Source organism: Proteiniclasticum aestuarii (assembly GCF_017368455.1).
Taxonomy (GTDB): domain Bacteria; phylum Bacillota; class Clostridia; order Clostridiales; family Clostridiaceae; genus Proteiniclasticum; species Proteiniclasticum aestuarii.
In genome coordinates this window covers 1-115,343 of the sequence record NZ_JAFNJU010000010.1, presented here as the reverse complement: position 1 = coordinate 115,343, position 115,343 = coordinate 1, and the positions used below count along the sequence as shown (strand labels likewise).

Sequence of the window (115,343 nt, the reverse complement as noted above, 5' to 3'; positions counted from 1 at the left end):
CCACAGACCGATGAGCAGAGACGTAAAGAGATACGAAGAAACAAAGCGAAGAAAGTCATGGTCTATAGCCTGATCTATCTTTTCCTTGCATTTCTTGTGGTCATTGCCGTCATTCCTTTCTGGATCGTGCTTATCAATGCCACCCGTGACGGAATGTCCATTTCAACCCAGGGCATTTCGCTGATTCCAGGAACAAGTCTGGTGGAAAACTACAGGATTCTGGTGGACAACGTGGATGTGGTCAGGGGCTTCATGAACTCCCTGAAGATCGCAGTGGCGGTGACGGTGTTATCGGGATATTTCTCGGCGCTGACGGCTTACGGATTCCATGTGTTCAACTTCAGAGGAAAGAATGTCCTGTTCGGACTGATCCTCATATTCATGATGGTTCCCAGCCAGCTGGCGTTTCTTGGCTATGTCAGACTGATGACCCAGATCGGGCTCATGGATAATCATCTTGCGCTGATCATACCAGCCATCGCCTCCATCGGAACGGTGTTTTTCCTGAGAGCCTACATCAGTTCCTCCCTCGGCAAGGAGGTCATCGAGGCCGCCAGAATAGATGGCGCAGGAGAGCTCTACATTTTCCATAGAATCGCGCTGCCGCTCATGGCTCCGGGTGTGGCGACCATGTCGATTTTCACCTTCATCGGGTCCTGGAATAATTATCTCAGTGCAAGAGTCATTCTGAGTTCCAAGGCGAATGAAACACTGCCCATGGTCATTTCCTCCCTGAAGGCACTGAGAATATGGTATCAGAATCAGGGAGCGATTTATCTCGGCTTTGCCATCTCCATTGTACCGATTGTTGTGGTGTTTATATTCGCTTCCAAATACCTCATTGAAAATATTTCAGCCGGTGCAGTGAAAGGCTAATCACACTGATGAAAGGAATTAACGATGAAAGATAAGAATTTATATATCGGCGACTGTGTGCTCCATGCGGACTCGCCGGAGATTTCATTAACCACAGTGGAAATGAAGGGGGAAACATACTTCCGGATCAGCGATTTTCATGAAATGCCTCCTTTTTTCATGACCATCGTCAACGACGGAGATTTCTGGCTTTTTGTTTCCAGTACCGGCGGACTCACCGCGGGTCGGGGGAATCCCGACAACGCACTGTTTCCCTATGTGACGGACGATAAGGTTCATGACAGCATTGAGACCACAGGTCCCGATACGGCTTTGATCGTGTCTGATGGGGGAAAACGCAGCCTCTGGCAGCCTTTCACCAGTCACAATGCGGATCTATACAGAATCAAGAGAAATCTCTATAAGAACACCATGGGCAACAAGATCATGTTCGAGGAAGAGAACCTGGATCTGAAGCTGACCTACCGATACACCTGGAAGATGAGCAGCCGGTACGGTCTGGTCAAAGAGTCTGAACTCCTGAGCCATTCCAGTGAAGCGCTTACCGTACGTGTGCTGGACGGCATCAGAAACATCCTGCCCTACGGCGTGGATGCACTGGCTCAGGCGAGCCGCAGCACCCTCATTGACGGATATAAGCGCAGTGAGCTGGTGGAGGAATCAGCCCTGGGCATCTTCACCCTCAGTTCCATCATATCGGATCAGCCCGAACCCAGTGAATCGCTCAAAGCGACGACGGTTTGGGCCAAGGGGCTGGAACAGCCGACACTTCTTCTCTCGGAGCATCAGGTCAGAAGCTTCAGAAGAGGGGCTGACATCACGACGGAATATGACATCAAGGGTCAGAGAGGCGCGTTCTATGTGTCTTCAGCGCTGAAGCTGGCTGCTTCCGAGACAAGAAAATGGATTATGGTTTCGGAGCTCCAGCAGAGCGCGGCGGATATCGAAGCGCTGATCAGTGAAATCCGTGAAGGGGACAGCATCCTCCGCAGTCTGGAAGCGGATCTTAATAGAGGCGATGAGAATCTCAAGAAGCTTGTGTTTGACGCCGACGGATGCCAGATGACGGAAAAGAAAATGGATAGCTACAGACACTTTTCCAACACCCTGTACAATATCATGCGTGGTGGAATCTATGCGGACGGCTACAATGTCTTTACAGAGGACCTGAAGGCGTTCATCGGAAAATGGAATAAGGATCTCCTCGCAAGGCACAGAAACATGCTGGATGCTCTGTCTGAAGAGAAGAATTATGCGGAGCTTATAGCTCTGGTGGAAAAAACCGGGGATAAAGATCTCATGAGAATCCTTCTGGAGTATCTCCCATTGACCTATTCCAGACGACATGGGGATCCCAGCCGTCCATGGAATAAATTCAACATCAAGATCAGCGGGGAAGATGGAAAGAGGAATCTGAACTTTGAAGGGAACTGGAGAGATATTTTCCAGAACTGGGAAGCGCTTTCCCTGTCGTTCCCTGGCTACATCGAAAGCATCATCGCGAAGTTCGTCAACGCTTCCACACCGGACGGATACAATGCCTATCGCATTACCAAGGACGGTGTGGACTGGGAAGAACCGGATCCCACGGACCCCTGGTCAAACATCGGATACTGGGGAGACCATCAGGTCATCTATCTTCTGAAGCTCATGGAGCTGTCGAAGAAGTACCATCCGCACAAGCTCAGTGAAATGCTGGACAAGGAGATCTTTGTCTATGCCGATGTGCCATACAGAATCAAGGGCATCGAGGATCTCGTGAGAGACCCCAAGAATTCCATCGACTATGATGAAGCTTCGGCGGAAGCCATCAGAAGAAGAGTGGACCGGTATGGCGCTGATGGTAAGCTGCACTTCATCGGAGAAGAGATCTATCATGTGAATCTGACGGAAAAACTCCTTGCGGTGCTGCTCTCCAAATTATCAAACTATATCCCTGATGGCGGCATCTGGATGAACACCCAGCGTCCGGAATGGAACGATGCCAACAACGCTCTGGTGGGTAACGGGGTTTCCATGGTCACGCTTTACTATCTATACCGTTATCTGGGCTTCATGGATACGCTGCTGGAAGCTGAAGAAGGCTCCGTGGCCGTTTCCGGAGAAATGAAAAGGATGCTTATGGACACGCTGAAGGTTCTTGAAGAAAGCACAGAAATGCTGGATCAGGGCATAAGTGATGAAGCACGATATGAAATCGTCATGAATCTCGGGCGCATCGGGACGGATTACCGCCAGAAGATCTATGCCCATGGTTTTACGGGTGAAAAGGCGAAGCTTGCCTATGGTGACATCCGAAGACTGCTGAATGCCGCGAAGGGGCATCTGGATGCCACCATCGCCGCAAACAGAAGAGCGGATGGACTCTATCATTCCTACAATCTGCTCCGATTCGATGAGAACACCTGCAGCCTGAGTCATCTCTATGAGATGCTGGAAGGTCAGGTGGCGGTCTTAAGCTCCGGCGCTTTAAGCAGCAGAGAAGCGATCAGGGTCCTTGAGGCGCTGAAGAGAAGCCGGATCTATCGAGAGGATCAGAACAGCTATATGCTCTATCCGGTGCGAGAACTGCCACTGTTCCTTCAGAAGAACATCATTCCTGAGGAAGCGGTGAAATCCTCTTCGCTTCTTCAGAAGGAACTTGAGAAAGGATCCGGAAGATTCATTGAACAGGATGTGAAGGGGCAGTACCGTTTCAACGGACAGTTCAGAAATGCCAAGGAAATCGTGAATGCTCTGGCTTCCGGGACGGACTATGAACCGGCAGAGATTGAGAAAGTCGGCGCGATCTTCCATGAGATGTTCGAACATCATGCCTTTACAGGTCGCTCGGGAACCTTCTACAAATATGAGGGGCTTGGAAGCATCTACTGGCATATGGTATCGAAACTTGTGCTGGCGGCTAAGGAAAATCATGAGCTTGCCCTGAGAGATGGTGAACTGGAGGTTGCGGACCAGCTGGCGGAGCACTTCCGTGACCTGAAGGCGGGCATCGGTGTGGATAAATCGCCTCTGGACTATGGCGCATTCCCAAGTGACGCCTATTCCCATACCCCCAGTTTTGCTGGGGTTCAGCAGCCTGGCATGACCGGGCAGGTCAAAGAGGATTTCATCACCAGATTCAGCGAGCTGGGTGTCTTAGTGTCAGATGGAGAAATCCGATTCGATCCAAGCATGCTGTCGGAAGAGGAGTTCCTGAAGAAACAGGTGGACTGGGTGCTTCCGGAAAGAACGCTGGACATCCGGGAAAATCAGCTGGGCTTCACCATCTGTTCTGTTCCGGTGATTTATGAGCTCAGTGACCACGATGCGGTATCGGTCTTCTATGAAAATGGGGACAGGTATACCTTCGAGAACACTCTGAAGCTTAACAGGGAGATTTCAGGCAGTATCTTCAGACGGGATGGAAAATTTGACAAGATCATTGTGCAGATCAACAGGAAGAAAACGCGGAAGAAGGCGTAAAGGATTCGTTACTCCCATTTTCACTTTCCTGATCGGCAGTACACGGGGAATCGGCTCTAAAAGCCGGTTCCCTTTACTATGCTGCACATTCGCTCCTTTATTTAGAAAATGCGATAAAGAAGAGGCATGTTCTTCATCGAATAAGCTGTGGTATAATCAAAGGTAAGAACAAGAGGAATTAGTGGTGTGTATAGATGAAGATAAAAGACTGGATGAATACGGGATTCGGAATCAAGAGATGGTTCGGGCTGGCTATAGTGGGCATCAGCCTGCTGGTGTTCGCCATCATAGAACTGATATTCAGAAGATTTGGAGAAGATGTATATAATCTGTATTATATCTATCTTCTTATTTTAGGTGCGTCCACACTCTATGTATCCACAGCGGAGCTTCTGAAGAATTTCATGTCTCTGGCCAAGGACGGACTCATCGACTTCAACATGGACTCCAGAGAAATCGGAAGCCTCATCCATGACAAGAAGCTTCTGGTTCAGGGGCCAAGAGTCGTGATCATCGGTGGGGGCACGGGGCTTTCCACCATCCTGAAAGGCATCAAGAGCTACACCAACAACATCACCGCGGTGGTCACGGTGGCTGATGACGGGGGAGGCTCCGGGGTCCTTCGGGAAGACCTGGGCATTCTTCCGCCTGGAGACATCAGAAACTGCCTGGTGGCGCTGGCCAACACCGAGCCCCTCATGGAGGAGCTCATGCAGTACCGTTTCAAGGATGGAAGCCTGAAAGGGCAGAGCTTCGGGAATCTTTTTCTTGCCGCCATGGACGGCGTCTCGGACAATTTCGAAGATGCGGTGCAGAAAATGGCCAGTGTTCTGGCCATCACGGGAAAAGTGCTGCCAGTGACCTTGGATAATATCCGGATCAATGCGGTTCTGGAGAACGATCAGGTGGTGGTGGGGGAATCCCATATTCCCGATGTGAGCATCTCCGAAGGGGCCAAGATCGCCAGGCTCTACATCACACCGGAAAATGCGGAGTGCCTTTCCGATGTGCGGGAAGAAATCCTGAGAGCCGATGCCATCATCCTCGGACCGGGTTCCCTCTACACCTCCATCATTCCGAACATTCTGGTGAAAGGTGTTCCGGAAGCCATCAAGGAAAGCAGGGCGCGAAAGATCTATGTCTGCAATGTCATGACGCAGCCGGGCGAAACGGATGAGTTCAAGGTGTCGGATCACATCCGGGCCATCTATAGGCACGGTGACATCGGTCCGCTGGATTATGTCTTCGCCAACACGACGAAAATCAGAAATCCGAAGCTTCGAAGTGCTTACCACCATATGAATCAGTTTGAGGTTCCGGTGGATGAGGAGAATCTCAAGGAGTATGATTTCAAGCTCATCACAGGAGATTTCATCAAGCCCCGGGAAACTTCCGTCAGGCATGATGCGGAAAAGCTTTCCCAGAAGCTCATGGAAATCATCCTGAGTGAGGCTCTGGTCAATGACAAGAAGAGAATCCTGGAGTATGTGGCTTTATCGGGCAAGCTGAAACACAGAAAAAAGTGAGAAGAAAATCCTGGATTCTGAAGTAAAGAAGGTGTTCTGACCAAGGCGATCTGCCGGTGTCGGAACACCTCTATTTTAATTGTGGTGAATGGGTGCTTATCCGTTCTATGATTTCTGGTGTTATGGTATAATTAGAAAGGTAAACTGTACTAAAACTGTCTGTTAAAGATGGAGAAAACTGCAGAATTTACAATAAAAATAGAACAGGTTCGGGTGATACTATGTCATTTTCATCGACAGTGAAAAGTGAAATAACAAGAAATACAGATATATCAAGGGAAGAAATCATCTCGATTCTTTCCGCCATCATGAGGCTGTCGGGGACACTGTCCTTCGGCTCCTCGAAGCTGGCCTTCAAGATCACCACGGAGAATCCTTCCACAGCAAGGTTCATCTTCAAGCTTCTGAAGGATCATCTGGAGATCCATGGAAGACTTCTGGTGAAGAAGTCGGGTTCCCTCAAGAAGAACAATGTCTATGTCATCGTCATCAGCGAAGACATGGGACTGAAGGATCTGCTCATGGAGACAGGTATTCTCAGAAGCGAGGAGGATGTGTTCAGCCTGGATTACAGCATCGGGGAAGAACTGGTCCATACGGATGCGCTGAAGAAGGCATTCATAAAAGGGGCTTTTCTGGGGTCAGGCAGCGTATCCAATCCGGAAAAGGCCTATCATCTGGAATTTGTGGTGAACGCTCTGGAGCTGGCGGAGGATCTCAAGGAACTCATAAATTCCTATGGACTCACCTCCAAGGTCATCGCCAGGAAGAATGCCCATATCGTATACCTGAAGGAAGGGGAGCAGATTGTGGACATTCTATCCATCATCGGCGCTTACAACAGCCTTTTCGAGTTCGAGAACGTCAGAATCGTGAAGGATATGAGAAACAACGTGAACAGACTGGTGAACTGCGAGACGGCCAATCTGTCCAAGACAGTGAATGCAGCCGTGCGGCAGGTGGAGTCGATCCGACTCATAGAGAAGGAAATCGGACTCTCAAGGCTTTCGAAACCGCTTAGAGAAGTGGCGGAGATGAGGCTGGATTATCCGGATGAATCGCTGAAGGAACTGGGCGAGATGCTGAATCCTCCTGTGGGGAAATCCGGTGTCAACCACAGATTGAGAAAGATCGAAAAAATAGCCGATGAACTGAGGAAGGGGGGACTGTAGTGGCGAAGATAGATCGAATCATGGAGCACATCAAGGAAATGCAGCTGGGTACGAAGCTCTCTGTAAGAACCCTGGCAAAGGATCGAGGGGTCAGTGATGCCACGGCATACAAGGCCATCAAGATCATGGAGGAAGAGGGGTATCTGGAGACCCTGCCAAGGACCGGTACCATCCGGATCGAAAGCGAGAAGGAAAAGAAGATCGAGTCCATCACCTACAATGAAATCATTCGGATTGTGGATGGAGAACTTCTAGGTGGAAGTGACGGGGTGGAGAAGACCATCTACCGCTTCAACATCGGTGCCATGACCATGGAGGCCATGAAGAAATATCTGACCATGGGCGGACTGCTCATCGTGGGAAATCGGGATGAAGTCCATACTCTGGCACTGAACATGGGGGTGGGCGTACTGATCACTGGTGGTTTCAAGGCCAGCGAGAAGAATGTGGCCCTGGCGGACAGGCTGAAGCTGCCCATTATTTCCTGTTCCTACGACACCTTCACTACTGCATCCATGATCAACAGAGGGATATCGGAAAATCTCATCAAGCAGACCATTCCTTATGTGAAGGACATCATCCAGAAGGAGACCCATCATCTGCTTCTGGACAGTACCATAAGGGATTATCTGAAGATTTCAGAGAAATCCGGCCACGAAAAGTTTCCCGTGGTGGACCGGAAGATGGTGGTCCAGGGCATCATAACACCTAAGGAAACCCTGGGACGAGAAGATACGGACCTGGTGGGCGACGTCATGAGAAAGGTGAACATCTCCGTGACGCCCAAGACCACCGTGTCCTATGTGGCCCATATCATGGACTGGGAGAATCTGCCCATCTGTCCTGTGACGGAGGAAGGCATTCTAGTGGGGGTCATCACAAGAACGGATATCCTGAAGGCCCTTCAGGAAAGACATATGAAGCCCATGGAAACGGACACCATCGAGGATAAGATCATAAGAAGCCTGGTGGTGGAGAAGAGAGACGGAAAATTCTACTACAGTGGCGTCGTATCGCCGGAATTTCTGGACCCGCTGGGCAATGCGTCCAGAGGTCTTTTGTCCATGCTCATGTCCAAAACCGCCATCTCCCATCTGCAGAACCAGTATTACAGCTGCAGCCTCGATAAATGCTCCACGGATTTCTATGAGGTGCTGGGCATCGATGCCAGGTTCACCATGGAGATCAGCATCATCAAGACGTCAAAGCTTCATTCCAAAGTGGATGTGGCCCTGCGCTCCCGGGACAAGCTCATAGCAGCCTCCAGGCTCAATGTGCTGCATACGCTGGATGATTAGGTGCCTCATTTTAGAAAACGGAGATCCATGAAAGAACAGATTCTAAGACAATGAATAATGAGAGAAATCAGGAGGACAATATATGTTTTATCACGTAGTACTTTTCAAACTGAAGGACAACAGCCCGGAGAATATGGACAAGGCCAGAAACATCCTTACATCCATGGAAGGAAAGATACCCCAGCTGAAAGGACTCACTGTTGGGAAAGATGAGCTTTTCACCGAAAGAAGCTATGACATCTGCCTCATCACCACCTTTGATTCCAAGGAGGATATGGATGCCTATCAGGTGCACGAGTATCATGTGAATGAAGTGCTGGCGAACCTAAGACCCATGCTGGAAGCATCCAAAGCCTGCGACTTCACAGCCTAAGAGGCAGCTTCACGCAAACATACAGAAAGGAAACGAGTTATGGAAAGAGCATTTGCCCATCTACATCTGCATACGGAATACAGTCTTCTGGATGGGTCAGCGAAAATCGACGGCATCATCGGAAGAGCCAAGGAGCTGGGCATGGAATACGTGGCCATTACAGACCACGGAAGCATGTATGGCGCCGTAGAGTTCTACAAGGCGGCAAAGAAAGCCGGGATCACGCCCATCATCGGATGCGAGATCTATGTGGCGGCCAAAGACATGCACATCAAACATCAGGACCCGGAAAACACCACCCATCATCTGGTTCTTCTTGCGAAGAACGAGACCGGGTATGAGAACCTCATGAAGATCGTGTCGGCTGCATCTCTGGAGGGGTTCTATTATAAACCCAGAGTGGACCACGCTTTCATCGAAAAGCACGCGGAAGGACTCATCTGCCTGTCGGCCTGCTTAGGTGGAGAGGTGCAGGAGTTCTTCAATCTGGATATGCCGGAGAGAGCCAGAGAAGCTGCGTTGTTCTACAAGCGCGTCTTCAAGGAGGATTACTATCTGGAACTGCAGGACCATGGTCTGGAAGAGCAGAAGAAGGTCAATAAGCTTAACATCACTCTGGCCAGGGAACTAGATATTCCACTGGTCTGTACCAATGATGTGCATTATCTGAAGAAGGAAGACTCCAGAGCCCACGATATTCTCCTCTGCATCCAGACGGGAAAGACCGTGGATGAGGAGAACCGGATGCGCTACCCATCGGATCAGTTCTATCTGAAATCCTATGAGGAGATGCATGAGCTGTTCCAGTATATTCCCGAAGCACTGGAGAATACCGTGAAGATCGCGAAGAAGTGCCGTTTCGACTATGAGTTCCATGTATCGAAGCTGCCCAAGTTTCCACTGCCGGAAGGTGCGGATCCCTACCAGTATCTCACTTTGAGAACCTATGAGGGCATGGTGGAGAAATATGATGTCTTCAGCGGCTACAGAGGAAAACCGGTGGATGTGGAAGCCCTCCGGTCACTTCAGGGAGAAGAGGAGCAGAAGATCATCCGCCGCATCGACTATGAGCTGGGCATCATGAACCAGATGGGCTATGTGGATTATTTTCTCATCGTCTGGGACTTCATCAGATTCGCCAATGACAACGGCATTGCCACGGGGGCGGGAAGAGGAAGCGCCGCAGGGTCCTGCGTGTCCTACTGCCTCAATATCACCAAGATCGACCCCATCCGGTACAATCTGCTGTTTGAACGGTTCCTGAACCCGGAACGAATCTCCATGCCGGATATCGACTCGGACTTCTGCTATGAACGAAGAGGAGAAGTCATCGACTATGTGGTGGGAAAATACGGAGCGGACAACGTGGCCCAGATCATCACCTTCGGAACCATGGCCGCCAGGGCCTGCATCCGGGATGTGGGACGTGCCATGAACTATCCCTACGGGGAAGTGGACCAGATCGCCAAGATGATTCCCGGTGTTCTGGGCATCACCCTGGATAAGGCCATCGAGATGAATCCAGAGCTTAGAAGAGTCTATGAAGACGATGGACGCGTCATGGAGCTGCTGGATATTTCCAGAAAACTGGAAGGGCTCAGCAGACACTCCTCCACCCATGCGGCGGGGGTGGTGATCTCCGAGAAGCCCCTGGTGAACTATGTGCCTCTGCAGAGAAACGAGGAATCCATCGTGACCCAGTTCACCATGAACACTCTGGAAGAGCTGGGACTGCTCAAAATGGACTTCCTGGGCCTTCGAACGCTGACGGTGATGCGGGATACGGTGGATATGGTGAAGGAAGCCAGCGGCATTGAGATTGATGTGGATACCCTCTCCCTGACGGATCCCGAGGTCTACAAGATGATCGGTGAAGGAAAGACCGTAGGGGTCTTCCAGCTGGAATCCGCAGGAATGACAAGCTTCATGAAGGAGCTGAAGCCGGATTCTCTAGAGGACATCATCGCGGGGATCTCCCTCTACAGGCCGGGACCTATGTCGGAGATTCCGAAATACATCGAGAACAAGAACAACCCCGAGAAGATCACCTATCTGTGCAAGGAGCTGGAGCCCATCCTGTCCGTGACCTATGGTGTAATCATCTATCAGGAGCAGGTCATGCAGATCGTGAGAGACCTGGCGGGCTATTCCCTGGGACGATCAGACCTGGTCCGAAGAGCCATGAGCAAGAAGAAGCATGATGTCATGGAAGAGGAAAGAAAGAGCTTCATCTATGGACTGGTGGACGAAAAGGGACAGGTGGTGGTGCCTGGGTGCGTCCGCAACGGCATCAGTGAGAAGGTGGCCAACACCATCTTCAATCAGATGATGGATTTTGCGAGCTATGCCTTCAACAAGGCCCATGCGGCAGCCTATGCGGTCATCGGCTATCAGACGGCCTATCTCATGCGGTATCATCCTGCGGAGTTCACAGCAGCCATGCTGAACAGCTTCCTGGGCAATGCCGACAAGTGCTTCTCCTACCTGAGGTTTGCGAAAAGTCTGGGCATTGAGGTGGTCTCTCCTGAAATCAACAGTTCGGAGTTCCGATACAAGGTCAGAGACGGGAAAATTCTCTTTGGTCTTGGTGCCATCAAAGGCGTCGGAAAGAATTTCGTGGATGCTCTGGTTTCCGAGAGAAACAGAAACGGTAACTACAAAAATCTCATGGACTTCATTGAGCGAAACACGGCCACGGGACTGAATAAAAGAGCAGTGGAAGCCCTCATCAAGGCGGGTTCCTTCGATGGTCTGGACGGAAGTCGTGCCCAGATGCTGGCTGTCCACGAGAAGATCATTGAAAGCTTTGCGCAGAAAAGCAGAAAGAACATCGACGGGCAGGTTTCACTGTTCGGGGACATCCTGGAAGACGAGGATACGGTGAAAGTGGAGTATCCGGATCTCAGAGAATTCGATCACAGGGATCTGCTCTTCATGGAGAAGGAAATGACGGGCATGTATCTTACGGGTCATCCTCTGGATGAATATGAGGAGACGCTGAGAAAGGCGGTCAGTCACAAAGTGTCTGATATTCTCTCGGAAAGCGATGATATCCTGGATGATGTGAGAGACGATGCCGCCCTTTATGCCGACGCCATGATGAAAAAGAGCGGATTCAAGGACGGAGAAAGAGTGATCCTCGGCGGTATGATCCGGGACATCACAAGAAAGATCACGAGAAATTCTGCCATGATGGCCTTCATGAATCTGGAGGACCTCTCCGGGGTTCTGGAGTGCATCGTGTTTCCCAAAACCTACGATAAGGTGGTTTCCTACCTCAAGGAAGACAGCATTGTGCTGGTGAAGGGGAGACTGTCGTTGAAGGAGGAGGAGAACCCGAAGCTCATTGTGGAAACGGTGGGGGATCTCACTGCCGCGAAAAGCGCTAAACTCTACCTGAGGTTTAAGAATATGGGTGATGCCAAGCTCATGGTGAAGGCCCTGAGGCCTGTGCTGAAGACCTTCGGAGGAGACACACCTGTCATTGTGGTGGCTACGGACAAGAGAGATGTGATGCAACTTGCCAGAGAACTGTGGATTGACAGTGCTTCCCCTGTGGTTCGGATGCTGAAGGAGAAACTGGGTGAAGAGAACGTGAAACTTGTTGAAAGTTAAGAATTTTACGTACTGGACGGAAGTGATATCATCTTCTTGAAATCATTTCATTTTAGATATACAATAGTATGGGCTAAAATTTTTGTGGACGGAAGATAAACTCTTCTGCCTCTCTTTTAGGAGGATAAGAAATGAAGAAAATCGGGATATTAACCAGCGGTGGAGATGCGCCAGGAATGAATGCTGCCATCAGAGCCGTGACAAGAACAGCGCTAGTGAACAACATAGAAGTTATGGGGATATACAAAGGATACATGGGACTGCATGAGGGGGAGATTCTCCCCATGGACAGAAGATCCGTATCCGACATCATACAAAGAGGTGGAACGATCCTGAAGACCGCCAGATTCCCGGAATTCAAGGATCTTGCAGTGAGGGAAAAGGCAGCCCAGGTACTGAAGATCTATGGCATCGAAGGCCTTGTGGTCATCGGTGGAGATGGATCCTTCATGGGGGCCAAGGGCCTTTCAGAGCTGGGTATACAGACCATAGGGATCCCAGGCACCATCGACAATGACCTGGCCTATACGGATCGTACCATCGGATTCGATACGGCACAGAACACCGTCATCGATGCCATCAACAAGATCAGAGATACCTCATCCTCCCACCAGAGAGTTTCCGTGGTGGAGGTCATGGGAAGGGACTGTGGAGATCTTGCGCTTTATGCGGGACTTGCCGGTGGAGCAACCACCATTCTTGTTCCGGAGAGAAAATACACGGATGAGGAAATCATCAAGACCGTCATGGATGGAAGAAGACAGATGAAGCATCATAATCTGGTGGTCATCGCAGAAGGGGTAGGAAACTCCCATGAGATCGCCAAGAAGATCGAAGATGTTTCAGGCATTGAAACCAGAGCCACGGTTCTGGGACATATCCAGAGAGGTGGAGCGCCGACTGCCTTTGACAGAGTGCTGGCATCCAAGATGGGGCATCGTGCGGTGGAACTCCTGATGGAAGGAAAATCGGGACGTGTCATCGGAACGGTCAAGGGTGATATCGTGGATTATGACATCCATGAAGCGTTAAGTGTGAAGAGACCTTTCAATGAGAAACTGTACCAGATTGCAATGGACCTCGTTTAAGAGGATTTAGGAGGAAGAGTATGCGGAAAACCAAAATTATCTGTACCATCGGACCTACATCTGATTCACCGGAAAAGGTGAGTGAGCTAATCAGTGCTGGAATGAATGTTGCCCGATTCAACTTCTCTCATGATGTGCATGAGAATCACAAGAAAAAGATGGAAACGGTAAGAAGTGAAGCGGAAAAGCAGGACAAGCTTGTGGCGATTCTTCTTGACACCAAGGGTCCTGAAATCAGAACCCATGATTTCAAGGATGCACCGGTGCTGCTTCATGAAGGAAATTTCATAGACATTCATACCAAAGAAGAGGTTCTGGGAGACGACAAGAAATTCTCCCTGTCCTATGAAAAGCTGGCAGAGGATGTCCATATCGGTTCCAGAATCCTTGTGGATGATGGACTGGTTGCACTGGAAGTCACGGCCATGAATGAGGCGACAGGTGTCATCACCTGCAGAATCCTTAACTCCGGCACCATTTCCAACCATAAGGGAATCAATCTGCCCGGCGTGAAGACCCAGCTGCCTGCACTGACGGAGAAGGATCTGGATGATCTGAAGTTCGGTGTGGAAATGGGTGTGGACATTGTTGCTGCGTCCTTCATCCGTAAAGCGGAAGACGTCCTTGCCATTCGTAAGGTTTTAAGAAACCTGGGCGGAGAAGATATTTTCCTCATGTCCAAGATCGAGAACCAGGAAGGTGTGGACAATGTAGAAGAGATCATCAAGTATTCCGACGGTATCATGGTAGCCAGAGGAGACATGGGGGTTGAAATCCCACTGGAGCAGGTACCAGGTATTCAGAAGAAAATCATCGAAATGTGCAATCAGGCTGGAAAGCCTGTGGTCACTGCGACCCAGATGCTGGAATCCATGGTGAGATTCCCAAGACCTACCAGAGCAGAGGTATCAGACGTGGCCAACGCCATCTTTGACGGTTCCGACTGCATCATGCTTTCAGGAGAAACTGCCAATGGAAAGTATCCTGTGGAATCTGTGGAGACCATGGTGAAGATCGCGGAAGATGCGGAAAGCAGAATCAATCATGATAAGCTCATCACGAAAATGATGCTGACCCATGCGTCCTCTGTGCCCATCGCCATCAGCCTGGCCAGTGTTACAACAGCCTATGAGCTGGGTGCATCGGCTATCATTTCCGCAACGGTATCCGGCAGTACCGCGAAGAATGTGTCCAGATTCAGACCGGAGTGTCCGGTGCTGGCCATCACACCAAGCAAGTCCGTAGCGAGAAAGCTTCTTCTCTACTGGGGTGTCTATCCCATCGTGGCAGAGCTTTACAACTCCACCGATGAAATGATCGATACCACATCGGAAATCGCCAAGAAGCGCGGATTCGTCCATGATGGAGAACTTGTGGTCATCACCGCAGGACTGCCCATCAACTTCGTCGGTTCCACCAACATGATCAAGGTGCATCTCATCGGAGAAGTGCTTCTTCAGGGAAAGAGAACCCATGAAACCAAGCAGATTGTCAGTGGTGTCATCAAGAAGGCCATCTCTGTTCAGACTGCTGAGGAGAAGATTCAGGCAGGAGATATTCTGGTGGTGAACTCCCTCAATGACACCTATATGGACATCATCCACAAGGTATCGGGCGTCATTGTGGAAACCAATCAGGTGACTCCGGACATTTCCGTGGAGGCTATGAAGCATGACATTCCTGTCATTGCGGAGGCTCCCAATGCCATGTCTGTCCTGACGGAAGGAACCCTTGTGACCATCGACGGCAAGAGAAGTCTTGTGATCAATGGACGTACGGTCTTAAAATCATAAATTCTGATGTAAAAGGAGCCGGAAGGCTCCTTTTCTGAACAGAAATTGCAGAATGAGTTAAGATTAACATTTTGTACATATATGGAATTATGATTGGTGCTCAACGGGAATAAAAGATATGACAAAAATTGATGACGAAAATTAATAAAAAGTTTACAATTTAGATTCAATAAATTTACATTTAGAACGGAAGCTAGTGATATAGTAATACATGTAAAAAATTGAATTATTGGCAACTGATTCAAGAACTTCAGCACCCTGTGAATGGGTGCATTTTTTTTGGGTAAATGCACAGTTATAGACTATAATGAGAGAAAGAAATGAAGTGAATGGGGAATAGATGATGAAGAAAAATGATGAGCTTACCATACAGATTGTGGATCAGGGACACACGGGAGAAGGCATCGGGAAAGTGGATGGATATCCACTGTTCATCGATTTTGCGCTGCCGGAAGAGGAAGTGAAGGTCAGGGTCCTGAAGACCAACAAGAATTATGGCTTCGGAAAGATGCTGGAGATTGAAAAAAAGAGTGAGAAGCGTGTGGAGCCGCCCTGTCCATACTATTACAGATGCGGGGGATGCCACATCATGCACGCGTCCTATGAAGGGCAGCTGCAATTCAAGAGAAAGAGAGTGAAGGATTCTCTGGAGCGCATCGGAAAGATTGATTTTTCTCCTGTGGAGGAGACCATTGGCATGGCGCATCCTTTCCGATACAGGAATAAGGTTCAGATACCTCTGGGCAGAGTGAACGGAGAATTTGTGGCGGGGTTCTACGCCCGAAGATCCCACAGAATCGTGGATATTGAAAACTGCATTGTGCAGCATCAGGATGGAGATCATGTGCTTAAAGTGCTGAGAACCTGGGCGGAAGAGTTTAATGTGTCCACTTATCACAATGACTTGACGACAGATCCCAAAGGGATCCTGAGACACTTGATGGTGAGAAAGGGTTTCACAACGGGAGACCTCATGGTGGTCCTGGTGGTGACGGATAGAAAGGTTCCTCATCTTGAGGTGCTTCTGGAAAGGCTGAAGGAGCTTCATGGATTTCAGTCGCTGCTTCTCAACATCAATCATGAGGATACCAATCTGGTGCTGGGCAGGGAAAATGTTCTGGTCTACGGGAAAGAGTTCATAGAGGACTATATCGGACCTTTCAGGTTCAAGATTTCTCCCCATTCCTTCTTCCAGGTGAATCCGGTCCAGACGGAAGTGATGTATGGAAAAGCAATGGAGTATGCTGGTCTTACTGGTGAGGAAACTGTGTTTGACTGTTACTGCGGAGCTGGAACCATCTCTCTATTTCTTTCCCAGAAGGCAAAAAAGGTCTACGGCATTGAAGTGGTTCCCCAGGCTATTATGGATGCGAAGGAAAATGCGGCCCTGAATCATGTGGACAACGTCGAATTTCTTGTGGGTAAATCCGAGGAAGTCATTGTGGATCTCATAAATCAGGGGATCAGAGCAGATGTGGTGGTGGTGGATCCGCCGAGAAAAGGATGCGACATCAGGCTTCTAGAAGCCATCAGAGAAATCGCACCGGAAAAGATCGTCTATGTATCCTGCGATCCGGGATCCCTGGGAAGAGATTTAGGTATTCTGGAATCCTTCGGATTTAAGACCATGAAGGTCACTCCGGTGGATAATTTTCCACAGTCCTATCATGTTGAGACGGTAGTATTGATGTCAAGGGTAGAGAAGTAAGAGATTAGAAACGTGTGTAAATAAGAGTTTTCCGTGATTTGAGATCTGGCTTTAAGCCGGAGGGATAATCACGGTTTTTTATGTAAGAATAAATCGTAATAGGATGAGAAAAGTATAACTGCAATCTATCCAGCACGAAAAAGGGTGGGAAGTAAAGCCGCAAAAGAGAAAGTAAAGAAACTGCGTGTTGCTGCTTATTGCCGAGTTTCAACAGAAACGGAAGAGCAGAACTCAAGCTATGAGGTGCAGGTAGCCCATTATACAGACTTCATAAAGGAAAATGCTGAGTGGGAGTTTGATGGCATCTTTGCAGATGACGGTATTTCAGGCGCGAATACGAAAAAACGAGAATAGTACATCCGCACGATTGACGAGTGCATGGAGAGGTACATCGATTTGCCCGGAAAACTCTGGACGGCCTAAAGAATATTAGGCAGCTCAAGGATAAGAACATTTCAGTATTTTTCGAGAAGGAGAATATCAACTCATGGATGCCAAGGGGGAGGTACTTCTGACCATTATGGCATCCCTCGCACAACAAGAAAGCCAGAGCCTTTCGCAGAATGTTAAACTTGGACTTCAATATTGATATCAGCAGGGTAAAGTACCGGTCAACTACAATCGGTTTATGGGCTTTACAAAAGATGAAGAAGGCAACTTGATGATTGTTCCTGAAGAGCCTGAAGTCATTAAGCGTATATATAGGGAGTACCTTGAGGGTAAAAACCTAACAAACATTGGTAGGAATCTAGAGATGGATGTTATTTTAACAGCTGCAGGAAAACCAAGGTGGCAACCGAAGACCATAAAGAAGATTCTCTTGAACGAGAAGTACATCGGGGATGCCTATTTCTGAAGACCTTCACCGTGGATTTTCTTACAAAGAAAAGAGTCAAGAATGAAGATCATGTTCCACAGTATTATGATGAAAATAGCCATGAGGTGATCATAAGGGCAGATGGAAACGTAATGAAGTATACAATACAGTTAGCTATGTTTTTATGCCCGCTTGATGAAAAGATGACATGAGAAAAAGATTTCTCAAAATCAATTCTGAGTTGGAAAGAAAATATAAAGCAAAACGAGGTTTATGTGGTTAAGTTATAGCCACTTTGGTAAGATTATAATAATAAGGAACATAGATTGAAGCTACTTATGGTGAAGGAGGGTTATATTGGAAAATAATAACGATTTTCTCATATATCAGACAGAAGATGGAAAAACAAAAATAGATGTAAGACTTGAAAATGAAACTGTATGGATGACACAGAAGACGATTTCTGAGCTCTATCAAAAAGGCGTTAATACCATAAATGAGCATATAAAAAATATTTATGCAGAAGGTGAACTTGAAGAAAATCGAACTATTCGGGAAAACCGAATAGTTCAAACTGAGGGAAATAGAGAGGTTGAGAGAACAGTACGTTTTTATAACCTGGAATTAATCATTGCAGTAGGTTACCGTGTACGCTCTAGTCGAGGTACACAATTTAGACGGTGGGCAACAGAAAGATTAAACGAATACTTAGTTAAAGGCTTTGCCATGGATGATGAACGCCTTAAGAGTATGCGTAATATTGGTGATGATTATTTTGATGAGCTATTAGAACGCATACGTGATATTAGAGCCTCAGAGAAAAGATTTTATAAAAAGATCACAGATATCTATGCCTTATCCATAGATTATGATGGAAAATCAGAAGAAGCTAAAAAGTTCTTTGCAACAGTGCAAAACAAGCTCCATTTTGCTATTCATGGACATACGGCAGCAGAACTTACTGAGTAAAGAGCTGATGCGTCAAAAGATAATATGGGACTTACCACTTGGAAGGGTATTAAGTTGCGTAAAGGCGATATCACTGTTGCGAAGAATTATTTGACGGAAAAAGAGATAAAGTCCCTCAATCGTATTGTAACCATGTATCTCGATTATGCAGAAGATCAGGCAGAAAGACGTAATCCTATGTATATGAAGGATTGGGAAGAAAAGCTTAATGCCTTCCTAAATTTTAATGAGAGAGATATTCTTACTGGTGCAGGGTCTATTTCACGTGAAGTGGCTAAAGAGCTTGCTGAGAAAGAATATGAGAAGTTTAATAAAAAACGGTTAAGTGCACCTGAAAAAGATGATTTTGATATGTATTTAGAAGAGAATGAATGGACACATAAGAAGTAACCCTGTTTTAGATTCTGCAATGGAAGTGATTTCATGAAAGAGGTAGAAGTTATGCGGTATTGAAGGAGAATGATGACCATAATATATTAATGATGATTCGAAGCTTATGTTTCCAGTAAAACGCAACGGTTCAAGCTGTTTGCTTAATGACTGACTTTTGCTCGTGTAATTTGATTTTTTGAGGTAAACAGCACGTTTATCTTATACATGAGAATATAAACTAAACATCGGTTGATTGAAACAGACTTGAGGAAATAGTATGAAGTTATAAGGGAGGTGGATTTATCTAAAACCTGAAAGAATACCCCCACTTCTTAAGTGGGGAATGAATTTCGCCAAATATTTCTGAATAATAGAATTATTATTTTAAGTGCGATATAATAGTACTATAATATTTGAAGGGAGTAGCGATGATATGCTGAAACACAAAGCTTTTAAGTTCAGAATATATCCAAATAATGAGCAGAAGATTTTGATTAGCAAAACCATCGGCTGCTCCCGATTTGTGTTTAACTACCTCCTTGATGCGTGGCTGGACCTTTACGAAACTACAGGTTCAGGATTGTCCTATAATAAATGTTCAGCTATTCTTACAGAGCTCAAGAAGCAAGATGCCACCATCTGGATGAACGAGGTAGACAGTATCGCACTCCAGACATCTGCACGTCATCTGGCTGATGGGTTTGACCGGTTCTTCAAAAAGCAGAACGACAAACCTCGTTTTAAGAGTAAGAAGAACCCTGTTCAATCCTACACAACCAAGTTTGTGAATAATAATATCAGGATTGAAGATAGTCGTTTGAAACTGCCAAAACTTGGTTGGGTTTCTATTAAAGAGAGTCGTAAACTGGAAGGCCGTATCATCAATGCTACCCTTAGTCGCAAGCCTTCCGGAAAGTATTTTGTATCCATTCTTTGTGAAACAGATATAGAGGAACTTCCCAAAACGGGCAGCTCGGTAGGCGTTGATGTTGGCATTAAGGATTTTGCTGTGTTCTCAGATGGTATGACTTCTCCTAATATGAAATATTACCAAAAATCTCAGAAGAAGCTTAAAAAGGAACAGCAAATCCTGGCCCGAAGACAAAGACTCGCTTTAGAGAAAGGGATTAAATTATCAGAGGCCAAAAATTACCAGAAACAACGCATAATAGTTGCTCGTATTCACGAAAATATTGAAAATCAGCGTTTGGATTTTCTTCATAAACTCTCAACCAAGATTGTCAAAAACCACGACATTATTGGCATGGAGTCCTTGGATATTGTTCAGATGCTTCAAAATAAACAACTCTCAAAACAAATTGGTGATGTGTCGTGGGCAAAGTTTAAAGATCAAATCCGCTACAAGGCAGACTGGTATGGCAAAACGCTTGTTGAGGTGGACCAATCCTTCCCATCAAGCCAGCTTTGTCATGTATGTGGGCACAAGAACCCCCAGGTCAAAGAACTGAGTGTTCGAGACTGGACCTGCCCTACTTGCAATACGCATCATGACAGGGATTTGAATGCCAGTATCAACATAAAAAAAGAGGCTCTACGAATAACAGCCTCAAGAACCGCAGGAACTGCGGAGATAGCCTAATAAAATAGGAGCCGTTAGGCTCCCATACTTAGGAATCTCCCTCTTCAAAAATGATCTGATATCATTTTAAGGGGGAGTAGTTCAATGCAAAAAGAAGAAAAGAACTCGGGATGACTCAAACCCATCTTGCTAAAAAACTTCATGTTACTGATAAAGCTGTATCGAGATGGGAACGGGGTATTGGATTGCCCGATATAAATAGTATTGAAGCTCTGGCAAAAGCATTGGGAGTGAGTTTGGTTGAACTGATGCAGGCAAAGCGTAATGAGAATGAACATATAAGCACGAAAGAGGCTGAGAATCTAATGATGGACACAATCGAGTTATCAAAGATAACGTCAAAAGTTGTGAAAGGTATTGGAAGTGTTATACTCTCAGGGTTTGCGCTCGTTGCAATATTGTTATTGCTTATGCTTGTTTCTGATGGGGAAATAGTGCTGTTTTCTGTTGGTAGTATCATCGCTGGCCTGATTGCTTGGGGAATCCCAATTTGGCAAATCTCGTATGCAAATTCAGGGGGAATTGTTATTTCTATAATTTCAAGTTTAGGCTTTACTCTAATATCACTTATGATTCAGTTCTTAAATATTGCAAACGAAGTGCATACAGGTGATTGGGCTGCAATCGAAGATACGATTGATGCATTGATTGTAGTTATAATATTATTTGTTTCTATCACTATGTTTCTCAATGTTACGATGACAAAGATAGTAACAAAGAGACATAGATTCCAAAAATAGGAAGGTTTCTTACTCACCTAAAGATTAGCATATACTAAGCGGAGTAAGATCAATCTCGGATCTCAATGTTATCTTTTTTACACATGTGGAGATAATTGTAGTCCTACATAGAAAAGTAACTATTATATGTAATATTCAAATTGATGGCTCATTTCAGTTATAGTCATCGTAGTAAGTTTTTGGATAGCGATTAGAATAAGTGAAGGATTTAACATTTGGGTGATGATAATCGAGAAAATGAATATTTACTATAAATCCACGGGTGTGATGCCGGTGGGTTTTTACGTGGAGTAAATATTAAATTATCATATGTTTATATTATTAAAATTGTTATAATATTAGTGATAAGCTGTAATTGCAATAATTGGAATTTGCTCAGAAGGTTCCTTGATGAGCTAGAGATGAAATGAGTTAGCCTAAGTTATTATGTATTCAAGAATTCAGATCTTAGAATAGTGCATTGATGCATGCACTATTTGCTTGGCGCTAAATTGATATTGTTGTTGGGAGGCTTACATTTGAAGAATAGATTAATCATTTTTATATTGATCATGGTCTCTATTTTTACTGGTTGCAGTGGCTGGAACAGATCAGGATACGATCGTTTGGGGCTGAATTCTATAATTGAGGTAGAAATCACTGACGTTCGGCAAAATAATAATATCATAACTTATACGCTCGTTAATGGAACAGATCAGACCATCTGGTATGGCTCAGATTTTGAGTTTGAAAGAGAGCGATTAGGGAAGTGGTATAAGATGGAATCCGTTGTAGATGCAGAAGTTACGCCAGAACTCTATCATCTTCCGCCCAATAGTCAAGAGGAGCACCAAATTCATCTTGAATACTGGAAGAATGCAAAACCCGGGAAATATCGGGTCATAAAAGCGTTTATGCTCTCACAGTATAATGAAATCAGAAAAGAAGAAGAACCAGGAAATGAGTATTACTTCGTTTCTCAAGTTTTTGAAATAGTCGAGTGAGTTCCCGCATACGACCATCAGAAAAATGAGGTCTATATAGTAGGTTTTTTGATAGCTATTAACTCATCTCCAAGCATGAGGAGACAGGGTATTGATGTCAAGGGTTGCTAGATAAGCACATGAAATATCTGATTTTAAGAGAGAATTACATGATTAGAACCCAAATTCAAAGATGGTTTCAAGTGTAAATCAACCTAATGCAAGACCCTTTCCAACACTGTGAAAAGGCAGAGTTGAATGGATAAGATTATTTTATAGAAGGCAAGAATACAGTTGAAAATCCCTCTCTAACAAGGTTTGCAACTGTTAGTTGCGAAAGTTCAATGTCTGATTGGTAGAATAGAGCCAACCTAAATTCTATAATTAGATCACTAGCATAGAAGGTGGTCATAATGACTTTTGGAGAAAAACTTCAAACTTTAAGAAAACAAAACGGTCTATCGCAAGAACAGCTAGCCTCACAGCTCAATATATCCAGGCAGGCTATTTCTAAATGGGAATTAGATAGTTCCTTACCGGATACAGAAAACATCATTCAGCTAAGTAATCTGTTCAATGTGTCGATTGATTATTTATTGAAAGATGAGATAAAGTATACTGATGATGGTGAAATCAAAAAGGATAATAAGATCGAAAGCAGCAAAAGATTCACTGGGGCCTCTAATAATATCTGGGGAATCTCATTCTCTTCCATTGGTTTTCTAGGTATGCTGATCATAGGCATACTAAGCTCTATAAATCCTGTTGAGATCTATTCTGCAGTAGTTGGTGATGAGAGCACATCTACTGTAAGCACTGGATTGCCCGCTTTTCTTGAATATCATAATTTGGAATGGTTATTTGTCTTGTGCCTTGCTACGGTATTAACAGGATTATTTATCATATTATATCCTTTTGTTAAGAAGAAGCAAACGAAGTTTGTGAGTTTGAGAAGAACGCTATTCTAGTAGCTTCTGGAAAACCATATCGGTGACTAGAAAATTAATACCAGTTTGGCTTAGCGCTGTTCAGATGAGTTATCTAGCAAGATATCTGAAAATACCTATCTAAGTTTATACATATTGAAAATTCTCAAAGAGCATAAAATTTATTAGAAGACCGCTCGTATCCTAGTCTTCTATTAAAGCGTCTCAAATTACGATGAGACGGTCGTACTTCTAGAAAGAAAATAAGTGTAAAGAACCCAGGAATGAGCATTAGGAGAGGTTTCCGGGGTTCCATTATTTTGTATTATCTATATTTTCAGATGGAGGGTGACTACTTGTGAATATAAGAAAAGTTCCAGATAATAAAAAAGCCTTTATCGACTTGCTCTTATTGGCCGACGAACAGGAAAACATGATAGACAGGTACCTTGAACGTGGTGAAATGTTTGTGCTGGACGATGATGGCGTGAAAGCTGAATGTGTGGTTACTAAAGTGGCCGACGGTGTTTACGAGATTAAGAACATAGCGGTTATGCCCGATTATCAGCGAAAGGGTTATGGAAAAAGACTGATAGAGTTTCTGTTTTCATACTACACTGATTGCAATAGGATGCTTGTCGGAACGGGGGATGTGCCTTCAGTGCTGAGATTTTACAAGGAATGCGGATTTGAAGAATCACATCGAATAGAAAATTTCTTTACGGACAATTATGACCATCCGATGTTCGAGGACGGAACGCAGCTTGTAGATATGGTCTATCTGAAATGGGAACGATAATTTCTGTCTGCTTGTGAATGCTCAGTAAGCTGGGATTGTCATGACAGAGAATAAAACAATTCATTATTTTTCACGTAGAGACCGTTAATCTGCTGGAAATATATTAAGTTAGAAGTACCCTGGAATAAGCTGTAGGAGCTGTTTCCAGGGTTTAATCATGTAGAGTTTCACCAATCTTTTGAGATGATTGCTGAGGATTTTTGGGTGAATCATACTACAAAAATACTGAATCTAAAATAGTGACTGTATCAGATTTTATCCAGATATATTATAATGTGAATATATCTACAGCATAGCTAAATCTGTTACTTATGCGGGTTATGATGTGATATTTCAAGAGAAATACTGTTTCATCAGAAAGCGATCCGGGTTTACCTGAATAAGAACAGCCTATTCTACTGATTCTGCGTGAAGTACACTTTGTTGATGGAGGAAAAAATGATAAAACACAGCTCTTTTCCGATATTGGAATTTGATACTGATGAAGAAGCAAAACTGAATCCAATTCATTTCGTGAGAGAAAAATTCAAAACAGATCAAATGATCATCACCTTTTTCCCTGAGGTCATTGACCGGCTGATCAGCGAGAAAGTCATTCTGCTTGAAAGGACGATAGGCGGTGAAAATCCGGTATATGTGTATCATTTCGCTGAAGATGCTTCCACTCTGATCACACTGGGTCAGGTGGGGTGTCCTGCCTGCGCAGGAAATCTGGATCTGTTTCATGCCATGGGAATCAATAAGGTGATCTTTTGTGGAGGTGGAGGTGTCCTGGATAAGGATATTGCCGTCGGCGAGCTCCTTGTTGTGGATGGTGCGATCCGGGATGAAGGCTTTTCCTACCACTATATTGAAGCATCAAGATACATATATACAGATAGGGTAGTGAAAGAAAAAATAGTCCGGTACCTGAAGGATCATGATATACCCCATATTCAAGGATTGACATGGACAACAGATGCCATATTCAGGGAGACAAGGGATAGAATCGAGCTCAGAAAGAGGGAAGGTGCCAAAATTGTAGAAATGGAGCAGGCAGGATGCATAGCAGTGGCTCAGTTCAGAGGCTTTTCCTATGGGGCGATTATATATGGCGGAGATGATGTGTCGCAGGAGGAATGGTCAAATAGAAGTTGGAGAAGCCGCAATGGCATTCGCTATGACCTTGTGATGTTATGTAAGGAACTGGTGAAAAGGATATAAAATGAATTCCTGTTTCTTTGCTCAATTGTCAATCCTGTTTCAGACAGAATAATTTGTAAGAAGTCCTGCTTATAAATGATTTCGTGATGGTAAGCATCGCTGCAGCTGGAAATATAACTTAAAATGGAAACAGGATCATTAGAATTTGGATGTGATGTCAAAATTGTAATGAAGATGTGGAAAAAGGAATAGTCAGGAGTCTCGGTAGAGAAATGAGCATGTAGAAATGGGAGTAGATAAGGAAATTTGGTGTATTATTTTAGTAGATGATAGTTTTTCAAAGTATTACTAATATTATAAGAGGTACGTGCAAATGAAGATTTATAACAAATCATACTTTTTCATGGGTTTATTCTGTCTAGGTGCAATTCCGCTTTTTGTTTCTGACATTGTACCAGTTGACTGGTGGCAATATGGCATCACCATTGGATTTTCATCATTATTTCTGTATCGAGGTCTTTCCAAAGAAGGAAGTGAACGAGATCGTGTTTTCAGAGAATATTTTAAAGAAACAGCACTTTCTATGTATGGTCCATTATATTCTATTAAAGTGAATTTACCTTGGATTCTTATTTTCATCTTCTTCCCTTTTGCGCTCATTTTGCGCCTGGTGTTTCTTATCTGGATTCCAACAGGGGTAGCTCTTGCATTTGTTCTCATACTTGCGATTTCTGCTGTTTATAGTATTGGAATAATAAATGACGTTAAAGGAGAAATTGAGAAATTGAAGTGAAGCATGCTGAACAAATAGTCGATGATATATGGACTATGCAGAAGGATATGTTGAAAGGCAGCTCGAAAAAGGCTTCGTAGTTTGCTACGCAGATTATCTTTCAAACACCTGAAAAATAAAGAAGGAGGTAAGTTGTCAAAGAAGGTAATAGTATAAAAATCTGAAATCAGGCCTGATCACTTCACAGAAGAACAGCAACATATGAAGAGACTATACGCACCAGACAACGAAAAGGAATATGAAAACAAACCTCATCATCAAGACTTGGAGTGAGTGTGGACGTGTAAAAACCAAAGCTTCCATTATCAGAAACGGTCCATATCTGTGAAGAATGTGATTGTGGACTAGAAAGAAACTTCAATTCTAGTATCACTCCATCCTGATATGACGCAGTAGTGTAATCACCAGTAAGATACTGCTCCTGTGCTCCACCGTAGTATGGGAATGTAAGCGCTCGGAGGTGAGATCCAATACCGCAAAATCGGACTCGTGGAACAGGAAGGAACAAGGCTGATAGATTTTAATATGTCTTTGACAAGATTATTGCAATATGGAATCAAAGTCAGAACAAATGCTCAGAAATCCTGAAATAGAGCCATCCTATGATGTAATTGCAACTGCGCTGGGAGAAGCGAATAACGCCTATATCGAATTTATTGGCACACTTGCCAGTCATGATATTCATATAGACTGGCGTTACTACAACGATGGCAAGGCGTGGCTGGCAAAAGGACTTTTCAACTGGACAGGTGCCCGAGGCGGTCAACATGAAACAACTGTTTTTTGGTTATCAATCTGGGACGGTTTTTTCAAGGTGACTATTTATGTTCCCGAAAAATTTCGTTCAGATGTGATGAATCTTCCACTTAACCATGAAGTCAAGCGTATGATTGACGGTACACCGCAAATGGGGAAACTCAAGTACTTTCCTGTTGTTTTCGACATGCGTTCAAATGAACAGTTTGCAGCTGTTTTCCTGCTTGCTGATTTCAGGAAATACATAAAATGATCGGGAAAGCATCGCTGTGTGCGTAAGATCTAAAGAGATGATTTCTGCATGCAGCTCAATCTACGACTCCAGCATAGAAGCTTGATATGAATTTGAAGGAGGAAAAGTATCGTGGATAATGAAATACTGATGAATCATCTGAAATCAAAATCGGATTTGAATCTGATAATCGATGAAGCCATTAAAGATCCAACGATCCTCAACTCTTTGATGAGCATGGTTCCAACAGAAACATCCAGTCTCAAGTATGCCTGTACGAAAATTATTCGTAAGGTGAGTGAGCAGAAGCCAGAACTGGTCTATCCATACTTTGAGAATATTGCCAAATGGCTCCATCATAAAAACAGTTTCATCAAATGGGATGGAATCCTGACTCTGTCTAATCTCTCATCAGTCGATAATGAAGATAAGTTTAAGGTGGTCTATGAGGAGTACTTTGCACTGATTCAGGATCCACAGATGATCACTGCAGCCAATGTTGCCGGTAATGCATGGAAAATTGTCCTCGCCAAGCCTGAGCTGGAAGATGAGATCACCAGGAGATTGCTGGAAGTGCCCAATATTACTTATTATCACAAAGGAGAACCTTCACCTGAGTGCAACCGAATTGTATGTGGTAAGGTACTGGAATGTTTTGATCATTATTACGACTACTCGAAGAATCAATCTGCCATGCTCCAGTTTGCGGAAGAACAACAATACAGTCATCGAAGATCTGTAGTAATAATCGCTGAGAAGTTTCTGAAGAAGCATTCATGTTGACTTTAGCAATTTTGAGACGATGTGATGGTTGTAGAATGCAGGAAAAGGTTGAAATAAGGAGAACTCATAATGAAAAAGCTGCAGATTAATATTGATAAGGAAGCTACCAGGGCTTATCGTTTAAAGTATGAGCAGCAATGCAGCTGTGCATACTGCAGAAACTACAATAAGACCTTTAAAATGAAGTATCCTCAAACATCAAAGCTGTTGACTGAACTGGGTTTAGATACCGATTATCCACTGGAAATCATGCCATTTCAGTTTGATCACCGGAGTAATGAGAAGGAGTATCTGTCCTTCTATCCAGTGAAAGGAACCCTGGATGAACATGAAATAAACCTTGTCAGTGAAGAGCTTGCCATCCATATCTTTAAGGGATCTCATGAAAAAAATCCGTGCCCGAATCCTCAGATGGAAGAACCCTATATACTGATCGGTATTTCTGGAATCAGGCTGCCATGGGTCCTGGATGAAGATCCGGAATAGAAAGAATGATTCAGATGCAGGGCGCTTCATTCTTTTCGGAAAGTGAGATCTGATGATAAAACAAGGAGGAAGGATTCAAATGAAAAAGGGTTTCAGGAATGTCTTTGTTGCCATCGCTTTAGTTGCTGGGATATCAGCGATATGGGTAGGTACAAGTAATCCGCTAAGACAGGATCCGCAAAAGATTATGATTAGAAACGGATCTACAGGGGAAGAAACTGTTCTTGAAGAGGAAAGTCTGGTTAATATGATGGAAAGCCTGAAAGGGGTCAAGACGGAGGTATCAGGATTGCATCTCTGGACGAGTGGATATGGATATATAATCAGTTTCCAGAACAATGGATATTCAGATGAAATCACAGTGTATTTGCCGGAAACTATTGTCTCAGGGTTTGTCCGATATAAGACGGATGCTGATCTCATGAAAATCATCAAAGAGTTTGCAGAATGAATCTACTGGTGAGGCGGTATGGTTGACACAATGAAGAGTTTACAAAACCATTGAAAAAGACTCATATCGAGCCTGTTTTCAGTTCATGATTTTATGGTAGAGGAGATCTTCGTTGTATGCTCCGGTGGAAGTGTCCTGATGATGCCCGAGCACCGTTCTAGTAAGGATGGGAATCATCTTGCTGATGGCATGTATGGAAGCTCTGTTGTTGCGTTATGCATAGATTCTTGCGATGGTGGACTCTTCTCCATACTCCGATTGATAAATGTCTTTTTCACTATTCCATTCCGATTCAAGGTCTGATATAACTACCATGCTAATTAATGTAGCAGGGGACCCTTTTCAATCGCTCTGCGGGAACTTTGAGGTTGGAAGGGTCCCTTTCCTTTTTCTTTAAATACTCTTAAGGAAAATATATCCGTCAATTTACAGACAGGCGACTCTGTCAGATTAAAATCAGCTGAAACAACCGGCTGAACATCTTCACTGAAGAGAAGGAAGATCTTTTTCTCAATTTCATGAACAGTCCCTCTCTTGCCGTGATACCATAGGAGTAACAACAAGAGGATGCGAGAAGTATGATCAGAGCAGGTATACTAGGAATCTGACATATCGCAGAGGACTACGTCGTTATGTTCTCCAATGGTCTCATAAAAGAGGCGAAACTTTCAGCACAGACTTCAAGAAACTGAGACAATCTGGAAAGAATCAGAGACGAGTAAGCCCTAGGAGAAATGGTGGGTCTTTTAGTCTGGAGGAAATGCTCTATAAGGATGTGGTGGATGCCGTGATGATCGCGGCACCCAATTTACATCATCCGGAAATGCCACCCTGCAGCTTCAAAATGCGGAACTTAAAATGGAGCACGACATGTAAAAAATGCAGATGCTTACTTTGCGAAAAACCAAGAGTAATCTATGGATATACATAGAGTCACCCTGAATACTCAGCCGCGAAGACGGTTTAGATTCATGAACATCTCTCGCAGTGGATACTGTTCCTGGAAGAATCGGAAGGTCTTTCAAGAAATGCTTAACGATGCCATGGCAGGTGAGTTAAATCTGGTCAGTACAAGAGTTCGGAGTTGATGAATGAGCTGAGATAAAGTATGTTATATAAGTAAATATATTTTAGAGCAACTTAGTAATGAGATGATTTTATGTTGCTATGCGTGGAGGTAGGTTTAGTGGATTATGAAAACCATCAAGGCAGGAAACAGTTAGTGCGGTATTCAGTTTTGTCCTTTCTTCTGGTGTTTCTCCTTTCCTTTCTTGTCTTATTTCTTATAGAAAGGCAGGTGAGGACAGAAAGGGTTGCGGAGTTAAAGAGTCAGGAGCAAAGAGTGGTAAATCTGGAAAATGACTTTATAGGTCGTGAGTTCCATATGATTTTATCAGATCTGCATTACCTGAATCGCGCATATCAGAGTGAATTGTTTGAAAGAGATGACTATAGAAATATTGCAGACAATTGGACGGTGTTTATCACACAAAGAGGAATCTATGATCAGATCAGATTCATCGATACCAATGGAAATGAAAAGATACGCATCAATCATGGTGAGGATGGAGGATACGTAGTACCTTTTCAGGAGCTGCAAAACAAGAAAGACAGGTATTACTTCACGGAAACCATTCAGCTGAATGAAGATAGTGTCTATGTGTCTCCCCTGGATCTTAATATTGAACAGGGGGAAGTTGAAGTTCCTTACAAACCGATGATGAGGATTTCTACACCGGTCTATGATGAGCAGGGAGCCCTGCAAGGTATGATTGTATTGAACTATCTTGCTGAGCATATGCTGTCAGGATTCAGGGACCTGGCCAGCAATAGCCAGGGTGAAATGACGTTGATTAATGCTGACGGGTACAGGCTGTCCTCTGCTGATCCCGATTGTGACTGGAATTTCATGTTTGATGAAAAAAAGGGGGATACTTTCGCTGAGGAATATCCGGATGAATGGCTGTCCATCATTCGGAATGAGGCCCAGACGACAACGGATGAGGGACTGGTAACTTCAGCATCGGTGGCCTTGCGACAAAGATTTGGTTCAGAAGAAAGAACCGGTGAGCATCAGCAGATTGTTCTGGGAGATGGCAGCTGGTATATCGTTTCCTTGTTTAGCCGAAACTCCCAGAATATTGGATATTTTGAGGATGATCTCTTGAACATAGCGGTTCACGTGATAGAGAAGAATGTGTTCTACTTTCTCCTCATCGGCATCATTTCTGCTGTTATAGGCTTCCTCATCTATGTGAACAGAAAAACCTATTCAAGAATCAAATACTATTCCGAGTTTGATCCATTAACCAGGACCTTAAACAGACGGACCGGCATTATGAGACTGAATGATTTGTTTCCAAAAGATGAGAAGAGACATTTTGTAGTCAGCCTGTGCTTCATTGATATCAACGGTCTGAAAGAAGTCAATGATACGCTTGGCCATAAATACGGGGACGAACTTATAGTGTCCGTAGCAGATGTCATAAAAGAGACGATCAGAGCTCAGGATTTTCTTGTCAGAGTAGGTGGTGACGAGTTTCTGATTGTTTTCAACGGCATTGATTCCGAGAAGGCGGAAGCCATCTGGCAAAGGATCAAAGAGGCCTATGAGAGAATCAATCTAGACGACAGAAGACCGTATCTTATAAGCATCAGTCATGGCATTGTTGATTTTGACAGCAAGCATAAAACCCATGTGGATGATCTGATCAATGCTGCCGACGAAAAGATGTACAACGAGAAAAAGATAATGAAAAGTGGCTTGACGGTTATAAAAGAAAACGCGGTACACTAATGCTCTGCTAAAACTTTTCACCTGGAAAATCTGAATAAAGTGATTTAGGGTCCGAAGAACAGAATCCGGGTGCACTGAAACACTGCACTGCAAAGCAGAGATGAAGTGGGCTGTTGTGTGAAATCAAAGATCTATGGGAGATAAAGGAGATAAGATGAGCAATCCATATAACAGACACTACAGAAAAGAATCCTATTTTGGGCAACCCTATCCAGGGCTGGTTGATTTTTTTGAGAGTTACCCTGAAAGAAATGTGGTGCTTGATCTCGGATGTGGGCAAGGTAGAGATGCGTTGTTTTTAGGTGGAATTGGGTATCGCGTAGTAGGAGTAGATATTTCTGATGTGGGCATCGAACAACTGAACAAGGCGGCAAAACAAGAAAAACTCCAGGTGGAGGGCGTTGTTGCGGACATCAGTTCATTTGATATCACGAATGAATATGACATCGTCTTACTGGACTCCATGTTTCATTTCTATAAGAATGATGTTGAAAAAGAAACAAGGCTGCTCCGCAGAATAATGGAGGAAATAAAACCTGGTGGATTGGTGTGTAATTTCATGCAAAAAGGCAATGAAAGAGAAGAGAAACTGAAAAGCATCATAAAAGAGAGCGGAGTGCCTTTTGAGATTCTGCTGGATGGGTACACCGACTATCCGGAATTTGATGCAGAATTCCATATGTATATAATCAGGAAGCTGAAGCAGGAATAGGGGGCTGCTGTGAAAAACAAGTGAATGGAATTGTCCGATTGAATAATATTACGGATAGTTGAGTTCATACTCAGATGCGATTCAAAGAAGTGACAGATATTCAGTCAGGTTGGCTACATGATGAAACAGGAGGGAGAAAAATATGACCAAAAGAGAACTAATCGATTATTGTCTTGCGCATTTTGAATGCTATGAAGACTATCCTTTTGATGCGGTTACAGCTGTGATGAAGCTGTCATCAAATCACAAGATGTTCTGTTTGATTGCTGAGCGGAGCGGTACTGTTTACATCAATCTGAAATGCAACCCTGATGAGGCGATTGAATTACGAGAACAGTTTGAAGGAATTACGGAAGGATATCATATGAACAAGAAGCATTGGAACACCGTGGTGACGGAAAGTGATGTGCCTTTTGAACTGCTCGAGCGGATGATTGCTCAAAGCTACCATCTGGTGAAACCTAAGAGGAAATTAAGGGGAAGCCAGTAATGGGGAGATTGCATCGATGAATAAAAAGGCTGATTTGAAAGATATTGAGAAGATACTGAGCACAAGATATGACAATGGTGCCGATTACTGGTCCACTCCAGATGGCAGGATCGGTGTTGGGGGACCTTTTAGTACAATAGAGTCGCTCCTGATTCTAAGCGAGTTGGAGATGGACAGGGACCATGAAGCTGTTTCCGGTGCTGCGGGAAAGGTGATGGATTCTATACAGGATGATGGAAGGGTGCGAGTTGCACCCAAAGGAACTCCTTTTCCTTGCCACTCGGCAGCAGCTGCTGCAGCACTATGCAGAAATGGTTATGGTGACAACCCGAGAGTGAGATTGCTGCTCAGCTATCTGATGGGGAACAGATACGAGGACGGTGGTTGGAGATGCAGGAAGTTTTCGGGTGGTAGAGGTCCTGAAACGGAACACTCGAATCCAGGTGTCACACTCTGGGCACTGGATGCTTTCAGATGTAGCGGATTAGACCGCTTTGAAGCAGGGCTGGACGAAGCAGTTGAAACACTGCTCGAGCATTGGAGGATTCGCAAGCCCATAGGACCATGCCACTTTGGGATTGGAAGTCAGTTTATGAAGGTGGAATATCCCTTTTTGAGATACAATATATTCTACTACACATATGTTCTTTCATTTTATGAGAAAGCAAGGAAGGATGAACGATTTGCTGAAGCATTAGATGTGCTGAAAACCAAGTTGGATCATGAGGGGAGCTTGGTGGTTGAAAGACCGAATCGAAAACTGGCAGACTACGATTTCTGCAGAAAGGGAAACCCTTCACCTAAGGCGACAAAGCGTTTTCGGGAGATTATGCGGAATATGGAGAAGTAGAACTGGATGGCAGCATAGTCACCTTAGGGAGGCCGGTCATGCTTTTCTCCTCCATTTGTGCCTGCTGCAGCGTGAACGGTTGATGACGCATGTGAAGCCAGCCTGCCAGGCATCGGAAGACAGCATCGTTTCTCCAGAAAAGAGGGGGAGAGCATCCCGCTGCATGTGTGAGCTCAAGAAGATTCCTGCATTCCGGGAGTTCAATATTGGGATATCGCAGCAATGCCGCCCCCATGAATATGCCTGGAGAAAGTTCCCAAGTACTCTGCTCTCTTGGCTGGAAAGGTTGAAGTGCCAGGAGCCATGTGACAACATGGGAGAAGGTGGTTTATGAACGTCAAAGCCAGAGAAAGCTCATGTTCTCATGGACGGAGTCACCCAGACAGATCAGGCACACTACAGAAGAGAAAAGCAGTTCCAGCAAGGGAAATCCGAAGGGGATTGGAATAAAGCGCGTAACCGAAACTATGGAAATGAGATGAGATGATGAATCTGAAAGAAATGTCAAAGCGGCTGAAAAGGGACATTCCTGCCGTGTATTTAAGCCTGAAAAGCAAAGAGACTCCTGTGGCAGCCAAGCTGGTAGGCGGAATCGCGCTGATCTACGCCTTATCCCCTATCGATCTGATACCAGACTTCATTCCGATTCTTGGGTATCTGGATGACATGATCATTCTGCCGCTGCTCATTGGACTGACCATCAGATGTATTCCCCGCGAGACTTTTCAGCGGTTCAGAATGGAAGCGGAAGAGATGTGGGAGAACGGGCAGCCGAAAAAATGGTTCTATGCCATTCCCGTCGCTGTACTATGGCTGCTCATAATCCGACAGATTCTGCGAGTGCTGTGATCACGGATGCGTAATTAGGATAAAGCTGAAGCAAAGCCGTTCTGCATATTGAGATGGCTTGAGAGTCATCCTGCAGGATGATGAATACCGAGAATCCCTTATGGAAAAGGAGAGATGAAAAAATGCGGAAAGTGGTTTTATACATTGCCATGAGCTTAGATGGATACATTGCTGACGGAACTGGTGGCGTCGGTTTTCTCACGGGAGATGGCAGTGAACCGGATCATCCGGGCAGCTATGCCTCTTTTCTGTCCACGGTGGATACAATTGTCATGGGTCATACCACATACCACCAGCTGACCACTGAGCTGTCACCGGATCAGTGGGTATATGAAGGAAAGGAGACTTATGTGCTGACAAGCAGAGCACTGCCTTCCACAGATGAGGTTATTTTCACAAAAGAGCCTATGGAGAATCTTCTGGACAGACTCAAAGGAGAAGAGGGGCAGGACATATGGATCTGCGGTGGGGCCAGCGTTGTTAGTCAGGCGATGAATTTCATCGATCGGTTCTGCATAACGGTGGTGCCGGTGATTCTTGGAGACGGGATCTCCCTTTTTGGAAAGCGGATGCAAGAAATTCCCCTTGAACTCATCTCAATATTGAAATACAACGGCATGGTGGATCTGATGTATGAGCGGAGAACGTAAGAGCAGTGTTTCCTGTTTGAGCAAAGACATATACCGTCCTCCAGCCTATGTTGCACACTGTTTAGGATAGAAGAATGATGAGGATGTATAGAAGGGGTTATCTTTGCGGGCACAAACATGGACGGAGTTGTCCATGACACAGTTTCCATAACAACCGGATCGGTTAATAAGGGGAGTTTCTCTCTACCAGAAAGTACACCGGTACTTCGATCGTACCGGCATTGTGATCTTCTTATCTTTATGCTCATTTTGCATCTGTTATTTCTTGCTTGGGTGTCAACAACGGAAGCGACTCCATTCATAATAAAACTAACGATTTCTGTGATGGTTCGCTTTGAAATAGTAAATGCACAAAGAAGATAGTGAAAAAATCAGATGAATGATGTTGATAAATAAAGAGAAAACAGCTGATAAAACCATAGCGCTACATGATAGATCCAATCTTTGGTTATCGTAATATATATGTTGCGAACAGAGGTTTCCATGCAGTGATCCAAATGGATATGCTGAATGGAATGTTCAATCACCGTGATCAGCCTAAAGAGGCTCTTGGTGGAGGCTGCATATCCCGAGACTGGATACATGTGATATTCTGTATATAAGAAGAGGTTTTTCATGATAGTGTTCATGTTAATCATCATTCAAATGAAGCAACTGGATTGAAGAATGCACTTCAATCATTTTCTCATCAGTAAGCAACTATGATAAGACCTGGTTCTGCAATCGAAAGGAGGAGCGCAGCGTGAATAGACCTTCGACACCTGTACTCTTGATTCTAGTCAGCATAATGCTGGCAATCCTGGGATCAGGCGTATTTTATGTTGGGAGAAAGCTGTTTCGATGGCTGGATCTTGTCTTACCGGGCAGCAATCAGAAACTGTATCTAGTCATTCCAGTAATGATTGGACTATCATTTGTCCTGGCTTTTTCGCCGCTTGATGTCAGTATCAGGAAATATCTAGTCTGGTTCAACTGGTTCATAGTGGGGGTTTGGGCCTACTTCCTTCTGTTCTTCCTTGTATCAGATACTTTGCTGTTTATCGGGAAGCGAGCAGAGATAATTCCTACGCCTGTTCCGCAGATTTTCACGATCAGTATCGGCTGGGTGGTCCTCGCTGTGGTGGCGGGGTTGACAGCCTATGGCACATATCATGGCCGTCAAATCACACAGGTGTCTTATACTGTCCAGGTGGAAAAAGAATCATCTCTGGAGAGTCTGAACATCGTATTGGTTGCTGATATGCATCTGGGGTATCAGAATGATGAGAAGTGGCTGGCAAGGATAGTGGATGAGATCAACGCCTTTGAGCCCGACATTGTAGCTATATCAGGAGATGTGTTCAACGATAATTACGGAGCCCTGGCAGATTCGCAGGATGCTGTCCGTTCTCTTCAAAGTATCACATCCACCTACGGCGTATACGCAGCCCTAGGCAATCATGATGGTGGGAATACTTATGGTGAGATGCTCCGGGTTCTTGAGGAGAGCAATGTCATCCTGCTTCAGGATGACTATCGGGTTATTGAGGATCACTTTGTCATAGTAGGCAGATCTGATCCATCGCCTATAGGCGGGGGACCACCACCACGAAAAGATACATCAGTTGTATTTGCCGGAATCGATGAGAATTTGCCAGTGATTGTCATAGACCATCAGGCCGCATCTACAGCAGAATATGGCAAGAAAACGGATATGATCCTTGGAGGGCATACTCACAAAGGACAGATGTTTCCGGGCAACCTGGTTACAGATCTTATGTTCGAAGTGGACCATGGATATTATCAGAGGGACGAAGTCAGTCCTCATATCATCATAACTTCAGGTGTGGGTATCTGGGGTCCTCCCTTCAGAATTGGAACGGATAACGAGGTGGTACAGATTCTGGTGGAGTTTAAGCGGTAGAACGGATATACTGAGCATAATCCATGAATTTATGAAAGTAGACAGTCTCAATGATGATCATTGCCCTGCTTCTTGAATGGATAATGAATATAGATAAGGTTTCAGGTGATAGGTATGAAGCCGGAAGAGAAACTGAAAAAAAGACTCTAAGCGAGTCTTTTTTCATTCCAGAATTTTATGATAGATGAGATCATCAATGTATGCTCCGGTGGACGGGTCCTTATGGTGTCTGAGCACTGTGCCGGCATGGATGAAGTCCATCTTGCCGATGGCGTGTAAGGAAGCACTGTTGTTGCTGTATACATAGATTCTGGCGATGGTGACACCTTCTTTCTTCATCTCCGCCAAAGCGAATTCTGTCAGTTTCACCGCAAGACCATTGCCCCTGGCTTCTTTAAGTGTTGCAGCGGAGAGAAATACCGCATGTCTTTTTTCAGTCGTCATTTCCCTCCTGCCTTTCACAAGGCAGAGTACCTTATGAGGCTGATCCAGAGATGCGGCCACATAGGTCAGCTCGGCTGGATTGTCAATATAAGCCAGTATCTCCTCCATATGACTTACTTCTGCAAAGGACATGTCAATCTTTTCCTCTTTCAACTCCTGAAATAACGCCCAGATGCTTTCCCGATCCTTCATCTGCACCCTTCTGAAAATATAATTCATCAGAACACCTCACCACTTTCTCTACGTATTGAAGTTCATGTAATTATAATCTGTTTCCCAAGTCCCGCTGAAGATGCCAGGACCTGTCTGTCTAACCGATTTAGCCTTATGGGCTTACGATATTCACAGGATTTCCCTCCATGAAGGCAGAGATGTTCATGGAGAGAAGCTCAATGAGCCTCTGCCTGGACTCCAGACATTTCCAGCCGACATGGGGCGTGAGCATGACATTGTCCATATAAAGCAGGGGGTTATCCAGGCTTGGCGGTTCCTGTTCCAGTACATCCAGAGCTGCACCTGCAATGACTTTATTCTGCAAAGCCTCTATCAGGTCGGATTCATGAATGATGGAGCCTCTTGAAGTATTGATGAGAAAGGCTGAAGGTTTCATCTGACCCAGTCTGTCTTTATCAATCAGATGTTTTGTTTCCGGGGTCAGTGGGACGTGGATGGAGACGAAATCGCTCTGTTCCAGAAGCTCATCCAGTGAAACCGATCGAATACGGGGATTCTCATAGACTCGTTCTGTCCGGGTGTTTGTCAGAACCTGCATGCCAAGAGCCAGGGCGATCTGGATCACCTGATTACCGATGGTGCCAGCACCAAGGATTCCAAGGGTCTTATTCTGAATCTCATGATGAGGAACCTGAAGATGATGGGTGAAGTTTGTAAAGTCATGATTTTCCAGCATCTTCTGCTGTGGGATCATGGATGCGCTCTGGTTCAGCATGAAGGTGATGACCAGCTGCGCTACGGCTTCCGTGCTGTAGCCTGGTACGTTACAGACGACGATGCCTTTTCTTTTTGCCGCTTCCAGATCGATGTTATTGTATCCGGTACCTGCTTCGCATATAAGCTTCACCGTGGAAGGAAACTGCATAATCAGTTCTCCACATAGAGGGATTTCTTTTGTAATGACAACGTGCTGTCCCTTCACCCTTTCCAGAATGTCTTCTTCACTGCTTTCAGCATAATCCGTAAAGCTTCCTAAGGCTTCCAATGGTGCAAAATCAAGCTTCTCATCGAAGTCGACTCTTGCTGAATTAAGAAATACGATGTTAACCATTTATAACGCTCCTTATATAGATCATTTCTTATAAGTATAGATTCTTTCAGGCTGATTGTAAAAGGGATTGTGATATGCAGTTTCTGGTTCCTGTCAGGACCTCATGGAAGTATGTGCTCGATTATCGTCACAGATTGATCACATGGGAATGAATCCATCATCGGGTTGATTGTTTGATATCAATATCTCTTTTTTTCTGGATGGAAGCTGCCTGATAGAAAGAGCTGTTGTAGATACCGGTTAGCTTGTCTGCTCAAGGTGCAGAGTGTGCTTAATAATGTATGGAAGATATATACAGATTATTATCAGATGTATGTTTTTGTGGATACACATGTAAAAGCAACCATCAGTTGCTAAAAAATCAAGGAAAGTTGGTTGGCATCCTGTTTCGGGTTCGGTATGATTGAGGTAAGGAAAAAATAGGAGGCGAGATCTCATGGAACTTGGAGAAAAAATACAGTCTATCAGGAAGGATCATCATCTGTCACAAAGCGACCTGGCTGAGAAACTGGGTGTTTCCCGCCAGTCTGTGTCCAAATGGGAAACCGGAACAGCCATACCGGAATTATCAAAGCTGATCCAGATTTCAGAGGAGTTTGATATCTCCCTGGATGAAATGACCGGTAGAAAAGAGCATCCTGATCCAGAAGATAGAAGAAGTGATGTGGCAGAGAGTGAGCAGCAAACGAAGATGAAAAGAAGCAGCATAGTGGGGATCATCGGGAAGACTTATAACAGCACACTCCTCAGTTTCATTGATACATCGGTTCTCTTACTTGTTTTTGTTCCACTTCATGTATTTCTATATGAGAAAGGATATTACGGACCGGTGTCCTTCAGTTTCATTGAGCAGTTCGATCTTGTTGGGAAGAGTTTACTCCTGGATGTTCCATTTATTTTACTCCTGCTTGTGTTCTATTTCAGAAGGGTGATCCGGAAAGATTATAAATACAGGAAAGTTACCCGGACAGAGATAGGTTTATCCGTACTGATCTTCAGCCTGTCAGTATTCCTGCCACTGGTTTTCTGGCTTCAGGAAAGCTTCTGGACATCTCTTGTTATTCTGGCAGGACAAGTGGGTGTTCTCGTGGTGGTTCTGAATATCAGTCTTCTGTTTGTCTTCACAGGGAAAGGAACAGAGGCGGATGAAAGGTTGGAATGAAGAGAAGGTAGATCATTATCTCAATCTCATGAGCAATCCATCTCTTGCCGTGTTACCATAAGGTTAATAACACGAGGATGTGAGAAATATGATCAGAGTAGGTATAGTAGGAGTCGGCCACATTGCAGAGGACTACATCTCCATGTTTTCGAAAGGCTATATAAGAGATGCCAAGCTTTCAGCACTTGCTTCAAGAAACAGAGACAATCTGGAAAGAATCAGAAAGGAATATGAGCTGGGCGAAACTGCGCTCTTTTCCAATCTGGATGAGATGCTCCGTGAGGATGTGGTGGATGCGGCGATCATCACGGCGCCGAATCTCTATCATCCGGAAATGGCAGTGAAGCTTCTTCGAAGAGGAAAACACGTACTGGTAGAAAAACCCGTGGGCATCAAGATCAGGGAAGTGGAGGAGCTGAAAAGAGAATCAGATGCCATGCCTAACCTGAAAGTGGCGGTCATGTTCAACAACAGAAGCAGTGATATCTACAGTTTTGTCAGAAAAAGAATCATGAATGGCGAGATGGGGGAGCTGCGGAGAGCCATCTGGCAGATCACCAATCAGTACAGAACCTATGACTACTACAACAAGAGCATTATGAGAGGCAGCTACAGTTCTGAAGGGGGAGGCGTACTGATGAATCAGGCCATTCATCAACTGGATACACTCCTGTGGATGACGGGCATGCCGGAAAAAGTCATGGCATTCATCAAGGAAGGCTATCATAGACCCATTACTTACGAGAATGATGTGATGATCCAGATGTTATTCGAGAATGGTGCGTCAGGACAGTTTCTTACAAGCACCCATGAAAGTCCAGGCACGAACCGCTTCGAGCTATCCTTCAGCAAGGGGCAGATTGTCGTTGAGAATGACAGCCTTGTGAAGATCACGACCCTTTCTATGGAAGAAGAAGATTTTGCCAAAACCACCATGGAATCCTTTCCTCAAGTGCCGAGTTCAGTGGAAGCGCATAACTTTGAGAGGCTGCCCAACAAGATTCTTCAAGCTAGGCTCATCAATAACTTTGTGCAGTCCATACTGGGAAAAGAAGAAATCATCTGTCCACTGAGTGAAGGGATCAAGAGTGTGCGCATGATCAATGCCGCCTATCTGTCTGCCTGGGAGGAAATGCCTGTTTCACTGGACTTTGATCCTATGGAGTATGAGAAGGCGTTCCGGGAAAAGGTTCGGAAGGAATTGAGAGAATAAAAAACGAAGTCATTATGAGTAAAATACAAAGAGTGTTGAAGCATCTCGAGAGTTTTCTCTTTGAGGTGCTTTTCTTGTGGTGTTTCTGGAACAAAAGTTCAAATGATTTATACTGAATATATACTATGATGAAGTATATAGAATAGAATAGATACATGAGGATCAAGCTGGATAGTTCATAGTAATGAGAAGTGGATTTGAATTCTATTTTCACTTCTGATTCGGCATGGACATAATTGATCAAGATAGACCATCAGGAATGGTTTGCTTGTTTATCTTCATCAGAAGATTTCACTAATGGACTCAGCATAGCAATTAAACTGAAAGAAGAAATTTTTACAAGTTCGTGTAACCAAATTCATTCTCATACGTATATACAGTGAAAGGGGTGTTGGAGTGCTTACTAATCAAATGGAAGAATTATACCGAAAGTACCATAAAGAAGTCTACCTCTATGCCTATTCACTATGTAAAGACCATCATAATGCGCAGGATCTGACCAGTAACACCTTTTTCAAAGCATATCTTTCCATTGATGATGTCAGTTATATCAAATACTGGCTGTTTAGAGTGTGCAGGAATCTGTATCTGGATTCTATCAGAAAGCAAAGGGAATACAGCAGAGAGGATATTTCAGGTAAAGTACAGTCCTCCGAGGTGGATATTTTGGATCAGATTATCGAAACAGACGAGAAGAGGCAGATCTATGATCTGGTGATCAGGCTTAGTGATTCCTACAGAGAGATTCTGATTCTCTATTATTACTGCGGGTTTTCCGTCAAGGATATCAGCAGTAATCACAGTATTTCAGAGAGTTCTGTAAAGACGACACTATATAGAGCCAGAAAGAAACTCAGAAGAGAATTGGAGGAAGGAAATGGATTATAAAGACTTACTAGAACGTTTTAGGGAAGGTAATGTAAGCAAAGAAGAAGAGGAGGTGATCCGAAAGGATATTGAAAAAGCTCAGGCGATCGAAGCATTTATAAGCGAAGAGCTGGAGAGAGAGCTGGATCTTTCACTCGAAGTGGCCGACAGTGAAAACCATGAGGAGGAAACCAGTAAGCTTAAAAAGAGTGTTAATAAACGACTGAGGAAAGTGGTGCTTAGTTCAGTACTGCTGGTTGTCGCGTTGTACATTACGATCTTTTACGGAATATCTCCATTGGTTGACTCGCTGTACTATAATCCTATGAAAACTTCTGTAGGGCAATCTGATCATGACATCAGTTTTGATGTGTATGCTATAACGGAGCTGAACAAACCAGGTCTGAGTCCGAGCACAGTCTATGTGGATCAGGAAGGATTCGGGAAGTATAATGTGATGTATTCCTATAGAGATGTGTTCACGGATGAAAACTATGACGTCAATCAGGTTTTACAACGCGGAGAAATTGAGAATTCTTACAGTGATCCGATATCGCAATCTTCTATGTTCATGGGAATCATGTATCCGAGTAATGACAATGACGCAGCGGTTAGCAAGGAGAAAGTGATGAATCATCTGATGCAGCTGAATCCCATTACCTATGTCTCGATGAGTATTCTGTTTGAAAAGGATCTGAGTATGGAGGAACTTTACAGGCTGGAAGAGAGCTATCCGGAGATTGAATTTGAATGGGCTGGAATAAGAACAGAATCCTCTGATCAGAGCAAAGAACTCATCGGGATAAGTCTCTTGAGCAGCAAGGTGAGTTCCCCACTTCTTGGTGATGAGAAAATATCTGAGAAATATCCTGCGTTTTTCATGCTGGATTGGCTGGTTCATCCTGTGAACAGAACAGAAGATACTTCGCTTATCGCACAAGCTTATGAAGAGCATTATAGAAGCCTTCTGCAGTATGCTATTGAAAGGAAAGATGCCATAGGTGTTATGGAATACAGAGAGGGAAAAACTGATTTCTATGAAGCTGCGTTGGATTATGCTGATAATCAGGGCATAGAAACCTATGGTGTCCTTGTATATGGAGAAGCAGAAGATCTGCTGCTGCTAGTAGAAGATGAATCTGTAAGAAGCCTGGAATTTAATCAGGCATCGGTTTCCAGAAAGAATATAAAATAAATGTTGGAAAATTTGGCAGTGATTCAATAACATGCAGATACCCAGTACTGAGCATAGAGAACTGGGTATCCGCATGTTTATAAGGATAATCCATGTTGTTGATCGATGAAGTTTCCTAGGAGGGCATCCCGTCTGCATCATGCTGCCGGCTGCGCCTGTATTCAAGAGGTGTGGTACCGGAATACCGCTTGAAGGTCTTTGTGAAATAGTTTGCGTCGGGAAATCCGCAGAACTGGGCTATGGTCTGAATCTGAAGTGCGGTGCTTCTAAGAAGGTATTCCGCCTGTCGGACTCTTCTTCTGTTGATGTATTCGGTCAACGTCTTTCCCGTTTCTTTCCTGAACAGAGCAGAAAGGTAACCAGATGAAATATTCTGCAGGGAAGCCAGTGAATGAAGGGTCAAATTACCAGCAAGGTTTGATTCAATGCATACCAGGGTTTTTCGTATGGGAAGAGAATAGTCTATCATGGAATGCTTGTTTACAAGTCTGCAGTAGTCTGAAATCATCTCTTTCATCATCTTGTATGCAGTGGTCTGGGAGGATATGAGCTCAATTCTTCTTGCGAAATCTGAAGAGACCTGATCAAGATATACCGGGTGGACAGAGCCACGCTCTGCCGCTTTTCGCATGAGGGTATTCATGATGATGCAGTAGTTCTTCATATTTCGAATGGGATCGGCCACCCGATGCTTCAATGCCAGTTCACTGAAGTTTGAGAGCATCAGCTCCGCTTTATGGGTCAGTCCGAAGGTGACCGCACTTAAAAGCTCATTCTCGTATGCATACCTCTTCTCCATATCTTCCATGGTCAGAAGAGTCTGCTCCATCGGGAGGAGTTCTTCTTCTGGTGATAATGGATGAGGGGAGATGTCCTTTTCTGTTACATCCACAATTCTGTAGGCGCGACTGCTGCCCCACAGCACTTCTGCCAGAGTGTTCATGACGGAAAAGAGAAAACTGTCGTCCGCTAGGACAGGGATACTGCCATAGTACACTTCAATTTCGCTGAAAAGCTGAGGTGAAATGCTGAATCTCTCTGCTTCGTGCAAGAGATCTTCATAGGAAAGCTGCCTTGATATATAAGGACCGATGAGAAGCACGGTTTCTGATTCTCCAGGTAGAATCAGATGAAGATAGTTGCAGAAATATCTGTCCGTGAGCTTGTAGATGGTTCTTGTCTCCCCTTCAAAAGGCTTTCTGAGGAAGGTGGATACATATTCCGCCTGAAGGCTGAAAAATCTTCGCACGCCAAAGTCGATCTGCCGATCTGGAGCTTTGTCTTTTTCGAGTTCCAGGACCTGCAGATTCATTTTTTCCAGTATGGTTCTGCAAAACTTTAATTCCTTTTCATACCACATGTGGATCTCCTTAATTCACTGAAAGCTTCATCTTCCAGATTATACTAGTTCCATCTTAACGTAATGGTCTTATTTTCATCAAGCGGTAATATGAAAATCATACTAAAAGACCTTAATATTATACTCACGGAAATCGTTTACCCTTGGTAGAATGTAAAAGAAGTGCAGATATACCGGTGACATGCTCTAATTAATATTCTGGAGAATTGGGGGAATTAGTATGAAAAAGGAAGTCCAGCTCGATGAAAGAGGCCATCGCAGATTCGGAATACGAGACAGCCTGGCCTATGCGGCAGGAGATTTCGGGTGCAACATGAGTTTTGCCTTGAAGGGCACCATGGCTCTTTTCTGGACACAGTTTATGCAGATGGATTCCATACTGTATGCCACGCTTCTGATCATTGTACAGATCTGGGACGCCATCAACGATCCGCTCATCGGGTCCATTATCGATGCGGATCAGCGTAAGTACAAGCGTAACAAGTTCGTGTCGTATATCTTTGTGGGATCTATCGGACTGATAGTGGGGGGAGCCCTGGTCTTCATTCCATGGCCAGGAGCACCGAAAGCCGCGAAAATCATCATTTTCGTCTGCGGCTATGTTCTATGGGATGCATTCTATACCATTGCCAATGTGCCTTATGGCTCTTTGCTATCCCTTATATCCAAAGAACCCGCGGATCGTGCATCACTTTCCGCATGGCGCTCTGTTGGATCTCTTCTAGGAAACATGCTCCCAATGGCCATCCTGCCATTTCTGATCTTCGACAGCAGCAACAACATCATCGGTGAGAGAGTTTTCCTTGTGGCACTGCTTATGGGCGTACTTGGATTTGCAGCATTCCAGTTCATGATCAGAAACACCGAAGTGCGAGTGGAAGAAGCCGTTCGCATCAATGAGGAAAAGAAAAAGTTCAACGTGGTAAAAGCCATGGGCAACTTTCTCCGAAACAGGCCTGCTGTGGGTGCCACCGTGGCAGCCATGGGAATGTTCATCGGAATGCAGGGTGCCATGACGGCTGTGCAGGTTCTGTTCCAGTCATACTTTGAAAATGTACAGATCTTTGGCGTGGTACAGATTTTCTCGATGCTGCCCATCATTCTTTTCACACCACTGGCAAGAAAAATGGTGGTGCGATTCGGAAAAAAAGAGCTGTCTGTAGCGGGATCACTCTTCAGCATTTTTGCAGGTCTTGCTCTTCTGATCCTGCCGATCACACCAGATGCAACAGGTCTGATGATCTATGTCGTGTGCATGCTGATTTTCAGCCTTGGACTTGGCATCTATTCCACCGTATCCTGGGCTCTCATGGGAGATGCCATAGACTACAACGAGTGGAAAAATGGCGTGCGGGAAGAAGGAGTCACCTATTCGCTTCATTCTTTCTTCCGTAAGCTTGCCCAAGGCATCGGGCCGGCTCTGACCCTGGTCATCATGGTCGGACTTGGCTATGTGGAGGCGAACAAGGGAAACCAGACCTTCGATGTGGCCCTTAGAATGCGGTATCTGGTGGCATGGATGTACTTTGCAAGTGCTGCCATGCAGTTCATCGGTCTTGGGCTGATCTATAATCTGGATAAGAAAAGACTGGCCAAGATGAATGAAGAACTGGAAGAAAGAAGGACACAGTCAGCCTAAAATAGAGAAAACGAATCTATGCAGATCAATCAGTGAAAAGGGAATCAGGTCTACATGAGGGCTGCCTCCCTTTTCCCATTATATGAAAACCAAGGAGGACAGATTTTTGAGAGAAATAGTAAACTTCAACAGCAAATGGGCTTTTACCAAGCAGGCGGATGCAGTACCGGAGACTCTTCCGTTGAACTGGGACTGGGTCAATCTGCCACATACCTGGAATGCTATTGACGGACAGGATGGGGGAAACGATTATTACAGAAACACCTGCTACTATGCCAAGTCATTTGATAAGATGGACCTGCCTGAAACCGATCGATACTATCTGGAGATTCAAGGAGCGAACGCTTCCGCCGATGTGTATCTGAATGGGAAGCATCTGGCACACCATGATGGAGGATACTCCACCTTCAGAGTGAACATCACAGAGGCTCTCGAAAGATATAATCTCATGGTCATTGCGGTGGATAATGCTGCCAATGACAGAGTGTATCCACAGATGGCCGACTTTACCTTCTATGGGGGGCTCTATCGGGATGTGCAGATCATCTGCACCCGTGAATCCCACTTTGATCTGGACTATTTCGGCGGCCCTGGACTGAAGGTGACACCTGAAATCATTGGAAAGAATGCCTCAGTGGAACTGGAAACCTGGGTCACAGGATTTGCGGAGAATCAGAGCATTGTCTACGCAGTCCATGATGCTGAGGGAAAGGAAGTCGCTAAGACACAAAGCAGAGATCTGAAGAGGATACTTGAGATTGAAGATGTGCATCTCTGGCATGGCAGAAAGGATCCCTATCTATATACAGCTAAAGTTCAGCTGCTGGAAGGAGAGAGGATCATCGATGAAGTGCATGCACGTTTCGGATGCAGGACCTTTGAAATCGATGCGGAAAGAGGATTCATCCTCAATGGCGAAGAGTATCCGCTGAGAGGGGTATCCAGACACCAGGACCGTCAGGGGTATGGCAATGCCCTGCTGAAAGAACATCATGAAGAGGACATGGAGCTGATCTGTGAAGTGGGGGCAACCACCATAAGACTTGCTCATTATCAGCATGATCAGTATTTCTATGATCTCTGTGATGAAAAGGGCATGGTGGTATGGGCGGAAATCCCCTACATTTCACAGCATATGCCAACAGCGAGAGAAAACACCATCACACAGATGAAGGAGCTCATTGTGCAGAACTACAACCACCCTTCCATTGTGGTCTGGGGACTGTCCAACGAGATCAGCATGAAGGGGGATACAGACCCGGATCTTCTGGAAAATCATCATATTCTTAATCAGCTGTGTCATGACATGGACAAGACCCGTCCTACGGTCATTGCGGCGGTTTCACCTTGCCCCATGGACAGTCCTTACGTGAAAATCCCGGATGTGGTTTCCTACAATCACTACTTCGGGTGGTATGGTGGAGAGGTTTCCATGAATGGACCCTGGTTTGACGATTTCCACAGAAAGCATCCGGAAATACCCATCGGATGCTCCGAGTATGGATGCGAGGCGCTCAACTGGCATAGCTCCGATCCGGTGCAGGGAGACTATACCGAAGAATATCAGGCCTACTACCATGAAGAACTCATCAAGCAGCTCTTCACAAGACCTTACATCTGGGCTACCCATGTCTGGAATATGTTTGACTTCGGTGCGGATGCGAGAAGTGAAGGAGGAGAGAACGGTCAGAATCATAAAGGGCTTGTGACCTTTGACAGAAAGTACAAGAAGGATGCCTTCTATGCCTACAAGGCATGGCTCTCCGATGAACCTTTTGTCCACCTCTGTGGAAAGCGATACATCAACCGGGCAGAGGACATCACAAAGATTACGGTCTATTCCAATCAGCCTGAAGTGGAACTCTTTGCAGATGGAGTTTCTCTTGGGAAGAAGAAGGGAAACCACTTCTTCTACTTCGAGGTTCCGAATGAGGGAGAGACTCATCTTACAGCGGTTTCAGGAGAGCTGAAGGATGAAAGCAGAATCAGAAAGGTGGCGGAATTTGACGAGCGCTATCGCATGAAGGAGAAAAATGCCATTCTCAACTGGTTTGATATCACTGCGCCGGAAGGATATTTCTCGCTGAATGATAAGATCGGGGATATTCTGAAGACTGCAGAGGGAACTGCACTCTTCATGGGCATGTTCCAAGCACTGCTTCCGAAAGAAGGCGATAAAGTGGCAGGCGGATTTGAAATGAATGACACCATGATGAGCATGCTGGGCGGATTCACCGTTCTGAGATTAAGTGGGATGATCGGTATGATGGGTGTCAATCTCACCAAGGAAGACCTTTTGAATCTGAACAGTGCACTGAATAAGATCAGAAAAAACAAGAACTGATCACAGAATAATGGATAAGATTCCATCGGATAGAGTGGAGTCCTATCCTTTCCATTTTGTGTTTGAGCAAAATGTGATGAGAAAGTCCAAGGAATCAATTGAGGGGGTCAGTACTGCTTTTTATAGCCACTCTCCTTTGTGTATGTGATAATGAATGTAACAGTTGCATATTTAATACTTGAGGAACCATACACTATAAATAGGATTTATTCTGAAGGAAAATGGGAGGATTGTTGTGCAGAACATAGAACTAGTAAGAGTAAGAAAAGAAGACCGGGAGATTCTGGCGAATCTTCTGGAGAAGCATCTCTATGAGTTTTCTCAGTGGGATCTGAAAGAGGTGAATCCACTGGGCTTGTATGGGTATCAGTATCTGGACTATTACTTTACAGAAGAGAACAGATGGGCATACTTCATTATGGTGGAGGAAAACCTTGCAGGATTCGTCATGGTCATCACCCTGCCGGAAGTTCATGACCGGGAGACGGATTTTCAGATGGCTGAGTTTTTCCTATTGCACAAATACCGGAGAAAGGGGATTGGCTATGAAGCATTCAGGCGCGCTGCGGATATGCATAGAGGGAAATGGCAGCTGAAGCTGCATCCGGGTAATATTCCTTCCGTGCACTTCTGGGAGAAGAGCATATCGCGTCTGACAGAAGGGGACTATGAACTTGTGAAAGCCTATCCTGGAACGGATTATGAGGATGGAACCCCCGGGGATGTCTATTTCTTTGAAAGCTGATCAGGATGAAGATGAGCGCAGCCATGAGGTCCGAATAGGAAGATGAACGTACACATAGAAGCAGCCCTATTCTCCTTGGCAGGAGAATAGGGCTGCTTCTTTTAGGCAAAGCTTTATCAGATGATCTTTCGGATCTTCTCCTTTGCCGCTGCATTTTTTTCGCGGAGCAGAAAGGATAGTCCCAGTCCCACGGCTGCACAGAAGGTGGAAATGATAAAAGTGTTGGTGTAGTTTCCGGCAGCGGACTTCAGGAGTACCCCGGCAAGGGCTGCCAGTCCATAGGCCTGATACATGATACCGTAATTGGAACCGTATCTGAATCTGCCGAAGGCCTGGTTGGTATAGATGGGAAAGAGTGTCAGGAAACCTCCGAATCCAATGGCAACACCCATGACGCCCAGATAGAACATGATTCTGTTCTCCGCCAGAAAACTGAGAAGCAAGAGTGAAACGACGGTAATGGAGAAGATGATTCTCAGCACAGAGAGGGTGCCGATCTTATCGGACAGCGCACCGGAAACCAGTCTGCTTCCTGCATTGGATATGGCCAGGATGGAGATGATGCCTGCAGCGATGCCTGATTCGAGTCCTGCCACCTCAATGCCGATGTTTTTCGCAGAACCCAGAATCAGGAGCCCGGGAATGCATGCAAGGAAATACATGAGAAACAGGATCCGGAATCTGGATGTTTTCACCATTTCACCTGTGGTGAAATCCCCTTCTTCCTTTTCGGTCTTCTGCTTCTCAAATCCTTCCGGATTGTTTGTGAGGAGAGCTCCCATGAGAATCAGTACGAAGGAGAGGATGCCCAGATTGAAGAATGCGCCCGATACTGTGGAACCCTCAAGAAAGCTGGAAATCACTTCCTTGAACAGGATGCTTCCACCGCCGAATATGGAAACGGAAAGACCGGTGATGGTTCCCTTGTTCTGAGGGAACCATTTGACCAGTGTGGAGAGAGGACATACATAAACAAATCCTACTCCTGCTCCAGTGAGTATGCCATAGGTCAGATAGAGCATTTGCGGAGTCTTGGCAAATGAGGAAAGAATCAGGCCGCCTCCATAGAGGATCGCTCCGATGAGAAGGGCGGGGCGTGGGCCTTTACGGTCCACGATTCTACCTGAAAAAAACGTGCTGAAGGCAAAGGTGAATACGGAAATGGAATAGGTGAGCAGAACCTCTTCTTCGCCCCATCCTCTTTCACTCTGAATCGCGATGCCGAAGATGCTCCATGCATAGAGGGCGGCGATGGTCAGTTGAGCAAGAAGTGCTCCGAAAAGCACAAGATATCTGTTTCTGATTGTAATCATGAAGATTTCCTCCCGGATTTCGGTTATTACTTATAAGGTTCCAAAAAAGCCTGATGGAAGAGTATTTCTAAAAGCTTAGAAGATCACACCTCAGTGTTCATTATAGGATTCCTGTGAGCGTGCTTCCAATATTTTTTCTGATATTATCATCAAAATTTAAGAAGAGCAATCTTTTTGTGAGGAGTCTCCAGCGGTTCATTTTGACACTGCCGGATCAGCAAATGGATACAGGTGTGACCTGGTGGTGCTTCCGGCCAATGGAGAGCCACAATTTCATAGAGAATTAGGTGCCACAGAATAGGATGAACTGTGATGAAAATCCGATGTTTCAGGATGAAGGCTGGCTGAAATATCGATGAAGCTGAGAATAGGGAATACAGAATAGTAAAATATTGTTATAATATTCTTACTACGAAAAATTAATTTGGATTGATAAATCAATAATATGAGTATATTAAGGTGTAATATAATGAAACAGAAAATCTGAAAGGTGGAGGATCCATGAACACAACAGGAAATGATGACTATATGAAGAGGCGAATGAACTGGTTAGGTGCTGCGGTTTTACTGCTGCTGTTTCTGAATATCCTGCTGGGATTTTTCGCCTATCGGAAAGACACTTCCTTCAAGGTGGAGGATACCCGATTTCATCTGGTGTCCAGAGAGGAGGGGGATAGGGTCTTTAAAGATCAGGATGGAGAACTCCTGACAGTGATTATTGAAGAGCCAGACAAGAATCAGGTTTCCTTTGCGACGCGATATACAGTGGAATACGGTGAGAAAGAGTTCAGGGTGGAATCGGATGATTTCTTCGAGAAAGGATACCGCATTTCGGAAAATGGCGAAGAGGTCTATGTGGAAGCCATCTCCGAAAGCCGCTGGTTTGAAAGCGATGAAGGAATCGCAACAAGAAATCATGGCAGAATGGAAGATCTGCCCTTTGATGTGCAGATGATTTATGGTCTGGAGGATGCCGTTTCCTCCATGGGAGACAGTATGGTGGAAGCCAATGTAGTCATCGTGCTGATTCTGCTGCTTCTTTCTGCTCTCGGTGTTTTTCTGATCCTCTTTCCTGAACTGGCATGGAAATTGGAGCATTTTCTGTGGGTGGAAGGCGGAGAGCCTTCAGAACTGTATCTGAGTGTGCACCGAATGGCAGGCGGACTGATTCTTTTCCTGGTTTTAGGGATGCATCTTGCCAGGGTACTGTAGCATCCGATAATAGAAATGGTAAATCCGGAAACCTCTTCAGAGGGATTCCGGATTTGATCTTTGTCCAGATGCTATAAAATTCCACTGAGGCCAATTTTCTGAATTGACTGAGAATAAAGTTGCATATATAATGAGCTTATTATTGAAATGAATACCATAGCAGAAGAGGCTCCTGCATCTAGTACAGTGTAAGATATCGCAGCACTTTATTGATAAATTATTATCATTAACTGTAATGAGTCACAACAAAAATATGAGCATCTGGAGGTTCTGATTTGATGTACGCTGCCACCTACTTCATAGACATCGCTGCGCTGACTATTCTCATGGGACTGCTGCGGTCAAGTACTGCGGTCCATCCTGGAAGAAAGAGACCTTTTGCGGCAGGAATCATCCTTACCGTCCTCATACTATCAGCAGAGGCGGTAACCATCGCAGCTGGAGAAGATCATCTCGATCTGCGTACGCTGAACCTGCTGGCAAATGTCATAGGGTTTGCGCTGACGCCTCTGATTCCCATCGTGATTTCACTGATTTTTGACCGAGGCATACTTAAAGTCCATAGGCTGATCCTGGTTCCCACCATGCTGAATATCATGGCAGCCTTATTGTCACCTCTATTTGGTATTCTCTTTCAGATCAATGAGAGCAACCAGTACTCCAGAGGCGATTTTTTCTTTCTTTTCATCACCGCATATGCATTCAATTTCATGATCCTTGTGGTCAGAACTCTGGACATGGGGAAAACCTACAACTATCCAATTGTGAAGAAGCTGATGGCACTTTCCGTCTTCACCATACTGGGCACCAGCATCCAGCTGGTGGTGCCGTCAGCCTATTCTTCCTGGCACAGTGTGACACTGGCACTGGGGCTCTATTTCCTGCTGCTTTCTGAATTTGACACCAGTTTTGATACGCTGACCGGCCTGTATAATCGGTCATCCTTTGACAAGGCGGTGACGGAGCTTAGAAAGCCCAGTGCCTTTTCCGTGATCATCCTGGACATCAATGAGTTTAAAAATGTCAATGACACCTATGGGCATGACTATGGAGATAAGGTCATTCAAGCTGTAGCTTCTGTTGTGAAAGCATCCTTTTCGAAGGATTTCACCTGCTATCGATATGGAGGAGATGAGTTCTCCATACTAAGCAGAGAAACAGACCCTGATCAGATAGAAACACAACTGAAAACCATGACCATAGCGCTAAACGATGTCCGTGAAAACGGGATGGCTCTGCCTACGGTATCCTATGGATACAGCATTTTTCAGGGAGGAGAAGATCTGAACGTCTACAAAGCACTGAAGGAAGCCGATGAAGAGATGTATCGCTACAAGAAAGTGCATAAGGCTAAAGCTGCAAAGGAGAAGAAATACTGCGATGCTGTGAATGAAGCATAAAGAATACTAAGAGACAGAACAGGAAGCATCCTTAAAACACTGCATGACAACAGGGAGGAGATACAGTTGGAAAAGAAACAGACGGATATTCTTCTGAAGATCGCTTTACTTCAGATTCTGCCTACAGGATCCCAGGCGGGAAATCTTCAGAAAGGAATGGATTATGCGCGAAGAGCCAAACAGGCTGGAGCCGATATCGCCCTCTTTCCTGAAATGTGGAGCAGCGGATATGAGATTCCGAAAGATCCGGATCTTATGAAAAAGACTTCTGTACCCCTTGATGGAGAATTTACGAAGGCTTTCAGAGAACTCGCCGGAGAACTTTCCATGGCCATCGGCATCACCTTTCTGGAGGAGTATGAGCCGCTGCCAAGAAACACCATAACGCTCTATGACCGATTCGGAGAAAAAGTCTACAGCTATGCGAAAGTGCATACCTGCGATTTCGGAGAGGAGTGCAGGTTGATGCCTGGAGAGGATTTTCCTGTGGCGGACCTTGATACGGAAAAGGGGAATGTGAAGGTGGGGTCTATGATCTGCTATGATCGGGAGTTTCCTGAAAGTGCAAGGATCCTGATGCTGAAAGGTGCCGAGCTTCTTCTGGTGCCCAATGCCTGTCCTATGGAAATCAATCGGCTGGCCCAGCTGCGTGGCCGCGCCTATGAAAACATGGTGGGCATAGCCACCTGCAACTATCCGTCAGGAAAACCGGACTGCAACGGTCATTCCACGATATTTGACGGTGTAGCCTATGTTCCTCAGCTTGCCAGCTCCAGAGACACCTGTATCCTGGAAGCAGGAGAGGAAGAGGGAATCTATACGGCAGAGCTGAATCTTACGCAGCTGAGAAAGTACCGTGAACAGGAAGTTCATGGAAATGCCTACAGAAGACCTTCAGCTTATACGCTGCTGACCTGTGAAGAGGTCACAGCGCCCTTCATCAGAGAGAACCATAGAAGGTAGAGGCTTCCATCAAAAAGCGAACTTTCCTAGGTGAGTATTGATATGCGCGCTACAGATAACAAAGGAGGGAAAAATGTCCATGAAATCACTTGAATCATCAGAAAAGAAAATGGTGATCACTGGAATACTGCTGCTGGTTCTGATCAATGTTGCTGCTTCTCTGATTCTGACAAGAAATGCAAACAGGAGGAAAGTCAGCTGATGCTGCACAGAAGATCGACCTGAGCAACTGTTTTCCGAAAGACAATGAAATGCTTTCGTGTAGAATCGGGAAGCACTTATGTACGCTGAGGAGAGGTGAGAAATTTGAGCAACTGGAAAAAGACAATCAAGGAAAGCAGAGCCCGCTGGGAGCAAAATGCGGATTTCTGGGATGAAAAGATGGGAGAACATTCCAACAGATTTCACAGGGAAATCGTGAGACCCTCTACCGAAAAGCTCCTCGCCATCAGAAGTCAGGAGCGGATTCTGGATGTGGCCTGCGGCAATGGAAACTTTTCCAGAAGACTGGCAGAACTGGGCGCTGAAGTTACGGCCTTTGACTACAGTGAAAATCTGATCAGAAATGCCAGAAAGAGATGCGAAGCCTATGGAAACCGTATTGATTTCAGAGTCATGGATGCCACAGATTTCAATGCACTCATGAAACTGGGTGAAGGCTCCTATGACAAGGCCGTAGCCAACATGGCCCTGATGGATATTGCGGATATCAAACCGCTCCTCCATGGGATATACGGACTGCTGAAACCACAGGGCGTGTTTGTTTTCTCCATCATGCATCCCTGTTTTCAGACACCTGGCATGAGAAAAGTCATGGATTCGGAAGATCAGGGCAGCGGGGGGAAGAAAAGAAGCGGAGTTCAGGTTTTCCGCTACAGGACACCAGAATGCTATGAAGGCTATGCCATAGAAGGGCAGCCTGTACTGCAGTATTACTACCACAGACCCTTGTCGGATATCCTCCATCAGAGTTTTGAAGCCGGGTTTGTGCTGGATGCAATGGAAGAACCCTGCTTTTCTGGGGAAGAGAAGGAATGGATAGAAATTCCTCCTGCAATGATTCTCAGACTCCGGAAACCATGCTGAAAATGATCAATCAGAATGAAAGGAAAACGGATTATATGAATTTAGACGAAAAGCGAAAGGATTCCTCAGTAAAACAGAAGAAAGGACTACACTTCATTCTGGCCTCCGTGGTTCTATGGAGTGCTGTCCTTGCGGTGCACCTTACAGGACTGCCCATACTCACAAAAAATCTGCTGACGTTTTTCATCACTGCGCCGCTGATGCCCCTGGCCTATCTCATCGCCAAAGTGATCAGGGTGGACTTTTCCAACAAAAGCAATCCTCTGACCTCTTTAGGGGTGCTGTTCTCAGCGAACCAGATGCTGTATCTACTTATCGCCATGTGGGTATATCCTACAGTGCCCGAGAAAATGGTCATGGTTCTCGCCATGATCTTTGGTGCGCACCTGCTGCCTTATGGATGGTTGTATCAGTCTAAAAGCTACTATTTCTTTTCAGTTCTCATTCCGATTCTGATTCTCTTTCTTGGTATCCGTTTTCCACCGTATATGGTAGCGGGCTCCATGCTTGTCATTGAGATTCTTTTCAGTCTCTCGCTGGCTTATGAAGTCAGAGGATTATCCAGAATACAGGATGAGCGAGGGATATAATATAAGAAACGGCATGGAAGAGGAAACAGGATGGGTTCTGTGAAAGGAAGCAGGAAGAATCAGGGAGGATGAAAAATGAAGAGTATCGTCATCACGGGAAGTACCCGTGGCATCGGTTATCATATGGCAGTGGAGTTTCTGAAGAAGGGATGCCGCGTCACGCTGTCCGGAAGGGGAGAAGAGCTGAAGGATGAATCGCGGATCAGGCTGAAGGACTTTGAAGGGAAATATATGTATGTTTCCTGCAACGTTCAGATGAAAGAGGAGCTTCAGAATCTCTGGGACCGATCCGTCGAAAAGTGGGGAACAGTGGATATCTGGATCAATAATGCAGGTCAGAATACACCCCATGTCTTCGCCTGGGAAACAGAGGAGAGCTACACGGAAAACATCATAAGCACCAATCTGACTGGCATGATCTATGGGGCCCAGGTGGCAGCCGGAGAAATGATCAGGCAGGGGCATGGCAGCATCTACAGCATGGAAGGGCTTGGTTCCAACAACATGATTCAGGAAAAGACCATTCTCTATGGCACAACGAAGCATGCCCTGACATATTTCATGAAAGGGCTGGCCAAAGAACTGGAAGGAACAGGAGTCCTGGCAGGGCGTCTGTCTCCCGGTATGATGCTGACGGATTTCATCACCAGAATGCCGGATGGAGGCACTGCAGAGCTCATGGCCAATGAGAAGTTTAAAAGAATCTTCAATATCCTGGCGGACAAGCCGGAAACGGTGGCGAAGTTTCTTGTGCCCGGCATGCTGAAGAACAGAAAGAATGATGCCCAGATTGCCTGGCTTACACGCAGAAAAGCGGCATGGCGTTTCATGACCGCACCACTGAGAAAAGGAAGGCTGGTTTAGCATGAAGAAATAAAGAACTTCTTCTTAAGCAACTTCTTCTGAAGAAATCAGTGCTATGCATGAACAGATATTGATTCAAGAAAAATAAGCCTTCAATTGGTATTCAGTATATTGAGGTTTTCAAATAACATCATTCAGTATGGCCCAAACATGATTATTGAGACATTAGGGTGCATGCTGGAAAGGACAAGTGAAGAGTGTGCATGGATCCACCGACACATGGAACTGTTAGCGGGCTATTCAATCAGGGAATACTAAAAGCATGAGGAGAGGATGATCAGAATGAACAGAGAAGCCATCATGAGGATTGCAGGAAATGGGCCTTTTGTTGCAGAGGAACTCCGTCATATCGTGAAGTCAACTGGACGTCCTGTTAAGATACACAGAAAATCAACTGCACTGTGTCGCTGTGGAAAGTCCGACACGAAACCGTTCTGTGATGGAACCCATGGAAGAATCGGATTCGACGATGCGAAAAGTCCGGACCGGGTGAAGAGAAAACTGGAATCCTATGTGGGAAAAGAAATCATCATCCACGATGATCGGGGAATATGCAGTCATGCCGGTTTCTGTACAGAAGGACTACCGGAGGTGTTCAGAATGAAGGAGGAACCCTGGATTGTCCCAGATGCGGAGTCCATGGAAAAAATCATAGCGACCATAGAGAAATGTCCTTCAGGTGCACTGAGCTATTCAGTGGATGGTGTGAAGCACGATGATTTTTACAGCGAAAAAGAAGTAGTGATCACAGAAGATGGTCCCTATCATGTCAGGGGCGGAATCGAGCTCCTGTCGGAGGAGAAACCACAGACGGTGAACCATTATGCCTTGTGCAGATGTGGTCATTCCATGAATAAACCTTTCTGCAGCGGAGAACACTGGTATGAGAAGTTCAGGGATGAAGGACTGATCAGTGAGAAGATGAACAGAGCGTGCGTTGAGAGAGAAGTTTTTGATAACAAGATGGATACGATCACGAACCTTTCGGAAACAGGAAGAAGTGAAGACTCATCCATGAGAACACTGGAGAGTTTTCCGGATTGGAAGACCATTCTCTTCAGGGGAGCTCAGTTGGAGCCCATGCCTTATAATGCGGATATAGACGTGAACATGAAGACAGTGATTGGAAGAAATGCGCGAAAACCGCTTACGCTATCGATTCCATTTTATGTTTCACATATGTCTTTCGGGGCCATATCCCGTGAAGCGAAAATCGCTTTAGCCAAAGGGTCGACGTTGGTTGATACAGCCATGTGTTCCGGTGAAGGCGGAATGCTTCCTGAATCCAGAAGCGCAGCGCGGAAGTATATTTATGAACTTGGCACTGCACCGTTCTCTCACAATGAGGAAGCAATCAGAATGGCTGATGCGGTGGAGCTGAAAATCGGACAAGCAGTGAAGCCGGGCCTTGGCGGACATCTTCCAGCACATAAGATTACAGAAGAAATAGCGAAGATCAGAAATCTTGAAGAAGGAGAAGACTCCGTTTCTCCCGGACGATTCCATGGTGTGGATACCATTTCCGATCTTGTGGAAAAAGTATCCCGCATACGGGAAATCACTGGTGGGGTACCGGTTGGCATCAAGATCGCCGCAGCACATATCGAGCAGGATCTTGATATGGCACTGAGAGCCGAACCGGACTTCATAACCATTGACTGCAGAGGGGGAGCAACAGGCTCTGCTCCGAAATTTCTGAAAGATAACGTTGGGATTCCACCGATTTTCGCCATCAGAAGAGCCAGAAAATATCTCGATCAGAAAGGGTCTCCAGTAACACTCTGTGTCACTGGAGGATTCAGAGATTCCTCTGACATCGCCAAAGCATTGGCGCTTGGTGCAGATGCAGTAGCCCTTGCTACAGCATCCCTGATTTCTGTAGGATGTCTACAGTCAAGAGTCTGTCATACGGGTCTATGTCCGGCAGGTATTGCAACACAGGACAAAAACTTAAGGGCTCTCTTTGACGAAGAGAGGGCACTCCATCAGTTCAGAAACTTCTACGAAGGAACGAAAAAAGAGCTGGCAGTATTTGCCAGGGCCAATGGAAAAACGGATATTCATGATCTGGGGATGGAAGATGTTTACACCATAAGCAATGAGGTGTCAATGAATACGGATATCAGGCATGTGTAGATATTGCTGGAACTGTTTTTGATTATTTCCATATAGTGAATCTACAGTGTTTGATCAGTTATGATCAGAACGTCATATGCTGCTGATGAGAATATATCAATACAGAAATCATAAAGAGGAGTGAATCCTATGTGGAGGATGAACAGAAAAACGAAACTGTATCTCATTATTGCCTTTGCATGGACATGGATCGGATGGGGAGGCGCCTATATGCTCAGTGAGAGAGCAGGCCTGGTTCTTTCTACGGAAAGTACCCTGCTCACCTTGTTCACAGAGTTTCTGGGCACAGAAGCCTTTGCTCCCCAGCTGATCTTTGCACTGGCTGTATATGGTCCTTTCGTGGGATTTCTAACGGTTTCCGGTTTCAGAAGTCTCAATGGAAGAGCGGATAAGAGAAAGAATCTCTGGCCTTATATTTTTCTCATTCCTGTGATTTCGGTACTGCCGGCAGTGATCTTCAGCCTGCTTACGTCCTTCTATGATCTGAAAGGACAGAGCATCGGCACTGCATTTAGCGCAGTGTGGATGTACTTTCTGTTTAATATCATCACCAGTGGAACGGAAGAATTCGGATGGAGAGGATTTCTATACCCTGAAATGAAGGCAGAAGGCATGTCCTTCTGGGACATTGCGTGGAAGGGAGGCTTCGTCTGGGCGCTGTGGCATTTTCCGCTTCTATTCATTCTGTATCTGCCTGCAGGAGCCGCTGTTCTGATTCCATCACTCATCGGCTTTACAGCATCCATCGTGGCCATGAACTATATCACGAACTTTCTCTATGAAGCCATGGACAGCATCTTGGCCGTGATCCTTCTCCATGGACTGAATAACACCATGAGTTTCCTTCTTGTCCTTCTGTTTCCAGGTACGCCCTTCACCCTTCTGACCAGTCTCATGGCATGGGTTTTTGTGTGGTGGATTGAAAAGAAGCATGGGGATCTCATAAAGGCAGTAAACGGAAAGCCTGATTCCTGAAAAAGCAACAGAGAAAGAATTTCAGGAATCACTTGATGAAGAATCTAGGCAAGTTAAAAAGACTGGGATGCTTGATCTCAGTCTTTTTCAGATGTTCACTGTTCTCAGATGGTGATGGCGTCAGAAGAGTTCTGGTATTTCGACTCGAGGGTCAGCCATCCTGTCATCTCTCTTGAAGGAAACTGTCTCCCTGATGTTCCAAGGGGCATGGTGCTTTGTCTTCAGAAATTCTGCGATTTCGAAGAAGGAGTATTTTCTGTTTGAATTGACGAGATAGGTTCCTGGCATATAGGTCAGGGCAGCCTGTGCGATGACTTCAGATGTGTCTTCCAGAAAACTGCAGGATGGAAACCATCTGGAGCTTGCTTCAATGAAGCCATGTTCCTTCTGGGCCTTTGCCAGAAAATCCACCATGTGATTGGACCCTTCCTCAGATCCGATCTGCCAGCCCAGCCTGAGGATGATGGAGTCCGGGTTCCAGACTCTTGCAGTTTCTTCGCAGGCAATCTTGTATCTGCCGTATTCTTCTTCCGCATCGGGCACACTCTCCGGATCATAAGGACCGCTTCCTTTTTCGGAGAAGACGGATACGGAGCTTGTGAAAAGGAGCTTCACACCAAGCTCCTTTGTCGCCTTGGCAATGAATTCCAGCCACTTCACCGGTCCTGTGGCGATGTGGAAGAAAAGATCAGGCTGGGTTGTTCTTATGAAATCAGATATGCTTTTCTGGTTGTCCGTGCTGACTTCACTGCGGTCCCAGATGATGACTTCGATGTTTCTCTTCTCGAGCTCCGTATATACATAGGGGGCTACGGTTCCGTTCATTCCTGTGATGATCGCTTTCATGATTTTCTCCTTTCATAGAGCTGGATGATTATGAATATAATTATAGCAGAATCAGATCAGATGAAACTGGCTATACTTTTCTGAGGTATCTGAGTCAGAGAGGATTTCGTAGAAGGCATCTATCTAGGGTAGTGCCTTAGAATCGGGTATAATGATTGAGAACGGCTGCAGAATTTAAATTAATTTCTGATATTCTGTAACGAAACAGGATTATGTGACACATATTAGTAGGAGGTGAGTCGGTGAAGGATCTGGAAAAACTCTATCGGGACTATTTCGAAACCGTATATAAGTATCTGTTCTCCATTACAGGAAGTGCAGACCTGTCTGAAGAACTGACACAGGAAACCTTCTATCAGGCCATGAAGACCTATGACAGTTTCAGAGGAGACGCTAAAGTGTCCGTATGGCTCTGTCAGATTGCAAAGCACCTCTGGTATAAGGAGTACAAGAGATCAAGCAGTCACACATCAGATTCTCTGGAGGATCTCTCTGATCTCATCCCATCAGAAAGCTCTGTGGAGCAGAAGGTTGTGGAAAGCGATGCGAAACTGAAGATGTATCAGAAACTGCAGAAGTTGGATGAAAAGACAAGAGAAGTGATGTACCTGAGGCTCACAGGAGAGCTGAGCTTTCGGGAAATCGGGGAGATACTGGAAAAGAACGAGACCTGGGCACGGGTCACCTTCTATCGAGGGAAGCAGAAAATCATGAGGGAGGAGGAAAAAGAATGAGGAAGGATATTACGTGCAGCATCGTGCAGGATCTTTTGCCAAGCTATATAGAACATCTCACCAGTGAAGAGACCGATCTTTTGGTGACAGAACATCTGGAAACCTGCGGGGAATGCAGAAGCATTCATGAAGCCATGGTGGAGGAAGTCACTGAAGTGGAGAAAGCCCCCAAGGCGGAGCTGAAATTCTTCAGGAAAATAAGAAAGACGAAGCTCATCGCTGCGGGAATCAGTATCCTTCTGACGCTGATTCTGACCTATGTGGTCTACGCCATGGAGTTCAGCTATGCGCTGGATAAAACAGAGCTGGCTTTGGCTGTGACGGAATTCACAGCACCATTTAAGCAGCCTGTGGAGGCCTATGCTCTGGAAACCTATTCCATCGGAAGAGATCTTTTCGTTTCCTTCAAGGACCGGGATCAGGAGTCTATCAATGGCATAGCACAGTTCGTGAAAGGATGGAACAACAGGTACAGAATCCTAAGGGTGCAGATTAGGCCATCGGAATACTCTTCTGTGGTGCAGCATTACCCCATTGAAAGCGGGAAGGAGCGATACATTGCAGTCAGCGGATACAATCTCTCTGAGGAGATCGCGCAGTATGGACTGGACTACTCCGCCTATACAATGCCAGGGGATCTGTCAGATCACAGGATCCGAATTCCAGTGAAGTTTGATAAAGAAAATCTGCAGTTTCTCCATGTCTACGAAGAAGATGAACTGCTGGAGATTGTGAGGAGTTCTCAGGAAATCACGATCCATAATCCTCGTCTTACTGGAAGTTCCTTCTATGATGAGGAAGGGAATGAAATCACAAAAAACTTCAGGCTGGCTGAGGAAGACATTCAGCAGGGCGGATATGGCGGCGGAAAGGCGGAACTGTTCATGCTCTATGTATTCATGGGCATCATAGCAGGATTCGGGGTCATCATGGTAAGGTATTTTCTGACAGATTGATCTGTCATGCGAACAGATCCATAGACGAGCATGAAGCGCTGCATCGGAAGCAGGATTTTCGATGCAGCGCTTTCCTTGAGACTGGAATAGATAACGTTTTCTCTTCCTGTGATACAGGAATTCAAGAGGATGTTATGACATGCCGTTTCGACGAAAGGTAGTTCAGAATCTCATAAGAACTGATGTATGGATGAGCAGCTTCCATGCAGATTTATTGAATAAAGCGATGATTCATCTCCTGTAGAGATGCTATACTGAAAGAAAAAGCGAGATTCTCTTGAGGATCTGAAAGGAAGTCAACATGACAAAAAGAATGAGAACAGCATTGATCGGTGGTGCACTTCTGGGTGTAGTCTGTGTCATAGGAGCCTATATAAGGTCGGGCTCCAGTGCTTCTCCTGGCTTTGTCTTTTCTCTCTGGTACAACAGAGTGATCATTGGCCTTATCGTTGGCGCTCCTTGGCCTGTAACCACGAGAGTGAAGGCGCTTCTTCGTGGGGGCGTGCTGGGACTGCTTGTTTCCTTTGCTTTCTACAGTTCAATAGGGTTTGAAGATCCTGTGAGTTTCACTGCAGGCATCATTTATGGAGTCATTCTTGAGTGGTGGCTCAGCAGAACAAAGGATACGAAAATAGTTTAGAAGTCAAAGCATTTCAGGAAATATGAAATTTTAAGGGGCTTTTTTGATGAAAGAGTCAGAAAGTTAAAGGAATATCAGACAAACGGTTTTATTTGTCAGAATAATTGAATTTTCATTAATAACATATGTCGTTAATATTACATCGATATAATGAATTATTCCTGCAATCATGCTATCCTAGAGGTAGTGAAGCACTTTACACGATTGTGAAGATGATGGAGGAATGTTAGAAAATGAACAAAATCAGAAAGTTTGATGAAAAGATGACGGATGATGTATTGCGGATCTGGCTGGATGTCAACCAGGAAGCTCATGATTTCATTCCTTGCAGTTACTGGGAAAAGAGTATCAGGAACATGAAGAAGGAATTATCCGATCTTAACATTTATGTCTATGAATCCAACGGAGTGGTGAAGGGATTCGTCAAGATGACCAAAGACAACCATATCTTAGGTGTCTACGTGGACAGACCATATAGAAGAGAAGGAATCGGCAGCAAGCTGCTCATGAAATGCAAGGAAGAACGAGAGAAACTTACGCTCGAAGTATATCTGAAGAATGAAAATGCACTGGAGTTCTATAAGAAGCATGGGTTCCGGCACTACAGACATCAGGTGGACCTGCGAACCATAGAACGGGAATTTGTCATGAAATGGAGTAATCGGAACTAATCAAAAACACCCCTGTAAAAACCTGTTGTTTTTACAGGGGTGTTTTTGATTTCGATGATTTTAATAACGATTCTCTATCTACCTATACAGAGTATCCCGTTGAATCCATAACAGTACATCCTAGAGAAACACGAGGCTGAGAAAGGGTAAAGATGCTGAAATACCTGGAACTGTAGTATTCAAAACTATGGAGAGTTTCCAGGCATCCTGGCTTGGAAGAAAAGTCATCATGTATATTGTAAATATATCTTCTTTCCTTCCTGTCTTCACCTCTGATCTATCGGAAAAAGAATAACGCTAGGACTACCCCCCTGCACAGCTTAAAGCTGTGCAGGGGGGTATCTGATTTAGACTTCAGAAGTGATGTTTACAGGAATAGAAGAGATTATTCATACAAAATTTACCTCTAGACCCTTTGAGTTCACTCAGGTTTCACACTGAAAAAAGGAAGAACATGAAATGAATCAATATCTGTGATGAGCTGAATTCAGTGGATACAGAGATTCTTAGACAGATGATCATCAGAAGCAGCTGCGCTATGATGCTGGATATACCCCCAGGTAGTATGTTTCGGTTATTCCAGGTGGTGTGGTATAATGAATATATGTTAAGTTTCAATCAATGCTTCATAAAAAAGTCAGAATATATACGAAGTCATGTAGGTATTCATGACAGGCATTTCTCCTGATTCCCTGTTACCACAGAGAAAACGGATGTTGGAAAGAGCTGTAGTTTTGAGTGAACGAATATAAATGATGAATCAAGGAGGAAATATTATGGAATTAAAGGACTATGGTGCCAATCCACTGGTGATCAACATCGAGGATGCAACAAAGGACAATAAGAATTACAGAACAGCCCTATGGACAGGAAAGAATCTTCAGGTGACTCTCATGAGTATTGAGGTGGGAGAGGATATCGGACTGGAAGTGCATCATGACATCGACCAGTTCCTGAGAATTGAAGAAGGCAAAGGCCTGGTTCAAATGGGGGACAGCGAAGACAATCTGGATTTCGAGAAACATGCAGAAGATGATGACGCCATCATGGTACCAGCTGGTAAATGGCATAATCTGACCAATGAGGGAGACAAACCTCTTAAGGTATACTCCATCTATGCCCCTGCAGAACATCCACATGGAACCGTGCATAAGACCAGAGCAGAAGGCATGGCTGCAGAAGAAGAGCACGACCACTAAGAGCTGAAATAGGACTATAAAGACGTGACGAGGGCATTCGATGAGAATCTCTCGTCACGTTTTGCGTAAAGGTGATGCCTGAAAAGCCTATGCCAAAAGCCGAGAAGGGATGGACACCCTCCTGTGAATCTGTCCTTGCCGCATTGTAAAGGCACACTTTAAACATATTTCTATGCTTTAATCAGCGTATAGGACCCGAGAAGGATGAAACTGTGTAAATTGAAGAAGGGGAAGAAAATGGAGAATTTCAGCATACGTAAAGCAGTCTGGGAAGACCTGGACGGCATCCTGAAGATCAAGAATGAAGCCCACCGACTGTATGTGGAGGAGCGTCCCGATGTCTACAGGGAAAGCGAAATCTTATACACAGAAGGGTTTCTGAAGAGTTTTTTCAGACATGATCGAAAGGTGATCTTAGTGGCGCTCACGAATGATGAAATCATAGCCTATGGTTTCATTGAATGCATGAAGGTCAATCTGCCGATGATGGTGGAAAGGCAATATGCCTATATCCATGATTTTGCCGTATCCGAAAAGCACAGAGAGCAGGGGGTTGCGACCAGGCTTCTTGCCTATATCGAAGAATATGCTTCGGGAAATGGAGCCTCCAGAATTGAACTTGCGGTCCATCTGTTCAGCAAAGAAGCCATTGGACTTTATGAAAAATTCGGATTCACTCCACGAGCGCTCAGAATGGAGAAGGAACTGGATGAAAAGAAGAAGCGGGAGTAGGTTCAGAAGCTGCAGTTTTGAAGTAATACGACAGAAGAAAAATATTCGAGTGAAAAGCGATAGAACATCAGGAGGCATCAGACACGAAGCCTCCCGGTGTTCTTCTGCGTTACCTTGCCGATGAACTGGACTCCTTTTTCGGATTTCAAATTCATGAAAATAAACTGAATTTGGCATCGGATCAGTAACAGGAACTGTGTTTTTCAGTAAATTAATATAAAACCATCAGAAAATCTGATTAAATCACTCTGAAATAAGAATGACAGAGATTATTTTTGTTGACAATAATATAACGAAACATTAAACTGAATGTGTTAGCTTAAGCAAACTTTTCAAGGTCTGATGGAATCAGGAGAGGGATCAAGATGAAACTTACAGAATCTACAGAAATGTATCTGGCGACCATCATGCTTCTGGAAGAGGAGCACGAATCTGCCAAAGTAGTGGAGATTGCCGACATATTAGGGGTCACAAAGCCCAGTGTCAGTAAAGCCATGAAGCAGCTTCTGGAGGAAGGATACATCGATAAGGAACTGTATGGACACATCACCTTGACGGATCTGGGCAGACAGGCTGCGGAGAAAGTGGTCCATAAAAGAAGGCTCATCATTTCCTATCTTCAGCATTCCCTTGGACTAAGTAGGGAAGAAGCATCCAGAAATGCATGCCGCATGGAACATGTCATATCGGATGAAATGCTCGAAGGAATCAGAACCTATCTCAAAGACCAGAAGTTGCATTCTTAAGCAGGGTAAGGGGGAAAGAAAATGGAATTCACATTTGTCAGCAGGTTTTTCAGGACGAAGAGCCGATCCATGGATCATTCTGCACCAGAAGAAAGAAACCTTACTGTTTCCAGAGTCAATGAAACTTCTGTGATCAGAGGCATCCGAACAGAGGATGCGGAAATGCGGAAATTTCTTTTCACGCTGGGATGCTATGAGGGAGAAGAAATCACCGTCATATCACGCCTTGCGGACAACTATGTTGTACATATCAAGGGAGCCAGATACAGTATCGATAGTGAACTGGCAAGATCCATCCTCATCTGAGGAGAATCTGCCTTTATTTTTACTTGAAAGTTAGCTATAACTAACTTTAATAAATAATTTGCATCAATGTGCAAGGGGGATATTATGAGAATCGCACTAGCGGGAAATCCAAACAGTGGTAAGACCACATTATTCAATACCATCACAGGTAAAATAGAACACGTGGGGAACTGGCCCGGCGTAACCGTCGCCAAAAAAGAAGGAGATGTGAAAAAAGTTCTCCTGAAAGAGAACAGCGAGAACATGCGCGTGGTGGACCTGCCAGGAGCGTACTCCATTTCTCCGTTCACATCCGAAGAAAGCATCACCAGAAGCTTCGTGGTGGAGGAACGTCCGGATGTGATCATCAATATCGTGGATGCCACCAACCTCAGCAGAGGACTGATGTTCACGACCCAGCTCATCGAAATAGGCATTCCTGTGGTCGTTGCCCTGAATAAGAGCGACCTGCTGGAGAAGAAAGGCATCCGCATCGACACGGAGAAACTGAGCAGGAAACTGAAGTGTCCAGTGGTCAGAACTTCTTCCATACAGAACAAGGGACTGAAGGAACTTCTTTCAACTGCTTCAGCTGCCAGACATAAGGGGCAGGAAACGCCATGGAATGACGACTCCGCTGCAGAAGAGGAGACAGAAGAATCTCTGGAGAAGCGAAGATTCCAGTACGTGGAAGCGCTTCTTGATGATGTGGAAAGCCGTGAAGTGGAGAGCCGCAGGCAGAACCGTTCCGATGCTCTGGATCGAATCATCGCCCATAGATACTTCGGGATTCCCATATTCGCTGTAGTGATGTATGCTGTGTTTTCCTTGTCTCAGAGCACCCTTGGACCCATGCTGGCGGATCTTTTCGTCGGGTGGATCGATGGACTCTATGCGCTGGTGGAAGGCATGCTCGGGGATTCCGTTTCCCCCATACTTCACACGCTTCTTCTGGATGGAATCATCGGTGGAGTAGGTGCGGTGGTAGGATTTCTTCCGCTGATCATGGTCCTGTTTTTCCTTCTTGCACTGCTGGAAGACTGCGGATATATGGCAAGAGTTGCCGTGGTCATGGACCGCTATCTGAAGAAGGTGGGGCTTTCAGGAAAGTCCATCATTCCCATGGTCATCGGAACAGGATGCGCCATACCGGGCATCATGGCCACCAGAACCATCCGTGATGAAAGAGAGAGAAGAACCACAGCCATGCTGACACCATTCATGCCCTGCGGTGCAAAGCTTCCCGTCATCGCTCTTTTCTCCGGTGTGTTCTTCGGAAACTCCGCCTGGGTCGGAACAGCCATGTACTTTGTGGCCATAGGCATCATCATTCTGGGTGCTCTTATTGTAAAAAGAATCACCAGAGACAGCGGCAGAGCCTCCTACTTCATCATGGAGCTTCCGGAATATCGCGTGCCAAGTGTGAAAAGAGCACTGGTCTCCATGGTTTCCAGAGGGAAAGCTTTTGTCATCAAAGCGGCGACCATCATCCTTCTGTGTAATGCGATCATCCATATCATGCAGAGCTTCACCTGGAATCTTCAGCTGGTGGAGGAAGGCATGGAGGCATCGAGTATACTCGCATCTATCGCCCATCCCTTCTCCATTCTGCTCATTCCCCTGGGGTTCGGAACCTGGCAGCTGGCTGCAGCTGCGGTAACAGGCTTCATCGCCAAGGAAAATGTTGTAGGGACCCTGGCGGTGGTCTACGGCATCACGAATTTCATCAATACGGAGGAGCTGGTGCTGGTTTCCGGTGCAGCGTCCATTGCCCAGATCATGGGACTGACTTCCGTCAGTGCCCTGGCCTATCTCATGTTCAATCTCTTCACCCCACCCTGCTTTGCGGCCATCGGCGCCATGAATGCGGAAATGGAAAGCAGAAAGTGGCTGTGGGCTGGTATCGGATTCCAGCTGGGCATGGGGTATACCGTATCATTTTTTGTCTATCAGATCGGCAGCTTTATGACCACGGGGTCAGTGGGCGAAGGATTCCTTCCGGGACTTTCGGCTGTCTCGCTCCTGATTGGCGTGGTGATTTATCTCATGTATGGGAGAGAAAGGTCAGACCTGAAAAACCTGAAGGAGAGTGCGTGACAGAATGGAAAATATAATCGTACTGCTGGTCATCGGACTGATCCTTGCAGCGGCAGTCATGAAAATACTGCGGGACAGAAAAAATGGGGTCAAATGTTCGGGCTGTCCTCAGAGTAAAACCTGTTCGCAGATAAGTTGTGAAGTCGATTCAGAACTTTTAGGAAGAAGCGATATCAAGCTTCTCAGAAAGTGAATGAGCTGAGCTTAAAAGATAGAAAACCGCCATGTTTTTGATTTCAGTCAGAAACGTGGCGGTTCTTTTATTACACTGGCCAGAAATCACGAAACATTGAAACCATATCCTTCTTCTGCGGAAATCAGATGGCAAATTTTATGATGAAAAACTCCATTTTCCATTCATTCTGGGCACAATATTTCTCATGATTCAGTAAGGAAATGAGTGTTTTAGAGGCTTTCAGAAATAATTGATGATAAAATATAAAGAAAGAACAAACACGTTTATAAGAGGAGAAGGGAATGAAATACAGAGTGTGCATAGCAAAGGCCGGACTGGATGATCTTATTGATGCGTTTCATGTCTTTGAAACAGTGGTAAGAGACACCTTCGAGAAAGAGGGGCTGGGCCATCTGGAGGAAGACATCACAGGGGAAATCCTCCATAAGAAGAGGATGCTGGAAGAGGCCATGAACGGTCAGAGTCCTGTCTTTTTCCTCGTGGCCAGATGGAAGGGGCAGGTGATCGGAACCATTTCCTTCGGACCCTGCGGCAAAATCATCCGGTCATGTACAGACGGTGCCCTGGAAGATATCGGAGAGCTGGGAAGCCTTTTCGTGCTGCCGGAGATGCAGAATCAGGGCATCGGGTCCCAGCTCATCCATGCCATGATTCATGAGCTGCACAGAAGGGGAATCGAGACATTCTGCCTGGACAGCGGCTATAAGAGAGCGCAGAAAAGATGGGTCAGAAAGTTCGGAGAACCCTACAGGATTGCGAAGGATTACTGGGGTGAAGGAAGCGATCATATGATCTGGCTGTGTAAAGTAAGTGATTTTCTGAGGAAATAATAGAGAAGAAGGATGAGCGTTTTCTCTTTAAGGAGTGATGGGTTTGAAGACGAAGAGTGAGATCGGCATACTGAAAGACATGATCGGCATCTACTGCAGAGGCATGAGTCACAAGAAGCCCTGCAGGCAGTGCGACGCGCTGTTTTCCTATGCGGAGAAGAAATCCATGTCCTGTCCCCATGAAGGAGGGCATGTTTTCTGCAGCATCTGCAGCGTGCACTGCTATGATGAAATCCATAGAGAGAAGATCCGGGAAGTCATGCGCTACAGCAGCAGAAGATATTTTCTGAAGCATCCGGTGACAACACTTTCCCATGGAATGGCACTTCTCAGGAAGAGAAAAGAAGAAAAGAACAAGGAGAGCCAGAAAGCATAGGGGGAATATGCTTTCTGGCTCTCCTTACTTATGAACGGCTACAGACCTTTATCAGTAGGTGTATTCCTGAATCACAAGAGAATTGGAGTCCAAGGCGGTGGTCTTATGCATCTTCATGTTCTTATTCCGCAAGAGATGGAAGAACTTCTGTCCTTCAGGATGAACCTCGAAGCGCTCATCGATGAAATCGAACCGGATCTTCTGGACACTACTGTCATTGATCCATCCGTAATAGAAACAGTAGTCCATCTGATCCACAGTGACCATGCTGGTCATCATCCTGAAGGGGGTTTTCTGATCCTTCAGTGAATGGATCTTCAGAGATTTCACCCCATCTTCAGCTATGCGGGGATTCTCCGGATTCTCTTCATGCGCATCAAGATAGATGAGCTGTCCGATGTAGTGGTGCCGATCATCCATAAAGGTAAACAGCACGAAACTGATGTGGTCCTGCCTCTCCGTTTCCAGCACTTTGATGTGGGAGCCATTGATGGAATAGTTTTTTCGGATCTGATTCCTGATGACGAAATAATTATGCTCGTAGGCGGTCTCATAGATCACTTCCGGAGGAGAGCTTTTCTCAGGCTCACCCAAGAGGAGGAAACCCGAATAGAAAAGCGCAAAAAAGATCAGCACCAGCAGCATTCTTCTTCGGTTCATGTTCCTGTCCAACCTCCTTCCATAAGCATAAACTGTTTCAGTCTCTACAGTATAACCCGTATTTTTCATCGGAAACCCCGAACTTCTTCGGGATTTTCCACCTTTTCGGATGAAAAGCAGAAGTATGAAACATCTTTGATGGGAAAATGGGCAATGAGAGAAAGGATTTGTTAGACCGGCAGACGAAATCAGTGTATATTAATGATAGACATCATATGTAAAGGATTACCCGATTGCCATGTAGAAAATGAAGGTTTGTGAATTTGAAAGTGAGGATGTATGAATCAGACGAGTGAATTAAAAATGAAAGTTCTTGAAAATGTGGGAAAAGTGATCATCGGAAAGGAAAAGGAAATCGAACTGCTGCTCATCGCCTTCTTGTCTGAAGGCCATATTCTTCTGGAAGATCTGCCTGGAATGGGAAAAACCATGATGGTCCGCTCCTTCTCCAAGACCCTGGAGCTTCCCTTCAAAAGAATCCAGTTCACACCGGATCTTCTTCCAGGGGATATCACAGGTGTAAGCTTCTATAACCAGAAGACCAGGGACTTCGAGTTCAGGGAAGGTCCTTTGTTCTCCAATGTGATTCTGGCTGATGAAATCAACCGTGCAACGCCCAGAACCCAGTCGGCTCTTCTGGAAGCCATGGAGGAAAGGCAGATCACCGTGGATGGAGAGACGAGAAGACTGAAGAAGCCCTTCATGGTTCTGGCCACCCAGAATCCCATCGAATCCTATGGAACGTTTCCGCTTCCGGAAGCCCAGATGGACAGGTTTCTTATGAGAATCAGGCTGGGCTATCCCAGTAAATCCGAAGAGAAGATCATCCTCCTTAATACCTTCGGAGAGGTGCTGGAGGAGCTTGAAAGTGTTTCAGATATGGAGAGCATCTTTTCCATGATGGAGGAGATCCGGAAAGTCACCATCACAGATGAAGTGATGGAGTATCTTCTGGACATCGTCCATGCCACAAGAGAGTCCGAGGAAATCAGCCTGGGCGTGAGTCCGAGAGGATCCATTGCCCTCTATAAGGCAGCCCAGGTGAAAGCTTCCCTTGAGGGAAGAGACTACATCATGCCTGAAGACATCCAGGAGATGGCGCCTTATACCCTGAATCACCGGATTCTTCTGGATGACGCCAGCAGTGTGGAGGAATGCATGGCTAGAATAAAGGCGATTCTTAGCAGCATCAAGGTGCCTCTTGAAAATCTGGAGGAAAGCTGATGCTCTGGATTTTTATTGGCATCCTTCTTCTGACCTTCATCCTCAATGAGGTGCTTTTCCGCTATGCAGGGAAAAATCTGACATATCATACCACCGTGGATAAGAAGGTGGTTGAAATCGGAGAAGAGATCAGGCTCACGCCTGTGGTGGAGAACAGGAAATTCATTTCCGTACCCTTTCTCAGGGTGGATGAATACTACAATAAAGCTCTGTCCATTGAAGTGAACAGCTACAGTCTGTTTCTTCTTCCGTTCCAGAGAGTGAAGAGAACCTATCATGTCCATGGAAGAAAAAGAGGCGTCTGGTATATCGAAGAAGCCTCCCTGAAAATCGGTGACTTTCTTGGGTTTCATCAGATCTATAAGGAAATCCCGCTGAAGATTCCGGTGGTGGTGCTGCCGGAAAAGAGACCTCTGAAGGAGATCCTTCTGCCCTATGCAGGACTATACGGGCCTTTTTCCGTAAAAAGATGGATCATCGATGATCCGCTCATGATCCGTGGCATCAGAGAATATACCGGCAGCGAGTCCCAGAGACATGTACACTGGCCATCCTCACTGAAGCATGACAGGCTGATGGTGAAGCAGTTCGACTTCACTGCGGAAAAGAGTGCCCTGGTGTATCTCAATCTGGAAAGCGCCAGACCATTCTGGCAGGACCCGGATGTGGATGCGGTGGAACAGTCCATTGTACTTGCACGATCCGTCATGGAGGAGCTGACCAAGGAGAAAATACCCTTCGGATTCTCCAGCAACGGATACAATCCGGCAGGACGGAAAAGAGGATACTATTATCCGCCAGGTCTCTCCAGAGAAAATCTGAGAAAGTACAATGAGATTCTCGGAAAACTCGGCAATGTCATCTCCATGACCCTGGAGGAAGGCCTGAAGGCACTATCGAGAAACCGGAATGCCTATCAGACCTTCATTCTGGTGACACCGAAGATTCTGCCGGAATACATCAGGCCCCTCAAGGAGTTCTCCAGATCCTTCGGTAAAACCGTGGTCATCGTCAGTGATCCGGTGAATCTGGAAAAGCTGCCCAGATCCATGGAAGTCTATAAGGGGGTGAATCTCGTTGGAAATGCTGATTCTTGAACTGATTTCCATCCTATCTCTGACCTTTTCCCTGCTCACGGTGCTTTTCGAGGTTCCAGCTTTAAGAGGCATCGCGCTGTTTCTCTATGTGGTGCTGGTTTTCTGCTTCTATCTGTGGAAAAAGCCGGAAGGGAAGTTCTCTCAAGGAGTTCTTGTGGCACTTCTCTGTCTGCCCTGGCTGCTGGAGAGGACACAGGACAATGCCTTCTTCACTGCTTTGTACACCACCGTGTTCATTCTTTATTACTACAGGAAGCTCGGTAGGCTGTATCCTGAAGATCTGTCCTTCCGTTTCCGGGTGACCTATGGGATTCTTTTTGTGATCACGCTGATCGGAACCGGAAACAACTTCATGGGCAGGCTTGTGGGAAGAGCGCTGCCCTACATGCTCCTGTACTTTTTCACAACCATCATCCTCACCACATCTCTACGGCACAGGCAGGCAGGGTTGGACCAGAAGAAGAACAGAAGAAACATCTTCTTCTATCTGTCCCTTACCAGCGTCTTCTCTCTGGTTGTCACCATAGAGGAGCTGAGAAGCGGTTCTCTGGAGATGCTTAGACTTCTCTATGAAGCGTTTCTGGGGCTGCTCTATTATGTGGCGTATCCCATTGTCTATGCTGGTTTCTGGATTTTCATGAAATTCATCGATCTTCTCAGAAGCCTTCCACCGGGGGAAGAACCACAGGAGGAGCAGGCTCTGGAATCCTTCACCGATGCATTTCAGGAAAGCGTGCAGGAAATCAGGAGCACACCGGTGCTGGATACCCTGATTCCGCTTATTCTGGTTCTTGTGGTGATCTTTCTCATTGTCCGGTTCATGAAAGGGAGAAGAGGAAAGATGAGCCAGGGGCTTCCTTTTGAGGAAGTCCGTGAATTCATCCTGGATGAGAGAGAGAAAGGCCGGCGAGGCAGAAGAGAAAAGATGCCCAGGACGCCCCGGGAGAAGATCCGATTCTATTACAGAAGATATCTGAGAAGCATCAGGCAGCATGTAAATATCGAAAAATCAGACACATCCCTCATCGTGGCGGAAAAGGGAAAGGAAATCTTTCATAGAAGTCAGGAAATCAGGTCCATCTATGCATCAATCCGCTATTCCGACAGACAGGCGGATGAAAAGATGGTGGAAACTTTCCGGGACTTTGTGGAAGAGGAAGAGAAATAAGCGGAGTCCTGCATAAAGCAGAAAGAACAGAAAAGAGGTGTATAGTTATGGAAGAAATGAGACTGGAGCTGTTCAGAAAAGGAAACACAGAACATGAAAAGCAGGCGGCTGAGCTTCTTAGAGAAGCTTTTCCCCAGGCCTACGGAGAGGGTCCGGAAGAAGAAGTCCATAGCATCTTAGAGGAAGAGAGAATTGCCGTGAAAGCGGTCCTTAAGGGAGAACTTGTGGGGCTCATCGGAGCGATTCCCCAATACGGGTACACCGGATGGGAACTTCATCCTCTGGTGGTGAGAAAGGATCTTCGCGGCAGGGGCATAGGAGGAAAACTGGTCTCTCTTCTGGAGGAAAAGGTGGCGGAAGGTGGCGGCGTGACCCTGTATCTGGGCACCGATGATGAAAATGGGGCCACCAGCCTCAGTGAGGGGGATCTTTTTCAGGACCCTTTCAGGAAGATGGCGGAAATCAGAAACTATAAGGGACATCCCTATGAATTCTATCAGAAGATGGGCTATATCATCATTGGGGTGATCCCGGATGCCAATGGCATCGGAAAGCCTGATATCTGGATGGCCAAAAGTCTGGTTCGATAAGGAAGGATCCCTGTGAAAGAGAAAGGATGAAGAACATGAATAGAATTTTCGAGAAACCTGTGGAAGAAGTCATAGAAAAGAGAAAATCTGTGCGCACCTATGTGGAGAATCCTCTCACCCCTGTGGATAAAGTGGCCATTGAGGCTTTTATGGACTCCCTGTCGAATCCCTTTGCCGTGGAAGTGAAGTTCTTCTTCCTGGAAGCGGAAGAAACCGGGAAATCCCTGGGCACCTATGGCGTCATCAAGGGAACAGCACATTACATCGGGGCTGCTGTGAAAGAGGTGCCCTATGCACTGGAAGCGCTGGGGTATGAGATGGAAAAGCTGATGCTTTTCGCCGCTTCCAGAAACATCGGAACCTGCTGGCTCGGCGGAACGTTCAAGAGAGGGGATTTCAGAAAAGCCATGGCCATCGAGGAAGGCATGCTTTTTCCTGCCATCACGCCCATCGGGTATCCCAGGGAAACCAGAAGCATGACGGATCATCTGGTGAGGTTCATCGCCAAGGGAAACCAGAGAAAACCCTGGCCGGAGCTTTTCTTCAGGGAGGAGTTTAGCCGCCCTCTATCCAGGGAAGAAGCCGGCGTGTACGAGATGCCTCTGGAGATGGTGCGGCTTGCGCCGTCTGCATCCAATAAACAGCCCTGGAGAGTGCTGAAAAAGGGCGATGCCTTTCATTTCTACGAAGCCAGAAGCGTCGGCTATAGTGATGCTTTTCCATATGATATTCAGAGACTGGACCTTGGCATTGCTCTGTGCCATTTCCATCTCGCCGCAGTGGAGAGAAATCTCAGTGGCGGGATGATCCTCGGGCATGCACCGGATACAGCGGGGCCAGACCATTATGAGTACCGGTTCAGCTGGATTTCTGATTAGGAATCTGGTTTCACTTAGTACATAGCATGGATAAAACCTTATGGTATAATACTATAGAAGGGGTTCAGAAATTTCTGAACTTTGATAAATCATAAGAGGCAGGTGAATATATGGAGAATCGGAGAAGAGTCATGGTTCTTGTGCTGCTTATTTTTATTCTTATCCTGACAGGGACCATCGGGTACAGATTTCTACTGGATATTCCACTGGTGGACGCCCTGTATATGACGGTCATCACCGTCTCTACAGTGGGCTACAAAGAAGTGACGGAGATGACGCCGGAGGCGAAGCTGTTTTCCATGTTCATCATCATCATGAGCATCGGAACGGTGGGATATGTGGTTTCAAATATCGTTTCTCTCTTCGTGGAGGGAGAAATCAAGGAGGCTTGGAAATTAAAGAGGATGGAGAATATAATCAGTAAACTGGAGAATCATTACATCATATGCGGTGCGGGGGAAACAGGATTTTATACCCTGGCACAGTTCAAAAAGCAGAATATACCCTTTGTGGTCATAGACAGCGATAAAAAGGTCATTGAGGAGCTGAAAGAGTCGGATATTCTTTATGTGGAAGGCGACGCCACCCATGAAGGGACGCTGAATAAGGCCAGAATCGCCTTTGCAAAAGGGCTGGTGGCCACACTGCCCAAAGATGCTGATAACGTCTATACCGTGCTCACGGCAAGACAGATGAACAGTGAGCTTCATATCGTGGCAAGGGCTGTGGAGGAGAATGCCAGCGAGAAGCTGAAGAAGGCGGGAGCCAACAACACGGTTTCTCCCAATGAGATCGGAGGAATCCGTATGGCGACCATGATGCTGAGACCGAAGGTCATCAGTTTTCTGGATGCCATCACCCATGCGGGGGATGTGGTGCTCAGTCTGGAAGATGTGAACATCAGAGAAGGTTCTTCTCTATGCGATCTCACCCTGAAAGACAGTGCCATTCCGGAAAAGACGGGACTCATTGTGCTGGCCCTTCGAAGAAAAGAGGAAAAGAACATGTTCTTCAATCCCGGTCCCAATGAAAGGCTCCATGCAGGAGATGCCATGGTTGTTCTGGGAAGAGATGATCAGGTGAAGAAACTACGTGAAATCGCTCACGATACGGAAGGCTGAAGCGGTCTGATGGGAGGAATCTATGAATCTCAAAAGAATACTCTATAACATACGAAGAAGCATCTGGCTCTATCCGGTTTTATATACCCTGCTTGCCATTGTACTGGCAAGCATCGTCATCATTGTGGATTCGAGGATCTTCTTTGACATCTCACCCTATATCCCTCGAATTCTCACCACCAGCACAGACCTGGCCAAGTCCGTGCTGTCCATCATAGCCAGTGCGTTCATCACCATCATGACCTTCACCTTTTCCACCACCATGGTGGTGCTGACCATGTACACATCTCAGTACTCTCCAAGAGTGGTGGAAAATTTTCTGACGCAGAAAAGCACCATGAAATCTTTCGGAATCTTTGTCAGTGGATTCATGTATTCCATTCTCTCTCTTCTTTTCATCAGAGAGATCCTTTCAGATTTCAAGATTCTGGCTGGAACCTTCGGCGTCATTTACATTCTGGTGGGGCTCATCAACTTCATCATGTACATCAACAATGTGGGCACCTACATCCAGGCGAGCAATCTCATAGACCGTCTGTTTGATAAGGCCTTGGATGACATTGCCATCTACAAGGAAGAAACAGAAAATTATGATTCCATCGGAAAAGAGGAAATCGAGAATTTTGAAGCGAAACTGGCCATAAGAAGTCCGAAAAGCGGCTATATTGCTGAAATTTACTACAGAAGGCTCTTCGAAATCGCGACGGAGAACAAAGTGCTGATTATTTTCGATAAGCTTCCAGGTCAGTTTGTAACGGATGCGGATATCATCGCAAAGATCTACTACGACAGAAACAGCGATCTGAAAGGCAATCTTTCTGAGGAAATCGGCAGAAGCCTGGATATCGGGGATCGGCGCACGGAAGTGCAGGATTTCAGCTTTTCCATTCAGAAACTGGTGGAAGTGGCCATGAAAGCTCTCTCTCCTGGCATCAATGATCCCAATACGGCCATTCAGTGCATCAGGGATCTGGGGCTTCTTCTTCGCGAACTGTCTGAGCTGAAAGCCGGATATGTGGTCATTCGGGATGAGGACAACGGCAACAGGGCCTCTCTTTACAGGGAAAGCTACGATCTGGACAAGCTGCTGTCGGATACGTTCAACCAGCTGATCCATTACGGCAAGGAGGATATCTTTGTGGTGCTTTCCATCATCAAAGCCCACAGACATATCCTTGAAAAATCCAATGAGCAGAACAGAGAAATCATCAGGCGACATACAGACTATCTCGAGGAGATTCTTGCACATCAGTCCTTTGCGGAGCTGGATCGAAACATGATCCAGGAGGAACTGAGGGAAATCGATGAACTTTTTCGTAAAGGAAGAATAAGTATCTGAAGGGGAAGCATGCTACTTTCTGTCAAAGAAGAAGACAATGGAAATGAAAAAATAGAATATTCGGGGGGAAAAGAAGTGGAAAAGAAAAACATCATCATCCATGAAAAAATAAACATCGGCATCAGCGCCTGCTGCATGGGCAGTCCAGTGCGCTACAACAACAAGGGATGGGATATGCTGCAGAATCTGGGGCGGGAAAAACAGGATTTCAACTGGTGTCCAGTCTGCCCTGAGACCATGTCCGGACTGGGTGTCCCAAGAGACCCCATTCATCTTTCTGGAGGAAACGGGGCAATGGTCTGGACAGGAGAAGCCATCATCAAGAACCGTAGAGGAAGAGATGTCACCGAGGAAGTGAAACTGGGGTCCATCGCCTGTCTGGAAACGCTGAAAAGGGCGGAAGTCACAGCCTATGTCTATATGGACGGCAGTCCTACCTGCGGAGTCTACAGAACATCTCTGAAAAAGCAGAAGAGAGGAAATCCGCCAGGGATATTCGGCTCTGTTCTCCTGGATGAGGAGCTCTTTCTCATACCCGCATCGGATCTCCAAAGCCCCATCAAGTGGTGGGACTGGAGAAGAAGACTTCTGGCGTTCCACTGGTTCCGGTCTCTGGAGATGAAAAACAAGGACGATCTATATAAAGCCTGGTATGCGCTGAAATTCCTCTGCCAGGAAATCGATGATACATGGGCGAGAGATATGGGAAGAAAGCTGGCGGACCTTGGAAAGATCAGCGAAGAAGAAATCAGCTCCATCAGAAAAGAGATTCTGGAGGTGCTGAGGAAACCGTCCACGGTGAAGAAAATCACCCACAGTCTCTGGAAGAATTACTCCTACTACAGAAAGACCAGAGGAGAGACCGTGGAAGGGATTCACTCTCCTGATTTCAGGCGGAACGTCACCACCATTGCAAAGGAGCTACTCACCATGGAAAGAACGGCCTTCGAGGAAGGCGTGTTCTTCGCCACTTCTCCGGTGATCTACAGAGACAAGAGAAGAATGCCCAAGGTGGAGCCAGAGGATATTGAAATGGATGAGGAAATCGAAGCAACCCTACGAGGGGAGCTTCCGGAAGAGGAATAGCGGATCCTTCAAAAAAAGCGAAGGTTCCATGCTTGAAAAGAGTAAGTAACACAAGAACATAAAAAACGTCCGGACCTGCAGCGTATCTGCAGATCTGGACGTTTTCTGTTTGAGGGATACCTCATTATCAGTACTGAGAAAACAGTTTCTGAAGGATGGGATAGGATTTCTTCAGCCTCTCCTTCACCACCGGCTGTGTCCATTCATTCCAGGTATAGGTATGGAGATCCTCTTTTTTCAGGACACCATCTTCCTCTGGGACAGATGCACTGAAAGAGGCGCCTTTCAGGGATACAGCGGCAAAGGAAATCCCATCAATATTTCTGCGCGAGGACAGATCCTGCGCATAGACATCCCCCATGATTTCTTTGGTGCTGGGGTCGGTGAAGCCCAGGAGAAGCCATGGAATCCGGACTTCCAGAATCCCTTTCTCATGATCGATGTCGTAGTCCGACAGTGAATCATACTCCGGCGCATCCGGGTCAGAAATGCCTCTTCGCAGTTTTCCGGTCTCGTAATCCGAGAAGGGAACTGTTTCTTCTGTGAAAGGAATGGTGAGCTCCTTGTTCAGGGCAAGACGGATTTCATCGTAGTGGCCACTGTTTCTTTTTCCATCTGTGTCCCGCTGTGGAAGCATTTTGAGCTTATGGGCATAAAGATACTGGTGGATGTTGTAGTATCGGTCCACAAGGATTCTGGAGTCTTCCTCATCTCCTAAGCGGATGAGATACTCCATGCCCTCTTCTGTGGTGAGGTCCAGTCCCGGATGTCTGGTGTTTCCCTGGTCCGGATGGGTGTTTAGAAGAATCACGACCTCATCTTCTGGCGACATGGATTCCTGAAGTTCCAGAGACAGATAGAGATAACGCTCATCGTGGGTCATCTGAATCTTCCTGAAATCCGAGGAAAAGTCCCTATTCATTTCATAGACGGTTTTCTCTTCGACCTTTTTCCAGTCCTTCAGACGGCCGTCCGTATGGATCAGAAGGCGGTCGAAGCTGAGAATCCCGAACTGCTGCTCATTGGTCTGGGCATTGCTCCAGTAGGGCCTCCTGTCGGGATTGTCCAGGTCTATGGTGTTCCAGGTGCGTTTGAACCATTCATCCTGCCAGGAGAAGATGAGGCCGCCCAGATATCCTTCCGCTATGATGCTCTCATAAAGTGTGGACACAATCTCTCCCTGCTCTTCTTCACCCATGAATCCCTGGTTCCAGCCCTGCACATTCTCATGGGTGAGGCCCCTGGAGGCGGGAATGCCGAATTCGGCAATGAGCACAGGCATCTCATGCTCTTTTATCAGGTCACTGATGTACCCCGCATAGTTGTTCTTCTTGCCCTCCTGATCGGTATACTCTGTGTACTTCGGATCGAAATTCAGAAAATCCGGATAGTAGGGATAGACGTGATAGGAGGCGAAATAGTCTATGGTATCTGAAACGGGGAGGATGTGATTCGGATTCACGCTGACCATATCCTCCTCTTCAAAGGGCTCATAGGGATGATCCAGAAGATCCGTGGTGACCCAGTTGGTGAAACTCATGGGTCTTGCAGCTTTGTAGTGCTCCATTTCATAGACGGCTGTATGGTCCATCACATCCGCCAGGAAGTATTCAAAGCCGGTGGCGTTTTTCGTTGTGAAGAAGGCGCCTTCAAATTCACCCAGCTCGGTGTAGGTCTCATTGACGTTTCGGACCATATCCGGGAACCATTCGATGCCCAGAATCCATCCGATGACATAGGGAGACACATCCTTTGTGTAAGCCCCGCTGGCATGGCCAGGGCGCTCGGGGAGATGCGCATTTCCATGGATGAGATCCACCACGTTTCTGATTTCTTCCTTGAAGGGTTCATAGGATTCTTCTCCGAAGGCATCCAGGGTCTCAACCAGAGGCTCTTCATCAATCCAGACACCGTGGAAGAGATAGATCTTCTCCTTGTGATGAAGATTGTAGTCATAGAGCGCTTCATAGAAGGCAGGTGGATGGATGGTGTAGATTCTGATGGTATTGGCATTCATTTCGCCGATCATTTCCAGCCACCTGTAATACTCCTCATAGGAGATTCCAGCTTCGCCTGGCCAGGTTCCGGGTCTGGTCATCCCGATGTTCACCCCTTTCACGGTGAGATCGGTCCACGTTCCTCCTGAAAGGACCTGGAACCGATTCGCTTCCAGCTGAGCGGAGCGAAGGATTCCATCCGTAACTTCTGTCTCAGGTTCGTAGATGGGAGGGTTCAATACTGAATATATGGGAATGATCAAAAAGACTAGTAGTATGATAAGTATTTTTTTCATATAGTTCACATCCTAGAGTTTCATAAAAGTTGTTGTCTGTCAGCTCTTTTTAGCTTATCATGGAATTAGTTTTTGTACACGTTTATTTATCATTATTAAGATTATCTGTATTGGAGTATGAACTATGAATATAACAGAAATTGCTTTTTATGGCGTTCTGATACTGATCGCCATCAACCTGATCTTATTCTTCGCCCTGCTGATCAACAAAATCGTAAACAACAGAAAAGCGGAAGAAAACAAAAGACTTGCTGTTTTCTATGAGGCCATGATCTACCAGTATATAAGTGAAAAAGAAAAGGAAATACCGAAACCCAAGAATGCAGAGGAAAGGGGGATTCTGAAGAATATCATTCTGGACTCCTTCCTGAAATATGAACCCAGTACCCATGGGCATCTGAGAAAGATTGCCAGAGAAACGGGATTCGTAGAGGAGGAGATGAAGGCGCTTAAAAATCCTTCGGATCTACGAAAAGCTGTGGCAGCCTACGCTTTAGGAATCCTGAGAATCAGAGAAGCGCTGCCGCTTCTGAAGAAAATCCGAACGGACCAGAGAGAACTGTCTCAGTGCGTCACAAGAGCCCTGATCCAGATTGGGGGTACCGAAGAAATCGATCATGTCATCACCAACATGAAAAGTACGGATTATGCACAGAAGGCGAAAGTGCTGGAACTCTTGTCAGAAATCACGGAGGAAGACATTTTCCCCCAGATGGAAACCTACATGAAGGGAGAAGACCCTGTAAAGAAATCTCTGGCCATAGAAACCCTGGGCACAAGAAAAGATGTGCGTGTGAAGCCCTACATACGGGAAGGACTCTTTTCAGAGGAGAAGGAAGTGAAGATCTCCGCGCTGAAAGCGGCGATTTCCCTGAAGTGCTTTGACTGCGGGGAAATGAAGAACCTGCTTTCCGTGCTGCTGCAGGATAAGGACTGGGAGATTCGCGCATTCACAGCCAGAGCCATGAGTCATGCCGAGGATCCTGATGAGGAGGTTCTATCAGGACTCAAGAAGCTCATGGAAGATCCCAACTGGTTTGTGCGCTTCAATGCGTCAGAGAGTCTCTTTCAGCTTGGAGAAAAGGGCGTTTTAGCGCTTTCGGAAAACCTCTTCTCGACCGATTCCTTCGCCAGAGACAAAGCCTGGGGCATCATCAGTCGTGAGCTTGCGCTGTATGACCTGAGAGGAAGGATATCGGGATTCAGAAACGGAGATCAGATACTGGAGAACATAAACACATACAAGAAGAAAAAAATGGAGGTGAGAACGAATGCTTAAAGATGCTGTATTGGCCATTCTTGCTGGATTCAGTCAGTTCTCTCTGTATTATCTCATATTTATGAATGTGGTGAATTCACTGCTTCTGGCGCTGGCCTTAAGAGGAATCAGGCGTTATCGGGAAAATCTCAGGAGCTGGCCCTACAAGAAGATGATATCCTCGGTCTATGTTCCCCCAGTGTCCATACTGGTACCCTGCTACAATGAAGCCAAAACCATCGTGGACAACATCGAATCTCTGCTGGCCATCGAATACAGCCAGTTCGAGGTGGTGGTCATCAATGACGGGTCGAAAGATGACACCATGAAAACCCTCATCAGAGCCTTTGATCTGAAAAAGCTCGACAGTCCTTATAAAAAGGAAGTCCATACCAAGGATGTGAAGGGCATCTATCTTTCCTCAAAGAGAATCAATCTCAAGGTGGTGGACAAGGTCAACGGAGGGAAGGCCGATGCCCTGAATGCGGGGATAAATGTGGCAAAGTATCCGCTTTTCACCGCCATCGATGCGGACAGCATCCTGGAGAAGAACTCTCTCCTTAAGGTGGTGAGACCCTTCATTGATGATCCGGAGCGCGTTGTGGCCAGCGGCGGAATCGTCCGAGTTCTCAACGGATCCAAGGTGAAAAGCGGGTTCATTGAAGAGGTGGGGCTTTCCAGAAAAGCGCTTCCGACCTTTCAGACCATCGAATATCTCCGGGCCTTTCTCTTCGGCAGGATGGGCTGGAGCGAACTGGACAGTCTTCTGATCGTTTCAGGCGCTTTCGGTGTGTTCAGAAAAAGCATCGTGCTGAAGGTGGGGGGATATACGGAGAACACCATCGGGGAGGATATGGAACTGATCCTGAAGATGCACAGACAGATGAGACAGGAGGAGAAGGACTATGAAATCGTCTTTGTACCGGACCCGGTCTGCTGGACTCAGGCTCCCGAGGATCTGAAATCGCTGAAGGGACAGAGAATAAGGTGGCACAGAGGGCTCATGGATTCCCTGCTGAGTAACCGTTCCATGATCCTCAATCCGAAGTATGGCGTCATCGGTCTTGTGGCCATGCCCTACTATTTCCTTATCGAAATGCTGGGACCTGTGGTGGAGATTCTAGGCTATATTTCTGTCATCGGATCTCTTTTTCTGGGGATTCTCAATGTGGAGTTTGCCCTTTTGTACTTCACCTTTGCGGTGCTTTACGGCATCTTCCTTTCCATCACCTCTGTGATGCTGGAGGAATACAATTTCATGAAATATGACAAGATTTCTGATTATCTCAGGATGATGCTTTATGCGGTCCTGGAGAATTTCGGGTACAGGCAGCTGACCACCTGGTGGAGACTGCGGGCCTTCTTCGGTTACAGACCGAAGAAGAATCAGTGGGGAACCATTGAGCGGAAAGAGTTCAATACAAAAATCACAACCTGAAGGACTGAATGAGACCAGAGCGTCACGCTCTGGTCGATATTTTTACAATGCATCATAGAAGAACGAATTTTTCATGATTGTGTTAAACTATTTTTATATATGAAAATAACAAAAGAAAGAGTGAGGGAAGCATGGATATAATTTTTGCGATCGAAAAACCCAAGTTCGGTGGAATTCTCGAGTATCCTAAAATGGAAATCAGCTCGGGGAACACCACATTCATTCAGGGTGCCAGTGGAGCGGGGAAGAGTACCCTTCTGAAACTCCTGAACGCCACCTTGACTCCGGAAGAAGGAGAAATCTACTATGAGGGTAAGGACATCAGTGAGATGGATACCATCGAGCTTAGAAAGGAAGTCATTCTCATCGGGCAGAATGTCTATCTTTTTGATGAAACCATCAGAGAGAATTTCAGAATGTACTATGCGTACCGCGATCTCCCTGCTCCCGATGATGAGACCATGAAGAAATACCTGAAGCTCTGCCATGCGGATTTCAGGCTGGAGGAGTCCTGTGTGAGGCTATCGGGCGGTGAGCGGCAGAGAATCTATATCGCCATCTGCATTTCCTTCCTGCCCAAGGTCATCATGATGGATGAACCTACATCGGCGCTGGATGCCTCCACGGCTGGAAAGGTTCTTGGCAATCTGAAAGCATTCTGCAGAGAGAACGGGATCACCATGATTGTGGTGAGTCATGATGAGAAGCTCTCTGAGGACTATGCCGATGAAGTAATCACCATTGAAAGGAGGGAAAACTGATGGGTGTCGTAGAAATCAACCTGGCTCAATTCGCGCTGATCTATGTGCTTCTTCTCGTGGTGCTCTTCATCATGAAGAAATCAAAGATCAATCAGTCCAAGCTCCTTGTTGTGGCCAGCTTCAGAATGACGGTGCAGCTGGTTCTGGCGGGACTTGTTCTGACCTATATCCTGGAAAATCCTCATCCGTTGTTCACCGTGGCCTACATCATCGCCATGACCACTTTCGCCACCATCAGAGTGCTGAACCAGAACAAAGAGCTCAATAAGAAGTTCAAGCTGGCCATCGGACTTTCCCTGGCTGGATCGGGTACGCTGATCGTATTCTTCTTTGTTCAGATTGTTGTGGGCATGGACTTCTTCAATCCTCAGTACACGATTCCCCTCAGCGGTATGATCTTCGGAAATGCCATGACCGGGCTTTCACTGGCACTGAAGTCCTTCAATGAGAATCTCAAGGCGCAGAGAAGTCGTGTGGAATCACTTCTGTACCTGGGCGTGACGCCAAAGAAGATCCTGCTTCCCTTTGTGAACAATGCGCTGGAAACTGCGCTGGTTCCGACCATGAACAGGATGATGGGTATGGGCATCATTTCTCTCCCTGGTATGATGACTGGACAGATCCTATCCGGAACCCTTCCCATGACCGCGATTCTGTATCAGATCGCCATCATGATCGCCATCACGGCTGTGGTGTGTCTGGCTGTTTTCGCTGCGCTTATCTTCGGGTATAAGACACTCTACAATGACAGAAATCAGATCACAATCTAGAAAATTGATTATTGACATATGTCGATAATGGAGTAGAATAAGAACAGAAGCTTGAAAGGAAGGCGAGAGAAACATGCCAAGACCGGTGAAATGGAGAAAAGTCTGCTGCATGCCTGAATACAACCGATTTGGTCCCAAGGGCATCAGGAACATGGATTCCGAGATCATTGAAATGACGGTGGATGAGTATGAGACCATAAGGCTCATGGATCAGGAGAAAATGACCCAGGAGGAATGTGCCAATGTCATGGGCGTAGCCAGAACCACAGTGCAGAGCATCTATGTTTCAGCCAGGAACAAGATTGCTCAGATGCTGGTATTCGGTCTGGATATGCATATCCAGGGTGGTGAAATCCGTCTTTCGGAAGATGCTGAAAGAAAGTGCAGCTGTAGAAGTGATTCTGAAGACTGCCGTGGTAGAAGAAAACGGATGCAGAGGGAGAAGGAATAAAATGATTGAAATATCCAATGAAAAGAAAGAAAAGAAGTACGATTTCAACATCAAGACCAATGCCCTGAGCAGTTTCAAGCATGTCATTGGTGTGGTCAGCGGAAAAGGCGGTGTGGGGAAATCCTCCGTGACAGCCATGATGGCAGTGGAGATGAACAGAAAAGGCTATCGCACAGCGGTGCTGGATGCGGACATCACAGGTCCCTCCATCCCCAAGACCTTTGGCATCAAAGGAAAGGCCATGGCGACGGAGCATGGTGTCATGCCCGTGGAAACAAGAACGGGCATCGAGCTCATGTCCATCAATCTGCTGCTTGAAAACGAAACGGACCCGGTGGTCTGGAGAGGACCGATTCTGGCCAATACGGTAAAGCAGTTCTTTTCGGATGTGGTCTGGGGAGAAAATGACTTTCTTTTCATCGATATGCCTCCTGGCACAGGAGATGTGCCCCTGACGGTATTTCAGTCCATCACCATGGATGGCATCATCATCGTGACCAGCCCACAGGAACTGGTATCCATGGTGGTATCCAAAGCCGTGAAGATGGCTGATATGATGAACATCAAGGTCCTGGGCGTGGTGGAGAACTACTCTCATTTCACCTGCCCTGATACCGGAAAAGAGTATAAGATCTTCGGTGAAAGTCACCTGGATGAGATTTCCAGAGAGTATGGCCTGGAGATTCTGGGTAAGATTTCCATTGACCCGAATCTAGCCGAAGCCTGCGACAAAGGTGAGATTGAGCGTCATATGAGCGGAGAATTTACGGCAATAGCAGATAAACTTGATGAAATGCTGTAGGCAGGAGGAGAAAATCATGAGAATAGCAGTTGCGAAAACAGGTGGAGTCATCGCGCCACATTTTGGTCACAGTGAAGGGTTCGACATCTTCGAAGTAAAGGAAAATGAAATCCTGTCCACGGAGTTCATCACAAGTCCCGAGCACAGACATGGTGCCATGCCCTTGTTCCTCGGAGAGCAGAACATTCATGTGCTCATTGCCGGAGGGCTGGGGCAAAATGCTGTGGCTAAGCTTTCGGAGAGAGGGATTGAAGTGATATCGGGCATCTCCGGTCACCCCACGGATGCGGTGAGAAAGTATGTGGAAGGCAGTCTTTCCACCACAGGCGTACCTTGCAGCGGGCATGACCATAATCATGATCATCACGGAGGTGGCGGATGCGGCGGCCATCACGGTAGATAGAGTAGGAAGATCTGCGAAAACCTTTGTGTTTTCACAGATCTTTTTTTGTATTCTTTCAAATTCAAGGATATTCAAATTGGAAAGAAAATTATATAATCTATATAAGAATGGTGAGGGTCTGAATTAGTGTGACCAGACCCTTCAGAAAATACCTAAAGCTAGAATGCAGGACAAGCCCAATGAAGAAATCTAGAAGAACGGATATCGATGAAAAGCACAAGAAAAAAACGATGGGAGGAAAGGTCCATGAAAAAATGGCTCTATGCAATGATTATTGTGATTGTTCTAGCCGCCGCATTCACCGCAAATTATTTGACCAGCAGCTTCAGTCTGGGGGACTCCACAAAGCTTTCCAGGGAAGCATTGGACATCGGTGAAAACTACTATCTGAGCTATGGACTGCACTGGGAGGGCTATCTGCGTCCGGAGATGATTGAACTCGATATGCGCAGCAAAGACGGTTCCCTCATCAGCAAGATGCATGATCAGGTTGAAGTGGAGTATTTCATCGATAAGAAGAAGCATACAGGGGCAATGGACGAGTCGGAATATCAGAAGTACCGGTCAGAAGGCCTCATTGACTATGTGCTGGTTCAGGATGCCCCCGTGGAGGAAGACAACCAGCTGGTGCTGAGAGTCCTTGTTAAGAATGAAGCGTATATTGAAACAGTGGATACCATGATCCTAAGGTATAAGATCCTTGGTATTCCGAAGGAGCAGATTCTGAAGTTTGATGGTTTTCTTGAAATGGAAGAAGACTTTTGATTTTGCGAATCGTTTTTCAGAAACTGCAGAATAACTGAAAAGAGGAACGGGGAGATGCGAAGAAAAGCATTGATCCCGTTCCTTTTCTAATCTCATGGCATAGGAACATACCGTTAAGCAGGTTATAGGTCATGTTCAGATTTTTCTCTTTACTTCCTTCTCTTCTCGTCCTATAATGGCAGAAAATGAGCAGTAAATGGCGTGTGATCCTATGAATGAAATGGAGGATGGAGTCATGGAGAAATCGAAGAAAAAGCTGTTTGATAAAATCGCCCCGATCTATGGCATGTTTTATGAGATTCAGAAAAAGAACTATGCCTTTGTACCTGAAATGATGGAGAAAGAAGGCATCTTTCCCCCTATGCAGATATTGGATCTGGGGTGTGGAACCGGTGCGCTTTTATCGGTTCTCGAGCATGCAGGCTACCAGGCCACAGGCATAGACCCCGCCAGGGATATGCTGAAAGTGGCCATGTGGAAGACCAGAAAGCAGAACATCCGGTTTCATCATATGAAGAATCCGGCCAGGCTTCCTTTTGAGGACAACAGTTTTGATGCTGTCATCAGTTCCTATGTGCTGCATGGCATGCCGGAAGAGGAGCGGCGAGTTCTCTATGAAGAAATGAAGAGAGTTTCCAGAAGAAAAGTGATCATACACGACTTCAACGAAAAACGCGCCCTGCACATCAGTGTTGTTGAATATCTGGAGAAGGGTGACTATTTCCGGTTCATCAAGGTAGCCCGGAAAGAAATGAGCGAAGTCTTCGGCGAGGTGAAGGTGACTCATGTGGGCAAAAACGCCGCCTGGTATGTGATGAATGTGAAGGAACCCAGAATCTACGCGGATCAATGAGAAAACAGAGACGGATGCTCTCCTGAAAAGAAAAGAAAGCATTTTTCAGGAAAGTATGTTATAGTAATCAAAGCGACTTTTTTAGGTAGTGACCATCCATGTGCTTTTTATGAAGTATTTTGCAGCTGGTCATCAGAAATAAATGAGATTCAATGTATGGGAACGCATTGCGCGTTCCTCTTTTTGTTCATTTCTGAGCATACCGGTGAGATAAAAAAGGCTGAATAAAAAAGACATGACAGGATTGTCATGCTGAAGGAGTATATATTGTTATTTACAGAAATGAACCTGACCCTGCCCATACAGAAAGCCTTGAAGGATGAAGGGTACAGTGAAGCCACCCCCATCCAGGAGCAGTCCATTCCAAAGCTTCTGGAAGGAAAAGACCTTTTAGGCTGTGCCCAGACAGGAACCGGAAAGACAGCAGCCTTTGCGCTGCCGATTCTGGAGGCGCTGTCCAAGAATCAGACCTTTAACGGGAAGAGAAAGATCCGAGCGCTGGTTCTGGCACCTACCAGAGAACTGGCCATACAGATCAGCGATAACTTCAAGAATTACAGCAGATATCTGAATCTGAAGACCACCGTGATTTTCGGAGGAGTTTCACAGAATCCCCAGACAGCAACTTTAGGCAGAGGCATCGATGTTCTCGTTGCCACACCAGGAAGACTGCTGGATCTCATTTCCCAGAAGTTCATCAATCTCTCCCAGGTGGAACACTTTGTGCTGGACGAAGCGGATATGATGCTGGATATGGGGATGCTTCATGACGTGAAGAAAATCATTTCCTATCTTCCTCAGAAAAGACAGACCCTCTTTTTCTCGGCCACCATGCCGAAGGAAATCGAAGTGCTGGCCAACACCATCCTGCACAGACCGGAGAAAGTCACCATCACTCCGGTGGCATCCACAGTGGATACCATCAGCCAGTCGGTCTATCATGTGAACAAGAAGAACAAGATTCATCTTCTGACGGATCTTCTGGGTTCCATAGACATGGACAGAGTTCTTGTGTTTTCCAGAACCAAGCATGGTGCGGACAAGATCGTGAAAGCCCTGGAGAAGATGAAATTCAAAGCCCAGGCCATTCACGGCAACAAGTCTCAGAATGCAAGGCAGCTGGCACTGAAGAACTTCAAGGATCGTGAAACAAGAATACTTGTGGCCACGGACATCGCTGCCCGAGGCATCGATGTGGAGGAGCTTTCCCATGTGATCATCTTCGATCTTCCTGAAGTGGCAGAAACCTATGTACACCGTATCGGGCGTACAGGCAGAGCCGGACTTGGCGGAGTTGCCTTGTCCTTCTGTGATTCTGCCGAGCAACATCTCCTGAGAGACATCGAGAAGCTCATCGGAAAGAAGATCGGTGTGGTGGCGGAGCACAGCTATCCTCTCATGGACCTCCCGGAAGAAGAGACCACCGAGAAGAGATATGTTCCTGCTAAAAAGAGCAGCAGCCAGGGCGGTTATGGGAAGCGCTCCAGTGAAAAGAATGCTGCCAGAAGAGACAGCAGCAGAGGACAGAAGAATCAGTACGGAAAAAAGAACAAGGCAGTATAAAGAGCATCTGCACGAAGAAAAAGGCAATCCCCCTGGGGAATGCCTTTTTCTGGTTTTTCGTCTATTTTTCTCTCATGGTGCCGGATTCTGGTGCTTCCGAGGGTGCGCTTTTCGCATCATCTTTCGCTGCGCCTTCTGGCTGAGAGGGGTCTATTTCCTGCCGGATGGTACCGGACTCTGGTGCTTCATAGAATTTTGGTTTCTGTTCTTTATTTTCGTTCTTTTCCACTGACATCACACATCTCCTTAGATTTTCTATTCTGATTTTATTATAAGACCGGAATTCTAACCGGATGTGTAGATTCTTTGAACTTTAGGTGAAAGATGTTGAGGTTCATTGGAATTGAGATTATATTGAAGGAGAAGAAGGAGGGACTCATATGGATTATGATAAACTGGAAGCCTATTTTCTTTCTCTGGACCGGTCGCTGTTTCTGGAAGGTGAATACAGAAAGCTCTCGGAGATGAATCAGCCGCTGCCCATCGGATTCGGACAGACCATTTCGCAGCCTACGCTGGTGCTTATGATGACCTATATGCTGGATCCTGATGAAAGGTGCAGGGTGCTGGAGATCGGAACGGGTTCAGGATTTCAGACTGCGCTTCTTTCCGCCTTTTCAGAAGAGGTCTACACCGTGGAGCGGATACCCGAGCTGTCAGAAAAAGCCAGGAGAAGACTGGATGCCATGGGATACAGGAATATCTTCTACAGAATCGGTGACGGAAGTGACGGATGGAAAGAGCATGCACCCTATGACCGGATCATGGTCACCGCCGCCGCCTCGAAGATTCCAGACGAACTTCTTCACCAGCTGAATAGAGGCGGAAAGATGCTGATTCCGGTGGGACCGGAGAATCTGCAGGAGCTTCTGCTTGTGAGAAAGAACCAGGACGAAACGGTGGAAGTGGAGACCGTGGAATGGGTGAGATTTGTGGAGATGAAAGGGAAATACGGATGGAACAGGAAAGAGTGAAAAAGAACCCTCCCAAAGAATTAGAAAGCATGCGCTTTAGATTTTCTTCGGGAGGGTTCTCTATGAGGGGAGATCTGGAGACAGCGAATCTGATTTCTAGTCTTCTTTGTACTCTACGGGTGTAGGTGCCTTGATGACGAATAGCTCCAGCACTTCATCATGGCTGTTGCCTACATTCATTTTCACTTTGTTGGGAATGTTCAGCATCTGCCCTCTTGCATAGTCATGGGGCTTTTGATCATCCAGCTGGATGGTCAGTGTTCCACGGACAATGATCATATAGACGTTGGAATTGGAGAAATGCTCTGGCAGGCCCTGTCCCTTTGGAAATACCATGTGGTTGATCATGGCCACGGGATGGTCCAGCAGTTTTTCCACCTTTTTATCATCGGCTAATGAATAGTCATATACGGTTTCAATCATTATTTGCGCGCTCCTTTTTGAACACATTTTTTTCAGTATACCGCATCTGAAAAGAAAAGAGAGTTACTGTGGTAACGAACAGGTTTTGAAGAATGTTAATGAATCGTATCTATGATTCAGGGTCATATTGGGGTAAGATAAGGGTAAGAAGATATGGAAATGGGGTGGAGTAGATATGGTCCTTGAAACGAAAAGACTGGTTCTGAGAAGATTTGAAGAGAAGGATCTTGCGGATTTCCATCACTATGCAAAGGATCCGGAGGTGGGTCCTTCCGCTGGATGGAAGCCCCATGAAAGCATGGAGGAATCAGAAGACATCCTGCAAAGCTTCATGAAAAGCGCTGATATATTCGCCATGGAGCACAAAGAGGATAAAAGAGTCATCGGTTCACTGGGGCTTCATGAAGACAGAAAGAGAGACTACAAAGGTGCGCTGATGTTGGGCTACGCCATGGGCAAAGAGTACTGGGGACAGGGGCTCATGACCGAAGCGGTGGAAGCTCTTCTGGAGTATGCATTTTTTCAGCTGGACAAAAAGATCATCTCCGCCTATCATTATCCCTTCAACAAGCGTTCAGGAAGAGTGCTGGTCAAAGCGGGATTTATATTGGAAGGAACACTGAGGATGGCATCCGCTCTTTATGATGGTCAGGTGGTGGATGATGTGTGTTATGCAATTACCAGAGAAGAGTTTGAGAGCAGTAGAGAAAAACGGAAACAATAAGATAGAAGATCCATGAAAACAGAACGCTGTCCAGGCAGCAAGTAACGTCATCATGAAGCATGCATTCACCCTGGACAGAGGATATACTTTGTCTTCGGGTGTTTTTTTTAGAAAGAAGGGAGAAGAGAATGAAAGGAAAGAAGATCATACTATCAGTGATGACGGCACTGCTTTTACTGGCATCTGCAGGCTGCGGGGAGCAGGCAGAGATCAATAGAGAATATGGAGACATCATGGCAAGGGCCACGGAAGACCGCTTTTCAGCCATGGAGATCAGGGAGTATAAAGGCGTGAGACTGGATCCATCCATCGGTCCGAGAGATAATTCCATAACAGGGATCCAGAGCGTGAATATGGAGGAATATAAGCTTTCCGTCACGGGCCTTGTGGAGACCGTCACGGAATATACCTATGAGGAGGTCCTCGAGTATCCTTCGGTGGAGAAGCTCATCACGCTATACTGTGTGGAAGGATGGGATGCGACCATCTTATGGGAAGGCGTCCGGATTGCGGATCTTCTGGAAAAGGCGGGACCTCTGGATGATGGAAAGATCCTTGTTTTCAAGTGTCATGATGGATACACTACATCCATGCCGCTTTCTGAAATCCTGGAGAAGGATATGATTTTAGCATACAGCTCCAACGGAGAAGCTCTTCCGGAGCCCATGGGATACCCCTTTATCGTGGTGGCGGAGGACAAGCTGGGCTATAAATGGGCCAGATGGGTTGTGGAGATTGAGGTTTCGGATGATGTGGATTATGAAGGTACCTGGGAAAGAAGAGGCTATGACAATGAAGCGGACGTTTCATTTGAGGAGTGATAGAAATGGAGAAATACACAGTACCAATTGAGCGATTGAGAAAAATATGCGACGTGGAGCAGGAAATCGGGCGGTTCGGCAACACCCGTGAACTGGATGCCACAGAAGGCGTCATCGGTCAGGACAGAGCGGTCCTTGCCATGGAGTTCGGCCTGGCCATGGATGCGCCTGGATATAACATCTTTGTGGTGGGCCCTCATGGAACAGGCAAGAGCACCTATACGGAAGCCATCGTGGAGAAAGCATCAGAGCGCATGAGAAATCTTCCGAAAGACTGGTGCTACATCCACAACTTCAGAGATGAAGACAGGCCGAGAATCATAGCGTTTCCGGCAGGTACAGGAAGAGTCTTCCAGAATGATATGCATGACCTGGTGGAGGATCTCAGGGAGCTGGTATCCAAGGCTTTTGAAGATGGTGAGTATGAGGAGAAAAGGGACCACATCATATTATCTCTTCAGGAGAAACTGGACCGGCAGTTCAATTCCATGAAGGAGGAAGCGAAGAAAGAGGGCTTCGATATGAAGCCGGTTCCTCCGAGATTCGTGTTCATTCCTCTGAAAGACGGGAAACAGATGCTGCCTGAAGTATTCGAGAAGCTTACACCGGAGGAGAAGAAGCAGCTGGATGAGAAGGGACGAAAGCTTACGAAATCTCTGGATGAGACGCTGAAGGAAAGTCAGCGACTGGAGGATCAGGCGAAGGAGGATATGCGGGAGCTGGAGCAGAGCATCGCTCTGTCTGTGATCCGACCCAGGGTGGAGATCGTCAAAGAAAAGTACAAGGCCTATGACAAAGTGATGACCTATATGGAGGAGCTGATTGAAGATGCGGCCTACCATCACAAGGCTTTTCTGCAGTCCCAGCAGCCGGAGAAGGAGAAGGAAACCAGTCCCTTCACTCCGGAGGAGAAGAACCCGCTCCAGAAATATGCGGTGAATGTCTTCGTGAACAATGAGACCTGCGAAAGCGCACCGGTGGTCATTGAGCCGAACCCCAATTACTACAATCTTTTCGGAAAGCTGGAATACAAGAGCCACATGCTTTCCATGAGCACGGATTTCACTATGCTGAGGCCTGGTGCCATCCATCGTGCCAATGGTGGATTTCTCATCCTCCAGATCAAGGATGTGCTGAGAGATGCCTATGCATGGGAAACCCTGAAGAAAGCCATCGAGCATCAGAAGGCTGTGGTGGAGAACATAGGAGAAGAGTATCGCCTTGTGCCTGCGGGCACCATAAGGCCTGAGCCTGTTCCGCTGGATCTCAAGATCATCATCATTTCCGATCCTGAAATCTACTATCTTCTTTATGCCTATGATGAGGATCTGAAGAGGTTGTTCAAAGTCCGGGTGGATTTTGATGTGGATATGCCCAGAACCTCGGAGAATCTCAAGGAGTATGCATCCTTTGTGACCACACTGACTAAAAAGGAGAATCTGCTTCCCTTCAAGGGAGACGCTCTGGGCAAGGTCATTGAATACGGGTCACGAATCGCTGGAGACCAGAACCGGTTATCCACCCGATTCAACAAAGTGACGGAAGTGATCTATGAAGCCGAAGCTCTGGCAAAGAGCCGCGGGAATAGTGAAGTGGATGAATCCCATGTCATGGAGGCGGTGAAGGAGAGAATCCGGCGTGAAAACAGGCTGGAGGAGAGAATCAGAGAACAGATTCTGGAAGGAAAAGTCATCATTCATACGGAAGGGGAAGAAGTGGGCCAGATCAACGGACTGTCGGTCCTGGATACAGGTGGATACGCCTTCGGCATGCCTACCCGAATCACCGCCAGAACCTATGCGGGAGACCAGGGTGTCATCAACATCGAGCGGGAAACCAAGATGAGTGGAAGCATTCATACGAAAGGGGTTCTGACCCTGTCCGGTTTTCTGGGCGGCGTTTTTGCCCAGAAGTTCCCCCTGGGTCTTACAGCACAAGTGACTTTTGAACAGTCCTATGGCGGAGTGGAAGGAGACAGCGCATCCAGTGCAGAGCTCTATGCTATCTTGTCGAGTCTTTCCGACGTACCGCTGACTCAGGCCATCGCAGTGACAGGGTCTGTGGACCAGAGAGGTGAAATTCAGCCCATAGGAGGCGTTACGGAAAAAATCGAAGGATTCTTTGATGTATGCAAAGCCAAAGGACTCACCGGAGGGCAGGGCGTCATGATACCAGTTCAGAACATAGATAATCTCATGCTGAAAGATGAAGTCATCGCAGCTGTGGAAGCAGGGGTTTTCAGAATCTATGCAGTCAGAAGCATCGATGAAGGCATTGAAGTGCTCACAGGCATGCCATCTGGAAGAAAGAAGGATGGCGGATACACCGAGGGCAGTGTTTTTGACCGGGCGAACAGAAAACTGCAGAGTTTTACCGAAGCGCTGAAAACACTCAGATAGTACGCTGAATCAGATAAACGAGATACCGGATCTCAAAGAAGCGGCATGTACCAGATGAATAAGAGGCATGATCAGGAGAAAATATAAATTTCTCCTGAATTTCTTTGTATGTCTTGAAAATCCATGATAATGAAGGCTATGCATAAACAGTGAATAGAAATGACGAAATAGTAGTGCTGTAAAAAGATATTATGTAAACCTATACAACGGAGAAAGTGACAACTCAATGGAATCAATTAAGTTGCATCAAGCAAATTAACATACTATAATGAAATCAGAAATGATTAATATTTATGAATAATGGAGGTGTCACATTGATAATTTATGAAAATGTAACCAAGAAATATAATGATGTCACGGTTGTGGATGGTCTGGATCTGACCATCAACGATGGCGAGTTTGTTGTTTTCATCGGTCCTTCGGGCTGTGGAAAAACCACATCCCTCAAGATGATCAACAGGCTGATCAAGATGAACAGCGGAAACATCTACATCGACGGCAAGAATGTGAATGAAATGGATGCGGTGGAGCTCAGAAGAAATATCGGATATGTGATTCAGCAGATTGCGCTGTTTCCCAATATGACCATCGGTGAAAACATCACCGTTGTGCCTAAACTCCTGAAATGGAGCAAGGAGAAAAGAAACAAAAGAGCGAAAGAACTTCTGGAAATGGTGGGTATGCCCTATGCAGAAAACATCAATAAATATCCGAATGAACTCAGCGGTGGTCAGCAGCAGAGAATAGGCGTCCTTCGCGCCCTGGCGGCGGAACCGCCGGTCATTCTCATGGATGAGCCTTTTGGAGCTCTGGATCCCATGACCAGAGAAAATCTCCAGGATGAACTGAAAGTGCTCCAGAAGAAACTGAAGAAGACCATCATCTTTGTGACCCATGATATGGACGAAGCGGTAAAGCTTGCAGATAAGATTGTCTTCATGAGAGATGGAAAGATTCTCCAGGCGGCAAGTCCTGAGGAAATGCTGAGAAATCCCGCAGATCCCATGATCTCCAATTTCATGGGCAAGCTGTCCTATACGGTGTCAGGAGACGATCTGACCTGTAAGGATGTCATGAAGAAGAGAGTGCTGACGGTCAGTGAGAACAGAAAGATGCTGGAATCCGTGGAGCTCATGAAACAGAGAGAACTGGATTCTGCAGTGGTCGTAGGCGAAGAGGACAACAAGTATAAAGGTGTTGTCACCATCGAAAAGCTGGCGACGAAGGGGAAACCTGGGGAAAGCATCAAAGATCTTGTGGATAGAAATGTACCGTCCGTCAGAACCACTACCAACGCCAAGGAAGCCTTCGAGATTCTTGTGGCATCGAAATACAACTACATCGTAGTGCTGAACAGAGATTCCACGGTTGCCGGCATCATCACGAGAACCAGTATGACCAAGGCTCTGGCCAGTGTCATATGGGGAGGTGAAAACAGCTGATGGCAGATTTTTTTGAAAGATATGGAGAGAAGCTTCTCGAAGCGATCTTTGTGCATCTTCAGTACGTTTTCGTATCTGTCGGAATCGGGTTTGTGGTGGCATTGGTTCTTGGTATTCTTCTATCAAGAATTCCAAGGCTTTCCAGGATCATCATTCCGGTGGTCAGTATTTTCCAGACCATTCCGGGGCTGGTGTTCATCGGTGTGCTTTTCATCTACATCGGCATTCAGCCCGCTACGGTGATCATCGCTCTTTCCATCTATGCGCTCTTCCCGATACTGAAGAATACCTATACAGGGATTCTCAATGTGGATGAAGGACTGAAGGAAGCGGCGAGAGGATGCGGCATGAGCAACTGGCAGATTCTCTACAAGCTGGAACTTCCCCTGGCCATGTCATCCATCTTCAGCGGACTGAGAATGTCCACCATCTATACGGTTTCCTGGGCGGTTCTGGCTGCCATGATCGGGCTAGGCGGTTTAGGGGAGTTCATCTATCGGGGCATTGACACGAACAACAATACCCTCATCATCGGTGGCGCCATTCCGGCAGCTATTCTGGCCATCCTTTTAGGGTTTCTCATCGACTTCATACAGGCGAAGGTAACCCCAAGAGGACTGAAAGGAGGTCGTTAGCATGAATATGGACAGAGTATTTCAGCATCTGTATCTGGTAGGTATGGCTGCAGGATTTACCATCGTCATCGGTCTTCTGTTAGGCGTACTGACTTACATGTATAAACCGCTGAGACCGTTTATTCTATGGACGGTGGATATCCTTCAGACCATTCCGGTGCTGGCGCTTCTTGGTGTCATCATGCTGGTGGCTGGCGCTTCCAGTACCACGGTCATCATCGGTATTGTGCTTTACTCCCTGCTTCCTGTGGTGAGAAACACTTATGTGGGACTGACAAGCATTGATCCTGCCCTCAAAGAGGCCGCCACAGGCATGGGCATGACGAAGGTGCAGAGGCTTCTGAGTGTGGAAATACAGCTGGCCTTTCCCATGATCTTCACGGGCATCAGAATCGCCATCGTCACATCCATCGGTACGGCTGTATTCGGAGCTGTTGTAGGTGGTGGTGGACTGGGGTCTGTCATCAACAGAGCCATTCTGATTCAGGACATGAGAACGCTTATGGAGGCTACACTGGTTCTGATGGCCATGGCCATCGTCTTCGACTTCGGCATGGGATACATCGAGAAGAGACTGAAGGAAAGAAGAACCCAGGCGCTGGACTTTGATGAAGACAAGACCATGAGCACAAAAGAGGTTCTTTGAGCCTGAGGAGAAGACAGCGGATCATAGAAAATATAAGAGCAAGAACAATATATGAGTGAAAAGAAGGAGATTGGAATGAAAAAGAAAATTATCGCAACAATCGCAGCGGCATTTATGTCCATGGGTATTCTGGCAGGGTGTGGGAGCTCTTCTGCAGAAGGGGAAAGCATCACCATTTTAAGAGGACAGTTTGCGGAAATCGACATCATTGCTGAAATGGCTGCTATGCTCATTGAAGAGAATACGGACCTGACTGTTGAGTTTCACGACTCCATGAATACGGTGGCAGCTGGTAATGCCATGGTGGCAGAAGAAATCGATCTGTACGTGAGCTATGACGGTACACTGCTCACAACGATTCTAGGCTATGACCCCAGTGATGTCCCTGAAGGAGAGGACCTTTATGACTGGACCATCGAAAAGGGAAAAGAAGACAAGGGGCTTATGCTTTCTTCTAAGTTCGGATTTGAAAACACCTATGCTTTAGGTGTGAAGAGCGACTATGCAGAGGAAAACGGCATTGAAACCATAAGCGATCTGAAACCCTTCACGAAGGATCTGGTTTTCGGGGCGGAGCATGAATTCTTTGATGAAGAGGGAACCATGCGATTCAATCCATTTAATGAACATTATGGCATTGAATGGAAAGACGGCGTATCTCTTGATATCGGCCTGAAATATGCTGCCATCGACAATGAGAACATCGACGTGACCATGGTTTATTCCACAGACGGACTGAATCAGAAATCAGATCTCAAGATTCTGGAAGATGATCTGAAATTCTTCCCTCAGTATTATGCAGCATTCTTCCACAGAGACAGCCTCTTCGAAGAATATGAAGAAACTGCACCGAACCTTAAGGAAGTGCTGCTCATGCTGGAAGGCCAGATCAGCAATGAAGAGATGATCGAGATGAACTATCAGGTGGATGCGGAAGGTGCAGAGCCCAAAGACGTGGCCAGAACATTCCTAGAGAGCAAAGGGCTGATGGATTAGGGATCGGAAATGGAAAAGAATAAGGTAGACATACTGAAAAGAATTTCTCCATCCATGAAAAAGGTCCTTGCATTTGAAAAGCTTGAATCTGATCAGCGAAATGGGGAAAAGAAGGTTTCACTCACAGACAGGGAAGCCTATGAGGCTTCCAGGAGATTTTTCAACGAAGGCGGACCAGAAATGGTCCGAAGCCTTCGTGCTCATGTGGATAATGAAAACAAAAGAATTCCTTTTACGGCGCATTATCCATCGGAGAAGAAGAGAAACAGCCTCATCATCTTCATCCATGGTGGCGGATTTGTAGTGGGAAGTCCGGATACCCATGATGGAATCATGAGAAGACTGGCCGATGAAACCGGTGCTGTGGTCATGGGCATCGACTATAGCCTGGCACCGGAAGTGAAGTTCCCCACGCAGATTCACGAATGTGCACAGCTCATCCATCATGTGAGGCGAAACGAGGGCCTCTATGAGATCGACAAGGATGACATCACGCTGGCGGGTGACTCTGCAGGGGCCTATCTCAGCCTGGCAACAGCGCTCTATCTGAGAGATCAGGAAAAGGACATCAGCTACATCACATCCCTTCTGCTCTATTACGGAAGTTACGGACTGAAGGATTCCATGTCCATGCGTCTCTATGGCAATGAGTATGATGGACTGACACTGGATGCCCTGAAAAGCTACGGTGCGCTTTTTGCGAGAGAAGAGGATATGGAGAATCCATACAGAAATCTCTTCAATAACGATCTGACCTACGGGATTCCACCGGCATATATCATGGCCGCTGCACTGGATCCTCTGGCGGATGACTCCAGACTCCTTCATGCCATCCTGAAAGAACATGGCATGCATGCGATGTACAGGGAGTTTGATGGCGTGCTTCATGGTTTTCTTCATTATTCAAAAATGATGGAGGCATCCATGGAGGCCATCAGAGATTCTGCAGCTTTTTACAAGGAGAGGAAAAAAAGCGGTGAGCAGGGGTAAGGTTATAGGTCAGAGAACGCCTCAGCTGAGGAAAAAGGCATAAGAAAAGAGAAGGTTTTTCGCCTTCTCTTTTCGTTTCCATCAGATTTCTTCGTTTTCCATATAGTCTTTGGCCTTCTCGATGATTTCCGGATCTCCAACCACCAGAATCTTGTCGTTTCGGATGAAGTAAAGCTGAGGTCCGGGCGTTAAGATCAGCTCCTTTCCTCTGCGGATACCGATGATGGTGGCGCCGGTCTTCTGCCAGAACTTGCTTTCAGATATGGTTTTTCCGATGAGATGGGAGTCATCACTGAGGGGAATCTCCACAGGATTCATGGGATTGGTGTTCTTGAGTCTCTCGGAATAGTCAATGATCTTGTCGATGATCTCCATGATCTCCTTTTCGATGTCGTTCTTTTTGGAAAGAAGATCCAGAACCTCTTCTCGAAGAGAAGAGATGCTCTCCTTGCTCTGATTGCTTTCCATGTATTTATGGGCATTTTTTCTGGATTTTATCTGTACGCCGCTGCCAAGGGTCGCCTGCACCACTTCCATATCCTCCAGCAGGATGATGGCTCTACGGATGGTTTCAGGAGATACGTTATATTCTCCTGCCATGGAGCTTCTGCCGAAGATCTTGGAGCCTTCCTTGAATTCTCCGTTGGCGATTCTGGAGGCGATGTCCAGTGCGATCTGTTTATATCTTGGGATTTTAACACGTGGGTCTTTATCCATATTCAACACTCCCGACTATAGTTCTTATCCCTATTATATCATAGGGACCGTTGACAGGGAGAGGGAAATCAGGATATAATCTGAATGACGATTGAATGATTGTTCAATCGTTTAATCGTTAGGAAAGAGGTGAAATCCATGAGCAGTATCAAAGCACCCATCGAGCGATGTGACTGTGATGTGATCCATGAAGATGTCATGGAGCTGGTGAAGGAGAAAATGCCCGATGAGGAGCAGCTCCTGGAGCTTTCAGAGCTCTTCAAGGTCTTTGGAGACTCCACCAGAGTGAAGATACTCTGGGCACTGGATACCCATGAAATGTGCACCTGCGACATCGCCTTTGCACTGAACATGACCCAGTCGGCCATATCCCATCAGCTGAGAGTGCTGAAGCAAGCGAAGCTTGTGAAGAATAGAAGAGAAGGAAAAATCGTATACTACAGCCTTGCGGATGATCATGTGAGAACCATCTTTGATCAGGGTATGGAGCATGTAAGTGAGAGTTAGGAGTGAAGAATAGATGGAACGTAAGAAAAAGGAGCTGGTGTTGGAAGGACTTTCCTGTGCCAACTGCTCAGCCAAGATCGAGACGGAAACCAGTGCCATTGAAGGTGTCACCGCCAGAGTGAATTTCGTCACGAAAACCCTGACACTGGAATATGATGCGGCCCATAGAGAAGAAGAGCTTCTGGGAAAAGTCACAGGAATCATACACAGCCATGAACCGGATATTGAAGTGAGAGATAAAGAACAGTCCTCTTCGGAAGCTTTTCTTCTGGAAGGACTTGGATGCGCCAGCTGCGCATTGAAAATGGAAGAGCGTATCGGAAAGATCGATGGAATAGAGGAAGTATCCATTGATTTCGTGACGAAAAAGATGAAGGTGAAATCCAGAGAAGGACACCTTTCCACCTCAGAGGTGGAGAAGATCCGAAGCATCGTCACGGAGATTGAAGGGGATACACTGCTTGTACCCGTGAAAAGTGACAGCGTGGAGAAGAAGTTCACCGCAGGATCCTTATGGGAGAATCACAAGGAAGCCATCACAAAGATCAGCATAAGTAGCCTTCTTCTTCTCATCGCCATCTTCCTGCCTGAGGGCAATCTGATGCAGACCCTTCTTTTTGTCAGCTCCTATGTGCTGGTGGGCGGAGAGATTCTTCTTCGAGCAGGAAGAAATATTGCCAGAGGACAGGTCTTTGATGAGAACTTTCTCATGTCCATCGCCACCATCGGCGCCATACTCATTGGAGAGTTTCCTGAAGGCGTGGCGGTGATGCTCTTCTATCAGGTGGGAGAACTCTTCCAGGCAGTAGCTGTGGAGAAATCAAGAAAGAGCATCGGTGATCTCATGAACATCAGACCCGACTACGCCAACGTCATCCGCGGAGAAGAGACGGTGAAGGTCTCTCCGGAGGAAGTGCGCATTGGCGATGTGATTATGGTGAAGCCCGGAGAGAAGGTGCCGCTGGACGGTATCGTCATGGAAGGCGCTTCCGCCATGGATACGTCAGCCCTGACAGGAGAATCCATGCCGCGAGACGTCTCAGAATCCAGTGAAGTGCTGGCGGGGTTCATCAATAGAAACGGTCTCCTGAAAGTCCGCGTAACCACTTCCTACGGCGAATCCACCGTATCAAAGATTCTGGAGCTGGTGGAAAACGCCTCCTCCAAAAAAGCGCCGACGGAAAACTTCATCACCAAGTTCGCAAGATACTACACGCCTTTCGTGGTAGTTTCAGCGATGCTGATTGCTCTGATTCCTCCTCTTCTGACAGGGGATGCCTTTTCAGAGTGGATCTATCGTGCGCTGGTGTTTCTTGTGATCAGCTGTCCCTGCGCGCTGGTTGTTTCCATCCCGCTGGGATTCTTCGGCGGTATCGGAGGGGCTTCCCGGAAGGGGATTCTCATCAAAGGCGGGAACTATCTGGAGGCTCTGAATGAAGTGGATACCGTGGTCTTCGATAAGACCGGTACCCTCACAAAGGGCAGATTTGACCTGACGGAGCTGAAGGCGGAAGAAGGCTTCTCGGAAGAAGCGCTTCTTGAAGCGGCTGCCTATGCGGAGAGTTTTTCCAGCCATCCCATAGCAGAATCCGTACAGAAAGCCTTTGGAAAGGACATAAAGAAGAGCAGAGTCGAAAGCTATGAGGAAATCGCCGGACATGGCGTTTCCTGCAGGCTCGATGGCGGGGTCATTCTTGCGGGAAGCCGCAGACTCATGGAAAGAGAACAGATCCCATTCAAGGAAGTGGACTCCATCGGAACCATCATCTATGTGGCGGTCAATGGGACCTATGCCGGTCATCTGATCATTTCCGATGAAATCAAGAGTGATGCCAGAGAAGCCATCGCTTCTCTGAAAGCCCAGGGGATCCGGAAGATCATCATGCTCACAGGAGACCTGAAAGCTGTGGGAGAGAAGATCGGAGAGATCCTGGGAGTGGATGAAGTCTATTCAGAACTTCTGCCTCAGGACAAGGTGTCAAAGCTTGAACAGCTTCAGGAACAGGCGGGAAGCAAAGGGAAAATCGTCTTTGTGGGTGACGGGATCAATGATGCACCGGTTCTCGCAAGGGCGGACATCGGCATCGCCATGGGTGCTCTGGGCTCTGATGCGGCCATAGAAGCTGCGGATGTGGTACTGATGACCGATGAGCCGAATAGGATCGGAACAGCGCTGAAGATCGCCAGGAGAACCAGAACCATCGTGTGGCAGAATATCTTCTTTGCTTTGGGCGTGAAGGGCATCTTCCTTCTTCTGGGCGCCTTCGGTAATGCCACCATGTGGGAGGCGGTCTTTGCGGATGTGGGGGTCACTGTCATAGCCGTGATCAATGCCATGCGGGTCATGAATACTGATCAGCTTTAATAAACATCAATCATTTAAAAACGGGTCATCCTAGCTGAATAGGAAGCCCGTTTTTATCTGCGTTTTATTTGGTTTAGAGAAGAACTAGAACAGAAAACTGTAATTCTCGCTGAAGGTTTTTCGGACATTATGGATATGCAGAATCATAAGTGATTCGGCGAGATCAGCATTCTTATTTTGGATAGCGCTTAATATTGCACTATGTTCAGAAAAGGATTGTGCATCTCTTCCGGGAATAAGAATAGTTTTCATATTGTATTTACTCATTTGAGATTTCAAGGCTAGTGTCATCTCCACAGCTGTTCTGTTGGGACAGGCATCGTATATGACCTTATGGAACTTCTGATTGTTCTGGGAATAAAGAAGGAGTTCGTTCTGTTCTAAATGTCCTTTCATGATATTCAGAATTTCTTGCATTTCATTTAATTTTTCCTGAGTGAAATGAATGGTCGCACTACGAGCGATGAACCCTTCTAAGACAGCTCTTAACTCCAGATATTCAAGTACTTCTGTCAATGAATACGCGCGAACTTTTGCGCCTTTGTTTGGCTCAATGATGACTAAGTTCTCCTTCTCAAGCATCAGCAGTGCTTTTTTGATTGTATTTCTGCTGACCTCATATTTTTCCGACAGTTCTTTTTCCGGAAGATTCTGTGAAGGTTTTATTGATCCATTTACGATTTCACTTTTTAACATTTTGTAAACAGAATCTGTTTTTGACATAATTCCCATCCTTTCAGTGCTCGATATTGTTCAACAATATTTAGCGAAATTGATGTATTCAGAGGTTTATTTCATGAATAATGTAACACATTGTTCAACAATAGTAAAGGCTTACATGGGATAAAATGATAAAAATAATAGGAATCCTGATGAAATAATAAGAAGTAAACGATTTGACTATGATAATCTGCCTTGATATAATGAATTTAAGTTATACAAGATTGTTTAACAATTATAAAGCTTTGGAGGAAATAATATGAATGAATTAATAAGAGGAGCCTACGACCTTCATATCCATACTGGACCGGATATATTACCCAGAAAACTGAATGATCATGAAATGGCGTTGCGAGTGAAAGAATCAGGGATGGGTGGCTTTGCAGCTAAATCTCACTATTTCTGTACAGCGGAGAGGGCTTCTCTGGTCAACTACCTGGTAGATGATGCGGATATGATTGGTGCGATAACATTAAACAGCTCGGTAGGTGGGGTCAATCCGACTGCTCTGGAAATGGCAGGGAGAGCTGGAACCAAGATCGTATGGTTTCCAACAACTGATTCAGAATATGAATTATCGCACGTTTTCTCAGGGGATCCTAACAAGAAGCTGCCTTATTGGGCTAGTATTATCACTCAGCTGCAGGAAGAGGGTATAAAAGTGCCCACAATTCGATTACTGGATGATGAGGGGAATCTGAAGACTGAAGTTCTAGAAGCATTAAAGGTAATCAAAAAATATGAAATGATTCTGGCGACATCTCATTCCTCACATGAAGAAACATTTGCTCTGGTCAAGAAGGCTCATGAGATGGGAATCAATAAGATCATCATAACGCATGTGGATTTCCCAACAACGTTCTATACAATTGAAGAGCAGCTGGAATTAGCTGAGTATGGAGCATATATGGAACATTGTTATACCACCTGGGCTACAGGTAAAGTCGAATTTGAGACAACACTAGAGCAGATCAGGGCATTAGGAGCCGATAGAGTTATTCTAGCTACTGACTTAGGGCAGAAGACAGCGAAATTTCCTGACGAAGGCCTGCTTGAATTTGCTGAGAGGTTAGTCGAAAATGGATTCACCGTTGAAGAAGTAAGAAAGATGACCGTTCATAATCCAAGATATCTTTTGGGGATGGATAAGTAACAGGAGGAGAGAATCAATGAGTAACAAGAAACTACTGGTTGTGAGTGCGCATGCTGCGGATTATGTATGGAGATCAGGAGGTACGATCGCAAAATACATAGAAGGAGGTGCAGAGGTACATGTTGTCTGTCTGAGCTTTGGAATCAGAGGGGAATCCAATGATCTCTGGAAGACTCCAGGCAGAACTTATGATGAGGTGAAGGAAATCAGGCGTGGTGAAACAACGAAAGCTGCAAATATTCTTGGAATTCAGCATTTTGAACTCTGGGATCAACAGGACTACCCGATCAGAGTTACGGAAGAACTTGAAGATCGTCTAGTGAGGAAAATACGAGAGGTTCGTCCAGACATCATCATTACCCATGATCGTTTCGATATTATGAATCCCGATCACAATGATGTAAGTGCGTTTGTCTATAGATGTGCTGTAATGTCTAATTCCAATGGAGTGAGAATTGAAGGAACGACAGCAACGAAACAGATGAAGATTTTCGGGTTTGAGCCTCATCAGACGGAGTTGAGTAATTATAAGCCTGGAAGCATTGTTGATATCACATCGGTATATGACAAGAAAGTTGCCGCTATGGAGTGTTTCAAGGCACAATCGCATCTTATTGAGTACTATAAGCAAAGGGCGATCATGAGGGGGAATCATGCAAGAAGACTATCAGGGAACCAATCCTACAAATACGCTGAAAGCTTTATGAACTACTATCCGGCTGTAGGGCCCGAATTATATTAGGTGATGAGATGAATGAGAATTATTTGAAACTGCCTCAGAAAATAGATGAACACTTCATTGAACGCGCGAAGAAATTAAGTACAGCAAATCTTGCTGACGGAATGGCTTCTCTATCCATAAGAAGAGGGGGGTGTATGGATCCGGAAATCCTCGCAGTGGATGAGAAGATGAGGTTCTGCGCTACTGCAGCAACTGTTGAAACAGAAGATGGAGATAATCTGCCGATACATATAGCAATTTACCAGGCAGAACCAGGATATGCACTTGTTGTTGATGGAAAAGGGTATAGGGACAGAGCCTATATGGGGGATCTTATGGTTGGCGCATCAAAAGCTGTTGGCCTTGAAGCTGTGGTGCTGGATGGCTATGTAAGAGATAAAGAAGGACTGAAGAGTCTGAACCTCCCAGTGTTTGCCAGGGGATATATGCAAAGAAGTCCAGCAAAGAAAGGTCCAGGGAAGATAAACACTCCAATATTATGTGCGGGGGTAGAGGTTTTTCCAGGAGATCTGATATGTGGTGATTACGATGGTGTCATTGTCATTCCTAAAGAGCATATCGAGAAAGTACTAAAAAAAGCGGAAGATAAGGTAGCCTATGAAGAAAAGAGAACGAAAGCTATAGAAGAGTATGAAAAAAACAGACTGGAAGGCAAAGAGACGGCTTCACTGGCTCCTCAATGGGTTTCCGAAATGATAAATAAATAGAAAAGGGGTAAAATCATGAAAAAGAAACTAGTGAGCTCTTTAATCGTTATGGCCATGTCACTCGCAATAGTAGCAGGATGCAGTTCTAGTGGGGAAGAAACATCGGATATTGTACTTGGAACCGCTGGAACCGCTGGGACATATTACGTTGTGGGTGCGGCAATGGCGGCTACAGTAAATAATAATTCTGATAAACTCAACGTGATTGCTCAGCCAACCAAAGGATCTGTTGAAAATCTCAACCTGGCTAATAGTGGCGATATTCAGTTCGGTATGTCTAATGCTGACGGAGTCTATTTTGCAGCCAATGGTACGAACATGTACAAGGAATCAGGCAAACAGAATATCTCTGGTGTGATGTCACTCTACATGAGTGCTGGACAGATTGCCACGCTTAAGGATTCTGGAATCGAGACTTATGCGGACCTGAAGGGAAAGAAAGTTTGTCTTGGACCCCCATCAACGACTATAGTGGAGATGTCTAAATCCATTCTTGAAGCATACGGAATTGATCCGGAAAAGGATATCACACCATATTACCTTGCTTTTGATGAAGGACTGCAGAAACTTACAGATGGTGAAATTGATGCTACTTTCTTCGTGGCTGGCGTGCCTACGAGTGCTATGATGAGTGCGACTTCCACGGGTAGAGTTACACTGGTGGATGTGGATGAGGACATAATCAGCCAGATTTCTGAAGAGAAGCCGTATTATCAGCCCTATGTGATTCCTGCAGGCACTTATACAGGGACAGATAAGGATATCAATACATTTAAAATCATGACGGAAATCTTTACCAACAGTGATGTACCAGAAGATGTTGTGTATGATTTTGTGCAAACCGCATTGGAGAAAGTGGACGAGTACAAAGATGCACATGTTGTTGTAGCGGAAATATCGAAAGGTACCGCTTGGAACACCAGTGCACCGCTTCATCCTGGCGCTGCAAAATATTTCAAAGAAGTCGGGGTAATCGATTAGTTAAAGGAGATTAAAATGGAAAATGCACAAAACAGTTCCAAAAATGGAATACGAAAAGTAACAGATCGAATCGTAATCATTCTATCGATTATTCTTGCATTTTTCCATCTCTATACAGCATCAATTGGTGTGCTGCCTGCCTATGAGCAGGCAGCAATCCATTGGGGGATTGTTGGATCATATATTGTCCTTACAAGACCGCTTAAGTTTAAAGGTGGAAAGATTATAGATCTTTTGATACTATTCACGAACATCTTTGTTTCTTGGTACCAGATATCACTGCAAGAGAAGTTCATTGAAACTGCTGGTGTGTACAGCCGATTTGATATCATCATTTCAGTGGTTGCAATACTTCTTGCCTTGGAAATTGCAAGAAGAGCCATCGGGAACATACTGCCGATCATATCAGTGCTTTTTCTGATATATGCTCTTTTCGGGAATAATCTTCCTGGCGTATTTAAGACTGTGAAGTTCTCTGTATCAAGATTAGCACCCTATCTATTCACATCATCTGATGGGCTTTACGGTCAGACTCTCTACGTTTCAGCACAGTTTATTTTCCTGTTTGTTTTATTCGGAACAATATTAGACATGACAGGGGCTGGGGAGTTCTTTGTGAATATCGCATTTGCACTGACGGGTAAAGTGAAAGGTGGGCCGGCTCAGGCAGCAATCTATTCTTCCATGCTTATGGGAAGTATCAATGGCTCTGGAGCGGCTAATGTAGTAACAACGGGAACATTTACGATACCTCTGATGAAAAAAGTCGGTTTTAAACCTGCTTTTTCTGGAGCGGTAGAAGCTGTTGCTTCAAATGGAGGTCAGATCATGCCACCTGTTATGGGTGCAGTCGCATTTCTGATGGCGGAAATAACAGGCATCGAGTATTCCAAAATTGCATTGGCGGCTATTCCGACAGCCATACTGTACTATATCACATTGTCAGTTTCTGTATATCTGGAAGCAAATAAACAAGACATTCCGGTTACACCAAAAGATCAGCAGATGAATGCAGGGAAAGTATTCAAAGAAGGCTGGGTATATCTCTTGCCCCTTATTGTACTCATGGGAATGCTGATCTATGGATATAGTGCTCAGAGAGCTGCTTTCATCACGATCATACTATCCGTGATTATAGGTTTTCTGAAAAACCGCAGTGCCATGAACATGGAAGGTTTTCTGAAAGCATTCAAAAGTGCGATTTCTGGCATTGGTCCAATTGCAGCAGCCTGTATTCTTGCAGGAATTGTAATGGGTATACTTAACATGACGGGGCTTGGACTGAAAATCAGCTCGATCATCATCGAAGTCTCAGGAGGCAGTCTCATCATTGCCTTACTTCTGGCAATGATAACGAGTCTTGTACTAGGGATGGGGCTACCTACTTCAGCGGCATATATGGTGTTAGCAATCCTAGTTGCACCTGCACTTATTAAACTGGGCGTAACAGTGATTGGTGCGCATATGTTCATCTTGTATTTCGGAGCGTTGTCTACGATTACCCCTCCGGTCGCGCTTTCAACATTTGCAGCCGCAGGTATAGCTGGATCTAATATGTGGGAGACAGGATTCGCAGCGATGAAACTGGCTGCTGCAGGGTTTATTATTCCATTCATCTTTGCGTTTTCACCTGAACTTCTACTGATTGGCACATTCGGAAATATTGTGTTCTCCCTGATGACTGCCGTTCTAGGTTCAATTGTCCTGTCGATTTCATTATCCGGCTGGATGAAAGTGGAATTATCAGCAGTTTCCAGAATAGTCCTCTTTCTAGCCGGAATCATGCTCATAATGCCTGATCCGCTGATCGGTAATATTCTTGGGTTTGTTGTAGCCTTGGTTACCATCATGATTCAGTACAAAGTCAAAACTGTAAGATCAGTTAAAATCGCATAATTATTGTGAAAGAAGGATTACATGCTATCCTTCTTTTACTTCCGGATTTATTGGGAAAAGATGTTTCTGAACGTAGCTGAACAGTTATTACCTGTAGTCATGGTGGGTATTTACTGGTTCAGAATGGAGAAAATATGACTAATTTACTATTGACTATCCTTATTGCATTTATTGGTGGATACATACTCCAGAAGCTTCGTGTACCTGGTGGAATGATGCTGGGCAGTGTTATCATGGTCGCAATCTTCAATGTGAATACGCAGATTATTGCAATGCCCATGGAGTTCAGGATCATTGCCCAGACCATTGCAGGAGCATATATCGGGATGACTGTGAAAAAAGAGAATCTTCCTCGAATGAAGCATCTGATCCGCCCTACGATCACGCTTCTGGTAGGTCTCATAGTAACCAATTTTTTAGTCGGGATTCTGATTTACCTGGTTAGTCCTCTGGATATTCTGACTTCCTTTTTAGCGGGAATTCCTGGTGGAGTAAGTGATACTCCATTGATAGCTGCAGATTTAGGTGCTGATGCTGCCAAAGTTACGGTGCTTCAATTTGTAAGACTGATCTCTGGAATTTCCATGGTACCGTTACTGGTGAAATATGATTCGAAAGAAACAGGTGGAACTGGGGAAAAACCGAAACTCGTCATAAAGAAACCATCTTCAATCAAGAATAGAAAACTATGGGTTTCACTGATTCTGGCTTTCATAGCAGGAACAGCAGGCAGAATGATGGGTGTGCCTGCTGGAACACTTATTTTTGCGATGCTATGTATAGTCATCCTGAAAATGGCATCCTATGAAGTAACATTTCCGATCTGGTTTAAAAGGATGGCTCAGCTTTTTTCTGGTGCATATATCGGTAGTCGTTTCGGATATCAGGATTTTGTAGAGCTTAAATATCTGGCCATTCCAGCCTTGATTTTAGTGGTGCTGAATATGTTCTCCTGCTTTTTAATGGGTAATATTCTTGCGAAAAAATATAAGCTGCCACTTTCACAGGCAATACTGTCTTCTTCACCAGCTGGTGCTTCAGATATGGCTCTTATTGCTTCAGATCTAGGTGTATCAGGTTCTGATGTTGCCATGATTCAGATTCTAAGACTTATAGGCGCGATATCGATTTTTCCCCAAGTATTTTATATGATTACGAAGGTGTTTTTTTGAGTGATGTATCTACGCATCTGTTGAATATTGACTCATAATGGAAATTATGAAAATCAGAAAAGGACCAGCAGCGCTTCACTTTTACTGAAGCGCTGCTGGTCCTTTAAACTTGTTTCTGGTCATTTCTGCAGAAGCTTTTCGGCCCTTGGTGCTCTCAGCATGGAAGCGGAGGGCATATTGGAACCGAGAAGGGGCGTCAGATAGTATTTGAAGGCTTCTGTGACATTATTGGCCTCAGCGTTTATGAACGCATCAGGCATGAGCTTGGTTCTGGCGGCCACTTCCTTGAGGCTGCTCAGTTTGTAGTCCACAGAGTAGTATCCTGTGCGGTGAATGGTGATGGAGCCGTCCACGTTCTGCCAGATGGCGAACTGTGCAGCCTTTTCACCCACTTCTCTGGCTTCCCGCTGGTCCACATCCGATACGCATCCCAGAAAGGAGCGCTGTAGATAGCCAAAGGTGTCGCTTCGGACTCTTCCGATCTTCAGTTTGTCTTTGACTTCTCTGGTCAATAGATCTCCCAGTGCACCGGTTCCGGAAAGAGACACATTCCCGTGGGAATCCTTTTCCCTGGTACCCAGTCTTTCGATGATGGGCACACCCGCCTCATCTCTGATGCCTTCGGAGAGGGCTACAACGCATCGTCCGTGCTGATCATAGATTCTCTTCACATCGCTGAGGAACCTATCGATCTTGAAGGCGCGCTCGGGGAGGTAAATGAGATGGGGTCCATCATCGGGATATTTCTGGGCGATGGAGGAGGCTGCAGTAAGAAACCCTGAATTTCTGCCCATGACGACGCCGATGTGGACACCTGGCAGCGCTCTGTTATCCAGATTCAGCCCGATGAAGCTCTGGGCCACGAATTTCGCGGCAGACCCGTATCCAGGCGTATGGTCGTTCAGCATGAGGTCATTGTCGATGGTTTTGGGAATATGGATGGCTCTGAATTCATAGTTGGAGCGCTCAGCCTCTTCGTTGACGATTCTCACAGTATCGGCGGAATCATTACCCCCGATGTAGAAGAAGTATCGTACATCATGGGCCTTGAACACCTTGAAGATCTCCTGACAGTAGGCTTTGTCCGGTTTGTCTCTGGTGGAGAACAGTGCAGAGGATGGAGTCACAGCGACGCGTTCCAGATTGTTGGTGGTTTCCTGCGTCAGGTCCAGAAAGTCCTCGTTCACGATTCCACGGACGCCGTTGATGGCGCCATAGACCTTGGTGATCTGAGGAAATTTACGAGACTCCAGCACGACGCCTACCAGTGATTCGTTGATGACAGCAGTGGGTCCGCCCCCCTGGGCTACCACCACTTTACCTTCCAGTTTCATTGCAATCCCTTCTTTCTAGGTGAATATTTTGAATTTTCTTATATCATATCATATTCAGTGCGTCAGAAAGAATAGAGGATTTCAAAAGAAAAACATTTCTGTTAATTTTCTTCAGAAGAATATTACGCTGCAAGGATAGATGGTATGATGAATATAATTAGAATACCAGGAAAGGAGTGGGAATATATGAATGCGACAGTGGGAGCATTTTTCGGATGGGTCATCGTCATCGCTTACGTACTGACCATCATGAACTACATCATGAAAGCCGTGAACAAGAAGTGGGGGAAGTCCATCAGAAAAAACGAGAAGCTGAAGGGGCCCTGGCAGGCACTTCTATCTTTCATCGTGAAATATCACAAGCTCTTCGGAATCATCACCATCGTGGGGATTCTTGTTCACTTCTACATACAGTTCAATCGCTGGGGATTTGTGGTGAGTGGAGCCATGGCAGCCGGACTGATGATTATTCAGGCTATTCTAGGTGGCTACGGCGCCTACAAGAAAACCAGAAAAGGCCTCTGGATCAAGGCGCACAGAACCATTGCGGTTCTCCTTTTTCTCGCCATCGCCTATCATCTCATCTATGTGTATCAGAACTATAATTTCTAGAGATCATGCAGGAACCTTGTTCTCTTCGAAATGAACTGTATGAATATATTTGAAAACAGGCATTGTCATGAAAATAACAATGCTTGTTTTTCATTCTGAATTCAAGTAAAATAGGTGAGTATTAGGGAGTAGCTTCTCTTTATCAGAGATCGGATAAAGAGTGTGGACGGTCGTCAATTACGATGAAAATCCGGTTGTCCAATCAGGTTATGAAAGCGAGACTTTTACCAGAGTTTTTTTGGTGAAGAGTCTTTTTTTATGTCTTGAATCAGGGAAACTGTGATCATCTTTAAAATAAACTACTGATAAGGAGAACAATATGAAAATTGCAGCCATCATCATCTTCATTCTGACTTATGTACTGCTACTGGCGCTGCCAAGGCACAGAGCGAAAATCGCGGTGACTTCCGCTACACTGTTTGTGGTGCTGGGAATCATACCGATAAGGGAAGTGCTCACCACCATCGACTGGAACGTCATCTTCATGATTGCGGGAACCATGGGACTGGTGTCACTATTTATTGACTCCAAGATGCCATCGCTTCTTGCGGACATCATCATCGAAAAAACGCCTAATGTCATGTGGGCCATCGTTTCACTTTCTCTTTTTGCAGGAATCATCTCCGCCTTTGTGGATAATGTGGCCACGGTGCTGATGGTGGCTCCTGTGGCACTGACCATCTGCAAAAAGCTGGGCGTTTCACCCATATCCAGCATCATCGCCATATCTGTTGCATCGAACCTGCAGGGGGCAGCGACCCTGGTGGGAGATACCACCTCCATCCTTCTGGCGGGTCATCTGGATATGAACTTCTTTGATTTCTTCATCTACAACGGTAAGATCGGACTGTTCTTCATCGTGCAGGTTGGAGCCATCATGTCCACACTGGTTCTCTTCTGGATTTTCAGAAAAGAGAAGCAGCCTGTAGCGGCCCTCGACAAGACCGTGGTGACGGATTACTTCCCGTCCTTCCTGCTGATCGCCATGGTGCTTCTTCTGATCATCGCCTCCTTCATTCCGAACACACCAAGAACCATCAACGGACTCATCTGTATGGCGCTTCTTCTGGTGGGACTTGTGAAGAGCTATGTGGTGAATAAGGACAAGAAGCTCATCAGAAATGCAGTGAGAGAAATCGACTATGTGACGCTTCTCCTTCTATCAGGCCTTTTCATCGTTGTAGGGGGGATATCCGCTGTGGGCGTCATCGAAGACATCGCCGCGCTGTTTGTGAGGATATCAGGGGATAATCTCTTCCTTGTGTACACACTCATTGTATGGTTCTCCGTACTCATTTCGGCCTTCATCGATAACATCATCTATACAGCCACCATGCTTCCCGTCATCGGGGGTATTGCATCGCTTCTTGGCGGAGACCCCACGGTGCTCTATTTCGGACTGATCATTGGGGCTACTCTTGGAGGAAATCTTACCCCCATCGGCGCTTCCGCCAATATCGCCGGTATCGGTATTCTGACCAAGCAGGGCTTCACGGTGACCACAAAGGATTTCACAAGAATCGGGGTGCCCTTCACCCTCATCGCCGTACTGACGGGTTACATCCTTACATGGATCCTCTTCGCTTAGGAACTTTTCAGTGAAGACGTACAAGCGTGAAAGAGAAGAAACTGGATAATAGAATATAATCAAAACCGCCGGCTTAGCCGGCGGTTTCCACTGACCCTATAAGGGTCTTTCACCAGCTGCACCCGTGAGGGTGCATGAAAGCGGCCGCCAACCGCACTACTTACTCAACTGCTGCTAAAGCAGC

General features: G+C 45.9%; 104 protein-coding genes and 3 pseudogenes (1 of these 107 running past the window's edge). 95 read left to right on the top strand and 12 right to left on the bottom strand.

Going from position 1 to position 115,343, the window contains the following annotated elements:
• The 30 genes and pseudogenes from J3A84_RS12865 to J3A84_RS15345 all read left to right on the top strand — a co-directional run.
• A protein-coding gene (locus tag J3A84_RS12865) for a carbohydrate ABC transporter permease (RefSeq protein WP_242694221.1) crosses the window boundary here: on the top strand, window positions 1–876 show its 3' portion. Its footprint begins 33 nt before the window's first position; the window shows 876 of its 909 coding nt (coding positions 34–909); the start codon falls outside the window, past its left edge; the stop codon is at window positions 874–876.
• A gap of 24 nt (window positions 877–900) precedes the next feature.
• The gene (locus J3A84_RS12860; RefSeq protein WP_207600441.1) at window positions 901–4,341 is read left to right on the top strand and encodes a hypothetical protein; all 3,441 of its coding nucleotides are present in this window, start codon (window positions 901–903) and stop codon (window positions 4,339–4,341) included.
• 194 nt (window positions 4,342–4,535) lie between these two features.
• Window positions 4,536–5,867: a gluconeogenesis factor YvcK family protein gene (locus tag J3A84_RS12855; RefSeq protein ID WP_207600440.1), complete on the top strand. Its 1,332-nt coding sequence runs from the start codon at window positions 4,536–4,538 to the stop codon at window positions 5,865–5,867.
• 221 nt (window positions 5,868–6,088) lie between these two features.
• Complete coding sequence (gene whiA / locus J3A84_RS12850; protein ID WP_207600439.1) at window positions 6,089–7,039, top strand: DNA-binding protein WhiA; 951 nt, start codon at window positions 6,089–6,091, stop codon at window positions 7,037–7,039.
• Entirely contained in the window at window positions 7,039–8,337 is a 1,299-nt protein-coding gene (locus J3A84_RS12845; RefSeq protein WP_207600438.1) for a DRTGG domain-containing protein, read from the top strand. The genes whiA and J3A84_RS12845 overlap by 1 nt, the downstream gene beginning before the upstream one ends.
• 82 nt (window positions 8,338–8,419) lie before the next feature.
• Window positions 8,420–8,710 carry a Dabb family protein gene (locus J3A84_RS12840; protein WP_207600437.1) on the top strand — a complete coding sequence of 97 codons (291 nt, stop codon included), beginning with the start codon at window positions 8,420–8,422 and terminating at the stop codon, window positions 8,708–8,710.
• Between the two features lie 39 nt (window positions 8,711–8,749).
• A complete protein-coding gene (locus J3A84_RS12835) occupies window positions 8,750–12,325 on the top strand; it encodes a DNA polymerase III subunit alpha (protein ID WP_207600436.1) in 3,576 nt (1,191 codons plus the stop codon).
• A 131-nt stretch (window positions 12,326–12,456) separates the two neighbouring features.
• Window positions 12,457–13,413, top strand: coding sequence for a 6-phosphofructokinase (gene pfkA / locus J3A84_RS12830; RefSeq protein ID WP_207600435.1), 957 nt, complete (start codon window positions 12,457–12,459; stop codon window positions 13,411–13,413).
• A gap of 20 nt (window positions 13,414–13,433) precedes the next feature.
• Entirely contained in the window at window positions 13,434–15,206 is a 1,773-nt protein-coding gene (gene pyk, locus J3A84_RS12825) for a pyruvate kinase (RefSeq protein ID WP_207600434.1), read from the top strand.
• A gap of 340 nt (window positions 15,207–15,546) precedes the next feature.
• Window positions 15,547–16,914, top strand: a complete 1,368-nt coding sequence (gene rlmD, locus J3A84_RS12820; RefSeq protein WP_207600433.1) for a 23S rRNA (uracil(1939)-C(5))-methyltransferase RlmD — start codon at window positions 15,547–15,549, stop codon at window positions 16,912–16,914.
• A gap of 114 nt (window positions 16,915–17,028) precedes the next feature.
• Window positions 17,029–17,865 (top strand): annotated as a pseudogene (locus J3A84_RS12815) (recombinase family protein); the annotation flags it as partial.
• A 310-nt stretch (window positions 17,866–18,175) separates the two neighbouring features.
• A pseudogene (locus tag J3A84_RS12810) lies at window positions 18,176–19,090 on the top strand (virulence RhuM family protein).
• Window positions 19,091–19,505: 415 nt separating this feature from the next.
• Window positions 19,506–20,672, top strand: coding sequence for an IS200/IS605 family element RNA-guided endonuclease TnpB (tnpB, locus tag J3A84_RS12805; RefSeq protein WP_207600432.1), 1,167 nt, complete (start codon window positions 19,506–19,508; stop codon window positions 20,670–20,672).
• Between the two features lie 110 nt (window positions 20,673–20,782).
• Window positions 20,783–21,412 (top strand): helix-turn-helix domain-containing protein, encoded by a 630-nt coding sequence (locus tag J3A84_RS12800; RefSeq protein WP_207600431.1) that lies wholly within the window; start codon window positions 20,783–20,785, stop codon window positions 21,410–21,412.
• Between the two features lie 518 nt (window positions 21,413–21,930).
• A complete protein-coding gene (locus tag J3A84_RS12795; protein ID WP_207600430.1) occupies window positions 21,931–22,395 on the top strand; it encodes an immunoglobulin-like domain-containing protein in 465 nt (154 codons plus the stop codon).
• 392 nt (window positions 22,396–22,787) lie between these two features.
• Window positions 22,788–23,342, top strand: coding sequence for a helix-turn-helix domain-containing protein (locus J3A84_RS12790; RefSeq protein ID WP_207600429.1), 555 nt, complete (start codon window positions 22,788–22,790; stop codon window positions 23,340–23,342).
• Between the two features lie 316 nt (window positions 23,343–23,658).
• Window positions 23,659–24,099, top strand: a complete 441-nt coding sequence (locus tag J3A84_RS12785; protein ID WP_207600428.1) for a GNAT family N-acetyltransferase — start codon at window positions 23,659–23,661, stop codon at window positions 24,097–24,099.
• 438 nt (window positions 24,100–24,537) lie between these two features.
• Window positions 24,538–25,302: a nucleoside phosphorylase gene (locus tag J3A84_RS12780; RefSeq protein WP_207600427.1), complete on the top strand. Its 765-nt coding sequence runs from the start codon at window positions 24,538–24,540 to the stop codon at window positions 25,300–25,302.
• 313 nt (window positions 25,303–25,615) lie between these two features.
• Window positions 25,616–26,035, top strand: coding sequence for a hypothetical protein (locus J3A84_RS12775; protein WP_207600426.1), 420 nt, complete (start codon window positions 25,616–25,618; stop codon window positions 26,033–26,035).
• 550 nt (window positions 26,036–26,585) lie between these two features.
• Window positions 26,586–27,044 carry a DUF3788 family protein gene (locus J3A84_RS12770; protein ID WP_207600425.1) on the top strand — a complete coding sequence of 153 codons (459 nt, stop codon included), beginning with the start codon at window positions 26,586–26,588 and terminating at the stop codon, window positions 27,042–27,044.
• 111 nt (window positions 27,045–27,155) lie between these two features.
• The gene (locus J3A84_RS12765; RefSeq protein WP_207600424.1) at window positions 27,156–27,806 is read left to right on the top strand and encodes a hypothetical protein; all 651 of its coding nucleotides are present in this window, start codon (window positions 27,156–27,158) and stop codon (window positions 27,804–27,806) included.
• 69 nt (window positions 27,807–27,875) lie between these two features.
• Complete coding sequence (locus J3A84_RS12760; RefSeq protein ID WP_207600423.1) at window positions 27,876–28,292, top strand: hypothetical protein; 417 nt, start codon at window positions 27,876–27,878, stop codon at window positions 28,290–28,292.
• 79 nt (window positions 28,293–28,371) lie between these two features.
• On the top strand, window positions 28,372–28,743 hold the full coding sequence (locus J3A84_RS12755; RefSeq protein ID WP_207600422.1) for a hypothetical protein: 372 nt from the start codon (window positions 28,372–28,374) through the stop codon (window positions 28,741–28,743).
• Between the two features lie 1,342 nt (window positions 28,744–30,085).
• A complete protein-coding gene (locus J3A84_RS12750; protein ID WP_207600421.1) occupies window positions 30,086–31,540 on the top strand; it encodes a diguanylate cyclase domain-containing protein in 1,455 nt (484 codons plus the stop codon).
• Window positions 31,541–31,694: 154 nt separating this feature from the next.
• Entirely contained in the window at window positions 31,695–32,252 is a 558-nt protein-coding gene (locus tag J3A84_RS12745) for a class I SAM-dependent methyltransferase (protein ID WP_207600420.1), read from the top strand.
• 142 nt (window positions 32,253–32,394) lie between these two features.
• Window positions 32,395–32,742, top strand: coding sequence for an MmcQ/YjbR family DNA-binding protein (locus J3A84_RS12740; protein ID WP_207600419.1), 348 nt, complete (start codon window positions 32,395–32,397; stop codon window positions 32,740–32,742).
• A gap of 16 nt (window positions 32,743–32,758) precedes the next feature.
• Window positions 32,759–33,592 (top strand): prenyltransferase, encoded by an 834-nt coding sequence (locus tag J3A84_RS12735; protein ID WP_207600418.1) that lies wholly within the window; start codon window positions 32,759–32,761, stop codon window positions 33,590–33,592.
• A gap of 483 nt (window positions 33,593–34,075) precedes the next feature.
• A complete protein-coding gene (locus tag J3A84_RS12730) occupies window positions 34,076–34,441 on the top strand; it encodes a YkvA family protein (protein ID WP_342590970.1) in 366 nt (121 codons plus the stop codon).
• 122 nt (window positions 34,442–34,563) lie between these two features.
• A complete protein-coding gene (locus J3A84_RS12725; RefSeq protein ID WP_207600417.1) occupies window positions 34,564–35,091 on the top strand; it encodes a dihydrofolate reductase family protein in 528 nt (175 codons plus the stop codon).
• A gap of 742 nt (window positions 35,092–35,833) precedes the next feature.
• Window positions 35,834–36,994 (top strand): metallophosphoesterase, encoded by a 1,161-nt coding sequence (locus J3A84_RS15345; RefSeq protein ID WP_207600416.1) that lies wholly within the window; start codon window positions 35,834–35,836, stop codon window positions 36,992–36,994.
• A 162-nt stretch (window positions 36,995–37,156) separates the two neighbouring features.
• On the opposite strand, the gene J3A84_RS12715 is transcribed toward J3A84_RS15345, so the two are convergent.
• Window positions 37,157–37,657: a GNAT family N-acetyltransferase gene (locus J3A84_RS12715; protein ID WP_207600415.1), complete on the bottom strand. Its 501-nt coding sequence runs from the start codon at window positions 37,655–37,657 to the stop codon at window positions 37,157–37,159.
• Window positions 37,658–37,763: 106 nt separating this feature from the next.
• Complete coding sequence (locus tag J3A84_RS12710) at window positions 37,764–38,723, bottom strand: NAD(P)-dependent oxidoreductase (RefSeq protein WP_207600414.1); 960 nt, start codon at window positions 38,721–38,723, stop codon at window positions 37,764–37,766.
• Window positions 38,724–39,159: 436 nt separating this feature from the next.
• On the opposite strand from J3A84_RS12710, the gene J3A84_RS12705 reads away from it, so the two are divergent.
• The 4 genes from J3A84_RS12705 (at window position 39,160) to J3A84_RS12690 (ending at window position 43,160) form a co-directional block, all read left to right on the top strand.
• The gene (locus J3A84_RS12705) at window positions 39,160–39,885 is read left to right on the top strand and encodes a helix-turn-helix domain-containing protein (protein WP_207600413.1); all 726 of its coding nucleotides are present in this window, start codon (window positions 39,160–39,162) and stop codon (window positions 39,883–39,885) included.
• A gap of 88 nt (window positions 39,886–39,973) precedes the next feature.
• Window positions 39,974–41,098 (top strand): Gfo/Idh/MocA family protein, encoded by a 1,125-nt coding sequence (locus J3A84_RS12700; RefSeq protein WP_207600412.1) that lies wholly within the window; start codon window positions 39,974–39,976, stop codon window positions 41,096–41,098.
• A 411-nt stretch (window positions 41,099–41,509) separates the two neighbouring features.
• Window positions 41,510–41,986, top strand: coding sequence for an RNA polymerase sigma factor (locus J3A84_RS12695; protein WP_207600411.1), 477 nt, complete (start codon window positions 41,510–41,512; stop codon window positions 41,984–41,986).
• The gene (locus J3A84_RS12690; protein WP_207600410.1) at window positions 41,976–43,160 is read left to right on the top strand and encodes an anti sigma factor C-terminal domain-containing protein; all 1,185 of its coding nucleotides are present in this window, start codon (window positions 41,976–41,978) and stop codon (window positions 43,158–43,160) included. Before J3A84_RS12695 ends, J3A84_RS12690 begins: the two co-directional genes overlap by 11 nt.
• Window positions 43,161–43,275: 115 nt before the next feature.
• On the opposite strand, the gene J3A84_RS12685 is transcribed toward J3A84_RS12690, so the two are convergent.
• Window positions 43,276–44,520 carry a helix-turn-helix domain-containing protein gene (locus tag J3A84_RS12685; protein ID WP_207600409.1) on the bottom strand — a complete coding sequence of 415 codons (1,245 nt, stop codon included), beginning with the start codon at window positions 44,518–44,520 and terminating at the stop codon, window positions 43,276–43,278.
• A gap of 220 nt (window positions 44,521–44,740) precedes the next feature.
• On the opposite strand from J3A84_RS12685, the gene J3A84_RS12680 reads away from it, so the two are divergent.
• The 3 genes from J3A84_RS12680 (at window position 44,741) to J3A84_RS12670 (ending at window position 49,248) form a co-directional block, all read left to right on the top strand.
• Window positions 44,741–46,159, top strand: coding sequence for an MFS transporter (locus tag J3A84_RS12680; protein WP_207600408.1), 1,419 nt, complete (start codon window positions 44,741–44,743; stop codon window positions 46,157–46,159).
• A 106-nt stretch (window positions 46,160–46,265) separates the two neighbouring features.
• Window positions 46,266–48,503 (top strand): glycoside hydrolase family 2 protein, encoded by a 2,238-nt coding sequence (locus J3A84_RS12675; RefSeq protein WP_207600407.1) that lies wholly within the window; start codon window positions 46,266–46,268, stop codon window positions 48,501–48,503.
• A gap of 235 nt (window positions 48,504–48,738) precedes the next feature.
• Window positions 48,739–49,248 (top strand): GNAT family N-acetyltransferase, encoded by a 510-nt coding sequence (locus J3A84_RS12670; RefSeq protein ID WP_342590969.1) that lies wholly within the window; start codon window positions 48,739–48,741, stop codon window positions 49,246–49,248.
• Window positions 49,249–49,364: 116 nt separating this feature from the next.
• Here the strand turns inward: J3A84_RS12670 and J3A84_RS12665 are convergent, their stop codons facing one another.
• On the bottom strand, window positions 49,365–50,561 hold the full coding sequence (locus J3A84_RS12665) for an L-lactate MFS transporter (protein ID WP_207600406.1): 1,197 nt from the start codon (window positions 50,559–50,561) through the stop codon (window positions 49,365–49,367).
• 501 nt (window positions 50,562–51,062) lie between these two features.
• Between J3A84_RS12665 and J3A84_RS12660 the strand changes: the two genes are divergently transcribed.
• From J3A84_RS12660 to J3A84_RS12625, 9 genes are all read left to right on the top strand, one after another.
• Window positions 51,063–51,773, top strand: a complete 711-nt coding sequence (locus tag J3A84_RS12660; protein WP_207600405.1) for a DUF6199 family natural product biosynthesis protein — start codon at window positions 51,063–51,065, stop codon at window positions 51,771–51,773.
• A 278-nt stretch (window positions 51,774–52,051) separates the two neighbouring features.
• Window positions 52,052–53,173 carry a GGDEF domain-containing protein gene (locus tag J3A84_RS12655; RefSeq protein WP_242694229.1) on the top strand — a complete coding sequence of 374 codons (1,122 nt, stop codon included), beginning with the start codon at window positions 52,052–52,054 and terminating at the stop codon, window positions 53,171–53,173.
• Window positions 53,174–53,239: 66 nt separating this feature from the next.
• Window positions 53,240–54,136: a carbon-nitrogen hydrolase family protein gene (locus J3A84_RS12650; RefSeq protein WP_242694218.1), complete on the top strand. Its 897-nt coding sequence runs from the start codon at window positions 53,240–53,242 to the stop codon at window positions 54,134–54,136.
• Between the two features lie 73 nt (window positions 54,137–54,209).
• Window positions 54,210–54,338 (top strand): hypothetical protein, encoded by a 129-nt coding sequence (locus tag J3A84_RS15425; RefSeq protein ID WP_281069642.1) that lies wholly within the window; start codon window positions 54,210–54,212, stop codon window positions 54,336–54,338.
• Between the two features lie 104 nt (window positions 54,339–54,442).
• On the top strand, window positions 54,443–55,222 hold the full coding sequence (locus tag J3A84_RS12645) for a class I SAM-dependent methyltransferase (RefSeq protein ID WP_207600403.1): 780 nt from the start codon (window positions 54,443–54,445) through the stop codon (window positions 55,220–55,222).
• 35 nt (window positions 55,223–55,257) lie between these two features.
• Complete coding sequence (locus J3A84_RS12640) at window positions 55,258–55,812, top strand: DUF7010 family protein (RefSeq protein WP_207600483.1); 555 nt, start codon at window positions 55,258–55,260, stop codon at window positions 55,810–55,812.
• 75 nt (window positions 55,813–55,887) lie between these two features.
• A complete protein-coding gene (locus tag J3A84_RS12635) occupies window positions 55,888–56,676 on the top strand; it encodes an SDR family oxidoreductase (RefSeq protein ID WP_207600402.1) in 789 nt (262 codons plus the stop codon).
• Window positions 56,677–56,949: 273 nt separating this feature from the next.
• Window positions 56,950–58,812 carry a glutamate synthase-related protein gene (locus tag J3A84_RS12630; protein ID WP_207600401.1) on the top strand — a complete coding sequence of 621 codons (1,863 nt, stop codon included), beginning with the start codon at window positions 56,950–56,952 and terminating at the stop codon, window positions 58,810–58,812.
• Between the two features lie 129 nt (window positions 58,813–58,941).
• Entirely contained in the window at window positions 58,942–59,787 is an 846-nt protein-coding gene (locus J3A84_RS12625) for a CPBP family intramembrane glutamic endopeptidase (RefSeq protein ID WP_207600400.1), read from the top strand.
• Window positions 59,788–59,907: 120 nt separating this feature from the next.
• Here the strand turns inward: J3A84_RS12625 and J3A84_RS12620 are convergent, their stop codons facing one another.
• Complete coding sequence (locus J3A84_RS12620; RefSeq protein WP_207600399.1) at window positions 59,908–60,633, bottom strand: sugar nucleotide-binding protein; 726 nt, start codon at window positions 60,631–60,633, stop codon at window positions 59,908–59,910.
• A gap of 242 nt (window positions 60,634–60,875) precedes the next feature.
• Here J3A84_RS12620 and J3A84_RS12615 point away from each other — a divergent pair, with 242 nt between their 5' ends.
• The 12 genes and pseudogenes from J3A84_RS12615 to J3A84_RS12560 all read left to right on the top strand — a co-directional run bounded on the left by J3A84_RS12615 (window position 60,876) and on the right by J3A84_RS12560 (window position 70,095).
• Window positions 60,876–61,367, top strand: a complete 492-nt coding sequence (locus J3A84_RS12615; protein WP_207600398.1) for a sigma-70 family RNA polymerase sigma factor — start codon at window positions 60,876–60,878, stop codon at window positions 61,365–61,367.
• Window positions 61,364–62,323, top strand: coding sequence for a zf-HC2 domain-containing protein (locus tag J3A84_RS12610; RefSeq protein ID WP_207600397.1), 960 nt, complete (start codon window positions 61,364–61,366; stop codon window positions 62,321–62,323). Before J3A84_RS12615 ends, J3A84_RS12610 begins: the two co-directional genes overlap by 4 nt.
• A gap of 301 nt (window positions 62,324–62,624) precedes the next feature.
• Window positions 62,625–62,963: a hypothetical protein gene (locus J3A84_RS12605; RefSeq protein WP_207600396.1), complete on the top strand. Its 339-nt coding sequence runs from the start codon at window positions 62,625–62,627 to the stop codon at window positions 62,961–62,963.
• Between the two features lie 233 nt (window positions 62,964–63,196).
• Window positions 63,197–63,634: a GNAT family N-acetyltransferase gene (locus J3A84_RS12600; protein ID WP_207600395.1), complete on the top strand. Its 438-nt coding sequence runs from the start codon at window positions 63,197–63,199 to the stop codon at window positions 63,632–63,634.
• A 776-nt stretch (window positions 63,635–64,410) separates the two neighbouring features.
• Window positions 64,411–64,833, top strand: a pseudogene (locus J3A84_RS12595) (cupin domain-containing protein); the annotation flags it as partial.
• A 237-nt stretch (window positions 64,834–65,070) separates the two neighbouring features.
• On the top strand, window positions 65,071–65,565 hold the full coding sequence (locus J3A84_RS12590; RefSeq protein ID WP_207600393.1) for a GNAT family N-acetyltransferase: 495 nt from the start codon (window positions 65,071–65,073) through the stop codon (window positions 65,563–65,565).
• Between the two features lie 365 nt (window positions 65,566–65,930).
• Window positions 65,931–66,311, top strand: coding sequence for a metal-dependent transcriptional regulator (locus J3A84_RS12585; protein WP_207600392.1), 381 nt, complete (start codon window positions 65,931–65,933; stop codon window positions 66,309–66,311).
• A gap of 21 nt (window positions 66,312–66,332) precedes the next feature.
• Entirely contained in the window at window positions 66,333–66,617 is a 285-nt protein-coding gene (locus J3A84_RS12580; RefSeq protein WP_242694217.1) for a FeoA family protein, read from the top strand.
• Between the two features lie 84 nt (window positions 66,618–66,701).
• Entirely contained in the window at window positions 66,702–68,693 is a 1,992-nt protein-coding gene (gene feoB, locus J3A84_RS12575) for a ferrous iron transporter B (RefSeq protein WP_207600391.1), read from the top strand.
• A gap of 4 nt (window positions 68,694–68,697) precedes the next feature.
• A complete protein-coding gene (locus J3A84_RS12570; protein ID WP_207600390.1) occupies window positions 68,698–68,886 on the top strand; it encodes a FeoB-associated Cys-rich membrane protein in 189 nt (62 codons plus the stop codon).
• 284 nt (window positions 68,887–69,170) lie between these two features.
• Window positions 69,171–69,719 (top strand): GNAT family N-acetyltransferase, encoded by a 549-nt coding sequence (locus J3A84_RS12565; protein WP_207600389.1) that lies wholly within the window; start codon window positions 69,171–69,173, stop codon window positions 69,717–69,719.
• Between the two features lie 43 nt (window positions 69,720–69,762).
• Window positions 69,763–70,095, top strand: a complete 333-nt coding sequence (locus J3A84_RS12560; RefSeq protein WP_242694215.1) for a nitrous oxide-stimulated promoter family protein — start codon at window positions 69,763–69,765, stop codon at window positions 70,093–70,095.
• 51 nt (window positions 70,096–70,146) lie between these two features.
• On the opposite strand, the gene J3A84_RS12555 is transcribed toward J3A84_RS12560, so the two are convergent.
• Window positions 70,147–70,755 (bottom strand): hypothetical protein, encoded by a 609-nt coding sequence (locus J3A84_RS12555; protein ID WP_207600387.1) that lies wholly within the window; start codon window positions 70,753–70,755, stop codon window positions 70,147–70,149.
• 279 nt (window positions 70,756–71,034) lie between these two features.
• Here J3A84_RS12555 and J3A84_RS12550 point away from each other — a divergent pair, with 279 nt between their 5' ends.
• From J3A84_RS12550 to J3A84_RS12515, 8 genes are all read left to right on the top strand, one after another.
• Window positions 71,035–71,979: an AAA family ATPase gene (locus J3A84_RS12550; protein ID WP_207600386.1), complete on the top strand. Its 945-nt coding sequence runs from the start codon at window positions 71,035–71,037 to the stop codon at window positions 71,977–71,979.
• A complete protein-coding gene (locus J3A84_RS12545; protein WP_207600385.1) occupies window positions 71,979–73,076 on the top strand; it encodes a DUF58 domain-containing protein in 1,098 nt (365 codons plus the stop codon). The genes J3A84_RS12550 and J3A84_RS12545 overlap by 1 nt, the downstream gene beginning before the upstream one ends.
• Window positions 73,057–74,244 carry a hypothetical protein gene (locus J3A84_RS12540; RefSeq protein ID WP_207600384.1) on the top strand — a complete coding sequence of 396 codons (1,188 nt, stop codon included), beginning with the start codon at window positions 73,057–73,059 and terminating at the stop codon, window positions 74,242–74,244. Before J3A84_RS12545 ends, J3A84_RS12540 begins: the two co-directional genes overlap by 20 nt.
• 56 nt (window positions 74,245–74,300) lie before the next feature.
• Window positions 74,301–74,834 carry a GNAT family N-acetyltransferase gene (locus J3A84_RS12535; RefSeq protein ID WP_207600481.1) on the top strand — a complete coding sequence of 178 codons (534 nt, stop codon included), beginning with the start codon at window positions 74,301–74,303 and terminating at the stop codon, window positions 74,832–74,834.
• Window positions 74,835–74,869: 35 nt separating this feature from the next.
• Entirely contained in the window at window positions 74,870–75,712 is an 843-nt protein-coding gene (locus J3A84_RS12530; RefSeq protein WP_207600383.1) for a nitroreductase family protein, read from the top strand.
• A gap of 110 nt (window positions 75,713–75,822) precedes the next feature.
• Window positions 75,823–76,833 (top strand): potassium channel family protein, encoded by a 1,011-nt coding sequence (locus tag J3A84_RS12525; RefSeq protein ID WP_207600382.1) that lies wholly within the window; start codon window positions 75,823–75,825, stop codon window positions 76,831–76,833.
• 22 nt (window positions 76,834–76,855) lie between these two features.
• Entirely contained in the window at window positions 76,856–78,172 is a 1,317-nt protein-coding gene (locus tag J3A84_RS12520) for a DUF2254 domain-containing protein (RefSeq protein ID WP_207600381.1), read from the top strand.
• A 75-nt stretch (window positions 78,173–78,247) separates the two neighbouring features.
• Window positions 78,248–79,258, top strand: coding sequence for a 2-thiouracil desulfurase family protein (locus J3A84_RS12515; protein ID WP_207600380.1), 1,011 nt, complete (start codon window positions 78,248–78,250; stop codon window positions 79,256–79,258).
• Window positions 79,259–79,385: 127 nt separating this feature from the next.
• On the opposite strand, the gene J3A84_RS12510 is transcribed toward J3A84_RS12515, so the two are convergent.
• Window positions 79,386–81,551 carry a family 2 glycosyl transferase gene (locus tag J3A84_RS12510; protein WP_207600379.1) on the bottom strand — a complete coding sequence of 722 codons (2,166 nt, stop codon included), beginning with the start codon at window positions 81,549–81,551 and terminating at the stop codon, window positions 79,386–79,388.
• 124 nt (window positions 81,552–81,675) lie between these two features.
• Here J3A84_RS12510 and J3A84_RS12505 point away from each other — a divergent pair, with 124 nt between their 5' ends.
• The 10 genes from J3A84_RS12505 (at window position 81,676) to J3A84_RS12460 (ending at window position 90,615) form a co-directional block, all read left to right on the top strand.
• Window positions 81,676–82,830, top strand: coding sequence for a HEAT repeat domain-containing protein (locus tag J3A84_RS12505; protein WP_207600378.1), 1,155 nt, complete (start codon window positions 81,676–81,678; stop codon window positions 82,828–82,830).
• A complete protein-coding gene (locus tag J3A84_RS12500) occupies window positions 82,823–84,247 on the top strand; it encodes a glycosyltransferase family 2 protein (protein WP_207600377.1) in 1,425 nt (474 codons plus the stop codon). Before J3A84_RS12505 ends, J3A84_RS12500 begins: the two co-directional genes overlap by 8 nt.
• A gap of 131 nt (window positions 84,248–84,378) precedes the next feature.
• The gene (locus J3A84_RS12495) at window positions 84,379–85,008 is read left to right on the top strand and encodes an ABC transporter ATP-binding protein (protein ID WP_207600376.1); all 630 of its coding nucleotides are present in this window, start codon (window positions 84,379–84,381) and stop codon (window positions 85,006–85,008) included.
• Window positions 85,008–85,778, top strand: coding sequence for an ABC transporter permease (locus tag J3A84_RS12490; protein ID WP_242694212.1), 771 nt, complete (start codon window positions 85,008–85,010; stop codon window positions 85,776–85,778). The genes J3A84_RS12495 and J3A84_RS12490 overlap by 1 nt, the downstream gene beginning before the upstream one ends.
• Window positions 85,779–85,851: 73 nt before the next feature.
• Window positions 85,852–86,229: a DUF134 domain-containing protein gene (locus tag J3A84_RS12485; RefSeq protein WP_207600375.1), complete on the top strand. Its 378-nt coding sequence runs from the start codon at window positions 85,852–85,854 to the stop codon at window positions 86,227–86,229.
• A gap of 1 nt (window position 86,230) precedes the next feature.
• Window positions 86,231–87,031 carry an Mrp/NBP35 family ATP-binding protein gene (locus J3A84_RS12480; RefSeq protein WP_207600374.1) on the top strand — a complete coding sequence of 267 codons (801 nt, stop codon included), beginning with the start codon at window positions 86,231–86,233 and terminating at the stop codon, window positions 87,029–87,031.
• Between the two features lie 16 nt (window positions 87,032–87,047).
• On the top strand, window positions 87,048–87,434 hold the full coding sequence (locus J3A84_RS12475) for a NifB/NifX family molybdenum-iron cluster-binding protein (RefSeq protein WP_207600373.1): 387 nt from the start codon (window positions 87,048–87,050) through the stop codon (window positions 87,432–87,434).
• A 246-nt stretch (window positions 87,435–87,680) separates the two neighbouring features.
• A complete protein-coding gene (locus J3A84_RS12470) occupies window positions 87,681–88,199 on the top strand; it encodes a hypothetical protein (protein ID WP_207600372.1) in 519 nt (172 codons plus the stop codon).
• A gap of 235 nt (window positions 88,200–88,434) precedes the next feature.
• Window positions 88,435–89,052, top strand: a complete 618-nt coding sequence (locus J3A84_RS12465; RefSeq protein ID WP_207600371.1) for a class I SAM-dependent methyltransferase — start codon at window positions 88,435–88,437, stop codon at window positions 89,050–89,052.
• A gap of 267 nt (window positions 89,053–89,319) precedes the next feature.
• Window positions 89,320–90,615, top strand: coding sequence for a DEAD/DEAH box helicase (locus J3A84_RS12460; RefSeq protein WP_207600370.1), 1,296 nt, complete (start codon window positions 89,320–89,322; stop codon window positions 90,613–90,615).
• A gap of 61 nt (window positions 90,616–90,676) precedes the next feature.
• Here the strand turns inward: J3A84_RS12460 and J3A84_RS12455 are convergent, their stop codons facing one another.
• Window positions 90,677–90,850 carry a hypothetical protein gene (locus J3A84_RS12455; protein ID WP_207600369.1) on the bottom strand — a complete coding sequence of 58 codons (174 nt, stop codon included), beginning with the start codon at window positions 90,848–90,850 and terminating at the stop codon, window positions 90,677–90,679.
• 145 nt (window positions 90,851–90,995) lie between these two features.
• On the opposite strand from J3A84_RS12455, the gene J3A84_RS12450 reads away from it, so the two are divergent.
• On the top strand, window positions 90,996–91,589 hold the full coding sequence (locus J3A84_RS12450) for a protein-L-isoaspartate(D-aspartate) O-methyltransferase (protein WP_207600368.1): 594 nt from the start codon (window positions 90,996–90,998) through the stop codon (window positions 91,587–91,589).
• 96 nt (window positions 91,590–91,685) lie between these two features.
• Here J3A84_RS12450 and J3A84_RS12445 read toward each other — a convergent pair whose 3' ends face one another.
• A complete protein-coding gene (locus tag J3A84_RS12445; RefSeq protein WP_207600367.1) occupies window positions 91,686–92,012 on the bottom strand; it encodes a cupin domain-containing protein in 327 nt (108 codons plus the stop codon).
• 175 nt (window positions 92,013–92,187) lie between these two features.
• Here J3A84_RS12445 and J3A84_RS12440 point away from each other — a divergent pair, with 175 nt between their 5' ends.
• The 8 genes from J3A84_RS12440 (at window position 92,188) to J3A84_RS12405 (ending at window position 100,665) form a co-directional block, all read left to right on the top strand.
• Complete coding sequence (locus J3A84_RS12440) at window positions 92,188–92,736, top strand: GNAT family N-acetyltransferase (RefSeq protein WP_207600366.1); 549 nt, start codon at window positions 92,188–92,190, stop codon at window positions 92,734–92,736.
• Window positions 92,737–92,864: 128 nt separating this feature from the next.
• A complete protein-coding gene (locus J3A84_RS12435) occupies window positions 92,865–93,557 on the top strand; it encodes a molybdopterin-dependent oxidoreductase (RefSeq protein WP_207600365.1) in 693 nt (230 codons plus the stop codon).
• A gap of 5 nt (window positions 93,558–93,562) precedes the next feature.
• On the top strand, window positions 93,563–95,956 hold the full coding sequence (locus J3A84_RS12430) for an ATP-binding protein (RefSeq protein WP_242694210.1): 2,394 nt from the start codon (window positions 93,563–93,565) through the stop codon (window positions 95,954–95,956).
• Window positions 95,957–96,270: 314 nt separating this feature from the next.
• Complete coding sequence (locus tag J3A84_RS12425; RefSeq protein WP_242694209.1) at window positions 96,271–97,398, top strand: betaine/proline/choline family ABC transporter ATP-binding protein; 1,128 nt, start codon at window positions 96,271–96,273, stop codon at window positions 97,396–97,398.
• Window positions 97,398–98,033, top strand: coding sequence for an ABC transporter permease (locus J3A84_RS12420; protein WP_207600363.1), 636 nt, complete (start codon window positions 97,398–97,400; stop codon window positions 98,031–98,033). The genes J3A84_RS12425 and J3A84_RS12420 overlap by 1 nt, the downstream gene beginning before the upstream one ends.
• Before the next feature lies 1 nt (window position 98,034).
• Window positions 98,035–98,679 (top strand): ABC transporter permease, encoded by a 645-nt coding sequence (locus J3A84_RS12415; RefSeq protein WP_207600362.1) that lies wholly within the window; start codon window positions 98,035–98,037, stop codon window positions 98,677–98,679.
• Between the two features lie 75 nt (window positions 98,680–98,754).
• Complete coding sequence (locus tag J3A84_RS12410; protein ID WP_207600361.1) at window positions 98,755–99,675, top strand: glycine betaine ABC transporter substrate-binding protein; 921 nt, start codon at window positions 98,755–98,757, stop codon at window positions 99,673–99,675.
• Between the two features lie 9 nt (window positions 99,676–99,684).
• Window positions 99,685–100,665 (top strand): alpha/beta hydrolase fold domain-containing protein, encoded by a 981-nt coding sequence (locus J3A84_RS12405; protein ID WP_207600360.1) that lies wholly within the window; start codon window positions 99,685–99,687, stop codon window positions 100,663–100,665.
• Window positions 100,666–100,746: 81 nt separating this feature from the next.
• On the opposite strand, the gene J3A84_RS12400 is transcribed toward J3A84_RS12405, so the two are convergent.
• Window positions 100,747–101,382 carry a GntR family transcriptional regulator gene (locus J3A84_RS12400; RefSeq protein WP_207600359.1) on the bottom strand — a complete coding sequence of 212 codons (636 nt, stop codon included), beginning with the start codon at window positions 101,380–101,382 and terminating at the stop codon, window positions 100,747–100,749.
• A 138-nt stretch (window positions 101,383–101,520) separates the two neighbouring features.
• Here J3A84_RS12400 and J3A84_RS12395 point away from each other — a divergent pair, with 138 nt between their 5' ends.
• Window positions 101,521–101,889, top strand: coding sequence for an ArsR/SmtB family transcription factor (locus tag J3A84_RS12395; protein WP_207600358.1), 369 nt, complete (start codon window positions 101,521–101,523; stop codon window positions 101,887–101,889).
• Window positions 101,890–101,902: 13 nt separating this feature from the next.
• Window positions 101,903–104,254, top strand: coding sequence for a heavy metal translocating P-type ATPase (locus J3A84_RS12390; protein ID WP_207600357.1), 2,352 nt, complete (start codon window positions 101,903–101,905; stop codon window positions 104,252–104,254).
• Between the two features lie 84 nt (window positions 104,255–104,338).
• Here J3A84_RS12390 and J3A84_RS12385 read toward each other — a convergent pair whose 3' ends face one another.
• A complete protein-coding gene (locus tag J3A84_RS12385) occupies window positions 104,339–104,977 on the bottom strand; it encodes a GntR family transcriptional regulator (protein WP_242694208.1) in 639 nt (212 codons plus the stop codon).
• Between the two features lie 256 nt (window positions 104,978–105,233).
• Between J3A84_RS12385 and J3A84_RS12380 the strand changes: the two genes are divergently transcribed.
• The 6 genes from J3A84_RS12380 (at window position 105,234) to J3A84_RS12355 (ending at window position 111,625) form a co-directional block, all read left to right on the top strand.
• Entirely contained in the window at window positions 105,234–106,127 is an 894-nt protein-coding gene (locus tag J3A84_RS12380; protein ID WP_207600355.1) for a DUF6282 family protein, read from the top strand.
• 16 nt (window positions 106,128–106,143) lie between these two features.
• Window positions 106,144–106,869 (top strand): PIG-L deacetylase family protein, encoded by a 726-nt coding sequence (locus J3A84_RS12375; protein ID WP_207600354.1) that lies wholly within the window; start codon window positions 106,144–106,146, stop codon window positions 106,867–106,869.
• An 8-nt stretch (window positions 106,870–106,877) separates the two neighbouring features.
• The gene (locus tag J3A84_RS12370) at window positions 106,878–107,576 is read left to right on the top strand and encodes an RraA family protein (RefSeq protein WP_207600353.1); all 699 of its coding nucleotides are present in this window, start codon (window positions 106,878–106,880) and stop codon (window positions 107,574–107,576) included.
• A gap of 15 nt (window positions 107,577–107,591) precedes the next feature.
• Entirely contained in the window at window positions 107,592–108,557 is a 966-nt protein-coding gene (locus J3A84_RS12365; protein WP_207600352.1) for a TAXI family TRAP transporter solute-binding subunit, read from the top strand.
• A gap of 15 nt (window positions 108,558–108,572) precedes the next feature.
• Window positions 108,573–110,453, top strand: coding sequence for a TRAP transporter permease (locus J3A84_RS12360; protein ID WP_207600351.1), 1,881 nt, complete (start codon window positions 108,573–108,575; stop codon window positions 110,451–110,453).
• Between the two features lie 134 nt (window positions 110,454–110,587).
• Window positions 110,588–111,625 carry an AbrB family transcriptional regulator gene (locus tag J3A84_RS12355; RefSeq protein ID WP_242694207.1) on the top strand — a complete coding sequence of 346 codons (1,038 nt, stop codon included), beginning with the start codon at window positions 110,588–110,590 and terminating at the stop codon, window positions 111,623–111,625.
• A gap of 119 nt (window positions 111,626–111,744) precedes the next feature.
• Here the strand turns inward: J3A84_RS12355 and J3A84_RS12350 are convergent, their stop codons facing one another.
• A complete protein-coding gene (locus J3A84_RS12350) occupies window positions 111,745–112,959 on the bottom strand; it encodes a 6-phosphofructokinase (RefSeq protein WP_207600349.1) in 1,215 nt (404 codons plus the stop codon).
• A 186-nt stretch (window positions 112,960–113,145) separates the two neighbouring features.
• On the opposite strand from J3A84_RS12350, the gene J3A84_RS12345 reads away from it, so the two are divergent.
• Together J3A84_RS12345 and J3A84_RS12340 are read left to right on the top strand one after the other, a co-directional pair.
• On the top strand, window positions 113,146–113,571 hold the full coding sequence (locus J3A84_RS12345) for a hypothetical protein (RefSeq protein WP_207600348.1): 426 nt from the start codon (window positions 113,146–113,148) through the stop codon (window positions 113,569–113,571).
• Between the two features lie 319 nt (window positions 113,572–113,890).
• Complete coding sequence (locus J3A84_RS12340) at window positions 113,891–115,159, top strand: ArsB/NhaD family transporter (protein WP_207600347.1); 1,269 nt, start codon at window positions 113,891–113,893, stop codon at window positions 115,157–115,159.
• The last annotated feature ends 184 nt before the right edge of the window (window positions 115,160–115,343 follow it).

Excerpts from the sequence above, each read along its gene's own strand:
- J3A84_RS12635 (WP_207600402.1), top strand. The coding sequence starts at position 55,888 with ATGAAGAGTATCGTCATCACGGGAAGTACCCGTGGCATCGGTTATCAT.
- J3A84_RS12570 (WP_207600390.1), top strand. The coding sequence starts at position 68,698 with ATGGAAAATATAATCGTACTGCTGGTCATCGGACTGATCCTTGCAGCG.
- J3A84_RS12550 (WP_207600386.1), top strand. The coding sequence starts at position 71,035 with ATGAATCAGACGAGTGAATTAAAAATGAAAGTTCTTGAAAATGTGGGA.
- J3A84_RS12700 (WP_207600412.1), top strand. The coding sequence starts at position 39,974 with ATGATCAGAGTAGGTATAGTAGGAGTCGGCCACATTGCAGAGGACTAC.
- J3A84_RS12665 (WP_207600406.1), bottom strand. The coding sequence starts at position 50,561 with ATGATTACAATCAGAAACAGATATCTTGTGCTTTTCGGAGCACTTCTT.
- pfkA (WP_207600435.1), top strand. The coding sequence starts at position 12,457 with ATGAAGAAAATCGGGATATTAACCAGCGGTGGAGATGCGCCAGGAATG.
- J3A84_RS12340 (WP_207600347.1), top strand. The coding sequence starts at position 113,891 with ATGAAAATTGCAGCCATCATCATCTTCATTCTGACTTATGTACTGCTA.
- J3A84_RS12535 (WP_207600481.1), top strand. The coding sequence starts at position 74,301 with ATGAGACTGGAGCTGTTCAGAAAAGGAAACACAGAACATGAAAAGCAG.
- J3A84_RS12725 (WP_207600417.1), top strand. The coding sequence starts at position 34,564 with ATGCGGAAAGTGGTTTTATACATTGCCATGAGCTTAGATGGATACATT.
- pyk (WP_207600434.1), top strand. The coding sequence starts at position 13,434 with ATGCGGAAAACCAAAATTATCTGTACCATCGGACCTACATCTGATTCA.
- J3A84_RS12620 (WP_207600399.1), bottom strand. The coding sequence starts at position 60,633 with ATGAAAGCGATCATCACAGGAATGAACGGAACCGTAGCCCCCTATGTA.
- J3A84_RS12630 (WP_207600401.1), top strand. The coding sequence starts at position 56,950 with ATGATCAGAATGAACAGAGAAGCCATCATGAGGATTGCAGGAAATGGG.
- J3A84_RS12710 (WP_207600414.1), bottom strand. The coding sequence starts at position 38,723 with ATGGTTAACATCGTATTTCTTAATTCAGCAAGAGTCGACTTCGATGAG.
- J3A84_RS12510 (WP_207600379.1), bottom strand. The coding sequence starts at position 81,551 with ATGAAAAAAATACTTATCATACTACTAGTCTTTTTGATCATTCCCATA.
- J3A84_RS12465 (WP_207600371.1), top strand. The coding sequence starts at position 88,435 with ATGGAGAAATCGAAGAAAAAGCTGTTTGATAAAATCGCCCCGATCTAT.
- J3A84_RS12470 (WP_207600372.1), top strand. The coding sequence starts at position 87,681 with ATGAAAAAATGGCTCTATGCAATGATTATTGTGATTGTTCTAGCCGCC.
- whiA (WP_207600439.1), top strand. The coding sequence starts at position 6,089 with ATGTCATTTTCATCGACAGTGAAAAGTGAAATAACAAGAAATACAGAT.
- J3A84_RS12400 (WP_207600359.1), bottom strand. The coding sequence starts at position 101,382 with ATGGATAAAGACCCACGTGTTAAAATCCCAAGATATAAACAGATCGCA.
- J3A84_RS12435 (WP_207600365.1), top strand. The coding sequence starts at position 92,865 with ATGAAAGGAAAGAAGATCATACTATCAGTGATGACGGCACTGCTTTTA.
- J3A84_RS12505 (WP_207600378.1), top strand. The coding sequence starts at position 81,676 with ATGAATATAACAGAAATTGCTTTTTATGGCGTTCTGATACTGATCGCC.
- J3A84_RS12365 (WP_207600352.1), top strand. The coding sequence starts at position 107,592 with ATGAAAAAGAAACTAGTGAGCTCTTTAATCGTTATGGCCATGTCACTC.
- J3A84_RS12600 (WP_207600395.1), top strand. The coding sequence starts at position 63,197 with ATGAACAAAATCAGAAAGTTTGATGAAAAGATGACGGATGATGTATTG.
- J3A84_RS12655 (WP_242694229.1), top strand. The coding sequence starts at position 52,052 with ATGTACGCTGCCACCTACTTCATAGACATCGCTGCGCTGACTATTCTC.
- J3A84_RS12730 (WP_342590970.1), top strand. The coding sequence starts at position 34,076 with ATGATGAATCTGAAAGAAATGTCAAAGCGGCTGAAAAGGGACATTCCT.
- J3A84_RS12430 (WP_242694210.1), top strand. The coding sequence starts at position 93,563 with ATGGAGAAATACACAGTACCAATTGAGCGATTGAGAAAAATATGCGAC.
- J3A84_RS12625 (WP_207600400.1), top strand. The coding sequence starts at position 58,942 with ATGTGGAGGATGAACAGAAAAACGAAACTGTATCTCATTATTGCCTTT.
- J3A84_RS12585 (WP_207600392.1), top strand. The coding sequence starts at position 65,931 with ATGAAACTTACAGAATCTACAGAAATGTATCTGGCGACCATCATGCTT.
- J3A84_RS12345 (WP_207600348.1), top strand. The coding sequence starts at position 113,146 with ATGAATGCGACAGTGGGAGCATTTTTCGGATGGGTCATCGTCATCGCT.
- J3A84_RS12680 (WP_207600408.1), top strand. The coding sequence starts at position 44,741 with ATGAAAAAGGAAGTCCAGCTCGATGAAAGAGGCCATCGCAGATTCGGA.
- J3A84_RS12405 (WP_207600360.1), top strand. The coding sequence starts at position 99,685 with ATGGAAAAGAATAAGGTAGACATACTGAAAAGAATTTCTCCATCCATG.
- J3A84_RS12840 (WP_207600437.1), top strand. The coding sequence starts at position 8,420 with ATGTTTTATCACGTAGTACTTTTCAAACTGAAGGACAACAGCCCGGAG.
- J3A84_RS12475 (WP_207600373.1), top strand. The coding sequence starts at position 87,048 with ATGAGAATAGCAGTTGCGAAAACAGGTGGAGTCATCGCGCCACATTTT.
- J3A84_RS12530 (WP_207600383.1), top strand. The coding sequence starts at position 74,870 with ATGAATAGAATTTTCGAGAAACCTGTGGAAGAAGTCATAGAAAAGAGA.
- J3A84_RS12445 (WP_207600367.1), bottom strand. The coding sequence starts at position 92,012 with ATGATTGAAACCGTATATGACTATTCATTAGCCGATGATAAAAAGGTG.
- J3A84_RS12355 (WP_242694207.1), top strand. The coding sequence starts at position 110,588 with ATGACTAATTTACTATTGACTATCCTTATTGCATTTATTGGTGGATAC.
- J3A84_RS12490 (WP_242694212.1), top strand. The coding sequence starts at position 85,008 with ATGGGTGTCGTAGAAATCAACCTGGCTCAATTCGCGCTGATCTATGTG.
- J3A84_RS15425 (WP_281069642.1), top strand. The coding sequence starts at position 54,210 with ATGTCCATGAAATCACTTGAATCATCAGAAAAGAAAATGGTGATCACT.
- J3A84_RS12350 (WP_207600349.1), bottom strand. The coding sequence starts at position 112,959 with ATGAAACTGGAAGGTAAAGTGGTGGTAGCCCAGGGGGGCGGACCCACT.
- J3A84_RS12440 (WP_207600366.1), top strand. The coding sequence starts at position 92,188 with ATGGTCCTTGAAACGAAAAGACTGGTTCTGAGAAGATTTGAAGAGAAG.
- J3A84_RS12370 (WP_207600353.1), top strand. The coding sequence starts at position 106,878 with ATGAATGAGAATTATTTGAAACTGCCTCAGAAAATAGATGAACACTTC.
- J3A84_RS12605 (WP_207600396.1), top strand. The coding sequence starts at position 62,625 with ATGACAAAAAGAATGAGAACAGCATTGATCGGTGGTGCACTTCTGGGT.
- J3A84_RS12740 (WP_207600419.1), top strand. The coding sequence starts at position 32,395 with ATGACCAAAAGAGAACTAATCGATTATTGTCTTGCGCATTTTGAATGC.
- J3A84_RS12685 (WP_207600409.1), bottom strand. The coding sequence starts at position 44,520 with ATGTGGTATGAAAAGGAATTAAAGTTTTGCAGAACCATACTGGAAAAA.
- J3A84_RS12695 (WP_207600411.1), top strand. The coding sequence starts at position 41,510 with ATGGAAGAATTATACCGAAAGTACCATAAAGAAGTCTACCTCTATGCC.
- J3A84_RS12520 (WP_207600381.1), top strand. The coding sequence starts at position 76,856 with ATGAATCTCAAAAGAATACTCTATAACATACGAAGAAGCATCTGGCTC.
- J3A84_RS12565 (WP_207600389.1), top strand. The coding sequence starts at position 69,171 with ATGAAATACAGAGTGTGCATAGCAAAGGCCGGACTGGATGATCTTATT.
- J3A84_RS12395 (WP_207600358.1), top strand. The coding sequence starts at position 101,521 with ATGAGCAGTATCAAAGCACCCATCGAGCGATGTGACTGTGATGTGATC.
- J3A84_RS12610 (WP_207600397.1), top strand. The coding sequence starts at position 61,364 with ATGAGGAAGGATATTACGTGCAGCATCGTGCAGGATCTTTTGCCAAGC.
- J3A84_RS12660 (WP_207600405.1), top strand. The coding sequence starts at position 51,063 with ATGAACACAACAGGAAATGATGACTATATGAAGAGGCGAATGAACTGG.
- J3A84_RS12855 (WP_207600440.1), top strand. The coding sequence starts at position 4,536 with ATGAAGATAAAAGACTGGATGAATACGGGATTCGGAATCAAGAGATGG.
- J3A84_RS12705 (WP_207600413.1), top strand. The coding sequence starts at position 39,160 with ATGGAACTTGGAGAAAAAATACAGTCTATCAGGAAGGATCATCATCTG.
- J3A84_RS12380 (WP_207600355.1), top strand. The coding sequence starts at position 105,234 with ATGAATGAATTAATAAGAGGAGCCTACGACCTTCATATCCATACTGGA.
- J3A84_RS12835 (WP_207600436.1), top strand. The coding sequence starts at position 8,750 with ATGGAAAGAGCATTTGCCCATCTACATCTGCATACGGAATACAGTCTT.
- J3A84_RS12390 (WP_207600357.1), top strand. The coding sequence starts at position 101,903 with ATGGAACGTAAGAAAAAGGAGCTGGTGTTGGAAGGACTTTCCTGTGCC.
- J3A84_RS12755 (WP_207600422.1), top strand. The coding sequence starts at position 28,372 with ATGAAAAAGGGTTTCAGGAATGTCTTTGTTGCCATCGCTTTAGTTGCT.
- J3A84_RS12800 (WP_207600431.1), top strand. The coding sequence starts at position 20,783 with ATGACTCAAACCCATCTTGCTAAAAAACTTCATGTTACTGATAAAGCT.
- J3A84_RS12360 (WP_207600351.1), top strand. The coding sequence starts at position 108,573 with ATGGAAAATGCACAAAACAGTTCCAAAAATGGAATACGAAAAGTAACA.
- J3A84_RS12385 (WP_242694208.1), bottom strand. The coding sequence starts at position 104,977 with ATGTCAAAAACAGATTCTGTTTACAAAATGTTAAAAAGTGAAATCGTA.
- J3A84_RS12780 (WP_207600427.1), top strand. The coding sequence starts at position 24,538 with ATGATAAAACACAGCTCTTTTCCGATATTGGAATTTGATACTGATGAA.
- J3A84_RS12455 (WP_207600369.1), bottom strand. The coding sequence starts at position 90,850 with ATGTCAGTGGAAAAGAACGAAAATAAAGAACAGAAACCAAAATTCTAT.
- J3A84_RS12375 (WP_207600354.1), top strand. The coding sequence starts at position 106,144 with ATGAGTAACAAGAAACTACTGGTTGTGAGTGCGCATGCTGCGGATTAT.
- J3A84_RS12690 (WP_207600410.1), top strand. The coding sequence starts at position 41,976 with ATGGATTATAAAGACTTACTAGAACGTTTTAGGGAAGGTAATGTAAGC.
- J3A84_RS12580 (WP_242694217.1), top strand. The coding sequence starts at position 66,333 with ATGGAATTCACATTTGTCAGCAGGTTTTTCAGGACGAAGAGCCGATCC.
- J3A84_RS12545 (WP_207600385.1), top strand. The coding sequence starts at position 71,979 with ATGCTCTGGATTTTTATTGGCATCCTTCTTCTGACCTTCATCCTCAAT.
- J3A84_RS12760 (WP_207600423.1), top strand. The coding sequence starts at position 27,876 with ATGAAAAAGCTGCAGATTAATATTGATAAGGAAGCTACCAGGGCTTAT.
- J3A84_RS12745 (WP_207600420.1), top strand. The coding sequence starts at position 31,695 with ATGAGCAATCCATATAACAGACACTACAGAAAAGAATCCTATTTTGGG.
- J3A84_RS12480 (WP_207600374.1), top strand. The coding sequence starts at position 86,231 with ATGATTGAAATATCCAATGAAAAGAAAGAAAAGAAGTACGATTTCAAC.
- J3A84_RS12500 (WP_207600377.1), top strand. The coding sequence starts at position 82,823 with ATGCTTAAAGATGCTGTATTGGCCATTCTTGCTGGATTCAGTCAGTTC.
- J3A84_RS12525 (WP_207600382.1), top strand. The coding sequence starts at position 75,823 with ATGGAGAATCGGAGAAGAGTCATGGTTCTTGTGCTGCTTATTTTTATT.
- J3A84_RS12735 (WP_207600418.1), top strand. The coding sequence starts at position 32,759 with ATGAATAAAAAGGCTGATTTGAAAGATATTGAGAAGATACTGAGCACA.
- J3A84_RS12485 (WP_207600375.1), top strand. The coding sequence starts at position 85,852 with ATGCCAAGACCGGTGAAATGGAGAAAAGTCTGCTGCATGCCTGAATAC.
- J3A84_RS12640 (WP_207600483.1), top strand. The coding sequence starts at position 55,258 with ATGAATTTAGACGAAAAGCGAAAGGATTCCTCAGTAAAACAGAAGAAA.
- J3A84_RS12495 (WP_207600376.1), top strand. The coding sequence starts at position 84,379 with ATGGATATAATTTTTGCGATCGAAAAACCCAAGTTCGGTGGAATTCTC.
- J3A84_RS12420 (WP_207600363.1), top strand. The coding sequence starts at position 97,398 with ATGGCAGATTTTTTTGAAAGATATGGAGAGAAGCTTCTCGAAGCGATC.
- tnpB (WP_207600432.1), top strand. The coding sequence starts at position 19,506 with ATGCTGAAACACAAAGCTTTTAAGTTCAGAATATATCCAAATAATGAG.
- J3A84_RS12555 (WP_207600387.1), bottom strand. The coding sequence starts at position 70,755 with ATGAACCGAAGAAGAATGCTGCTGGTGCTGATCTTTTTTGCGCTTTTC.
- J3A84_RS12415 (WP_207600362.1), top strand. The coding sequence starts at position 98,035 with ATGAATATGGACAGAGTATTTCAGCATCTGTATCTGGTAGGTATGGCT.
- feoB (WP_207600391.1), top strand. The coding sequence starts at position 66,702 with ATGAGAATCGCACTAGCGGGAAATCCAAACAGTGGTAAGACCACATTA.
- J3A84_RS12770 (WP_207600425.1), top strand. The coding sequence starts at position 26,586 with ATGGAATCAAAGTCAGAACAAATGCTCAGAAATCCTGAAATAGAGCCA.
- J3A84_RS12775 (WP_207600426.1), top strand. The coding sequence starts at position 25,616 with ATGAAGATTTATAACAAATCATACTTTTTCATGGGTTTATTCTGTCTA.
- J3A84_RS12715 (WP_207600415.1), bottom strand. The coding sequence starts at position 37,657 with ATGAATTATATTTTCAGAAGGGTGCAGATGAAGGATCGGGAAAGCATC.
- J3A84_RS12410 (WP_207600361.1), top strand. The coding sequence starts at position 98,755 with ATGAAAAAGAAAATTATCGCAACAATCGCAGCGGCATTTATGTCCATG.
- J3A84_RS12860 (WP_207600441.1), top strand. The coding sequence starts at position 901 with ATGAAAGATAAGAATTTATATATCGGCGACTGTGTGCTCCATGCGGAC.
- J3A84_RS12450 (WP_207600368.1), top strand. The coding sequence starts at position 90,996 with ATGGATTATGATAAACTGGAAGCCTATTTTCTTTCTCTGGACCGGTCG.
- rlmD (WP_207600433.1), top strand. The coding sequence starts at position 15,547 with ATGATGAAGAAAAATGATGAGCTTACCATACAGATTGTGGATCAGGGA.
- J3A84_RS12790 (WP_207600429.1), top strand. The coding sequence starts at position 22,788 with ATGACTTTTGGAGAAAAACTTCAAACTTTAAGAAAACAAAACGGTCTA.
- J3A84_RS12590 (WP_207600393.1), top strand. The coding sequence starts at position 65,071 with ATGGAGAATTTCAGCATACGTAAAGCAGTCTGGGAAGACCTGGACGGC.